This is a genomic window from Roseomonas gilardii subsp. gilardii, from assembly GCF_023078375.1.
In the GTDB taxonomy this organism is placed as follows: domain Bacteria; phylum Pseudomonadota; class Alphaproteobacteria; order Acetobacterales; family Acetobacteraceae; genus Roseomonas; species Roseomonas gilardii.
On record NZ_CP095555.1, the window covers coordinates 287,627 to 402,969 of the forward strand.

Genomic DNA, 115,343 nt, shown 5'->3' on the forward strand with positions numbered 1-115,343 from the left:
CAATCCGCCCGCATCCCGCAGCACCTGAACTCCATGAGCGCCGGACTGCTCACCGTGGTGCGTGACCACCTGCCTCTGGAGGAATGGGAGGAAGGCGATGTCGTCATCACCAACGATCCCTACTGCGGCGGCCAGCACATCCCAGACATCCTGGCCTTCCGGCCGGTCTTCGCGGAAGGGGCGCGCATCGCCATCGTCGGCACGCTCTGCCACCATCTCGACATGGGTGGCATGGCGGCCGGTTCCTATGCCGCCACGGCGACCGAGATCTTCCAGGAAGGCCTGCGCCTGCCACCCTTGAAGCTCTACCGCCGTGGCGCGCTGAATGGTGATCTGCTGGCGGTGATGCGGCAGAATGTGCGCCAGCCGGAGATCCTCTGGGGCGATCTGCAGGCGCAGATCGCGTCGCTCTCGGTGGGTGAGGGCAACCTTCGCAAGCTCGCCACGCGCTTCGGCGCGAAGGCGGTGGTAGTGGGCTGCGCACAGATCCTGGATGGTTCCGAGCGCGCCATGCGCGCGATGATCGGCCGCATCCCCGATGGCCATTACGAGTTCGAGGATTTCCTCGACGATGACGGCATCACCGACGCGCCGATCCGCATCCATGCCGCCATCACCGTGCGTGGAGAGGAGCTGACGGTCGATCTCTCCGGCTGCGGCCCGCAGGCGCTGGGTCCGGTGAACGCCACCCTGGCCTCGGCCAATTCCGCCGTCTCCTACGCCGTGATGGCGGTGGCCGATGCACCGATCCCGGCCAATGCGGGCTGCTACCGCCCCATCACCGTGATCGCACCGGAAGGCACGATCGTCAGCGCCCGTCACCCCGCACCGGTGGCGAACCGGATCGCGGCCACGCACCGGCTGGCCACCACCCTGCTCGGCGCGCTGCATCAGGCGGTGCCGGAGCGCGTGCCGGCCGCCTATTACGGCGTCAGCTATGTCTGCTCCTTCCAGACGGTGCAGGAGAGTGGCGAGCGCGGCGTGCTGGTGGAGATCGAGGTCGGTGGCAGCGGCGCGCATCCGGAGGGCGACGGGCTGAGCGCCTTCACCTTCGGCATGCACAACAACTCCAACATCCCGGCCGAGATGATCGAGAGCGAACTGCCGCTGACGATCATGCGCTACGGCCTGCTGCCCGGCTCCGGTGGGGCAGGGCGGTACCGCGGTGGTCTCGGGCTGGTGCGCGAATGGCGCATCGATGCGCGAGAGGCCGTCTTCACCGCCAATGCCGAGCGCTTCCGCTTCCGACCCTACGGGTTGGCCGGGGGTGAGCCGGGCAGCGCCGGGCGTCTCGTGCTGATGCGGGACGGTGAGGTGCGGAGCCTGGGCTCCAAGGTGAACAACCTCCGCCTGCGCCAGGGCGATGTGATCCGGCTGGAAACCTCGGGCGGCGGCGGCTTTGGCCCGCCGGAGAAGCGGGCGCCGGAAGCGCAGGAACGTGACCGCGTCCTGGGCTACGTTCCGGCCTGACGGCACCACACTGCCATCGCCCTCCCGACGGACAGGAACTTCTGCCGCGCCTGGCTTTCATCCAGTCCGGACGATCACGTGGCTGGGCGGAAGACGATACAGACCGGGCTGCCGGTGCGCGCGGCCAGTCCATCGGCGGTCAACTGGCCAGTGCGGGCATCGATGCGAAAGCGCTGAATGGTATCGTCGTCCTCGTTGGCGACGAACAGGAAGCGCCCGTCCGGGGAGAGCGTGAAGAAGCGCGGCGTCCGCCCGCCGGATGGTGCCCACTGCACCGGCGTCAGCCGCCCCGTGCCTTCGTCCACCGCGAAGGCGGCGATGGTATCGGAGCCCCGGTTGGAGGCGTAGACGAAGCGCCCATCGGCGGAAATGGCGATCTCGGCCGCGCGGCTGTTGCCGGTGAAGGTGTCGGGGAGGGAGGACACCACCTGGACAGGCTCAAGCGCCCCGGTCTCGCTGCTGTAGCGATAGGCCGTGACGGTGGAGTCCAGCTCGTTCACCACATAGGCGAAGCCCGCACGGGGATGCAGCACCACATGGCGCGGCCCGGATGTTTCGCGCGCCGGCACCGAGCCCTGTTCGCTGGCCACCAGCTTCCCGGCATCCGCATCCAGGCGGAAGGTGAAGACCCGGTCCAAACCCTTGTCGGGCACGAGAATGAATCGGCCCTGGCGGTCGAACTCCACCTGGTGCGGCTTGGCGAAGGGCTGCTCCACCCGGTGCGGGCCGATCTTGCCGGTCAGCGTGACGAGGTCCCGGACCGGGCCGATCGCCCCTTCCTCCGGATCGATCGGCAGCAGGGCCAGGGTGGAAGTGATGTGGTTGGCGATCACCAGGAAGCGGTTGGTGGGATCGACCGCGAGGTGGACGGGGTTCTTCCCCTCCGTGGACTGGCGGTTGATGAGGCTCAGCCGGCCATTCCCCGGGTCGATGCGGAAGGCGCTGACCTCCGTGCTGTCGCCATGCACGGTGTAGAGGAAGCGCCCTTGCCGGTCGAAGCAGAGGAAGGACGGGTTCAGCAGGTCACCGACAAGCTGCTCATGGGTCCAGGCACCGGTTTCCGCATCCACGCGGTAGAGGCTGATGCCATCGCCGCGCGCATTCCGCTCCCGCGTCGTGCGGCAGCCGACATAGGCGTGGAAACTCTTGCTGGTGCTGGGCATCGCGGAAATGTCCTTGCTGGAAGTGGGCGACGCGGCGTGGCCGGAGGCAGCCGCCACGGCGGAGGTGGCGAGGGCGGCCAGGATGGTGCGGCGAGGATGCGGGGTCATCATGCGATCCTCAACGATGCTGGCCAGCGGCCTGCAGGATGGGCGCGGCTTGCTCGCCCCGCTCCGGCCGCAGCCGCATGGCCATCATCATGGCGAAGGACACGAACAGCAGCGCTGCCAGGAAGTAGAGCCCGGCCAGCGCCGATCCGGTGCTGTCCTTCACCAGCCCGATGACATAGGGGCCGACGAAGCCGCCGAGATTGCCGATGCTGTTGATCACCGCAATGGAGATAGCCGCCGTGGAGCGCGTCAGGAAGAGGTTCGGCACCGCCCAGAAAGGCGACTTGAAGGCGTAGAGCCCCGTCATGGCCAGGGTGATCATCGCCATGGCCAGCGCCGCCTGCTGGAACACCGCGGCGGCCAGCAGGCAGGCCCCCGCCAGCAGCAGCGGCAGGGCCGAATGCAGCTTGCGTTCCGCGCGGCGGTCGGAGGATCGCGACCACAGCACCATGCCGATGGTGGCGACGGCATAGGGCAGCATGGCGACCAGCCCGACCTGCGTATTGGTCAGCGTGCCCGAGAAGCCCCTGATGATCTGCGGCATCCAGTAGCCCACGCCCAGGCTGCCGCACTGATAGACGAAGTAGATGGCGGCCAGCAGCAGGACCTTCGGGTTCCGCATGGCGTCCCAGACGCCCAGATGCTGCACGCCTTCGCGCCGGGCATTGTCCCGCGCCAGCTCGCCGGTCAGCCACGCCTTCTCCTGCTCATCCAGCCACCGCGCCTGCTCGGGCCGGTCGGTGAGGAACAGGAAGACCGCGATGCCGCCGAGGATGGCCGGCCCGCCTTCCAGAAGGATCATCCAGCGCCAGCCGGACAGTCCCAGGCCATGGACATTGTCCATGATCCAGGTGCTGAGCGGAGCCCCGACCAGATAGGAGACGGGAATGGCGGAGGTGAACCAGGCAACGGTGGTCGCGCGCTCCTTCGCCCGGAACCAGTAGGTCAGGTAGACGATGATGCCGGGAAAGAAGCCGGCCTCGGCAACGCCCAGCAGGAAACGCAGCACGTAGAGCTGCGTGGCGGTCTGCACAAAGGCGGTCAGGCAGGCGATGATGCCCCAGGTAACCAGGATGCGCGCGATCCAGATCCTGGCACCGAAGCGCGTCAGCATGGCGTTGCTGGGCACCTCGAACAGGAAATAGCCGATGAAGAAGATGCCCGAGGCAAACCCGAAGGCTTCGCTGGTCAGCGCCAGTTCCCGGTTCATCTCCAGCGCCGCGTAGCCGATATTGGCGCGATCCAGATAGGAGATGATGTAGAGCACGAAGCAGAAGGGAACGATGCGCCAGAAGACCTTGCGCGTCGTGCGGGTCTCGATGGCGGCCGGGGAGGGGGTTTTCATGGCGATGCTTCCGAATGAGCGTTGCATCAGTTCGCGGTGGTGCCGCGATCCTCGATGATCCGGGTGGATTCCGTGGTCCCGGCAGCCAGGCCGGCATCGGCGAGCACGGCGGCTGCCGCGCCAGCCGGAAGGTGGCATCGTCGCATCATGGTTCTTGTCCGTTCCCTGGATGGCCGGTCCGTGCCGGCGGTTGTTCAGGCGATGGCGGGATGTGCCTCGCGGCTGCGGGCCAGGGCCTGGCGCAGGATCAGCGGGATCATGCCGCCCGCCTGCACCAGCCGGACCTCGCGCGCCGTTTCCAGCAGGGCCGTGGCCGTCGTGGAGATCTCCTCGCCACCGGCACGTCGCAGCACCACCGGCACTGGCGCACGAGGCACGAGGGCGCCGGGGTTCCAGGCGATCTCGATGGTGTCGCCGGGTTGCAGGGCCAGTGCCTCCGGCTTCCAGCTTGCCGGCAGCGCCAGCGGCAGCACGCCCATGCCGACGAGGTTGGCGCGGTGGATGCGTTCGAAGCTGTTGGCCAGCACGGCGCGCGCGCCCAGCAACTGCGCCCCCTTGGCGGCCCAGTCACGGGAGGAGCCGGTGCCGTAGCGCTCGCCCGCCAGGATCACCACCGGCAACCCGGCCTCGGCATAGCGCATGGCGGCCTGCCAGGCCGGCAGCACCTCGCCCGTCGGCGCGAAGACCGTGAGCCCGGCTTTGTGGCCGGCGCCCAGGAAGTTGGTCACCGTCCTGTTGGTGAAGAGGCCCCGCAGCATGACCTCCCAATTGCCCCGGCGGGAGGCATAGACATTGAGGTCGCGCGGGTCCTCGCCGCGCTCGACCAGCCATCCGGCGGCGTCGCTGCGCATGGGAATGGCACCGGCCGGAGAGATGTGGTCGGTGGTGATGTCGTCGCCCAGGACCAGCAGCGGATGCGCCCGCATCCGGCCTGACTCCTGGACCTCCGGGCCAAAATTCACGAAGGGCGGCGGCCGGAGGTAGGTCGAGGCCGGGTTCCAGGGAAAGCGCGGCGTCGTCGGTGCCTGCAGTGCCGCCCAGACGGGGGAGCGGTCGGCCGCCTCTCCGGCGAGGGCGATATCGGTCGGGTCGGTCCCGGCGGCCACCCCCGCCTCGATCTCGGCCGAGCGTGGCCAGAGGTCGCTCAGATGCACCGGGCGCCCCCCCGCATCGGTGCCCAGAGGGTCCCGGGTGATGTCGAACCCGGCCCGGCCGGCGATGGCATAGGCCACCACCAGCGGCGGCGATGCCAGCAGGGCGGATTCGATCTGCGGATGCACGCGCCCCGGGAAATTGCGGTTGCCCGACAGCACGGCAACGGGCTTCAGCCCCCGTGTCTCGACGGCCTCCGCCACTGCCGGCAGCAGCGGCCCGGAATTGCCGATGCAGGTGGCACAGCCGTAGCCGGCGATGCCGAAGCCCATGGCCTCCAGGTCGCCCAGCAGCCCGGCCCTGCGCAGCCGCCGCTCGGCGGCCGGCGAACCGGGGGTGAGCGAGGTCTTGACCCAGCCGGGCACGCGCAGCCCCAGCGCCCGCGCCCGGCGCGCCACCAGCCCGGCCGCGACGAGCAGGCCGAAATCGGAGGTGTTGGTGCAGGAGGTGATGGCGGCGATCGCCACCGCATCGGCCGGCATGCCCGCCACGGGAGCGCCGTCCGGAGAGGTCCCGGCTTCGGTCAGCGCAGCCGCCACCCGGGACGGGTCCAGCCGGTCCTGCGGCCGGCGCGGCCCGGCGACCGAGGGGCGCAGTGCCGACAGGTCAAGGTCCAGCACATGGGTGTAGCGGGGCTCGTTCGCCGGGTCGTACCAGAGCCCCTGCGCCCTGGCATAAGCTTCCACCAGTTCGGCCTGGGCCGCGTCGCGGCCGGTCGAGCGCAGGTAGTCGAGCGTGTGCCCGTCGATCGGGAACATGCCCGTGGTGGCGCCGTATTCGGGGGCCATGTTCGACACCACGGCGCGCTGGCTGGCCGTGAGGGTTCCGATGCCCGGCCCGAAGAACTCCACGAACTCGCCGGCGACGCCCGCCTTGCGCAGAAGCTGCGTCACGGCCAGGGCAAGGTCGGTGGCGAAGCTGCCCTCGGGCAGCCTTCCGGTCAGGCGCACGCCGTACACCTCCGGCACCCGGAGCGAGACGGGCACGCCGAACATCACCCCTTCGGCCTCGATGCCGCCGACGCCCCAGCCCAGGACGCCAATGCCGTTGATCATCGGCGTGTGGCTGTCCGTGCCCACCAGCGTGTCCGGTACGGCCCAGAGCACGCCATCCCGCCGCTCGGTAGCCACCACCGTGGCCAGGCGCTCCAGGTTGATCGTGTGCATGATGCCGGTGCCGGGCGGGAACACGCGGAAGCCGCTGACGCTGGCGGCCGCCCATTTCATGAAGCGGTAGCGCTCGGCATTGCGGACCATCTCATTGGCCATGTTCACGCCCAGCGCGTCCGGGCGCGCGGAGACGTCCACCGGCAGGGAATGGTCCGTCGAGGTCGCGACCGGCACGGCGGGATTCAGCAGCGCCGGATCGCCCCCCGCTTCCGCCAGCGTGTCACGCATCGCGGCGATATCGACCAGGGCCGGGCCGCAGGTGGTGTCGTGCATCAGGATGCGGAGCGGCGCGAAGGGGATCTCGGCCTCGGACCGGCCGGTGGCGAGCCAGGCCAGCAGGGCGTGCCGGCCGGCCTCCCTGGTGTCCGGCTCGGGCTGGCGCAGCACGTTTTCCAGCAGGATGCGGTGGCACCAGGGGAGGCGCATGAGGACCTCCCGGCCGCCTGCCGCACCTGGCAGGTCGATGGCTCGGCGCTCGCCGAAGGAGCCCTGGAGCGTGAACCAGGAAGGGCGAATGGCGGTCGGCATCGGAAACGTTCCATGACCTCTTAGCGAGCGGAGGTCGTGTATCATATCAAAATATCAAACCGCAAGGGAATTTTGCATAATATACTCATATAGAACTGATTGCCCGCCCCGTTGCCTGCCCGTGGAACACCACCTGAGCCCGCCCGGAAACGGGAAGTGGGCCGTCAGGCGAGGCGGCCTGCCGTCCGAGAGATCGCCCGATGAAGACCATGCCGATTTTGTGCACTCCCCCCGCCTTCCCCCAGCGGCTGCTCCCCGGGAAGGATGGCTTTCGGACCATCATGGGTTGGTCCGGAGCCTGGGAGCAGGAGTGAGAAGATGGACATCACGCGCGCGGGGACGCAGCCTTCCGGCAAGGGGCCGGCCGATTGGTTCACCGGCACTGTCCGCATCGATCCGCTGTTCAGCCCGCCCGATCCGGCCCGGGTCGCCGGTGCCCTGGTGACCTTCGAACCGGGCGCCCGCACGGCGTGGCATACGCATCCGCTCGGCCAGACGCTGATCGTCACCGCGGGCTGCGGATGGGTGCAGCGCGAGGGCGGCCCGGTGGAGGAGATCCGACCCGGCGACGTGGTCTGGTTTCCGCCCGGCGAGAAGCACTGGCATGGCGCCACGGCGGCCACGGCCATGAGTCACATCGCCATTCAGGAAAAGCTCAACGGCTCCCCCGTGGACTGGCTGGAACAGGTGACCGACGAGCAATACCGCCGCTGAGGCTGACCACCGGGCGATCCGCCCGCCGCCGATCAGGGATGTGGCGGACGGAATCCGCGACCTCGCGCAGGGTGATGATGGTGCGGAAGGCTCTGACATTCGGGTCGTCGTGGAACACCTCGCGCGTGAAGCGCTCATAGGCTTCCATGCTGCCGACCCGCAGCAGCAGCACGAAGTCGGCTTCGCCCGTGACGTACCAGGCGCCCTGGACCTCGCTCCGGGTCCGCAGCTTCCGCTCGAAGGCATCCAGCTCCCTGGTCCCCTCCCGTTCCAGCGAAACCAGGACATGGATCGTCAGGGGCGTCCCGAGCACCGCAGGGTGGACCACGGAAACATCGGCGATGATGACCCCGGTCTTCCTCAGGTTCCGGAGGCGCCGCAGCACGGCGCTTTCGGAAAGGCCCACCTGCTCGGCCAGGATTCGGGCGGGGGTCTGGTTGTTCACCCGGAGCCGTTCCAGCAGGGCGCGATCGAACCGGTCCAGATCGGCGTTTTCCATCGGCAATGTCCGGCTATCGACGGATTCCGTCATAGGCCACCCTGATTTCGCCGCCAATCGTCACTCATGGGCGGATAGGCTGCCCCCATGGACACCCCTGCGGAAACCCGGCCCATGGCCGCCGATATCGCCACCGGACTGTGCCGCCTCTCGCCAGACTACGCGGCCACACCGCTGCTCGACCTGCCGCGCCTCGCGGCGCGCCTGGGGGTGAAACAGGTCCTGGCCAAGGATGAAGGGCGCCGGATGCTGGGCAGCTTCAAGTCGCTCGGAGGCACCTATGCCGGGCTCCGCGCGCTGGCGCGGGCTGCGGGGACGGAGGTTGCCGATCTGATCGCGTCCCGTCCGGCGGGGCAGCCCGCCCTGATCTGCGCGAGCGACGGCAACCATGGCCTGGCCGTCGCGGCGGCGGCGCGCTTCGCCGGCGCCCACGCCCGTGTGTATCTGCACGCCGGCGTCCCGCAGTCCCGCGCGCGCCGCATCGAAGCGCAGGGTGCCGATATCGTGTGGGTGGACGGCACTTACGATGACGCCGTGGATGCCGCGGCCCAGGCAGCGCGCTCCGGGGCAGGCATCCTGGTCGCGGACACGACCGACGATCCGGATGACCCCGTGGTGCGGGATGTGATGGCAGGCTACGGCGTCATGGCGGCCGAGATCCGTGAACAGGTCGAGGCGGCCGGTCACGAGCGGCCCACGCATCTCTTCGTGCAGGCCGGCGTGGGCGGTCTGGCGGCCGCCATGGCGGAAGGGCTGGGCGGCTGGATCGCCGCACCGGGCGCCATCATCGTGGTGGAGCCAGAGACGGCGCCCGCCGTGGCGGCGGCCCTCGCCGCCGGGCGCACCGTCCGCGTGGAGGGCGAGCTGGAGACCACTGCGGGGATGTTGTCCTGTGGCGAGGCCAGCGCCCCCGCTCTGAAGGTGCTGCGTCGCCACAAGGTTCGGGCGGTCACCGTGCCGGAAAGCACGCTGGATGAAGCGCCCGCCCTTCTTCAATCCTGCGGCGGCCCGCGCACGACACCATCCGGCGGCGCGGGCCTGGCGGGCGCCATGACGGCCAATGGCGGACCGATGGCATTGAGCGCCGATGCCCGCATCCTGATCCTGATCACCGAGGCGGAGGTCGAAGGCGTGGGCTGACCGCGCCGGGCCATTGCCTGTCATGAGCGCGCCGCTCGCGCAGGGCCGTAGCAAGCCGCCGATCGGCGCGGAGGAAAGGAACGGCGATGAGGGACGAGGCATTCTGGGCCGGGTTGCGCGAATGGCGCCGGGACTTCCACGCTCATCCGGAGTTCGGCTTCGAGGAGCACCGGACCAGCCGCCTGGTGGCGGAGCGGCTGCGCTCCTTTGGCTTCACCGAGGTTGCCGAAGGCGTCGGTGGCACCGGCGTGGTGGCGACGCTGACACGCGGCGGCGGCAACCGTTCCATCGCGCTGCGGGCCGATATGGACGCGCTCCGCATTCCGGAGCAGGGCAGCCGGCCCCACCGCTCGCGGGTGCCGGGTGTGATGCATGCCTGCGGGCATGACGGGCACACCACCATGCTGCTCGGCGCGGCAAGGGTCCTCGCCGCCGAGGGCGGCTTCGACGGCACCGTCCGCTTCATCTTCCAGCCCGCCGAGGAGTGGGGGAAAGGGGCGCTCGCCATGCTGGACGACGGCCTCGTGGAGCGCTTTCCGTTCGAGGAGATCTATGGCCTCCACAACATGCCGGGCCTGCCGGTGGGCGAATTCCGCACCCGGGCCGGGCCGGTCATGTCGGCCGAGGACAATTTCGAGATCGTCCTGCGTGGCCTGGGTGGCCACGCCTCACGGCCCCAGGGCGGGCGCGAGGTCCTGGTGGCTGCCTGCGCCCTGGTCATGAACCTCCAGACTATCGTCTCCCGCCGCGTGGCACCGACCGACACGGCCGTGGTCTCGGTCACCGAGTTGCTGACGGACGGCACCCGCAACGCCCTGCCCGGCAAGGCCCGCATCCTGGGCGATGCGAGGAGCTTCCGTCCAGAGGTCAGCGCCATGATCGAGACGGAGATGCGCCGCATTGCCGCCGGAACCGCCGCCGGCTACGACTTGGTCTGCGACGTGACCTATACGCGCGAGTTCGTGCCCACGATCAACGATCCCGCCGCCACGGCGGCCGCCCTGGCCGCGGCCCGGACGGTGCTCGGGGCCGGGAATGTCGGCGAGGCGGAGGAACCCCACACCGGTTCCGAGGACTTTGCCCGCCTCCTCCGGCACGCCCCGGGCTGCTTCGCCTTCATCGGCAATGGGGAAAGCTCGAAGCCTCTCCATAACCCCGAATTCGACTTCAACGACGACGCCCTGCCGCACGGCACGAACTTCTTCGTCCAGATCGTGCGGGACCGCCTGCCGCTCCGGGATTCCCAGTCATGACCGACCTCCGCATCGACGCCGAACGCCTGCTTGGGCACCTCCAGGCCCTGGGCGATCTCGGGAGGAGCACTGACGGGAAACGCACCCGCCTCGCCGCCTCGGATGCCGACCGGGCCGGGCGCGATGCCGTGACCCGGTGGATGCGTGAGGCGGGCCTGGAGGTCATGGTGGACCGTATCGGGAACCTGTTCGGCCTCTGGCAGGCCGGGGATGAGGGCGCGGCGCCGCTGATGCTGGGTTCTCATATCGATACGGTGATCGACGCCGGGATCTATGACGGCTGCTACGGTGTGCTGGCCGGGCTGGAGGTGGTCCGGACGCTCAGGGAGGCCGGCCTGTCGCCCCGGCGGCCCATCGCGGTCGCGGCCTTCACCAACGAGGAAGGCGTGCGATACGCGCCCGACATGATGGGCTCCCTGGTCTATGCGGGCGGCCTCGGTGTGGAGGAGGCCCTCGCCACCATCGGCACGGATGGCACGGTGCTGGGCGAGGAACTGGCCCGCATCGGCTATGCCGGACCGCAGGAGCCCGGCTTCCTTCGTCCCCACGCCTATCTGGAGCTCCATATCGAGCAGGGGCCCGTGCTGGAGCGTGAAGGCGTTCCGGTCGGCGCGGTCGAGAACCTGCAGGGCATTTCCTGGCAGCGGGTGGTGATCGAGGGGGAGGCCAACCATGCGGGCACCACGCCGATGTCCATGCGCCGTGACGCGGGCCAGGCGGCCGCCCGGGTCGTGACCTTCCTGCGGGACCGGGTGTCCCGCGCCAACGCGCCCACGGTCGCGACGGTGGGCTGCATGGCCTTCGAGCCGAACGCGATCAACGTCATCCCCTCCCGGGCCTCCTTCACCGTCGACCTGCGCGATCCGGACGAGGAGAGGCTGCTGGCGGAAGAGGAAGCCCTCGCAGGCTACCTGGATGAGCTGGCGCGGGCCGAGGGGGTCGGGATTTCCGTCGAGCGTCTGGCCCGCTTCGCGCCCGTCACCTTCGACCCTGCCATCGTGGCGGCCGTCGAGGAAGTGGCGGCCAGGCATGGGCTGCGCTCCCGGCGGATGACCTCGGGCGCCGGGCACGATGCGCAGATGATGGCCCGCATCTGCCCCGCCGCGATGATCTTCGTGCCCAGCGCCGGCGGCATCAGCCACAACCCGCGGGAGCACACCCCCGCAGACGACCTGATCGCCGGTGCGAACGTGCTGCTGGGGGTCGTCCGCAAGCTCTCGGGCATCGGGTGACAGGAACCTACTGGGACTTCACGATCCCTGTGAAGCCCGCGAATGCCAGGAGGCCCAGGCCGAAGCCCACGATCATCTGGACATACTCGAAGAGCTTCCCGACATAGCCGAGGCTGTAGCGTGTATCGGGCGACCAGTAGTTGCGCTGCCCCGCTTCCAGGCCCGGAATCAGCGCTTCCAGCGAGTACATCCATTTGTTGAATTTCGGGAAGGACGAGGCCTCGGGCTGTGCCAGGAAACAGTCCAGCTGGGATTGCCGCGGGGCGGCGAGACCGTCCCGCTCCTGACCCAGCGAAACCAGCGTCACCTGCCGCCCCACAGGCTCACCGCACAGTACCCATTCCGGCGAGCGCAGGAACACGGCGACATTGGGCCGCATCTCCCCTTCCATCTGGATCATGGCCAGCAATCCCGCCCCGGCCAGCCAGAACAGAAGCAGCCAGACGAAGGCCATCAGGGGTTGCAGCCCGTAGCCGACGGTGAACCAGAGAAGCGTGTCCATGATGGCCAGCCCGGCACGGGTCGAGGGCCACTTGGCACGGGCGCGGCGCGCGCGGCGTTGCAGGCGCTCCTTCTCGTACAGGACGGTGCGGGCTTCCTCCTTGTGGCCCATCTCGTTCAGCACGGCGCTGAGCTGCGCATAGGGCTGCGGCCAGAAATCCTCCCCCAGCGGGCGGGATTCTGGCGGGCCAGCCAGTCGAGCCGGCTTTGCGCATCCACCGGCCCGCCGATGAAACCGCCGTAAAGGAAACGGTTCATCAGCAGGTCGCCCGGCTTGGGCCAGCTCGCGGGCTCGTCCATGATCGTTCCGACCTGGGTGCCGTTCAGGCTGAGCGCGCCGCGCATCTGGGTTCCGTGCCGCAGGAACAGCGCCCCATCCACCACGGCCCGGTTCAGGGTGAAGGCAATCGCCTCGGGAGCCTCGAAGGTGCCGCCTTCGAGCTGGACATCTCCGGTGATCCGCGCCCCGATGAAGTTCGTTTCGCCCAGGATGCGGGCGGAGCGCAGGGCCACGTCGCCCCCGACCCGCGTGTTCTCGGCCGAAAGGGCTGTTTCGCCCACATGCTCGATCGTGGCCCCGGTCAGCGCCAGATCCCCGCCGAGCTGGGCCCCGGCGACCTTCACGCCGCCCCGGAATTGCGTGCCGCGCAGGGCCAGATCGCCCCGGGTGGTGACGAAAGCGCCATCGAAAGCCAGGCCGCCGGGCTGAGAGACGGTGGAACCATCCAGCGCGAACTCGCCACCCAGTTGCGCGCCCAGCATGTCGATCGCCCCGTCGATCCGGGTGGCGCGCAGATAGATGCCGCCACGGGCCACCAGCCCCCGTGCCTGAAGGCCGGGAAGGACGGAGCCATCGAGGACCAGGCTGTTGATGGTGGCCAGCCGCAGGATCAACGCGGATTCGAAACGGCAGTCGGCCAGGGCGAGGCTGGAAGCGATGCCGCAGCTCTCCAGATCAAGGGCCCCGGTGATCCAGGCGCCACGCAGCCTCAGACCCTTCTCGTGCAATGGCGGCATGCCGGGCGCCCTGAGCAGCAGCAGGCGCAGGAAGACGGCACGGATGGCCCTGGTGTCATCCCCGGCCATCGGACATCTGCCGTCCCCGCACTGGTGGTAATTGCCACTGCCGGTCTGCGAGAGGAAACGCTCCTCCGCCGGCTTCAGGCTACCGAGCTCGGCGGGGATCGTGGCCATCATCTTCCGTGGCTACCTCCTCTGCCGGCCGCGTCGGAAGGGGACCAGGGGGTAAGCCCCCCTGCTGCCCATGCCATACGCCGCCGTCCCGCCTTCCGGCGTTTCCAGTCCTGGGCCCCTCGGTGCCAGTTCGCGCCATGTGGATCAAGGAGGGATGCCGACCTCGAACCGCCGGGCCTAACCCCCGGACTCCGCCCGGTCGTCCCGGAGATGACGGTCGATCCGGATCTCCAGCTTCTTCATGCGGTGCCAGAAGCTGCGCTCGCTGATGCCCAGCCGCTCGGCCGCGCGTGCCTGCACGCCCCCCGATTGCCGCAGCGCCTCCAGCACCATCTCCCGCTCCAGCCGGAACAGCTCGGCATCGAGATCCCCTGGCAGCCGCGTGGCGGTGGCAGGCGGCACCCGGGCCTCGAAGAGATAGCGCGGCAGGTCCGGCAGATCGATGATCTCCCCGCGTGCCACGATCACCGCCCGCTCCACGCAGTTCTGCAGCTCCCGCACATTGCCGGGCCAGTCATAGCTTTCCATGGCTGCCAGCGCCGCCGGGCTGAAGCCGGCAATGCGCTTGCCCATCGAGGCGGCGTGCTGTTGCAGGAAACGCTGCGCGAGCAGCGGCACGTCGCCGGTCCTCTGGTTCAGGGGTGGCACATGGATGGGGAAGACATTCAGGCGGTAAAACAGGTCCTCGCGGAACTGGCCAGCTTCCACCGCGCGCCGCAGGTCCCGATGCGTTGCGGCGACGATGCGCACATCCACCTTGACCGTCCGCGCGCTGCCGACCGGTTCGAAGCACTGCTCCTGGATCGCGCGCAGCAGCTTCGCCTGGATGGCGAGCGGCATGTCGCCGATCTCGTCCAGGAACAGGGTGCCCTGATGCGCCATGGTGAAGCGGCCGTCGCGATTGGCGATGGCCCCGGTGAAGGCGCCTTTCACATGCCCGAACAACTCGCTTTCCAGCAGCGTCTCGGGGATCGCCGCACAGTTCACCGCGACGAAGCCGCGCTTGCGCCGGTCGCTGTTGTAGTGGACGGCGCGGGCGAAAAGCTCCTTGCCCGTGCCGCTCGGTCCCTGCAGCAGCACCGTGGCGCGGCTTCCGCAGACCTCGGCGATCTGTTGCAGCGCCTGCTGGAAGACCGGGCTGTGGCCGACCAGGTTGGAGAAGTCATAGCGCCCCTCCAGCTCCTGCCGCAGGCGCTGGTTCTCGCTCTCCACCTGCTGCACATGCAGGGCGCGCTGGATGGTGGTCACCACCTCGTCGAGGTCGAAGGGCTTGGCGACGTAGTCGAAGGCGCCTTCCTTCACCAGCTCCACCGCGTCGCGCACGCTGGCATAGGCCGTCATCACCACGACGGGCAGGAGGGGATGCTCGGTCCTCAGACGCCGCAGCAATTCCTGCCCGGAAAGCCCTGGCATCCGCAGATCCGTCAGCACGAGGTCCACGCGCTGCGTGGCCATATGCCCGATGGCCGCCTCGGCGGAGCAGACAAAGGCCGTCTCGAAGCCGCGCCCCTCCAGCCCGACGGCCAGCACCTCCGCGAGCCTCGCCTCGTCGTCAACGATCAGGATGGAGGAGGCCATCGCCCTTCTCCTCGGCGAAAGGGAAGTGGAAGACGAAGCGGGCCCCGCCCTCGATCCGGTTCCCGGCCTCGATGCGGCCGCCATGCCTTTCCACCACGGCACGCACCCGGGCCAGGCCCAGGCCGGTGCCATGCAGCTTGCTGGTCACGAAGGGGTCGAAGAGCCGCTCCATGATCCCCGGGGCGATGCCCTTGCCCGTATCCTCCACGCTGGCCAGCACGGCCGAGGCCTCCCGCGACACCCGGATGGTGATCTCCCCCCTTCCGGCATCGCCTCCATGGCATTGATCAGCACGTTCAGGAAAGCCTGATGCAGCAATTCGGCATCGCCGACGATCCGGACCGGGGCGGCGGGCTTCAGGGTCACGCAGGTGATGCCCCGGCGACTCAGCTCCGGCTCGGCGAAATCGGCCACCCCGGCGATCACGTCTTCCGCCAGGTCCAGCACCTGCAGGCGGAGGGCACGCGGGCGCGCATAGTCGATCAGGTCCTGCACGAGATGATCGATGCGCTTCACCTCATCCAGCACGAAATCCAGCAGCCGACCGGTCCCCGGCGAAAGCTCGTCGCGGCTCCTGATGACCTGGCTGGAGGTCTTGATGATGCCCAGGGGGTTGCGGATCTCGTGCGCGATGGTGGTGGCCGCCTCGCCGAGCGTGGCCAGCGTCTCCCGCCGCCGCATCTCCGCCTCCATGCTCCGCAACCGCTCCAGCTGTTCCGTCATGGCGTTGAAGCCTCCCGCCAGCTCCGCCAGCTCGCCGACCCCGCTTTCCCGGACCCTGGCCGCATAGTTGCCGCTCGCCACCTGCCGCAGCCCGGCGGTGAGGTCGCGGACCGGACGCGAGATGCGGGCGGACACGACGAGCCCCACCGCGAAGGAAAGCAGCCCGGCACAAAGCGACAGGGTGACGAAGAGCTGCAAGCTGCCCCAGATGCGACAGGACCGGCGTGTTGCTGACCAGGCGGGTGGCGATGATCCCCACCAGCGCCCCCTGGCGGTCGCGCAGCGCCGCGAAGCCGGTGGCCATGGCATCCTCCGGCAGGGCCAGGGCGGAAACGCTCTGCTCTCCGGCCCGCAGCCGGGCGAGGACCTGGGGCGGCACCGCGAAGCCGGGTTGGCCCTCGTGCTTCGAGAAGCTCAGCGCCGGGCTGCCCGTGGCGCCGAAATAGCTGACCTGCAGCGAGGAGATGGTCTGCGCGGCGGCGATCAGCCGGTCGTTCACCTTGTCTGCCACGAAGGCGATATAGGGCCGCCCCTGGAACAGCAGCCGGTGGGCGGCACCGAGCAGCAGCACGGGCGTGCCGCCGGCCATGGTCATGTAGAAGCCGGCCTCGTCCTGCCGGGGCAGCCAGCCGGCATCGCCGGACAGGCCCTGGCTCATCACCACATGGCCTTCCGGATCATAGAGGGCGACCAGGTCATAGCCGGTGGAGACCAGCAGATCGGCGGAGAAACTGGCCAGCATGCCTTCCAGCGTCGGCGCATGGGTCAGGCTGTTGGCGAAGATGGCGGTGGCCAGCCGCGCCTCCTCCTCCGCCTCCAGAAGCTGCCGCGCGATCAGCCGCGCGGCATCATTCAGCCAGCGCTCATGACTGCGCTCGAAGCGCGTGGAGATCATCTCCGCCGCGACATAGCTCGCCAGCAGCACGGGGATCACGCTGACCAGCATGAAGGCGAAGGTCAACTGCCAGCGCAGCCCGGCCTTCGGGAAAACCGCATCCCGGAACCGGTCCCATGGGCGCGGCCAGAAGCCAGCTCCTGGATTCCTCCTTTTCCAGGCAGACAGCATCACGCCCGCAGATCTCCGCACGGTCCCGGCATCATCCCCGGCCCGTGGAATACCGGCCGGGATCGCGCAGGTCGGGGTCCCAGCGATCGAAGGCCAGCCAGGGTGCGGCGAGACGCAGCCCTCGGTTCAGCACGGGATTGCGATGCCGGACGAAGATGGCGGAGGGCTCCAGACGGCTTCCGAAACGCAATTTGGAGGCATAGGCGGTCTGGCCGGATTGCAACAGGCGGCGCCCCGTTTCCAGGGCGAAGCGGACATTCTCCACCCAGCTCACGGCATAGAGATTGTGCTGCCGCGCCAGAGGGTAGGCCATGCCCAGGAACTTGTCGATGACGCGGCCGCGCTCCAGCAGCAGCAGGTTGAAGGCCGCCAGCTCCTGGCCCACCCAGTAGAGCACGAAACGCACCCGGCCGGGCAGGGCCTCGGCGATGGAGCGGAAATAGTCCCGCGGCAATTCCTCGAAGGGGCCGTAATGCACGCCGCTCTGCCGGCGGGTGGCTTCGTAGAGCCCCTCGATCGCCGCGGCACAGTCGCCCGGATGCTCCCTGTGCTCGATGCGCACCGCCCCGGCGCCGCGCAGCTTCCGCCGCAGGTCCTTGCGCGTTCCGGCGGACAGGGAAGCGAGATAGGCCTCCATCCCACCCGCTTCCAGATCCAGCACGGCGACCGGCAGGCTGGGGATGCGCTGGAAGCCTGCTGGCTCCAGCACCGGCGCGAGCCGTGCGGCATCGCGGCTGTCGAGGTCCTTGAAGGCGAGCAAGGAGGCTCGTGCCGCCCGCGCCTCCACCTCCAGCACCCCGAGCAGGGCCCGCAGCGCGGCGGCCTGCCGTTCCGCCGTCAGGCCGGGCCGCAGGGCGAGGTGGCAGCGCTCGGTGAAGGGGGAGCCGACCGCGAGCAGCCGCATCTCCGCCACCGGGCGAAGCAGCCGGGACAGGCCGCGCCCCAGCCGCCCGGACCCCTCCTGCAAAGGGGTGTCGAGGCGGTAGGACATGCGGAACAGCGGCACGGCCGCGACCAGCCCATGCCCATCCTGGACCGCCGCGGCGCCGGTTCGCAACTCCAGCATCGCCCCGGCCTCGCAGGCGGCATGATAGGCCCAGTCCTCGGCCTCGCCGGGCAGGCAGGCCTCCCAGGACTCACGCGGCAGGGCATGGATGCCGGGCAGGATTCCGGCCCGCAGCCCGGTGCCCGGCTCGCGGCCGCCGCCTTCCGGGCCGGGCGGCAGGCCTCCCTCAGACAGCATCGAGCAGCCCGGCCACGTCATTGTCGGCGGCCACCTCCGGCGCCACGGGAAGCGGGGCGGATTCCCGCTCCCCCATCTGCCGGACGAAATCGGCCACCCGCCGGTTCACGACCTGGCGCTGCCGGTCCACCGTGATGATGTGGTAGCTGTCCTCCAGCACCAGCGCCTCCACCCGGCCGCCGAGATGGCGCTGGAAGTGGAAGGCGTTGCGCAGGCTCGCCACATCGTCCTCGCGCGCATGGATCAGCAGCGTGTCCTGGCGGATATCGGGCAGGGTGCCGCGCATATCCGCGATCAGCCTCCACATTTCCCGGATCGCCAGGGCCGGCGTCGCCTCCAGCCCGGCATCGAGGTTGCCCGGCGTGCTCAGGGATTTCTGGACCCAGCGGCGGATGCGTGGGTCCTTGATGCCGAAGGGCTCCTGCTCCCGGAAGCGGTAGCGGCGGCCGAAGGGCAGATGCACCAGCCCCCGCAGCAGGAAGCTGTAGCGCGGGATCGCCCAGCCATCATAACGCAGGGTCGGGGCCAGCAGGACCAGCCCCTGGACGCGCTCCGGCTCCTCCCGTGCCAGCCGGGCCGCCAGCACGGCCCCCATGGACAGGCCGCCGACGATCACTGTGTCGCAATTCTCGCGCAGCCGGGCCAGCGCGGCCTCGGCGCTGTCATACCAGTCGCGCCAGCCGGTCGCGGCCAACTGCTCCTCGGTGCCGCAATGGCCCGCGAGCTGGCAGCAGAGCACATGAGCGCCGGTGCCGTAGAGGCTCCGGCCGAGATGCGCCATCTCGGCCGGGGTGCCGCCCAGCCCGTGGATCAGCAGCACGCCGGTCCTGGTCCGGCCCTGAAGGAAGCAACTGCGATCGACGATCATGCGGCGTGGTCTCGGGCGGCGGAATGCCGTTCGGAAGGGAAGGAAAAGGGAGGGGCCGTTCCGGGCAGGGCGCCGAAGGCCTCCAGGATGCGCCGGTTGCTGCGGTCGTTGACGGCGAGCGCGGCCTCCGAGGGTCTCGGCACGGCCGCGCGGTCCGTGGCGGAAAGCAGCCAGCGGAAGGGGTCGCGAAAGCGCGGCGGCGAATAATCGCCGCAGATATCGATCCCCAGGATGCCGCGCCGATGGCCAAGCCGCTCCACCGCCTGCAGGATCGCCGACAACGTCATGCCACCTTGCTCCCAGTTGCTCAGCGCCTCTCCAGGGCCGAGCACGTCCTTGTCCAGCGAGACCCAGAGAGGGCGGCCGGGCAGCCGTGCATCCAGCGCGTCCAGGAACCCCTCCCAGGAGGCATCGGCCAGGGAATCCCAGGCAATGCGGCCATGGCCGGCGCGGCAGCCCGGCGCCTCGAAAGGGCGGCCCCGGTAGCGGCTTTCCCGGCCGCGCCAGGCATGCACCTCCAGCCGCCCCTCACGCAAGGCGCGGAGATTGGCGCCCTTCCATTGCGGCCGGACCAGATCGTCTCCCGCAGGGCCGATGGTCACGACCCGTGCCACCTGCGGCAGTTCCAGCGCCCGGTTGACCCAGGCGCCGCAATTCACCGTGGCCGGGAAGCGCACCCAGTCCGGGTGGTTGTCGAAATGCAGCAGCGTCACCTCCTCCCGCAGCCGGGCGAGGAAGAGCGTGGCCAGATGGTGGAAGTCGCCGGAACCGTAGAAGGCAATGGTGCCGGGGACGTTCTCCGTCCCCGCCAATGCATGCAGCCTTTCCCGCAACCGGGCCAGCGGCGCGCGGGCGGCGACGATGCGCAGCCGGGGTGCCAGGTCGCGCGCCTCGATATGGATGGCACGCCCCTCCCGCAGCAACCCGGCCAGACAGGGCTGGCTCGTCAGGGCGGCGTCCAGATCCAGCACCAGGACGGGCGGGGGCGCCGTTCCGTCTCCCCTTCCAGGGCAGGCCCGGCCGGGCCGCATCGGCAGGGTGTCAGGCAAGGCTGCGTTCCCGCCAGCCCTGCGGCTGCTCCGGGGCATGGGGGCGGTGCGACCGGCCATCCAGCCAGGCGAGGAAGCGGGGAAGCAGCTCGGCGAAGTCGCGGAAGGGCTGGTGCGCGATGCCCTCGGCCTCGCAATGGGCGATCAGGCGGCTCTTGGCGAAGACAAACTCCGCCTCGCCCGCGGCACAGAAATCGGAGCGCCCGTCGCCGATCAGCAGCCCCGGCCGGACTGCCGGGGCGGTGAAGCGGGCACATTTGCAGTGACCGGACGCGGCCCGGCATTCCGCGCGGGCATGGGGAAAGCGCAGCACCCAGCGATCCGCCCCCGCCTGCTCCAGCCGGTTGGCCAGCACCGGCAGGTCGCCCAGCCCCGCCCGGCGCAGCACGCCGGACACCACATGGTCCAGCCCGTCGGACAGCACTGTCACCGGCAGGCCCCGCGCCCGGCAGAAGGCCACGAAGTCCGGCACGCCGGGATCGATCCGCAACGAGGCGATGAAGCCTTCCATCGCCTCCGGCGTCAGGCGCAGCAGCTCCACCTGCCGCCGCAGGCATTCGCGTGAGCCGATCGCGCCGCGCAGCCATTCGGCCTCGACATCCAGCCAAGCCGGTTCAGCGAAGCGTTCCAGCAGGAGATCGGTCGTATCCTGAAGGGAGATCGTGCCGTCGAAATCGATATGGACCTGGAACTCTGCGGACACCGTGCTGGCCTCATCAAGGGCGGATGTGATCGCCAGCGCAAGGCGCGTGCCACCGGGCCCGCGGCGGGTCAGGAGAGGGAAAAGCGGCCTCCCACCTGCGGAATCCAGGGGATGGGGAACCGGATCGCCCCGGCTGGAAGCTACAAATTTTGTAGCTTCCCCCGGAATGCCGGGGCCGACAGCCTCCGGATCTGGTGATCATCCGATCCGGGGCGGCACCCCCTTCATCGGCAAAAGCAAGCCTAATCAGTCCATTGCCCCCGCGTGGTCCGATTGCCTGTCGCTCACCCGCCCGGTTGGAACGGCGCCTGCAATGCCTCCCGCCACCGGCCTGCCGGTCCCGTGCCCCCCGGTGGCCCGGCGACCCCGGAGGCGCGGCAGATCGGTATTCGTCGAGACACGAGGCATCATGACCCTCCGCTACCAGAACCCGGAACGCAGCCGGACCAGCGCCACCCTGTTCGCCAAGGCCAGCGAAGTGATCCCCGGGGGCGTCAACAGCACCGCCCGCGCCACCTGGTCGGGCTGGGACCCCTATCCGCTCTTCATCTCGCACGGCACCGGCGCGCGCCTGACCGATGTCGATGGCAACGAGTATATCGACTACCTGCTCGGCCTCGGCCCGATGCTGCTCGGCCACCGGCCGCCGCGCGTGACCCAGGCGGTGGTGGACTGCATCCAGGAGCGTGGCACGGTCTTCGCCTTGCCCGCGGCGGAGGAGACCGACCTCGCCCGCAAGATCATCGCCGCCATCCCGAGCGTGGAGCAGGTCCGCCTCTGCAACACCGGGACCGAGGCGGTGCTCTACACCGTGCGCCTCGCCCGCGCCTTCACCGGCCGGCGCAAGGTGGTGCGCTTCGAGGGCATGTATCATGGCTTCTCCGACGGCGTTTACTGGAGCAAGCACCCGGATCTGGGCCGCGCCGGCCCCGACGCCGCGCCGCGCCCGGTGCCGCAGGGCCCCGGCATGCCGGCGGGCATCGACCAGTCCCTGATCATCCTCCCCTGGAACGACATCCGGGCGCTGCGGGAGGTGCTGGAGCGTGAGGGCGACGACATCGCCGCCGTGCTGACCGAGCCGGTGATGTGCAACACGGGCTGCATCCTGCCTGAGCCGGGCTATCTGGAGGCGATGCGCGACCTGACGCGCAAGCATGGCGTGCTGCTGATCTTCGACGAGGTCATCACCGGCTTCCGCATCGGCCTCGCCGGTGCCCAGGGGCATTATGGCATCACGCCGGACCTGTCGGTCTTCGCCAAGGGGCTCGGCGGCGGCTTCCCCGTGGCGGCCATGGGCGGGCGGCGCGACATCATGGCGCTGGTGGCCGAGGGGCGGGTCTCCATCGCCGGCACCTACAACGCCAATGCCATCGCCGTGGCGGCGGCGAATGCGGCGCTGGACGAGCTGGCCCAGCCCGGCATGTACGAGCGCCTCTACCGCGTCTCCGACCGGCTGCGGGAAGGGTTGCAGCGCCTCGTGCACGACCTGCGCGCCCCGGCCCATGTCGTCGGCCTCGGCCCGGTCTTCCAGCTCTGGTTCTCGCGCGAGCCTATCCGCAACTACCGCGACGCGGCCCGGCATGCCGACCACGGTGCCTTCCGCCACTGGTGGGAAGGGATGCTGGAGCGCGGCGTGCTGTTCCACCCTGGCGCCTACGAGAATCTCTTCGTCTCCTTCGCCCATACGGAGGAGGATGTGGACCGCACGCTGGAGGCCGCCGAGGCCACGCTGCGCGAGATGCTGGTGGCCTGAACAACGGCCTGGTTTCTGACGCCACGGGCGGCGGGGCGGCAGCGCCCCGCCGCCCGTGGCATGGCGCGGCACGTGGCCGGCACGGAGTTTCCCCATGTCCCCGGTGGTCCTCACCTTCTGGATGCTCAACATCCTGCTCGACACGGGCGGGCAGCTTGCCTTCAAGGCGGCCGCCCGCACCGGCGGCGAGGGCATGGCGCGCTGGCGGGCGATGGCGGCGCGGCCCTGGCTATGGCTCGGCCTCGGCTGCTACGTGGCCGAGTTCGTGGTCTGGCTCGCCTTCCTGTCCCTCGTGCCGCTCTCGGACGGCGTGCTGCTGGGTTCGGTGAACATCATCGCCATCATGATCGCCGGCCGTTTCCTGTTCGGTGAGGCACTGACCCGGCTGCGGGTGGCGGGCATCCTGCTCGTCGCCTTCGGGGTGGCCGTGGTGGGGATCGGCTGATGCGGCGTTTCTACCTGCTGGGCTTCCTGCTGCTGCTCTCCTTCGACGCCCTGGCGCAGATCAGCTTCAAGTACGCCGCCAACGGCGCGCTGCCGGTGACGGCCGACCTCGCCTGGCTGGGCCGGGTCCTGGCGCAGCCCTGGGTCTATGTCGCGCTGTGCGGCTATCTCGGCGCCTTCTTCACCTGGATGGCCCTGCTGCGGCACGCGCCGATCGGCCCCGCCTTCGCCGCCTCGCATCTGGAGGTGCTGCTGGTGATGGTGCTCGCCGTGCCGCTGTTCGGCGAGCACCTGGGCTGGGCGCAGCTCCTCGGCGGCGCGGCGATCCTGGCCGGGATCGTCTGCCTGGCCCTGAGCGAGACGGATGAGCCCGGGGCCGAAGCGCCGGCTGCCGCCACGCCTGTGCCGCAGCGGGGCGGGATACCGGCCGGGGCGCCGCTTCCCGGCACCTTGCCGGGATGACTCTCCCCACCCCCGGCTCCCCCGCTGGCGGGAACTGCCGCCGACCGCCGGCCTGCCGCTGCTCTGGCGCGACCTGCGCCCGGGCGGCGACGCGAAGGAGATGGAGGTGGCGCTGGCGGATTTCCTCGGCGTGGAGGAGACGCTGCTCACCTGCTCCGGCACGGCGGCGCTGATGGTGGCGTTGCGGACGCTGATGGCGCTCAGCCCGCGGCGGCGCGTGGTGGTGCCGGGCTTCACCTGCCCGCTGGTGGCCATCGCCATTCATGCGCTGGGGCTGGAGGTCTGCCCCTGCGACACGCTCCCCGGTACGGCGGAGCTGGACCCCGCCAGCCTGGCGCCGCTCTGCGACGGGAACCTGCTGGCGGTGCTGCCCACCCATCTCGCCGGCCGGGTGGCCGCTCTGGACGCGGTGCTGGCCCTGGCAGAGGGATGTGGCGCCTGGGTGATCGAGGATGCCGCTCAGGCGCTCGGGGCAAGGGCAGGGGGCCTGCCGGTCGGACTGAGGGGGCATATCGGCTTCTTCAGCCTGGCGGTCGGCAAGGGTCTGACGCTCTATGAGGGCGGCGTGCTGGTCAGCCGCGATCCGGCGCTGCGCCAGGGGCTGCGGGACAGCGCCACCGCCATGCTGCGCCCCGACCGGTGGATGGAGGCCCGGCGCGGCCTGGAACTGCTGGGCTACGGGCTGCTCTACCATCCGCTGGGCCTGACCATGGCCTATGGCCGGGGCCTGCGCCGCTCCCTGGGCGCCGGCGACATCGAGGCCGCGCTCGGCGACCGCTTTCCGACCGAGGTGCCGCTGCACCGTGTCGGCTCCTGGCGCCGGGCGGTGGGGCGCCGCGCCCTGGAACGGCTGCCGGCCTTCCTGGCGGCGACCCGGCGGCAAGGGCAGGACTTCGCCGCCCGGCTGGCCTCGTGCCCCGGCCTGCGGGTGCTGCGGGACCGCGCGGGGGAGCAGGGCACCTGGCCCGTCCTGGTGCTGGTGTTCGACCGTGCCCGGGATGCCGAGGCCGCGCTGGCCCGGCTCTGGCGGGAGGGGCTGGGGGTCAGCCGCCTCTTCGCGCGCGCCCTGCCGGACTACGCCTATCTCGGCGGCATCGTCCCGGACCGCCCCTGCCCGCAGGCGCGCGACTTCGCGGCGCGCAGCCTCAGCATCGGCAACAGCCTCTTCCTGCGCCCCGGCGAGCGGGAGCGGATTCTCTCCGTACTGGGCGAGGTGCTACGGGATGGCGCAGGCCATCCGTGACGGGGCCGCCGTTCAGCCGAGGAGCAACCAAGCCAGGCTGCCCAGCCCCGCGAGCAGGCAGTAGTAGGCGAAGGGATTCAAGGCCCAGGCTTCGTGCTCGCGGAAGTAGCGCATCAGGAAGGCGGTGCTGAGCCAGGCGGTCACGCCCGCGACGGCGGCGGCCAGGACCGAGAGGCCGAAGGTGCCGGGCGGGATGGCCGCATGCAGCAGCTTCGGCACCTCCAGCACGGTCGCGCCCAGGATGATCGGCGTGGCGATCAGGAAGCTGAACCGGGCGGCGCCCTCATGGGAGACGCCGCGCAGCAGGCCGCCGACGATGGTGGCGCCGCTGCGCGAGATGCCGGGGATCAGGGCCCCGCACTGCCACACCCCCACCACCAGGGCATCCACCGGCGTGAGCGAGGACATCGGCCGCGGCGCGGTGGCCCGCCCCCGCAGCCTTTCGCCGAACAGCAGCAGCAGCCCGTTGACGGCGAGGAAGGCAGCGGCGGCCACGGGGGAACCGAACAGGCCCCGCAGCCAGTGCTCCAGCGCGAAGCCGACGATCACGGCGGGAATGGTCGCGATGACGATGAGCAGGAGCAGGCGCCGGTTCTCCCGCACCTCGCCGGCCTGCCCCGCCCCCAGCACGCCCCGGAGAAGGGCCAGCCAGTCGCGCCAGAAGTAGAGCAGCAGCGCCAGTGCGGTGCCGACATGCAGCATGACCAGGAAGGGCAGGAACTCGGGCGCGCGCTGGTCCAGGTTCCAGTGCAGCAGGGCGGGGAGAAGGACGGCATGGCCGAGGCTGCTGACGGGAAAGAGCTCCGTCGCGCCTTGCAGGATCGCGATCAGGATGGCCTGGAGGGTTGTCAAGAAAAGCTGCTCCTGCTGTCCGCCATCGAGGTCCGCCGCTCATGGGGCTGGCCCGGATGCCGGTGTTGGTATGAAGCCGGAAGGGCAGGGCGCGGACGAAACCGGCGCCGGAGGGGTCGGATCGGCACGCCCGCGGGCGCCCCTATGCGCGCCGGCGCATGCGCCGCCGGAGCCACGGCCTGCCGGGGAGGCACGCCAGCGCTTCGGAACGGCGGGTGCCGCGCTTCAGTTCCGCGCTACGGCTGGCCTCCCGCGCCTGTGGCAGGGCGCGGCCATGGCGCCGGCATGGGAGGTGGAACGGGGCATCGTCAGCGCCTCTGCGGCCGGGAGGGGCTGCATCATGGGGGCGGCGACATTGCCACCCCTTCACGGGACGATGTGCTTTTCCCAATGAAGCCGGGGCCGGCAGCCCCATGCGACGCGGCCGATGGGGCGGGTTGAGGCCGGTATCCGGCCCAGGCCGTCCGGAATGCTGCCCCCATGCCTTGCCCCACAAGCCCATCCTGTGGCCATGTCCGGACAGGATACCTTCCTTTCCCGAACACGGATCGCAGCGAGCACCATGACCGGACCGAGACCCTTTCCCATGACCGCACCGGATGGCGCGGCCAGGTCGGACGGGGACATGGCGGCAGATCCCGCGGAAGGACCTGCCACGGAGGCGCCCATCCCTCCCGATATCGCCCCGGCCACTGCGCCGCGCGGCAGCGTTCCGGCCATCATGGCGCCGCAGGACAATGTGCTCGGCGGCATCCTCCTGATCCTTTCCGCGGTCACGCTCTTCTCCTGCTCCGATGCCGTCTCCAAGCTGCTGCGCGTCACCCTGCCGGCTGGCGAGATCGTCTGGATCCGCTATCTCGTCTTCGTGGTGATGACCCTCGCGCTGCTGGGGCGGAACCGCTTTCGCGGCCTGCACGCGCGGCGGCCCGGCCTGCAGTCGCTGCGCGGGCTCTGCATCCTCACCTCCTCCGTCCTCTTCGTGATCGGCCTCGGCTATCTCCCGCTCGCCGAGGCCACCGCCATCAACTACGTGGCGCCGACTTTCATCACCCTGCTGTCCATTCCCGTGCTGGGGGAGGTGGTCGGTCCGCGCCGCTGGATCGCACTGCTGGTGGGCTTCCTGGGCGTGCTGATCGTGGTGCAGCCCGGTGGCGGCACCTTCCAGTGGGCGGCCGTCCTGCCCCTGCTGACCGCCGCCGCCTGGGCGGGCGGGGTGGTGATCACCCGCCGCATCGGCGTGGCGGACCAACCCGCCACCACTATGTTCTGGACGGCCTGCACGGGCTTCGTGGCGCTGACCCTCTTCCTGCCCTTCGATTTCCGCATGCCGACGGGCTGGGAATTCGGCCTCGGCGTGCTGCATGGCGTGCTGGGCTCGGCGGGGCAGATGCTGGTGGTGCAGGCTTACCGCCAGGCGCCTGCCTCGGTGCTGGCGCCCTTCTCCTATGGCCAGATCGTCACCTCCGCCCTGGTCGGCTATGCCGTCTTCGCCGCCGTTCCGGGGCAGGCCATGCTCCTGGGGGCGGGCGTGATCATCGCCAGCGGCCTCTACACCGCGCACCGGGAAAGGCTGCGGGCACGGGAGCAGCGCGAAGCCGGCTGAGGAGCGGGGTTTGGCGGCGGAATGTCCGGGGCCAACCCGGAAACTCCCTATGGCGTTTGGCCAGGGCCCACCCGAGGACTCCGACCGCATGGCCGATGCCGCCCCCCCGCTCCCGCTGCAGCGGAACGACACGCCCCCCCGCATCCGCTACGGGCTGGACGGGCTGAACTTCTTCCTGGCGGATGTCCGGGACGGGCTGGGGCCCTATCTGGCGATCTACCTCCTCGCGGTCCGGGGGCCGGAGCATGGCTGGAACGAGGCCACCATCGGCCTCGTCATCACCATCGCGGGCATCGCCGGGCTGCTGGCCCAGACCCCGGCCGGGGCGCTGATCGACCGGAGCCGGCACAAGCGCGCCATCGTCATCATCGCGGCCCTGGCCGTGACGCTGAGCTGCCTGGCGCTGCCCTTCATCAGCGGCTTCTACGCCGTGGCCGTGACACAGTCCCTCGCCGGCATCGCGGGGGCGATCTTCCCGCCGGCCCTGGCGGCCATCACCCTGGGCGTCGTGGGGCCCAGGGCCTTCTCCCGCCGCATCGGCCGGAACGAGGCGTTCAACCATGCCGGCAACGCGGCCTCGGCGGCGCTGGCGGCGGTGAGCGCCGTGTTCTTCGGCCCGGTGGTGGTGTTCTGGATCATGGCCGCGCTGGCCGTGCTCAGCATCGGCGCCATGCTGACGATTCCCGCGCAGGCGATCGATAATGATCTGGCCCGCGGACTGGAACATGGAGGCGCCGCCGGCCGGCCCGATGGCGAGGAGCCGTCCGGCTGGCGCGTGCTGCTGGCATGCCGGCCGCTCCTCGTCTTCGCGGCGCTGATGGCCTGCTTCCATCTGGCGAATGCCGCCATGCTTCCCTCGGTCGGGCAGTTGCTGACCAGGGTGGTGGGGCAGGACTACGCCACCTCCCTGATCGCGGGCTGCATCGTGGCGGCGCAATGCGTGATGGTGCCGGTCGCCATGCTGGCGGGCGCGAAGGCGGATGCCTGGGGCCGCAAGCCCCTCTTCCTCGCCGCCTTCGGCGTGCTGGCCCTGCGCGGGCTGCTCTACACCGTCTCGGACAGCCCCTACTGGCTGCTGGGAGTACAGCTCCTGGACGGGGTCGGGGCGGGCATCTTCGGCGCCCTCTTTCCGGTGGTCGTGGCGGATCTGACGCGCGGCACCGGGCGCTTCAATGTCAGCCAGGGTGCCATCGCCACGGCCCAGGGCCTGGGGGCCGCGGCGAGTGCCAGCCTGGCCGGCGGCATCATCGTCGGCTTCGGCTACGCGGCCGCCTTTCTGTCCCTGGGTGCCATCGCGGCGGCCGGCTTCCTGGGCTACCTCTTCCTGATGCCGGAGACACGCGGGAGCGTGGCCCGCCATGACCCGGTGGAACCCGGGAATGGCCGGGGTGCCTCAGTGCCGGCGGAATAGGATAGGGCGGCAGATCCCGGGATGACGAACATGCTGGCCGCGCCGGCGGCAATCTGGCTGGTCGCGGGCCTGACGACGGCCGGCGTCATCTTCCGGCCCTTCCGCTGGCCGGAGGCGGTCTGGGCCGTCCTGGGGGCGGCACTCCTGGTCGGCCTGGGCCTCTTGCCATGGCGGGATGCCTGGGCCGGGGTCCGGCGCGGCACGGATGTCTATCTGTTCCTGGTCGGCATGATGCTGCTGGCCGAGGTCGGGCGGCGCGGCCGGCTCTTCGACTGGATGGCGGGCCTCGCGGTGCGGATGGCTGGTGGCTCCGCGCGGCGTCTCTTCGGGCTGGTCTATGCCGTCGGCGTGCTGGTCACGGTGTTCCTGAGCAACGACGCGACCGCCGTCGTGCTGACGCCCGCCGTCTATGCCGCGGCCCGCGTCGCGCGCGCCGATCCCATGCCCCATCTCTTCGCCTGCGCCTTTGTCGCCAATGCGGCGTCCTTCGTGCTGCCCATCTCCAACCCGGCGAACCTCGTGGTCTATGGCGCCGCGATGCCGCCCCTGCTGGAGTGGCTGCGCCTCTTCGCCTTGCCGTCCATCCTGTCCATCGCCGCCACCTTCCTGGTGCTGCGCCTGACCCAGCGTCACAGGCTGGCGGCGCCGATTGCCCATGAGGCGCCGGCCACTTCCCTGCCGCGCGAGGGGTCGTGGCGGGGACCGGCATCGCCGCGACGGTGGCCGTGATGCTGGCGGTCTCGGCGGGCGGGCACGATCTGGGGCTGCCGACCTTCCTGGCCGGGCTCGGCACGGCCCTGCTGGTGATGCTCGTGGCGCGCCAGCGGCCTGGTGCGATCCTGGCCGGCGTTTCCTGGAGCGTGCTGCCGCTGGTCGCTGGGCTTTTCGTCCTGGTCGCGGGGCTGGAAGCGGCGGGCACCGTTGGCGGGCTGGCACGCCAGTTCGGGCAGGCCGCCTCGATCCAGATGGAGGCATGGGGGGCCGGCATGGGCGTCGCCCTGCTGTCCAACCTCGTCAACAACCTGCCGATGGGCCTCTTGGCCGGCGCCGTGGTGCAGGCGGCCGGATCGCCGCCGGAGACGGTCGGGGCTGTCCTGATCGGCGTGGATCTGGGCCCTAACCTGTCGGTGACCGGCTCGCTCGCGACGCTTCTCTGGCTCGTCGCGATCCGCCGCGAAGGCCAGGATGTCAGCGCCTGGAGCTTCCTGAAGCTCGGCGCGCTGGTCATGCCGCCCGCGCTGCTGCTTTCCCTGGCGGCACTGATCCACCAGGGCTTCTAGGCTGCCGGAATCCAGCCCGGCATTCAGGGTCGCGCGCTGAGGCAGTCCCGGTGCGCCTGGGTGCCGGCGAAGAAGGCGTCGAACTGATCCTTCGCGGAGTAGCTCACCTCGGCCTGCCGGGCCTGCTCGGCGCAGTAAGCCGCCCTGTCATTCGGATTGACCGGCGTGCTCGCCGTGCGCAGGCCATCGGAACATCCTGCCAGCGAACACAGGATCAGCAGGTAGAGCCAGCGCATGAAATTCCCCGAGGAAGACGCGCGGGGATTACTGTCGGCTTTCAGGGCGATCCACAAGGTTTCCGCCGCGCGATCCCGCATGCGTCCTTGGCGGAACCGGTTACGGTCGGACACGGCATCACGAATTCGTGTCAACTTCGAAACAATATGTTCCGCAAATGAAGTTGCGGCATAAGGTCTGATTGTTCCGATTGGGCAATGTACAACCCCTGAGGACAGGGCGTCAGAGGGGCCGCTCATTGCGATTGTGACCGGGGGCACGGCGCTCCTGCGGGATCGGGGAGGAAACGTCACGGCTATGATGCTCCACGCCATTGCCGCCATCCTCTCCACCGCTCTCGCCCGGCACCTGCTCCTGTCCGTGGTACCGCTCCTCTACGCCGTCACGCTCGGCATGGCGGCCGATGGGCCGGTGATGCAACGTTCCGGACAGGATTCCAAACAAGGTCCCGGCTGCACCGGCATCGTGCGCGCCGACATCGTGGCGCTCGAACAATCCTATCTGCTGAACCGCTTCGGTGCCTTCGTCCCTGCGGGAATGCTCTTCGCCCTGCGCCACGACGTCGTCTCGCTCGATGCCTCGCCCGAACTCCGGCCTGGTCGGGTCCGCCTGCGGCCGGACAAGCGCCCTCGGCCCCTGGTGCTGCGCGTGAACGAGGGCGAGTGCCTCGAAGTCACCTTCCAGAATCTTCTGCGTCCCGATTGGCAGGAGGAGGGCGGCGTGCTGCCCGACCATGGCGGGAGCCTCCCCGGCCACACCGCGAGCCGTCCCGGTGAGCGGCCGCGCCAGGCGAGGGTGCGGCCGGGACCGGTCAGCCTCGACGCGCCACGCACGCGCGCGGCGTCCTTTCATGTCGCGGGACTGGAACTGGCGCCGATCACACCGCGCGATTGCCCTCGGGACGCAGCCTGCGGCGGTGACGGATCGAATGTCGGCATTCCGGGCAGCCAGGGCGTCGTGTTCAATCCCGCGACCTCCGCCGCGGTCAGGAGCGGCTTCGATCTCGGCTCGCTGGCGAAGCCCGGCCAGCGCGTGGTCACGCGCTGGCATGCGGAGCGGGAGGGCGCCTATTTCGCCTATTCCACGGCGGCGCCCGTTGGCGGAGAGGGCGATGGCGGGCAGATCGGCCTCGGCCTCTTCGCCTCGGTGAATGTCGAGCCGCGTGGCGCGCGCTGGTACCGCTCCCAGGTGACACATGAGGAACTCTGGGCCACGGCAAAATCCACCGCCGGCGAAGGTCACGGCTATCCCAGCATCGCCTATGAGGCCCCGCATCCAGACCCGAAGCGCATCATGCCAGATGGCAGCCGCGTCCCGCTGCTCAACATGCGCGACGCGCAGAACCGCATCACGCACAGCGACCTCAACGCCATCATCGTGACGCCGCCCGGCCCCACCCCCTGCCGGCACTACGCCAGCGACTGCGCCAGGCCCTTCCGCGAATTCACCGTCATCCTGCATGACGAGGTGCCGGCACGGCAGGCCTTCGACGTGCTGGAGAACGAGAACAACCCGCTCTCCAAGATCCGCGACGGCATGGGCATCAACTACGGCGCCTCAGGCATGGGATCGCTGGTGGCGGCGACGCCGGCGCAGATGAACCGGCCGCCGCTGCAGAACTGCCCCGAATGCCGCGCCGAGGAGTTCTTCCTCAGCTCCTGGGCATCCGGCGACCCGGCGCTGATCCTCGCCTATGACGGCGACACCCCGTCCGGTGTCCGCTGGCCCGACGATCCATCCAACGTGCACCACTCCTATCTCGGCGACGCGGTGCGGTTCCGCAACCTGCATGCGGGGCCGAAGGAGACGCATGTCTTCCACCTGCACGCCCATCAATGGGTGATGGATGCGACCGACCCGGATTCGAGCTATCTCGATTCCCAGACCATCTCGCCCGGCACCACCTTCAGCTACGGCATCGAGTTCGGCGGCACCGGCAACCGCAACTACACGCCGGGCGACAGCATCTTCCACTGCCACCTCTATCCGCATTTCGCGCAGGGCATGTGGGAACTCTGGCGTGTCCATGACACTTTCGAGGATGGCCTGCATGGCCGGAGCTGGTTCCGCCCGGATCAGCCCGCCGGCCCTGACAACGACCCGCGCTGGCGCAACCTTCCGGATGCGGAGATCGCCGCCGGCACCGCCGCGCCCGCGCTGGTGCCGGTCCCCGGCTCGGCGATGGCACCCCTGCCCACGGCCGAATTCCCCGGCTATCCGCACTACATCCCGGGACAGACCGGGCACCGCCCGCCACAGCCCGTGCTGGACATGGATGTGCGGGCCGATGCGGACTGGACGGACATGGCGTCCGAACCTCCTGGCGAAGCCGTCATCAATGGTGGCCTGCCCCGGCATGTCGTGCGCGCGGGCAGGCTGGACACCGCCATCGACAACCCGGGGGTGCTCGAAGCGGCACTTTCACGCGGTGGAGCAGCCGCGCAGGTGATCGCACAACGGGTCAGCCGGCAGGCCGATCCGCGCGATTTCGCCGCACTCGCCTATGAATGGGCGGAACTCGAAATCGCTCCGCTGCCGCACAGTGGCGTGGACAGCGAGAAACGCGCCATGACGTTTCACGAGGGAAAGCTCGGCACGCCCGGTCTCGTACCGGTGACGCAGCCGCAGGCACCGCATCCGGAATGGTGGCCGACGCCTGGCGCCTATCGCACCGTGCGAGCGCCCCTGGTGAGTGTGCAGAGCCCGCCCGCCCAGGGTCAGGACGCCCTGTTCTTCGTCAATGGCCTGCCACGCGCGCCCGGCGCGCCCTTCGCCAATCCCTGTCCGGCCGAGGCGCCGGAGCGTGACTACCGTGCCGCCTTCATCCAGACCGAGCTCGTCTACAACCGGCATGGCTGGTTCGATCCGCAGGGGCGGATCATCGTCCTGGAGGACGACATCCACCACATCATCGACCCGGCCACGCGCACGCGCCTGCCGGAGCCGCTCTTCTTCCGCGCCAATTCCGGCGAATGCATCGTCTTCCGCTCGACCAACCTGGTGCCGAGCCTGCTGAACGTCGATGATTTCCAGATCGCCACGCCGACCGACACGATCGGCCAGCATATCCACCTGGTGAAGTTCGACGTCACCTCCTCCGACGGTTCGGGCAATGGCTGGAACTACGAGGACGGCACCTTCTCGCCGGAGGAGGTGCGCGAGCGTGTTCTGCGCCACAACGAGTCTCCGGCCGGTCAGGCCCAGCCGCTGACCCTTCGCGAGCATCCGCTCTTCCTGCCGGGTGGCACGATCCACGAGGCGGCGCAGCGTGAGCCGGCACTCTACGCCTCCCTGCTCGAAAAGGGACAGTGCGCGGCCAGGGAACCCGGTGAATCGACCGGCGACTATCTGAAACGGCTGATGCTCCATCACCCGTTCTGCGGCGCGCAGCGGACGACGCAGCGCTGGTGGGCCGACCCGGTCCTGAGCCGCCGTCCCGACAGGCGCGACCGCGACAACACGCTGCGCACCGTCTTCACCCATGACCATTTCGGGCCCAGCTCGCATCAGCAGCACGGGCTCTACGCCGCTCTGGTCATCGAGCCGGCGAACTCGCTCTGGGTGCGCAGCGGCGAGGCTCCGCTCACCCGGCAGGAAGTGGCCGACCTCCGGGGCACCCAGCCGCTCGACCTCGCGGCGCAGCAGCAATGCCGCGACCGGGCCGAGGCGCTGGCGGCGGGCAATCCCGACCCCGTTTCCGACGACGCCACGCGCGTGCGCTGCAAGCTGTTCGGCGGCTCGGACCTCACCGCTCCCACCGCGGCGGCGATCCGGCGCGACGGCAGCCACCCGCTCTCGCCCATCGAACCGCGCATCCCGCTTCGCCTGCGTGCCGATGGCGGCCCCACGGGCACCATGGCCGATATCATCGCACCCCGCTGTGTGCGGGACGGCAATTCCATCAGCCAGGTGAACGCGGCGGGCGAGGATGTGTCGCTGCAGCCCGAATCCGGCCGCACGCCGCGCCCCGCCGGTCAGGCCGACGCCGCCTGCATCCCGGCCGACCAGAACCGGCGGGAATTCGCGCTCGCCATCGCCGATTTCGGCATCGCCTATACCGCCGCGCTGGAGCCGGTGAATCCCGAACCGCTGGGCGATGCCGGCTTCCGCGACAACACCGCCCTGCGCTTCGGCCGGCGCCACGTGGCGGCCACGCCGGCGCGTCCGCTCGCCATCTCCTCGGAAGACCCGGGGAGCCAGTACTTCAACTACCGCCACGAACCCGTGGCCCTCCGCATCAGCGAGGCAACGCCGGACCCGCGCCTCGGCGGCGTGAGCTACCGGCAATCCACCTTGCGCGCGGACCTGCAAAGTGCCTGCCTGCCAGGGCAGACGGATTGCCTCGGCGACATGGCCAATGCCTTCAGCAGCCGCGTCCATGCGGGGCGTGACGCGCTGCTCGCCACGACGGCGCAATCCGTCGAGGTGCATGGCGCGACGCGCGATCTCCTGCGCGGCACGCCCTATGAGGCGCAGCTCTCGCAGGTGGTGGCGGCGGTCGAACAATGGCGCCGCGATTTCAACTGCGCCCTCTATTCCCGGATGCTGATGCCGGCCACGGATGAGGGCGGCGCCTGCGACCCGCGCATCGAGCGGCGTGAGGCCTGGCGCCTCTTCGGCGATCCGGCCACCCCGATCTTCCGCGCCTTCGATGGGGAGCGGGCGCAGATCCGCCTGATCCAGGGCGCGCAGGAGGCCCAGCATGTCTTCACCATGAACGGCGTGCGCTGGCGGCGCATGACCGACGCGGCGGGCACCGGCTTCATCAACGCCCAGCCGATCGGCATCTCCGAGCATTTCGAGGCGGATATCGCCGTGCAGAATGTCGGAACCCCTTCGGTGGACCAGCTCTATTTCGGTTCCTCGGTGGATCAGGTCTGGGACGGTCTCTGGGGCATCATGCGGGTGACCAACCCGGAAAGGACCGCGGGCGCCGCCACGCTGCGCCTGCGCGGGGCCACGCAGCAGCAGGGTCTCGTGGCCGCCGTCGCGGATGAGGTCATCCGACCCGCTCTCCGCGCGGCGGGTGCGCAGACGCTGCCACCGACGATCCGCGCCCTGGCCGGCACACCGGAAGCCGCGCGCATCGCGGCGGCCACGACCCTGCCGGCGTCCCTGGGCCGGCCCGCTTCGCCGGATCGCAACGTGGCGCCCCTCGCTCTTCCGGCCCCACGGCTTGCCGACGATCGGGAGCGCGCCGTCTGCACGCCGGAGCCCGGGCAGCCCCTGGCCTATCGTGCCTTCGACGTCAGCGCCGTGCGGGTCTGCGACCTCCAGGGCGACTGCGACGCTCCGCAACGCAGCGGGATCGAGTACAGTCAGCGCTTCGGAATCCGCGACGACCGCGCCATCATCTATGTGCTGAATGAGGAGCGCCGCTGCGACGGCACGACCCCCGCGGCGGGCTGCGGGTCGAGCGCACCGCTCTCCAACGCCCAGGTGCTGGAACGCCTGCGGCGGGACTTCGCCCGCAAGGACCGCCAGATCGAGCCGCTGGTGATGCGCGCCCCGGCGGGCGCCTGCCTGGAAGTGACCCTGCGCAACCATCTGCCGGCGGTGATGGAGGATGGCGTTCCGCCCGGCGAGGACGGGCTCGCGCGGGAGGTGGAGGAGCGCCGCGCCTACCACAACTTCCTGCCGATGATCACCGACGGGTTCAACGTGAACCAGTTCCGCAGCTCGGCCTCGGTGGGCCTGTCCGCGCCACGCCTGTCGCAGAACATGATCGCGGCGGATGGCAGCAATGTCGGCTGGAACGGCCTCGCCGCCGACCGCCTGCGCGGGCTCGACGAGCGGGCCTGGGGCCAGGGCTCGCTGGTGCCGCCCTGTCATCCGCAGGATACGCGCTGCGGCACGGCGGAAATCTTCGGCGGCCTGCGGCGATTCTGGTGGAGCGCCACGGATTTCGCGCCGGGCAGCAACCTGCCCGCCGAATTCGGCGCCCTGCCGCTGCGCAGCCTGGCCGACCCGGTCAAGCATCCGATGCACGGGCTGGGCGGCGCGCTGGTGATCGGCCCCGAAGGTTCCGATGTCTGCACCGACAACCGCTTCGCGCGGCGCCGGCGCGACGGCAGCCTCGTGCCGGGTGGCGTCAGCGCCGAGATCTGCCAGCGCGGCGGCAGCCGCTATGTCGATCACGTGCTGATGGTGCAGGACGCGGTGAACGCGACGCGCGGCGGCATGCCGCTGCCCAACCTCTCGGGTGCCGAGGAACCCGATGACTACGGCCTCAAGGCGCTGAACTACCGCACCGAGCCGCTCTGGGCACGCAGCGTGAACGAGGTGAGTGTCGCCTTCGAGCAACGCCAGGAGGCGGACTACGCCGCCATCCTCAGCTCGCGCATGCTGACCGGTGGCCGCTGCGCCGCCGGCATGCCGCCCACGGCGTTCCGGCCCGGCCAGCCCTGCGACCCGGAGACGCCGATCCTGACGGCCCGGCCGGGCGAGCCCCTGCGGCTGCACATCGTCCATCCCGGCGGCCATACGCGGCAGCAGGGTTTCGCGGTCAGCGGCCATGGCTGGAGCCCCTTCCCCTGGGCCGCCTCGACGCGCGGCCCGCTGGCGCCGCCGGTCTTCAGGCCGGAGGAAGGCTATTACCGCCAGGGCGTCACCAACGGCTTCGGGCCGATGATGGGGGTGACCTACGGCCTCCAGGCGGGCGGCCGGTCGGGCATCGCCATGGACTACCTCATCCGCAGCCAGGCGAGCTTCCTGTTCGATGGCGGCCTATGGGGCCTGCTGCGCGTCACCCCGCCGCCCACACGCTCCGCGCCGAGCGGAAGGAAGTGAAGCCATGGCTGTCGCACCCATCGTCAGCGACGCGGACCTCGCCCATGGCTGGTGGCTGGACTGGGGGCAGGACCCGGCGGCCGGGCAGGGGCTGCCGGCGCGGAACTGCCCGGTCGGCGACGTGCTCGCCCTGCGCAGCATGCCGCTGCTGCCGGGCCAGCTTCCGGCCACGCTCGACTACCCGCTCCGGCAGACCACGGTGCGGGTGAGCGGGATGGGGGTGGAACTGCGCTTCTGCGGCCCCGGCCTCGATGTCTGCGTTCTGGAGAATGACGGCCTGCTGGTGGCGGCCTGCTCGCCCGGCCCGCCTTCTGCGAGCAGCGCTCCCATCCGGCTGCGCTTCTCGCAGCCGGTCCAGTCGCTGGGCTGCTTCGTTGCCGGCAGTTCATCCACGCAACCGGCGGGCACCCCCTACACCGCGCGGCTCTGGGTGCGCCAGAGCCGGAGCGGTTCCTTCGAAGCGGCCATTTCAGGAAATGGCGTCACGGGCGCGCGGGGCCGCTACCCGGCCGCCCGGACGGCACCCTTCCTCGGCGCCCGTGGCGACCGCGGCATCGTGGAGGCGCGCTTCGACATCGCGCCGGCCACACCTGGCGCGGTGGACCAGATCGCCCTCTGCTCGCTCCTGGCGCTGAGCTGAGGCGGGGATGCGCCGCTCCCTCATCCTCCTCGGCTGCATCGCCGCCATCGCCGCGCCGCGTGCGGAGGTTCCGCAGCCCCGCGCGGGGGAGGGGGCGCAGGACGGCCTGCGCGTCACCTGGCGCTACGAGGGCCGGGAGGAGCCGGGGATCGGCATGCTGGAGATCCGGGTCAGCGATGCCGCGACCGGCGCGCCGGTACGCTACGAGCGGGGCCGTCTCGTCGCCTGGCTGCAACGCCGCCGCGCCGCCCTGCCGGAGGCGGAGACCACCTGCGCGGACCGCGTGCGCCTGCTGGCGCGGCAGGGCATCGGCCAGCGCGCGGATATCGACCTCAACACCCACCGGATCGTCACCCTCAACACGGATGGGACGCTCGCCGTCGTCAATCCTTTCGTGCCGCTGAACAACGCCAAGCTGGAATCGATCGTCGAACTGGGGGGCACGCCACGGGCCTGGCTGCCCATCCCTGAACGGATGGAAGCCTGGGTGGTCCTGGCCGATCCGCACAGGCTGGTGAGGGTGGATCTCCAGTCGCGCCGCATCGGACGGAGCATCGCGCTGCCGGGCGAGGCCAGCGAGGCCGCGCTCGGCTGGGAAGCGGCGACCGGCCGGCTGTTCCTGGCCCTGGGGGGGCGTCAGGGGCTCGGCGTCGTCACGCCCGACCACCCCGAGGCGCCGCTCGCCCTGCTGCCCGGCGCCGCACCGGAATCCCTGCTCGTCGCCGATGGCCTGCCGGCCCCGGTGACCGGGCATGAGGGTGGGGACGTGGTGCTGCATGCCACCGGGGCCGAACGGCACTGGACCCTTCCCGGCGGCGGCAGGGTCGGCCTGCTGGCCCATAGCGCGCAGGCCGGGCGCATCATCGCCGCGACGGCGGATGGCCGCCTCGCCTGGATCGATCCGGGCAGTGCCGGCGCCGCTCCCGAGCGGGTGGTGGAGCTGGGCCATCCGGCCACGGCGCTCGCGCTGGCCGATGGCGGGCGGCGCGCTTTGGTGATGGGCGGCGGGCAGGCGAGCCTGCTCGACCTCGCCACCGCCCGGGTCGAGGCCAGGATGCAAACCCTCCCCCAGGCCCATGAACTGCTGCTGACCGACCGCTTCGCCTATGCGCTGAGCCTCCCCGAAGGGCGCGCCACGCTCTGGCCGCTCGGCGATCTGCGGCAGGGCCTGGTGCATCCCGTGGAGGTAACGCTGGGACGGGCGGGGGTGGCGCTTCCGCCAGGCGGCGCCGCGCATGCCGCCCCGCTGCCCAGCGGCACCGGCATCCTGGTCGCCTCGCCCGCGGATGGCATGGTCTATCAGTATGGCGAAGGCATGATGGCGCCGATCGGCAGCTATTCGAACTACCGCCGCGCCGCCTTCGGCCTGCATGTGCTGGACCTTTCGCCGCGAGAGGTGGCGGCGGGCCTCTACCGCAGCCCGGTGCGGCACCTGCGCGGCGGCCCGCATGAGCTGGTGCTGGCCGGCGCCTCCCCGCGCTTCGCGCTGTGCGGGCCGCTCGATCTGCCTGCCACCGCGGCATCTCCGGCCATGCCGGACACGGCGTTGCGCGTGGAACTGGTCACGCTGCGGCGGGAGGAAGCGTCGCCGGCCACGATCCGAATCCGCGTGGATGCTGTGCGCGAGGGCAGGGCGGAACCGCTCGACGGTATCGCCGATCTGGAACTGCTCCTGTTCGACCGCCACACGGCCTGGGAGGGGCGCGCCCCACTCCGCGCCGCGGGTGCTTCCGGCGAATATGCCGCGCGGATCGCCATCCCCGCCGGGGCCCGGGTGGAGGCCATGGTCGGCAGCGATTCCCGCAATCTCTCCTTCGCCGCGGGCCGCATCGGCGTCCTGCCCGGGGCTTCGCCATGACCCGCCGCGCCCTGCTTCTCGCCTCGTTGGCTATCTCTCTGGCCACCACGGCTCGCCGGGCCCATGCGGAGCGCATCGTTCTGCCCGGCGTGTCCCTGCTGGACCAGTCGGGCACGCCGCGCTCCCTCGCCGGGATCGCCCGGGGGCGCCCGGTGGTGCTGAGCTTCTTCTTCACCGGCTGCACCACGATCTGCCCGCCCCAGACCTCCGCGATGCAGGTCCTGCAGGAGGAGCTGCGGGGTACGGCCGGGGCGCGTCCCCTGCTGCTTTCCATCACCCTCGACCCGCTGGGCGACACGCCGGAGGCGATGCGCGCCTATGCGGGGCGCTTCGGCCTCCTGCTGGGCCCCGAGCATGACTGGTTCCTGCTCGGCGGCGACCCGCAGGCGCTGCAACGGGTCTGGACCTCGTTCGGCCAGCCCGGCGCGCGGCCGGAGGAGCATGCCGCGCAGATCTGGCTCGGGGCACCGGACGGCCGGACATGGCGGCGGGTCGGCGCGCTGACGCCGCCCGGGCAGGTGGCCTCCATGTTGCGGGAGATGGCGCCGTGACCCGGCGTATCCTGTGGGCGCTGCCCCTGCTGGCCGCCATGGCAGGCGTGGCGGCGGCGGAGCCGGGGCGCGCCCTGTTCCAGGGGCATCGTCCCTTCGCCGCCGGGCGCGAGGCGACCGCGAACCGGCTGCCGACGGATTTCGCCGCCTGCGCCGCCTGCCATGGCGCCGACGCCGCCGGGCGGCGGGAAGGCGGGATCGTGGCACCCCCTGTCACCTGGGCGGCGCTGGCCCGGCCGGCGGGCCTCGCCGCCGCCTATCCGGATGCGGATGCGGTGCGCGCGGCGATCCTTTCCGGCATCGGCCGGGACGGACGGGTGCTGGACCCCGCCATGCCGCGCTACCGGCTCGACGCGGCGGAAACGGAGGCCCTGCTCGCCTATCTGCGCGTCGTCGGCACGGCGGAGGACAGGCCGCCGGGCGTGACGGCCGGCCGGGTCCTGCTCGGCACCGTGCTCCCGCTCTCGGGCCGCGCCGCCGCGACCGCGCGGGCGGTGCTGGCGGGGCTGGAAGAGGGCCTCGCCGGGATGCGTGTGCATGGCCGCCGCCTGGAACTGCGGGTGGAGGACGGCGCGGCCGGAGGCACGGCCGAGGCGCTGCGGCGGTTGCTGGGGCAACCCGTCTTCATGCTGGTCGGCGGGCTGTGGCAGGAGGATGCCGGGGCCGAGGCGATCCTCGCCCAGGCACGCGTGGCACATATCGGCTCCCTGGTCGCGCGCGCCGGGAATGACCGGACCCGGAGCTGGACCGCCGACCTGCTGGCGCCCCGGGCCATGCAGCAGGCCATGCTGGCCGCGGCGCTGGCGTCCTGCCCGGCCGGGACGCGCCTGGGCCTGGCTGTTGCCCCGCCGGGGGCGGGACCCCAGCCGGTGGCCTGGCTGACCGATCCGGCGGCGCTGCCCGAGGCGCTGCGGCGCGCGGGAGGCGCCGGCTGTCTCGGCAGCGGCCTGGCCGGCGCGTCGCCGGCCGTGCGGGCCGCGCTTCCCTCCGGCTGGCGGTGGCAGGTGGTGCTGCCCTTTCCCGCCGCGCTGTTCGAGGAAGAGGATGGCATCGCACCCTGGCGCCGGCTCGGCCTCGTGGCGGCGCGGCTGGCGGTGGAGGTTCTGGCCCAGTCCGGCCATGCGCTGACCGAGCGCGCGCCCCTCGACGCACTCCCTGCATCCTTCGAGGCCCTGCCGGGCGCGCCGCTGCGCTACGGCCCCCGCCGCCGCCACGGCTGGGACCCGGAGCTGATCGAACTCGGCCCCGCCGCCCGGCCCGGTGCCGCAGGGGCGGGGCCAGATGCCACGCCGAAGCAGGGAGGTTGAGATGCGCGGCCTGACCGAGATGCGACCATGGCGCCGGGCGTGGCGCCATCTGCTGGGTATCGCCGTCCTGGGATGGGGCATGCTCCCGGGCGGCATGGCCGCGGCGCAGACGACGGGGTTCACGCTGATCGGGCATATCGAGCGCTTCTCGCTCGACGCGCCGCGCGACGCGCTCGCTTCCGCCAGCATGACGGTGCGCGGCATCACCGTCGTCCTGCCGCGCAACCTGCTGATCACCCTGCCGGGCCGCTACATGACGGCGCACGACCTGTTCCTCGGCCCACGCCTGGCGGGGTTGCAGAGCAGAGCGGACTCGCCCTGGAAGATCCCACGCCGCCGAAGGTGCCCTTCGAGGCGGAGATCATCGGCAATGTGACCGGCGGGCGCTATGTCGCCGGCGTGGTCCGCATCTCCCAGGGCGCCTTGCATGTCGGGGCGGGCTACATCCAGGCCATCGACCCCGTGACCGGCGAGATGCGCATCGGCGACCGCGGCGGGACGGCGGGCGCGCGGGTGCGGCTCAACGATCTGAAAGGCATCTTCGCGCCGGCCGACCCGGTGCTGGACCTGCGTTTCGCCATGGACCCCGAGAACGCCGCGGTGCATGCGAGCACCGGGTTCCCGGTCTGCGTGCAGGGGGCGGCCAATGCCCGGACCTGCAAGGCCGGCAACCGCCCGCCCGGAGACCCCACCCGCTTCATCTGCGGCAGCGAGCCGGCCTTCGGCATCGCGGCCCATTCGGCCTGCGATCCGAAGCTGCCGGTGCCGCTCCGCGAGGGCGATCACGTCACCTATGCGGGGATCCTCATGCCCCATCCGGCGGGCGGCTTCATGGTCGCGGCGCATGGGCTGAACGCGGAGCTCGGCATCTACACCTCGCCGCGCGCGGAGCCGGTCTATCTCTTCGTCGAGGAAGCCATCCAGGGTACCAAGGGCGAGCAGTTCCCCGGCATTCCGCAGGAGGAGACGACACGCTTCCGCCTCGTGGGCTTCACCACCGACCCGACCCGCAACGTGGAGGTCTGGCTGATCGACAGCGACCGCCACCGCAACCGGCCGCCGGGCCAGCCGCCCTTCCAGGGCCTGTCCATCAGCGGGCCGGGCGGGCTGCCCCCCTCGAACGGTCCGCAGCTCGGGCGCTTCCGCAACACCTGGCCGGCCAAGGACGATGCGCGCGCCGTGCGCCGTGACGTGCTGGTGCGGGTCGTCGACAGCGCGCGGGGGCCCTTGCCCGATACAGGGCTGACCTCTGGCACCTATGTCTCGCCCGTCAACGAGTACATCTATCCGGAGCCGACCAGCTTCGGCCTGCGTGGCTTCCCGGTGCCGGTGCCCTTCGAGAATTTCTGCTTCCTTTCGGCCGGCGGCGGGCGCTTCGCGCCGGTGGGCAGCCAGGAGCAGCCACTGGGCCGGCTGGCCCCCTTCCCGGAATCGGGGCATCCCCAATCGCAGCCCATCGGCAACGGGCCAAGGCGGGCCTGCGACGGGGAATAGGCGACACGAGGCCCTTCCGGCGGGCCGCTCGGGGCAGCGCGCACCGGCCCGGGGCGGTCACCGGCTTGGTCACCGTCCCGGGAGCAAGGGGCATGAGGATTACATTCCGGCCGGTCCGTTGTATACGCGGCTTCCATGCCTCCGCGTGCTGCCCCGACCGTCCCGTCCGCGCCCGGATTGCATCCCGCACCGGGGCGGGAATGGCAGCCTGGGCCGGTGCGGTTGACAGCGGCCGAACCATCCCCATCCATCGAGCAAGCCAGCCGCCCGGCGGACAGGGCTCCCTTGAAAGCCCGATCCCGTTGACCGAACAGAACGAGGGCCTGTCCTGGACCGAGGCCGAACGGCTCGCGGCCCTGGACCGTTACGCCATCCTCGACACGCCGCCGGAGCAGGATTTCGACGACCTCGCCCGCCTGACCGCCGACCTGCTCGAGGCGCCCATCGCCGCCGTGAACCTGATCGCGGAGAGCCGGCAGTGGTTCAAGGCCGAGGTCGGCCTGGGCGTGCGGGAGATGCCCCTCGACAACTCCATCTGCTCCCGGGCGATGCTCCGGCCCGGCGAGATGGTCATCCCGGACCTGCTGGAGGACCCCCGTTTCGCCTGCAACCCGCTGGTCACCTCGGGTCCGGGGCTGCGGTTCTACGCGGGCGAACTGCTGGAGACCCCGAACGGACTGCCCCTGGGCACGCTCTGCGTCCTCGACACGAAGCCCCGGCCGGAGGGCCTGACACCCCGCCAGCACTTCGCGCTGAAGACGCTGGCCCGCCAGGTCATGAGCCAGCTCAGCCTCCGCCTGAGCCTGGCGCAGCAGGCCCGGTCGGAGGCCCTCCGGCGGCAGGTTCTGGACAGTGCCACGGACCTGGCCATTATCAGCCTGGACCTGACAGGCCGGGTCACCGGCTGGAACACCGGGGCGGCGAACATCCTGGGCTGGACGGAGGCCGAGATGCTGGGCCGGCCCGCGGACCTGATCTTCCTGCCGGAGGACCAGGCGGCCGGCTTCCCGGGGGGCGAGATGGCCCGGGCGGCGCTGGACGGGCGGGCCGCCGACGATCGCTGGCACCGGCGCAGGGACGGCTCCCGCTTCTGGGCCTCCGGCGAGATGATGCCGCTCCGGGACGAGCGGGGCACCCATACCGGCTATCTCAAGCTGCTGCGGGACCGCACCGAGCAGCACCTCGCGGGCCAGGCACTGGAAGCGGTCAACGAGCGCTTCCGCCTGGCGCAGCGGGCGACCCGCGACGCGATCTGGGACTGGAGCTTCGACGACAACAAGGTTCTCTGGAACGAGGCGCTGGAGGATGCCTATGGCTGGACCCCCGCACAGGTGGAGCCGACCGGGGACTGGTGGATCGCCCAGATTCATCCCGGGGACCGTGCGCGGGTGGAGCGCGGCATCCACGCGGTGATCAACGGAACCAGCACGGGCTGGACAGAGGAATACCGTTTCCGCCGTGCCGACGGCAACTACGCGGATGTGCTGGACCGCAGCTACGTGATCCGCGACTCCCGAGGGCGCCCGATCCGCATGATCGGGGCCATGCTCGACCAGAGCGAGCGCCGGCGGGCCGATGCCACCCTGCGCGACCAGGCGAACCGGTTGCGGCTGGCGACGACGGGGGCCGGGATCGGCATCTTCGACTACTGGGTGCAGACGGGTGAACTGAGCTGGGACGACCGCTGCCGCGCGCTGTTCGGCCTGTCAGCCGGAGCGCCCGTGAGCTACGAGGGCACCTTCCTGGCGGGACTGCATCCGGAGGACAGGGCGCGGGCGGACAGGGCGGTGCGACAATCCACGGACCCGGCCGGGTCGGGCCACTTCGTTGCCGAGTACCGCACCATCGGGCTGGAGGATGGAATCGAGCGCTGGGTCTCGGCACAGGGCGAGACGCATTTCGAGGATGGACAGCCGGTGCGGCTGATCGGCACCGTGCTCGACATCACGGACCGCAAAAGGGTCGAGGAGGCCCTGCGCGAGAGCGAGGCGGTGGCGCGGCAGAACATCCAGCGCGTCCAGCTCGCCCTCGCGGCCGGGGCCATCGTGGGAACCTGGTTCTGGGACCTTCCGACCGACCGCTTCACGGTGGACGAGGCGTTCGCCCGCAGCTTCGGCCTCGATCCCGCACTCGGGCGCGTCGGCCTCAGCCTGGAGCAGGTGGTCGCGACCGTTCATCCCGACGACAAGGCAGGTCTCATCGCCGCCATCAACGAGGTCATCGCCCGCGGCGGCGCCTATGCCCACCAGTACCGGGTGCGGCGCACCGACGGAAAATACTACTGGATCGAGGCGAATGGCCGTGTCGATCTCGCGCCCGATGGGACACCGCTGAGCTTTCCCGGCGTGCTGATCGATGTGGAGGAGCGGCGCGCCGTGGAGGCGGAGCGCGATCGCGCCACCGCCGAGCTCCGCGCCCTGACCGAGACACTGGAGCAGCGCATCGCCGAGCGCACGGCCGACCTGCTGCTCGCCGAGGAACAGCTGCGCCAGAGCCAGAAGATGGAAGCCGTCGGCCAGCTCACCGGCGGCATCGCGCACGACTTCAACAACCTGCTCACCGGCATCATAGGCGCCCTGGAACTCCTCGGCGCCCGCATTGCTCAGGGGCGGTACAAGGATGTCGAACGCTATGTCGTCGCCGCCCAGGGGGCGGCCAAGCGTGCCGCCGCCCTGACCCACCGGCTCCTGGCCTTCTCGCGGCGCCAGACCCTCGACCCCAAGCCAACGGATGCGAACCGCCTGGTGGCGGGGATGGAGGAGCTGGTCCGCCGCACCGTCGGGCCCTCCGTCGATCTGGAGGTGGTCGGGGCGGGCGGGCTGTGGCCGACGCTGGTCGATCCCAACCAGCTGGAGAACGCGCTGCTGAACCTGTGCATCAATGCGCGGGATGCGATGCCCCATGGAGGCCGCCTGACCATCGAGACGGCCAATCGCTGGTTCGACGAGCGCGCCGCCCGCGAACGCGACATCGCGCCCGGGCAGTACATCTCGCTCTGCGTCTCCGACACGGGCATGGGCATGTCGCCCGACATCATCGCCAAGGCCTTCGACCCGTTCTTCACCACCAAGCCCCTGGGCCAGGGCACGGGCCTGGGCCTGTCAATGATCTACGGCTTCGCGCGGCAATCGGGCGGGCAGACGCGCATCTACTCGGAGGTCGGGCAGGGAACGATGGTGTGCCTGTACCTGCCGCGCCATCTGGGCGAGGCCGAACTGGCCGAGGCGGTGCCCGAACTGGCCGAGGCGCCCCGGGCGGAGCTGGGCGAGACGGTCCTGGTGGTGGACGACGATCCCACCGTGCGGATGCTGGTGATGGAGGTGCTGGAGGAGCAGGGCTATGCCGCCATCGAGGCCGGAGACGGCGCCTCGGGCCTCAGGGTGCTGCAATCCGATGCCCGCATCGATCTGCTGGTGACCGATGTCGGGCTGCCCGGCGGCATGAACGGGCGGCAGATGGCGGACGCGGCCCGGGTCGGACGGCCGGATCTGAAGGTGCAGTTCATCACCGGCTATGCCGAGAACGCCGTGGTGGGGGACGGGCACCTGGAGCCGGGCATGCATGTCATGACCAAGCCCTTCGCCATGGAGGCCCTGGCCACCCGTATCCGGGACCTGATCACGGCGGCATAGGTCCCCCTGCCGCCCCCCCCCCGGGGACCGGTGCCGTCCGCGCCCGGCCTTCCCAGGGGCCATGCCGCATGCCCCCTGGGAAGGCCCCCGAGGCGCCGGGCGGGGCTTGAGGGGGGCGCCGCATCGCGTTACGCTCCCCGCCGTCGTCATTCCAGCATGTTCCTGGTATCGCGGCCGGGCCCGCTCCGCCGGAGCCGAGGGCCGAAGCAGCCGGGTGCGGCGCCTGTCCGGTTCGAACGATCCAGCGAAGGGCTGATCATGAACTACGTTCCCAAGACCAACGACATTGCCGGGCTGATCGAGGCCGACCGCGCGCATGTCTGGCATCACCTCTCCCAGCACAAGGCCTATGAGACCGTCGATCCGCAGTTGATGGTCGAGGGCCGCGGCATGCGCGTGTGGGATGCTAAGGGGAAGGAATACCTGGACGCCACATCCGGCGGGGTCTGGACGGTCAATGTCGGCTATGGCCGTGAATCCATCGCCGATGTGGTGCGCGAACAGCTCGTGAAGTTGAACTACTTCGCCGGCGCCAAGGGCAGCGCGCCGGGCGCGGCCTTCGCGAAGCGGCTGATCGAGAAGATGCCGGGCCTGAGCCGCGTCTACTACTCGAACTCCGGTTCCGAGGCGAACGAGAAGGTCTTCAAGATGGTGCGGCAGATCGCCGCGCGCCATCACGGCGGTCGCAAGTGGAAGATCCTCTACCGCGAGCGCGACTACCACGGCACCACCTTCGGCGCCCTGGCCGCCTGCGGCCAGCCGCAGCGCAATGCCGATTACGGCCCCTTCCCGGAAGGCTTCGCGGAGGTGCCGCACTGCCTGGAATACCGCAGCCAGTACCCGGATGCCGAGGATTACGGCATCGCCGCCGCCAATGCGATCGAGGAGGTGATCCTGCGCGAAGGCCCGGACACGGTCGGCGCCATCTGCCTGGAGCCCATCACCGCCGGCGGCGGCGTCATCACCCCGCCGCAGAGCTACTGGCCGCGCGTGCAGGAGATCTGCCGGAAGTACGACATCCTCCTGCATATCGACGAGGTGGTCTGCGGCCTCGGCCGGACGGGAACCTGGTTCGGCTATCAGCAGTATGGCGTGCAGCCGGATTTCGTGACCATGGCGAAGGGCCTCGCCTCCGGCTATGCGGCGATTTCCTGCACGGTGACGACCGAGGCGGTCTTCAACCTCTTCAAGGACAATGCCGCGGACCCGATGAGCTATTTCCGCGACATCTCCACCTTCGGCGGCTGTCTGGCCGGCCCGGCGGCGGCGCTGGAGAACATGCGGATCATCGAGGATGAGGGCCTGCTGGAGAACACCACCAGGATGGGCCTGCGCCTGCGCGACAACCTGCTGGCCCTGATGGAACGCCATGCGGTGATCGGCGACGTGCGCGGCTGCGGCCTGTTCTACGGCGCGGAGCTGGTCGCGGACCGCGGGACCAGGGAGCCGCTGGCCGAGGCGAAGGTCCAGGCCGTGGTGGCGAAGTGCATGGAGGCCGGCGTCATCATCGGCGCCACCAACCGCTCTCTGCCCGGGCTGAACAACACCCTGACCCTCAGCCCCGCCCTGATCGCGACGGAGAAGGACATCGACCGCATCACCGACGCGATCGACCAGGCGCTGACGGCCGTGACCGCCTAGCGCCCGATCCGGGAATCCGCCGCCACGGCCGCGGATTCCCCGAAGCGGCGGGCCGCCGGTGCCCGTTCCTCATCGATGCTCCGCCTTCCGGAGAAGGCGCCGGGCCCCGGGGCACTGGCGAAACCGGCTACTGACAACAGGGAAAGGGGATGGAAACCATGGTCGGGATCAGCGGGCGGAGCTCCGGCGCTCCGGCGGCGGGGGGCCGCATCGGCGTGGTCGGCAGCAACATGGTCGATCTCGTGACCTATATCGACCGCATGCCCGAAGCTGGCGAGACCCTCGCGGCACCCTCCTTCTCCATGGGCCATGGCGGCAAGGGCGCCAACCAGGCCGTGGCCGCCGCCCGGCTGGGGGGCGATGTGATGCTGGTCAGCCGCGTCGGTGACGATCTTTTCGGCGAGGGCACGATCCGCAATTTCCAGGATATCGGGATCGACGCGCGCCATGTCCGCGCCGTGCCGGGCACGCAGAGCGGCGTGGCGCCGATCTTCGTCGACCCCTCGGGCGAGAACCGCATCCTGATCGTCAAGGGCGCCAACGAGCACCTCCTGCCCGCTGATGTCGAGGCGGCGGAGGAGGATCTGCGGCGATGCAGCCTGATCCTGCTGCAACTCGAAGTCCCGCTGGAGACGGTCTATCACACCATCGACTGGGCAGCGCGGGAAGGGATCGAGGTCCTGCTGAACCCGGCGCCGGCGACACCGGAACTGGATGTCGGGCGTATCCTCGCCGCCACCTTCCTCGTGCCGAACCAGACGGAACTGGCCATCATGACCGGCCTGCCCACCGGGACGCGCGGGGAAGCGGAGCGGGCGGCGCGGGTGCTGGTGGAAAAGGGCATCCGCACGGTGATCGTCACACTGGGGGCCGAGGGGGCGCTGCTGGTGACGGCGGAAATGGTGCGCCACGTGCCGCCCGTGCCGGTGCGGCCGCGTGACACGAGCGGCGCCGGGGATGCCTTCATCGGCGCCTTCGCCCAGCACTATGTCGGGTCGCGTGATATCGAGGCCGCCATGGCCTGGGCCGCCGCCTATGCGGCGGATTCCATCACGCGGCCCGGCACGCAGAAGGCTTTCGCGGACGCCAAGGGGTTCGAGGCCTTCCGGGCCAGCCTGCCGCGACCATAGGGCGGGTTGTCCCCGCGCTTCAGCCGTTCTCTCGCCCCGTTCCGGGGATCAGGGCGAGGCGCATCTCGCCGATGAAGCGCCGGCCCATCTGGGACAGCGGCTTGCGGTTCGACCAGAAGGCCCAGGCGGTGGACGGGATGGCGGGCTCGAAGGGCCGGATCTCCAGTGCTCCGGCCGGCAGATGCGCGGCGGAGAAGGGATCGACCACGGAGACCCCCGTACCGGTCTCGACCAGGGCGCAGGCCGTGCTGCAGGTGCGGACCTCCGCCCGGAACAGGAAGGGCTGGCGCACCGACTGGAAGGCATGGCGCACCGCGGCGCCCATGCGCGTATCGGCATCCAGCGCGACCAGGCTATGCGCGCCCAGATCCACGGGTGTCACGACGGAAAGCCTGGCGATCGGGTGGCCGGGCGGGCAGATGGCGACCATCCGCGCCTCGGCCAGAGCCTCCACCTCCAGCATCGCCTGAGGCCCCAGGCCGAGCCCGATGCCGAGATCGGCGGTCCCGCTTTCCACCGCCCGGACGACGTCGTTCAGGTCGCGGATGTCGAAATGGATCTTCAGCCGGGGATGCCGGCGGGCGAAGCCGCCGAGCACCCGCGGCACCACGCCCTGCCCCAGCGGCGGTGTCGAGAGGATGCGCAACCGGCTGGTCTTGGCCTCGCGCAGGTCCTGCAGGCGCTCCGTCAGCGCCGCGTGCAGGGCCAGCAGAGGCTCCGCCTCCTCCTGCAGGATGCTCGCCGCCTCCAGCGGATGGAGCCGGTTGTTGACACGCTCGAAGAGCGGAAAGCCGAGCTGCGCCTCGATCTGACGGATGGCGGTGCTGACCGCCGGCTGCGAAAGGTTCAGGTGCCGGGCCGTGGCCATGGTGGTCTGGAAGCGGACCATGGCGCGGAGGATTTCGAGCTGCCGCAGCGTAAGCATGCGGCACTGTATAAATAGAACGTATAAATCAGGCAATTATTCCATAGAATCAGATCTTGCGATGCCCCGTATCGCTCCGCATGATCCGGCCGCTTCCGGTCAGAAGGGTTTCCGCCATGTCCCGCATCCTCCGCCTCGCCGCTGCCCAGATGGGCCCCACCCAGCGCGCGGACAGCCGGGAGGCGGTGCTGGCCCGCATGATCGCGCTGCTGGAACAGGCGGCCGGGCAGGGGGCGCAACTCGTGGTCTTCCCGGAACTGGCCTTCACCACCTTCTTCCCCCGCTGGCTGCTGGAGGGCGCGGAACTCGACCAGTACTACGAGAGCGCCATGCCCAACCCGCAGGTGCAGCCGCTCTTCGACCGCGCGAAGGCGTTGGGGGTAGGCTTCTATGCCGGCTATGCCGAGCGCACGCCGGAGGGGCAGCGCTTCAACAGCGCCATCACCACCGCGCCGGACGGCAGCATCCTTGCCAGGTACCGCAAGGTGCATCTCCCCGGCTCGGTCGAGCCGCGCCCGGGCGACCGCTTCCAGCAACTGGAGAAGCGCTACTTCGAATATGGCGACCAGGGCTTCGAGGCCTTCCGCGGGCCGGGGGCATGGGGCCGGCCGGTGATGGGCATGCTGATCTGCAACGACCGCCGCTGGCCGGAAGCCTGGCGCGCCTATGGGCTGCAGGGCGTGGAGCTGATGCTGATCGGCTACAACTCCGCCGCCTATGACCCCAATGGCGGCAGCACGGAGAACGAGGAGATCCGGACCTTCCACTCCAACCTCGCGGCGCAGGCGAATGCCTACATGAACGCGACCTGGGCGGTGAGCGTGGCCAAGGCCGGCAACGAGGACGGGTCGGGGTTGATCGGCAGCTCCGTGATCGTCGATCCGAACGGGGTGATCGTGGCGCAGGCGAAGACCCTGGGTGACGAGGTGATCGTCGCCGATTGCGACCTCGACGCCTGCCGCCAGGGCAAGGAGAAGATGTTCAACTTCGCCGCCCATCGCCAGCCGCAGCACTACCGCCGCATCACCGGGCAGGTCGGCGCCATCATCCCCGACTGATCCGCGATGGCCGATGGGCGGCCCGTTCCGCAGGAAGGAGCTCCCGCATGTCCCGTATCCTGGTGATCAATCCGAACCGCTCGGCGAGCTGCACCGGAACGATCCGGGATTCGGTGCAACCCCTGGTGCTGGCGCATGGACCGCGGCTGGAGGTGGTCGGCCTGCCGGAAGGGCCGCCCGCCATCGCGACCTGGCGCGACTGGCATGCGGTGGCCGAACCGCTCTGCCGTCTCGTGGAGGCGGAGCCGGCGGCGGCCTATGTCATCGCCTGTGTCTCCGATCCGGCCATCGACCTGCTCCGCAGCGTGACCCCGCGCCCGGTGCTCGGAGCGCTGCGTTCCGGCATCGCCGCCGCGGTGGCGCGGGGCGAACGCTTCGGGATCGTTGCCTTCGTCGAGGCCAGCGTGCAGCGCCAGCGGCGGGTGCTGCAGACCCTGGGGCTGGAGGCGCGCTGCGTCGCCAGCCTGCCGCTGGACCTGCCCATGGAAGTCCTGACGAGCGCGGAGGGTCCCCGGCCGCGCCTGCTCGAACTCGGCCAGGCACTGAAGGAGCGAGGGGCGGACAGTGTGATCCTCGGCTGCGCCGGCATGGCCGGGCACCGGCGCTTCCTGGAGGAAAAGCTCGGCCTGCCGGTGATCGAACCCTGTCAGGCGGCCGTGGCCCAGGCCCTGCTCGCCACCCTGTCATAGCCTGGAACGCGATCCGGCCGGTGTTTGATCCCAGGTTCTGATGGTGCAGACTTTTCATGGGAGTGGAAGGAAGCGCTATCGGCCAGGTTCACCACGGGTGCGCCACGGCGACAGCGGCAGTCCGTCGAGCGATACAGCATAGTCAAGAGAGCCTGAGGGTCCTGGCCAAGCGCGACGGCATCAATCCGAAGACGGTCGCCAAGTGGAAGAAGCGAAGCTCGACGAACGATCGCAGGACCAGTCCAGCGGAGCCACGCTCCACGGTTTTTTCCGTCGAAGACGAGGCGGTCGTCGTTGCCTTTCGGCGACACACGCTGCTACCGCCCGACGACTGCCTCTACGCCCTGCAGCCGTCGATCCCGCATCTGACGCGCTCGTCACTGCATCGTTGCCTGCAGCGCCATGGCATCCAGTTCACCAACCGCGCCTGCGGGGTCTACGCCTTCCACCACGGCGATCACTCCCAGTTGCGGCGCCACCTCGCCGACTTCCTTGATGCCCACAACCTCGGCCATCGTTTGAAGACCCTGAAGGGCCCGACGCCCCACGCGTTCATCTGCAAGCAGTGGGCAGCCGAGCCAGAGCGGTTCAGGCTCAATCCGCTCCGTCAGATGCCGGGGCTGAACAGCCGATGATGATCCTCTGCATTCGTTCCTCGTCGGTTATGGGGGCGCAATGAGAGGCGCCCCACATTCCCTGACGCGCCGGATTTTTGCGCTCGCGGAGTAGGAACTTTCATGCAAAAGTGAATATGCCTTAGGCTGCCCAGGTGAGCATGGCCATTAATCCATTCGACGATCAACCCTCCAACGTCATGGCAAAGGCCGGGTTCACCTTCGCGCTGTTGATCGCAGCCAATCTCGCAGCCTGGCTGTGGGCCTGGACAGCGTTCTCCGACCGACCAGCGCTCATGGGCACGGCGCTGCTCGCCTACATGTTCGGATTACGCCACGCTTTTGACGCCGACCATATCGCTGCCATCGACAATGTCGTCCGCAAGCTGATGCAGGAAGGCAAAAAGCCGTTCTCCGTAGGCTTCTTTTTCTCACTTGGTCACTCGACTATCGTAATCATCGCCTCGATCCTGATCGCGGCGACCGCAGCCGCTTTGCAAAGCAGGCTCGAGGACTTTCATACGATCGGCGGCGTGATCGGCACGTCGGTGTCCGCCGTCTTTCTACTGACGATCGGCCTCGCCAATCTCTTCATCCTCGGCCGCATCTGGTCTGCGTTCAAACGCGCGCGCGCCGGCGAGCCGATCGTGGACGAAGATCTCGATGCGCTGCTTGCGGGGCGCGGATTGATCGCAAGAATTTTCCGGCCTCTGTTCCGGGCGGTCTCGCACTCCTGGCACATGTATCCGATTGGGTTCCTGTTCGGTCTCGGCTTCGACACGGCGACCGAGATCGGGCTTCTCGGCATATCCGCGGCGCAAGCGGCGCAAGGCATGTCGTTCTGGACGATCATGGTCTTCCCGGCCCTTTTTACGGCCGGGATGTCCCTGATGGACACGTCCGACAGCGTGCTGATGACGGGTGCCTATGGCTGGGCCTTCGTCAACCCGATCCGCAAGCTCTGGTACAATCTGACGATCACCGCCGCTTCCGTCGTGGTCGCGATCTTCATCGGCGGCGTCGAGGCGCTCGGCCTGATCGGCGAGAAGCTTGGTCTCGAAGGTGGGTTCTGGGATTTCATTAGCGGCCTCAACGACAACCTGACGAACTTCGGCTACGCTGTTGTGGGAATTTTTCTCCTGAGCTGGATCGTCTCGACAGTCATCTACCGCGCCAAGCGCTACGACCGATTGCAGCCGGCAAAACCCCAGAACATGGATTTGGTATAAAAGCCCCTAGCCCGTGCCACTCCCCTTCCGGAAAGGCCGCTTGCGATCGCCCTGGAGCGTGCAGGCGGCATGGACCAGCGCGAGGTGGCTCAGCCCCTGCGGCGTATTGCCGAGATGGTCGCCGGTCCGGGGGTCCACCATCTCGCTCATGATGCCGACCCCTGGCGCGATGGCGCCGAGCGTGCCGGCGAAGACCGCCTCGGCCTCCGCGTTACGGTCCAGCATGGCCAGAGCCTCGACCATCCAGAAGGAGCAGGCCAGGAAGGTCCCCTCCTCCTGTTCGGCGCCGGAATAGCGGTAGAGCAGCGCACCCCGGCCCAGTTCCGCGCGGATCGCGTCCAGCGTGGAGGACAGGCGTTCCCGCCCATCGAAGCCGAAGCGCACGGCCAGGGCCAGCGAGGCATCCAGCCTCTCGGTGCCCGGGAAGAAGGTATAGGCGCGGCGCGCCTCGGACCAGCAATGCCTGTCGATCCAGGCCGCGATCCGGTCCCGCTCGCGCTGCCAGCGCGGCACGCAGGTGGAGGGCAGGTGACCGGCCTCCGCCAGTTCCACCGCGCGGGCGAGCGCCTGCCAGGCGCTGATCTTGGACATGGTGTAGTGCTGGGGCTCCTCCAGCTCCCAGATGCCGGAATCCTTCTGCCGCCAGCGATCGGCGCATTCATCCGCCAGGCCGGAGAGCACGCGGGCGCTCCGCTGGTCGAGGATATGGCCACCGCCGACGAACAGGGCCGCCGTCTCGAAGATGTCGCCATAGATGCCGTGCTGGTGCTGATGCGCGGCGGCATTGCCGACCACCACGGGGCGGGAGCCGCGATAGCCCGGCAGCGCCTCGATCACCCTCGCCTCCGGCACCGTGTCGCCGCAGAGCGTATAGAGCACCCGGGGACCGTGCTCGCCCAGCCGCCGCATCAGCCAGGTGAAGGCGGCCTTGCTTTCCGCCATGACGCCGATGCGGAGAAAGGCATTCACCGTATAGGCGGCGTCGCGGATCCAGGCATAGCGGTAGTCGTAGTTCTTGTTGCCGCCGATCCGTTCCGGCAGCGCCGCCGTGGCCGCCGCGGCGATGGCGCCGGAGGGCGAGTAGAGCAGCAGCTTCAGGGCCAGGGCGCTGCGCCGGACTTCCTCGCGATGCGGCCCGTCATAGCGCAGGTCCCCCGCCCAGCTTCGCCAGGCCTCGTCGCTGGTGTCGATCCGCGCATCGATCTCCTCGATCGGCAGCACGCCCAGCGGCTCGTCCTCGGCGGCCAGCAGGGCGACGGTCGCACGCTCGCCCTCGGACAGCGTCACCGTGGCGGTGATGCTGCGGTCCTCCTCCTCCAGGATGCGGATGTTCGGCGTGCAGCGCATCATGCCGAGCACGGGGCCGACATGGAAGACGCAGCCATTCGGATTGGGCTGGAGCCAGGGCGAGGCCGTATCGCCGCGCGTGCCGAAGACCGCCTTGATATGGAAGCGCACCGTTCCGGCGAGGCCCTCGATGCGCCGGGCGAGTTCGCTCCAGGGCAGGCGCCCGGCCAGGCTGCTGTTCAGGGATTCCGTCACCCGGGCGCGCCCGTCCGGCGTGACGATCAGGGTCTCCAGGATATTGCTGTCGTGGCGGTAGTGCCGCTCGACCTCGAAGGCCCCCTCGGGGCGGATCTGGAAATAGCCGCCCTGTCCGGCATCGAGCAGCCGGTCGAAGAGGGGCGGGGAGTCCATCTCCGGCACGCACCACCAGCCCACTGCCCCATCCGGCGTGATCAGCGCCACGGAACGCCCATCGCCCAGCGCGGCATAGTCCTGGATGGGAAAGCTGGCACCCTCGGGCGGGCTTTCCGCCAGGGCTGGAATGGAGGTCCGGTGTATCGCGCGTCGCATCACCTGTCTGTGGGGTGTAAAGCAGAAAGCGCAACTGCCGCGCCGCCGCGTCAGCCGGCCGCGTCCGTCCTGCCTCCCTCGAGAGCCGGTGCCTCCACAGGAAGAGGATAGCGTTCCTGAAGCGCCTGGAAGGAGATCAGCTCCCCCGCGATGGCGCTGGCGGCCACGGTCGGCGGGCTGGCGAGCCAGACCTGGCCGGGGCCGGAACGGCCCGGGAAATTACGGTTGATGGCGCTGACCGTCACCTGGGAGGACGAGACCGAGACACCGGGGCCGCAATTGGCACAGGCGCCGCAGGCCGGTTGCAGGATCTCCGCGCCGACACGCGCGAAGGTGTCGAGATAGCCGCGCGCGACGCAATAATCCCGCACCGCCGCCGTGCCGAACTGCAACAGCAGCCGGACATGCGGGGGCGTCCTCAGGCCGCGTGCCGCGGCCCAGGCCAGCACCTCGTGATAATGGTCGAAATCCTCCCGCTTCCCGGCGGTGCAGGAACCGCCATAGGCGATGTCGATCCGCACCGGCCCTTCCAGCGCGGCGACGGGCACGCCCCGGCCGGGATCGCCCGGCGCGGCGAGCATGGGCGAGAGCCGCGACAGGTCCACGGCGATCACCTCGGCATAGGGCGCTCCGGGATCGCTGCACATCCAGGCTTCCGGCGCGACGTCGACGCCGCGCCGCTCGCGCAGGAAGCGCCGGGTCTCGGCATCGGGGGCGACGATCCCGGCGAAGCCGCCCAGCTCGGCGGTCATGTTGGTCAGCGTGGCCCGCTCGTCGATGCCCAGGCTGGCGATGCCCGGCCCCGCGAACTCGAAGACCTTTCCGACGCCCGTGCCGGCCTTCAGCCCGGGCAAGGCGAGGAGATGCAGCACGATGTCCTTCGCGGTCACGCCGGGCGGCGGGCGGCCCTGCAACTCGATGCGCAGCACCTCCGGCACGGTCAGCCGCACCATGCCGGTCACCATGGCATTCGCCATGTCCGTGGTGCCGACACCGAAGGCCAGGCAGCCCAGCGCCCCGCTATGCGGTGTATGGGAGTCGGTGCCGACGATGAGCTGCCCCGGCAGGGCGTAGCGTTCCGCCACCAGCGCATGGGAGATGCCCTCGGAGCCTTCTCCGCCCGGAAGGTAACCGTGATCCGTCAGCCCATGCTCGGCGACGAAGGCGCGGTGTGCGTCCGACAGCGCCCGGACCTGCGGCAGCAGCCCGCCTTCCACATGCGCCGGGCTCCGGTGGGCATAGGAATAGTGGTCCTCGAAGGTCAGGATGGAGCCCGGGTCCTCCAGCACCGGCGTTTCGCCGAAGGCGCCCCGCAGCATGAAGCGGCACATCGCCGTGTAGATGTCGTGGATGAAGCGCCGGTCGGCGCGCACGAAGATCCCCGAGCCCGGTTCGAGCCGTCCTTCAGTGCCCGGAACCGCCACGGCATGGCGGGCCAGGATCTTGGCGGCCAGGGTCTGCGGCCCCTGTGGCAGTGGCGGTGCACCGCCCGTGGCATGCCGCAGCACGGTCCGCCCATAGGCCAGCAGCCCGCCGGCCCGCAGCACGGCGGCGGTGATCGCGTCCCGGTCCGCGACCAGCTCCTCCACCCCGATCGCCTCGCCGCGCCGGATGCGCTCGATCAGCCCGAAATCCGTCGAGGTGAAGAGCCCGAGATTGTCGGCATTCTGGCGGTAGATGCGCTCGAAGCTTTCCGCGATCACCAGCCGGATGCCGGCCATCGTCTCGGCCAGCGGGCTGTGCTCGCGGGAGGAGCCCTTGCCGTAGCGCGCCCCGGCGACGGTGACCGAGAAGCCGCCCGCCCGCGCCATCCCCGGACGGAACGGCAGGACGGCGCCGCATTTGACGCCGGTATAGGCATGATCGGCCAGCCGCTCGTCGAAATGGACGAGCGAGGGCAGGGGGGTGATCTCGTCGGTGGAGACGTCGTCGCGCAGCCGTCCCGCCTCCACCCGGCTCAGGTCGCGGCCCAGGAGCTGCGCCGTGACCAGATCCGGATCGCCGGACAGGAAGAGGACGCGGCCCGGCAGATCCAGACGGGCGCTCATTCCGCCGCCATCGGCAGGCCGGGCGCCCAGAGCATGCCCGCCGCCACCATGCGCTCGATCTCCGCCTCGGTCAGCCGGGCCTCCCGCGCGATCTCCAGGCTGTGCTCGCCGTTGCGCGGCGGCTGGCGCCGCATGCCCAGGCGGGCGCCGTCCACGGCCACGGGCAGGGCCGGCAGCCCGGCCAGCGGGCGCGCGGCAACGCCTCCAGGCGCGACGCGGGCGGCCCCTTCGGCACTCGCCATCTCCGTTTCCAGCAGGCCGCCCGAATTCACCAGATGCGGGTCGTCGAAGAGGTCGCCCGGCCGGGCGATCGGCGCGAAGCTCAGCCCCAGCGCCTCGCAGCGCGCCATCAGCTCGGATTTGGGCAGCTTGCGGAAAACCTCCGCGACACGGGGCAGATAGCGGGAGCGGTCGAGCACGCGCTGCGCCTGACTGGCCAGCGCCGGGTCGCGCAGCAGGTCCGACAGGCCGAAGGCCTCGCAGAAGCCGCGCCACTGGGTCTCCGTCACGACGCCGACGAAGACCTGCTCGCCGGGATCGGCCGTGTCGAAGACGTCATAGACCGACCAGGGCTTCACCATGGCCGGATCGCCGAAGGAAGGCGGGTTCTGCCCGGTGATGGCGGTGGCGGCCATGTGCTGCGCCATCAGCACCATGTTGGTCTCGAAGAGCCCCGACTGCACATGCGCGCCGCGCCCGGTGGCCTCGCGCTCACGCAGCGCGCCCAGGATGCCGATCACGCCGAACAGCCCGCCCATGATGTCATTGACCGAGGAACCCGCGCGCATCGGCTTGCCGGGCAGCCCGGTCATGTAGGCGAGGCCGCCCATCATCTGCACGACCTCGTCCAGCGCCGCGCGGTGCTCATAGGGGCCGGGCAGGAAGCCCTTGCAGGAGCAGTAGATCAGCCGGGGATTGAGCGCGGAGAGATCGGCATAGCCGAGTCCGAGCTTGTCCATCGCGCCGGGGCGGAAATTCTCCAGCACCACATCGGCCCCGGTGGCGAGGCGGCGCACCAGCTCCAGGCTCTCGGGGCGCTTCAGGTCGAGGCACAGGCTGCGCTTGTTGCGGTTGAAGCTGGGGAAGAAGCCGATCGCCGCCCCCATCAGCCGCCGCGTGTTGTCGCCTTCCGGGCCGGGCTCGATCTTGATCACGTCGGCGCCGAGATCGCCCAGCACCATGCCGCAGCTCGGCCCCATGATCATATGGGTGAATTCCAGCACGCGGATGCCATGCAGCGGGCCGGCCGTGCCGCGCGGCGCGGCCGGGACAGCCCCGGGCGGTGCCTCCGGTGCTGCGGTCTCCGGCGGGGCGGCTACTTCCCGCGCCGGATGGAAGGTGCGCGGAATGCCAGCCCTGGCGACGTGGCCATGCAGCGTCTCGCCGGGCAGGCCCTCCTGCAACAGGGCACGTGCCTCGATCAGCGCGGCAAGGTCGATGCCGGTGTCGAAACCCTCGGATTCCAGGAGGTAGACCAGATCCTCCGTGCCGATATTGCCCACCGAGCCGGGCGCGAAGGGACAGCCGCCGAGCCCGCCCAGGGCGGCATCGAAGCCGCGCACGCCTTCCTCCAGCCCTGCCAGCACATTGGCCAGGCCGGTGCCCATGGTGTCGTGCAGATGCAGGTTGCCGAGGCGCACGGGGCCGAGTTCCAGGCGCACGGCGCGCACCAGCCGGCGGACCTGCCGAGGGCTGGCATAGCCCAGCGTGTCGGCCAGGGCGACGCCATCGGCGCCGGCCCCGGCCAGTTCGGCGGCCAGGGCGATCACGTCGCGCTCCGGCACCTCGCCCTGGAGGGAACAGCCGAAGGCGGTGGAGATCCCGGCCTCGATGGAGGGCCGCGCCGCGCCGAGCGTGCGGGCCCATTCCACCACCCGGCGGAACTCCGCCACCTGCTCCGCCCGGCTGCGGCGGACATTGGAGCGGCTATGCGCCTCGCTGGCGGAAACGGGCAGGATGATCGCCCGCGCCCCGGCCGCGGCGGCGTTCTGCGCGCCGCGCAGATTGGGCGCCAGGGCCATCACATGCAGGCCCGGATGCGAGGCGCGCAGGCTGCCGACGACCTCGGCGGCATCAGCCATCTGCGGCATGGTGGCGGGCGGCACGAAGCTCGCCACCTCCATCTCCGGGATTCCGGCCTCGGCCATGGCGGCGATCCAGCGCAGCTTCACCCCGGTCGGCATCGGCGACCGGATCATCTGCAGGCCGTCGCGCGGCCCGACCTCCCGCACCGTGACGGCGGGCTTCCTGATGGCGTTCCTCATCCGCCCATGATGCCCCCGCGAGGCACGGCGGTGAAGCCTCGGTTGACGGGATCAGCGTCCGCCATTGACTGAAGCTGGCGGGGCCAGATGGTCCCGCAGAAGCCGCGCCGCGGGGGGAAGCATCGCCACCGGCCGTGTCACCAGCCGCAACCGCCGCCGCGCCCAGTCCTCGTCCAGCGGCACGGCACGGAGGGCGGGGGTCCCGGTCCCCGCACCGGACAGGCCTTCGGGAACCACGGCGAGGCCCAGCCCCGCCGCGACCAGGCTGCGGGCCGCCTCCGTCGCCCCGACCTGGAAGCGGAATTCCAGCCGGTGGCCGAGCCTGCGCGCCGCATCGCGCAGGATCAGCGACAAGGCGCCGCCCTCCTGCACGCCGATGAGCGGATGTTCCAGCAGCGCGCCGAAGCGCAGGGACCTGGCCACCGCGAGGGGATGGTCCGGAGGGCACAGCACGACCAGCCGGTCGCGCCGCCAGGGGCGGACCTCCAGAGTGGGCGGGATCTCGCTGGCGCTGGTGATCAGCCCCAGATCCCCGCGTCCCTCGATGAGGTCGTGGAGAATGGCGGAACTCGTTTCCTCCTTCAGCTCGACGCGGATGGCGGGATGCCGCGCGGCGAAACCGGCCAGCGTCGCCCCCAGCTCATGGCCCGCGATCACCGAGGCCGAGGCGCCCAGCCGCACGCTGCCCTGCCCGCCACGGGCGAAGGCGCGGAAATCCTCGGCGAAGCGGGCTGAGAGGTCGAAGAGGGCGCGCGCATGCTGCGCCATCGCCTCCCCCGCCGCGGTCGGGCGCACCCCGCGCGCACCCCGTTCCAGGAGAGGCAGCCCGCAATCCCGTTCCAGCAGTTGCAGCCGCTTCGCCGCCGCCGAGGTGGCGATGCCGCAGCGCTGCGCCGCCTGGGTGATGCTGCCGAGTTCCACCGTCGACAGCAGGATGCGCAGGGTCGTCCAATCGGCCTGGAAAGGGTTCACGGCGCATCTCCATCCTGGGGCCGGGGTCGGTGCGGCGCGATCATGGCCGCTGCCGGAGGGTGCCGAAAGACCGGCTTGGCTTGCGGGGAGGGGAGGGTTAGACCTGGGCTCAGACATCATCCGACCGGGGCAAACCCGGCGGCAGGGAGGAGACCAAGGCATGAGGCGGCGCAGCTTCCTCGCGGCGGGCGTGGCCTCGCTCGCGGCTCCGCGGCTGGCTGGCGCCCAGACGGGGGGCGCCCATCCTCCGTGCTGCGCGTCATCCCGCAGGCGGATCTGGCGGTGCTGGACCCCGGCATCACCACGGCCACGGTGACGCGCAACCACGGCTTCATGATCTTCGACACGCTCTACGGCCTGAACGCCGCCGGCGAACCGGTGCCGGAGATGGTGGAAGGCCACGAGGTCGCGGATGATGGCCGCAGCTGGATGCTGCGGCTCCGGCCGGGGCTCCGCTTCCATGACGGCGAACCGGTGCGGGCCCCGGATGCCGTGGCCAGCCTACGCCGCTGGGCGCGCCGCGATCCCTTCGGCAAGACGCTGATGGCCGTGACCGACGAGCTGTCCGCGCCCGATGACAGGACCATCCTGTTCCGCCTCAAGCGTCCCTTTCCGCTGCTGCCGCTCGCCCTGGCGAAGACGACGCCCTACACGCCCTTCATCGTGCCGGCGCGGCTGATCCCCTCCGATCCCAGCACGCCGATGGCGGAGATGATCGGCAGCGGCCCCTTCCGCTTCCTGCCCGCCGAGCGGCTGCCGGGCGCGCGCGTCGCCTATGCGCGCTTCGATGGCTACGTGCCGCGCCAAGGAGGAATGGCTTCCGGCGGCGAACCCGGCCTGTCCGGCGGCCCGAAGCAGGTGCATTTCGAGCGCGTGGAATGGCAGGTGATCCCGGATGCCTCCACCGCCCTGGCGGCGATCCAGAATGGCGAGGTGGACTGGCGGGAGCGCCCGATCCCCGACCTGCTGCCGCTGGTCCGGCGCGACAGATCCCTCCGCGCGGAAATCACGAACCGCGCCGGCACGATCGCCTTCGTCCAGTTCAACCACCTGCATCCGCCCTTCGACAACGCCGCCATCCGCCGGCTGGTCCTGTCCGTGGTGGACCAGGACGAGTTCGAGCAGATGATCAGCGGCACCGACCCCGGCCTGCGCGGCGGCAAGGTCGGCATCTTCCTGCCGGGCGGGCCGATGGCCACCGAGGCGGGGCTGGAGGAGATGCGCGGCCGGCGCGACTTCGACGCCCTGAAGCGCGAGCTGGCCGCGGCCGGCTACAAGGGCGAGCGCGTGGTGATGCTGGTGGGCACCGACAGCCCGGTGAACAACGCCGTCAGCGAGGTGCTGGGCGACCTGCTGCGCAAGATGGGCTTCAACCTCGACTACCAGGCGATGGACTGGGGCAGCGTGGTGCAGCGGCGGGTGAGCCAGCAGCCGCCGGACAAGGGCGGCTGGAACATCTTCGCGGTCAGCGCGGATGGCGACTACTTCACCGATCCGACCGTGGTGCCGGCGATCCGGGCCAACGGCAAGGATGCCTGGATCGGCTGGCCGAGCAGCGAGCGGGTGGAGGAGCTCTACCGCGACTGGTTCCTGGCCTCGGACCAGGCGGACCGCCAGCGCATCGCGCGCGAGTTGCAGGTGCAGACCCTGCAGGAGGCCAACTGGATCCCCGTGGCGCAGGTCTTCCTGCCGACGGTGCTGCGTGCCGATGTGACGGGCGTGCTGCCCGGCTTCGCGAAGTTCTGGAACGTGCGGCGCGCGTAGCCGTTTCCAGCCAGGATGTCCAACCAGGACGGGCAGCGGGAAAAGGGGGAAGGCGTGACAGGCATCGATCTTCAGGCGCTGGCCGAGCTGGAGCGCAAGGTCCTCTGGCTGGCGACCTGGACCATCCACCACGCCAACCATCTCCGCCCGAACACGGATGGGCTGAAGGTCGGCGGCCACCAGGCCTCCTCCGCCTCCATGGCGACGATCCTGACGGCGCTCTACCTGGCGGTCCTCCGGCCGGAGGACAGGGTCGCGGTGAAGCCGCACGCCTCCCCGGTCTTCCACGCGATCCAGTACCTGCTGGGCCGGCAGACGCGCGCGAAGCTGGAGGATTTCCGCGGCTTCGGCGGGGCGCAGTCCTATCCCTCGCGCACCAAGGACACGGATGACGTGGATTTCTCCACCGGCTCCGTCGGGCTGGGCGTGGCGCAGACGCTCTTCTCCGCACTGGTGCAGGACTACGTGCGCGCCAAGGGCCTGGGGGAGGGACACCCCGAGGGGCGTATGGTGGCGCTGATCGGCGATGCCGAGATGGACGAGGGCAATATCTTCGAGGCGCTGCTGGAGGGCTGGAAGCACGGGCTGCGCAACACCTGGTGGGTGGTGGACTACAACCGGCAGAGCCTGGACGCCGTGGTGCGGGAAGGGCTCTGGTCGCGGCTGGAGGCGACCTTCCGGAATTTCGGCTGGGATGTCGTAGTGCTGCGGCATGGGCTGCTGCAGCAGGCTGCCTTCGCCGAGCCGGGCGGGGAGCGGCTGCGGGCCTGGATCGAGAACTGCCCCAACCAGCTCTATTCCGCGCTGACCTTCCAGGGCGGGGCGGCCTGGCGGCGGCGGCTGATGGACGATCTCGGTGACCAGGGGGAGGTGTCCGCCCTGATCGCCCGGCGCAGCGACGAGGAACTGGCGCGGCTGATGGGCAATCTCGGCGGGCATGACCTGCCGACGCTGCTCCGGGCCTTCGAGGCGGCGCGTGCGCATGACCGGCCGGTCTGCTTCATCGCCTATACGATCAAGGGTTCCGGCCTGCCGCTGGCGGGGCACAAGGACAACCATGCCGGGCTGATGACCCCGGCGCAGTTCGAGACCCTGCGCGCCGCCATGCGTGTGCGGGAGGGGCATGAGTGGGACCGTTTCGAGGGGCTGGACCTGCCGGAGGAACGGCTCGCGGCCTTCCTCGACACGGTGCCCTTCAACCACGGCCCGCCCCGGCGCCTCACGGCGGAGCCCGTTCCGGTGCCGGCGGCGCTGCCCGTGCCGATGCAGCCCCAGATGTCCACGCAGCAGGGCTTCGGCCTGCTGATGCACGAGATCGCGAAGAGCGACACGCCGCTGTCCCGGCGCATCGTCACCACCTCGCCGGATGTCACCGTTTCCACCAACCTGGGCGCCTGGGTGAACCGGCGTGGCCTCTTCGCCCGGGAGGAGATGGCCGATACCTTCCGCAAGGAGCGCATCCCCTCGACCTTCAACTGGCGCTTCTCGCCGGAGGGACAGCACCTGGAGCTGGGCATCGCGGAGATGAACCTGTTCCTGATGCTCTCCGCCCTCGGCCTGTCGCACGCGATCCATGGCGAGCGCCTGCTGCCGGTCGGTACGCTCTACGACCCCTTCATCGAGCGTGGCCTCGATGCGCTGAACTATGCCTGCTACCAGGATGCGCGCTTCGTCGTGGTGGCGACGCCCTCGGGACTGACGCTGGCTCCGGAGGGCGGCGCGCACCAGTCCATCAAGACGCCGCTGATCGGCCTGTCGCAGGACGGGCTGGCGAGTTTCGAGCCGGCCTTCGTGGACGAGCTGGCGGTGGCCCTGCGCTTCGCCTTCGCGCATCTGCAACGGCACGATGCGCCGCCGCCCGGCAGCCTGCTGCGCGACGAGGCCGGTGGGGCGGCCTATCTGCGCCTCTCCACCCGTCCGCTGGAACAGCCGCGCCGGCAGATGACGGCGGAGCTGGAGAGGGACATCCTCCAGGGCGCCTATTGGATGCGGCCGCCCGGGCCGAACCCGGAAGTGGTGGTGGCCTATGCGGGGGCGGTCGCGCCGGAGGCGATCCAGGCGGTGGGCCTGCTGGCCGAGGACCGCCGCGATATCGGGCTCCTCGCCATCACCTCGGCCGACCGGCTGCATGCCGGCTGGACGGCGGCGCAGCGCCTGCGCGAGTCAGGCCAGCCCGAGGCCCGCAGCCATGTGGAGGCCTTGCTCGCCCGGCTGCCCGCGCATTGTGGCCTGGTCACGGTGCTGGACGGGCATCCCGCCACGCTGGCCTGGCTGGGGGCCGTCCAGGGGCACCGCACGCGGGCGCTGGGCGTGGAACGCTTCGGACAGACCGGCACAATCGGCGACCTCTACCGCCACCACGGGCTGGACGCGGAAAGCATCGCGGCCTCGGCGCAGGCGCTGACCCGGGGAAGGCCGGTCCGCCACCTGCGCCGGGTCTCCTGAGCCGGGTCTCCTGAGCCGGGGCGGCCAGGGCTCCGTCACTGGCCAGCCGGCGGCCGTCCGGGCATCATGGGGGCGCCCGGTCCCCGGACCGGGATGACGGACCGGGATGAGGACCAGGGGAAAGGCCGGGCATGCGTTACGACGTGATCGTGGTGGGGATCGGTGGCATGGGCAGCGCCGCCGCCTGGCAGCTTGCCCGGCGCGGCCAGCGCGTGCTGGGGCTGGAGCGCTATGACATCCCCCATGCCATGGGCTCCTCCCATGGCGTCAGCCGCATCATCCGCCTGCCCTATTACGAGGACCCGGCCTATGTGCCGCTGCTGCGCCGGGCCTATGAACTGTGGCGGGAGATCGAGGCCGCCACTGGCGAGGAGCTCCTGGTCACCACCGGCTCGGTCGATGCGGGGCCGGAGGGTGGTGCCCTGTTCCAGGGTGCGCTGGCCTCGGCCCTGCAGCACGACCTGCCGCATGAGGTGCTCACCGCGGCACAGGTCGGAGAGCGCTTCCCCGCCTACCACCTGCCGCAGGACACGCGGGCGGTGTTCCAGCCCCGGGGCGGGCTGATCGCCAGCGAGCGGGCCATCGTCGCGCATGTGCGGGCGGCCCAGGCCCTGGGGGCCGAGATCCATGCGCGGGAGCCGGTGCGCGAATGGCGGCTGGCGCCTTCGGGCGGCGTGGTGGTGGAGACGGAACGCGGGCGCTACGAAGCGGACCGGCTGATCCTGGCCGCCGGCCCCTGGATGGGGCAACTGGTGCCGGAACTGTCGCGGCTGGCCGTGCCGGAGCGCCAGGTGCTGGCCTGGCTGCAGCCTCGGCGGCCGGAGCTCTTCGACCGCTCCTGCTTCCCCGTCTTCAACCTCGATGTCCCGGAGGGCCGCTTCTATGGCTTTCCCATCTACGAGGTGCCGGGCTTCAAGTTCGGGCGCTACCACCACCTGGAGGAACAGGGGGCACCCGAGGCGCTGCGGCGCGAGCCCGATGCGCGGGACGAGACGCTGCTGCGCGACTTCGCCGGGCGCTATTTCCCCGAAGGCAACGGCCCGACCATGGCCCTGCGCTCCTGCCTCTTCACCAACACGCCGGACGAACACTTCATCCTCGACCACCTGCCCGGTCGGGAGCAGGTGGTCCTGGCCTCCCCCTGTTCCGGCCACGGGTACAAGTTCTGCTCCGTGGTGGGCGAGATCCTGGCCGACCTCGCCACCGGCGACGGCCGGACCCGCCATGCCATCGATTTCCTGCGCCTGGACCGCAAGTCCCTGGCGGCGTGACCGTCCCGCCCCACCTGCCTGAATCCGGAAAAGGCCGCGCTCCCATGCAGCCAACCACGCCTCTCGCGCGATAGCCCCCACAGAATGTTCCGCCGGGGCCGGGAAGCACCGCCGGAACGCAGGCAGAATATCCAGGGCGGTGCGGGGTCGGCCTCGCCACCGGGAAGGAGGCAGGCGGCATGGGCTCGGCGACCCCCTATTGCGGCAGCGCGCCGTTGCCGGACGAGATCTGGGGCCGCTGGAACCTCGATCCGGTCCTGCTCTCGGCTCTGGCGGTGGCGGCCCTGGCCCATGGCTGGTGGCTGGCGCGGGAAGGGCGGGGGCGGCAGGCGCGTTTCGCCCTCGCCGGCTGGCTGACCCTGCTGGCCGCCTTCGTCTCCCCCCTCTGCGCGTTGAGCTCGGCGCTCTTCTCGGCCCGGGTCGCGCATCACATGCTGCTCGTCGCGGTGGCAGCGCCCTTGCTGGCCGCGAGCCTGCCTGCGGATCGGGGCGGCGGCGGCCGCGCCCTCCTGCCAGCCCTGGCGGGGGCACAGGCCGTGCTGCTCTGGTTCTGGCATGCCCCGCCCCCCTATGCGGCGGCCCTCGGCAGCGACGTGCTGTACTGGCTCATGGAGCTTTCGCTGCTGCTCCCCGCCCTGCTGCTCTGGCGCGCGGTGCTCTCGCCGGAACGCCCGGCGGGGCCGGTCCTGGCGGCCCTGCTCTTCACCACCATGCAGATGGGGCTGCTCGGGGCTCTGCTGACCTTCGCCGGACAGCCGCTCTACGCGCCGCATCTGGCGACCACCGCCCCCTACGGCCTTTCGCCGCTGGAGGACCAGCAGCTCGCCGGGCTGATCATGTGGGTGCCCGCCAGCCTGCCCTATCTCGCGGCGGCGCTTCTGCGCCTGGCCGGCCTGCTCGGCCCGGAAGGCCGCCGCGCAGCATGATCCTCTGGCTGAAGATCCTGCACATCGCCACGCTCAGCATCTGGTGTGCCGGCCTGCTGGGGCTGCCGCTGCTCTATGCCCGCCGCCCCCTGGTGGCGGAGGGGAGGCCGCTCTTCGAATTGCAGGCCTTCACCCGCTACCTCTTCGTCACGCTGGTCTCGCCCGCGGCCTTCCTGGCCATCGGCTCCGGCACGGCGCTGATCTTCCTGCGGGACACCTTCACCCTCTGGTTCGCCGCCAAGCTGCTGGCGGTGGGTGTGCTGGCCCTGCTGCATCTGCTGAACGGCTACGTGGTGCTGCATCTCTTCGATCACCCGCGCCTGCTGTGGCGCGGCGCGAATGCCGGGCTCGGCGGGCTGACCCTGCTGACGGTCCTGGCCATCCTCTGGCTGGTGCTGGACAAGCCGGTGCTCGGTCTCGACGCCCTGCCGGAGGTGCTGCGGCGCCCGGGTGGGCTGCGGGACCTCCTGGGCGGGCTGCCGCTGCCCGTTCAGCCGCGCGGCGAGACCATGAGGGCGATCCCGTGATCCAGGATCAGCTTGCCGCCATGATAGCCCGCGACGCCGGTGAAGCCGGCGCTGAGCAGCGACATCAGCAGGCCGAGCGGCAGCACCGCCGCCATGTCCACCAGGCGCAGCCCCCAGTTCATGCCGATCATGGCGATCAGCGCCATGGCGACGATCGCATGCATCCAGCTCGCGGCGCGGCCCCGGATACCGGGCACCAGCAGCAGCTCCGCCGTGCCGATCGCCGCCGCCAGCACGCCGCTGACGAAGGCAACGCCACAGGCCCAGAGGCCGGCGCGCAGCCAGAAGGGATCGGCCGACCACCAGTAGAACAGGTCGCAGCCCAGCGTGCCGAAGACCAGGGCGATGGGGAAATGCACCGCCATGGCATGCAGTGGATGGCCGGCCACCGCCACGGCGGAGGACACGTCCTCCTCCGACAGGTTCTCGATGACCGGATTGGTCTCGGTTCCCTCGGCCATGCCGCCGCTCCTTCTGCCCGACGGCAGAAGTCCGCCGGGGCGGGGGGTTGCACCGCGCCCGTGCCCTGCCGCCGCTGCTTGCCCTCGCCCTTCCCCTGGGCGGCTGTGGCGGGCCCTTCTCCACCCTGGACCCGGCCGGGCCCGTGGCGGCCTCGGTGGCGCGCCTCTGGTGGGTGATGCTGGGCGGCTCGGCACTCCTCTTCCTGCTGGTGATGGCGCTGCTGCTGCTGGCTTTCCTGCGGCCCGGCATCGCCTCGGGCACCGGCGAGCGGCTCTGGCTGTTCTGGGGCGGGCTCGTGATGCCCGGCCTCGTGCTGGCGGCGCTGATGGTCTTCGCCCTGGCGAACGGGGAAAGGCTGCTGGCGCATCCAGGCACGCCCGGTGTCCTGCGGGTGGAGGCGCGGCCGCAGCAATGGATCTGGCGCTTCACCTATCCCGGGGCCGGAGGGCCGGAGGGGGAATGGAAACCGCCGGCCTGCTGCATATCCCCGCCGGGCGGCCGGTGGATGTCCATGTGATCGGGGGGGACGTGATCCACAGCTTCTGGGTGCCGCGGCTGGGTGGCAAGATGGATGCCATTCCAGGCCATACCAACATCCTGCGCCTCCAGGCCACGGAGCCGGGCCTTTATGACGGCCTCTGCGCCGAGTTCTGCGGCACCTTCCATGCGGAGATGCGCTTCGCGGTGCAGGCGCATCCGGCGGAGGAATACGAGGCGGCCCTGGCACGCCTCGCCAGCCGCCTGCCGCTTCCCGCCCCATCGTCCGGGGTGCCGGGGGCGGAGGAACGCGGGGCCCTGGGCTCCGTGCCGGTCGGCCGCTCGCCGGAAGGGCAGAGGCTGGACGGGCAGACCCAGGGAGGGCGCGCGCCATGACCGACGGGAACGATCCGCCGGGGCGCGACCACCCGTCACCCATCCGCCTGCACAAGGAACTGGAGCGCATCTGGGCCACGCCGAAGGGCTGGGGCGCGCTTTCGGCGGTGAACCACACGGTGATCGGCAAGCGCTTCATCGTCACCGCCTTCGTCTTCTTCGCGATCGGCGGGCTGCTGTCGATGCTGATCCGCGCGCAACTCGCCACGCCGCGCTCGGCCTTCCTGGGGCCGGAGGTGTACAACCAGGTCTTCACCATGCACGGCACGGTGATGATGTTCCTCTTCGCCATCCCGATGTTCGAGGGGCTGGCGATCTACCTCCTGCCCAAGATCCTCGGCGCGCGCGACATGGCCTTCCCGCGCCTCGGCGCCTATGGCTACTGGTGCTATCTCTTCGGCGGCTCGATCCTGATCGTGGCACTGCTCGCCGGCGTGGCGCCGGACAGCGGCTGGTTCCTCTACACGCCGCTCTCCTCGAAGCCCTATACGCCCGGCATCAACGCGGATGTCTGGCTGCTCGGCATCACCTTCGTCGAGATCTCGGCCGTCTCAGCCGCGGTGGAGATCACCGTCACCATCCTGAAGCTGCGCGCGCCCGGCATGTCGCTCGACCGGATGCCGATCTATGCCTGGTACCTGCTGGTAACGGCGGGGATGATGCTGGTGGGCTTCCCGCCTTTGATCCTGGGGTCGCTGCTGCTGGAGGCCGAGCGCGCCTTCGGCCTGCCCTTCTTCGATCCCACGCGCGGCGGCGACCCGCTGCTGTGGCAACACCTCTTCTGGCTCTTCGGCCATCCGGAAGTCTACATCATCTTCCTGCCCGCCGCGGGCGCCATCTCCACCATGCTGCCGGTCTTCGCCCGGCGCGAGTTGCTGGGCTATACCTGGATCGTGGTGGCCGTGGTGGCGGTGGGCTTCCTCTCCTTCGGCCTCTGGGTGCACCACATGTTCACCGTGGGCATCCCGCATCTGGCCCAGGCCTTCTTCTCCGCCGCCAGCACGCTGGTCGCGGTGCCGACGGCGGTGCAGATCTTCGCCTGGACCGGCACACTGGCGAGCGGCCGCCCGCGCCTGACCCTGCCGATGCTCTACATCCTCGGCTTCTTCTTCGTATTCACCTGCGGCGGCCTGACCGGCGTGATGCTCGCCGTCGTGCCCTTCGACTGGCAGGTGCACGACACGCAGTTCGTCGTGGCGCACCTGCACTACGTGCTGGTGGGCGGCTTCATCTTTCCCATGCTGGGCGCCGCCTATTACTGGCTGCCGCATGTCACAGGGCGCATGCCGGTGCAGCGCCTGGGCGTCGCGGCGTTCTGGCTGATCTTCCTCGGCTTCAACATCACCTTCTTCCTGATGCACCTGACAGGGCTGCGCGGCATGCCCCGGCGCATCCACAGCTACGAGGCCGGGATCGGCTGGGAGGGGCTGAACCTCCTCTCCTCCGTGGGGGGCTTCATCCTCACCATGGGCTTCGCCCTGTTCCTGCTGGACATGGTGCTGCAGTTCCGCTTCGGCCGGCGGTTCCGCCGCAATCCCTGGGGGGCGGAAACGCTGGAATGGGCCATGCCGCTTCCCGCCACGAGCTACGCCTTCGCCTCCCTGCCGGAGGTCACGGGCCGCGCGCCCATGCACGACGATCCGGATCTGGGCCGCAGGCTGGCGGCGGGGGAGGGCTACCTGCCCTTCGCCCGCCATGGGCACCAGGAAACCCTGGCGGTCGAGATCGCCACCGGAGAGCCCGAGCAGATCGTGGTTCTGCCACAGCGCAGCTTCCTGCCGCTCTGGTCCGCGCTGGCCACGGGCACGGTCTTCGTGGCGCTGCTGTTGGGCCATTACTGGATCGCGCCGCTGGGGCTCCTGGCGACCGTGATCCTGCTGCTGTGCTGGACGCCGGACCCGGCGCGGCGGCGGGATTGCGGCCCCATCCCCGCCGGGCGCGGGCTGATGCTGCCCTCGCATGGGGAAAGCGCCTCGGCGCCCTCCCTCTGGGCGATGCGCTTCACCCTGGTGGCGGATGCGACGCTTTTCGCCTCACTGCTCTTCGGCGCCGCCTTTCTCTACGTGGTTGCCCCGAACTGGCCGCCTCCGGCCATGCTGTCTGCTGGCGGGCCGCCGGAAGGGTGGCCGTCGCCCAGTCTGGTTCTGACGGGCCTGGTTCCGACGGGCCTGGCTCTCGCCGGCCTGGCCCTGGCGGCCATGGGCGGGCGGTGGGCTGTCGCGGCGAATGCACGCGACCGGATCGCCGGGCGCCGGGCCGGTCTGTGGCTGGCCCTGTCCGGCCACGGGGCGGCGCTGGCCGCGCTGGCGCGGCTGCTCCGTCATGTGCCGGAACCGACAGCCCATGCCGTGGGGGCGCTGGGCGTCGCCCTGCTGGCCTATGCGGCACTGCACGCGGCACTGGGCCTGCTCTTCGCCGGCTTCGGCCTGTATCGCGGCCATGCGGGCTATCTGTCACCGCGGCGCAGCCTGGACCTGCGGATCGGGCGCCTCTGGCATGACTACACCGCCATCACGGGCGCGGTCGCCCTGCTGGCGGCCATGGCCCTGTGCTGGAGCATGGGCGGGAGCAGCCTGCCGGAGACCGGAGGCGGCGCATGAACGCGGCCGGGCGCCCTTCCGGCCTGCTCCTTCTGGCCGGCTTCGCGGTCTGGGGTTCCGCCTTCGTCGCGCTCTACGGTGGCGTGTCCCTGGGTTGCGCCTGGGGCTGGGACGCGAGGCCGCTCGGCCCCGTCAGCCTGCTGCGGGGCCTGCTGCTGCTGATCCTCGCGGCGCATCTGCTGGTGCTCACGCTGCTGCTGCGGTGGTGCTGGCGGCCCCTTCGCTCCGCCCCCGGCCACTCCCTGGGGCATTTCCTGGGCCTGGCTTCCCTGGCGGCCACGGCTGCCGCCCTGCTGGCCACGCTCTGGACCGGCCTGCCCGTGCTGGGGCTCTCGGCCTGCACCTGAGCGGCCCGTCGCCGGTCTCAGCTCATGGAGGTGTTGCGCCTGATGAAATCGGCCTTCGCCGCCGTGTAGGAGGCGCGGTCCCCCGGATAGAGGCTCGCCAGCGCCATCTTCTCCGCCTCATACGACCTTGCGAGGCCGGGAGCGTTGCGGAGGCGGTCGCGGAAGGCGAGGTTCTGCCGCCATTTCCAGCCGTTCCATTCCACGACATGGAGATGATGCGTGCGCGGCACCCCCTTGGCGAAGAACACCCCGCCCGGGACCTGCCGGCCGTCCACGTAGCCGTAGCCGATGCCATCAAGCAGGGGGCGGCAGCGGTCGGCGGCGGAAAGGCAGCGCACCCCGACCATCAGATCCAGGATCGGCTTCGCGCGGATGCCCGGGATCGAGGTGCTTCCGAAGTGCTGGATGTCCACCAGCAGTCCCTGCAGCGCGGTGCGGATGAGCCGCTCCTCGCTGTCATAGAGCGAAGCCCATGCGGGATCGTGTCCCACCAGGAAAACGCGGCCATCGTCCAAACCCAGCAAGCAGCTTCGTCCCTTGTTCCCGGTCCACGGCACCGATGAAGCGCCGGGCCTCGCCAGTCCCGGCAATGCGATGCGGAAGCTGGCATGGCCGATGGCGGCCCGCTGTGACCTGGCGCACATCCGGGAGGCGGCCACGGGGCCTCGCCAACCGGAGATTCCGGCCTATCCTGTGGCCAAAAGGGAAGGAGGAGGCTCGCCATGCCGCATCACGACCATGCCGTCACCGTCACGCGGGAGGACGGGATCGCGCTGATCCGCATCGACCATCCGCCGGTCAACGCGCTGTCGCAGCCGGTGCGGGAGGGGCTGCTGCGGGCGCTGCGGAGCCTGGCCGCGGAGCCCTCCCCCGGGCCGTGGTGATCCATGGCGGCCCCGGCCGCTTCATCGCCGGCGCTGACATCAAGGAGATGGACCAGCCGCCGGGCGAGCCGCTGCTGCCCGATCTCGTCGCCGCCATCGAGGCCATGCCGCAGCCGGTGGTGGCGGCCATGGAGGGTGTGGCGCTGGGCGGGGGGCTGGAGATCGCGCTGGCCTGCGACCTGCGCCTGGCCGGTCCCGGCCTGCGCCTCGGGCTGGTGGAAACGCGGCTGGGCCTCATCCCGGGCGCGGGCGGCACGCAGCGCCTGCCACGGCTGACCGGGGTGGCGAAGGCCATCGAACTGATCGGAGAGGCCAAGGTGCTGGGGGCCCGGGACGCGGCGGCGGCCGGCCTCGTGGATGCCGTCGTGGAGGGCGAGTTGCTGCCGGAGGCCATCCACCGTGCCCGGTCCGCCGTGAAGCGCCGCCTTTCCGGCCTGCCCGTGCCGCCGCGCGAGCCGGAGGCCGAGGAACGGGCCAGCCAGGCGGCGCTGCGCAAGGGCAAGGGCTCGCAGGCCGTTGCCGCCGCCGTCGCGCTGCTGCGCGACACGGCCTCGCTCGATTTCGCCGCCGGATCGCGACGCGAAAGGGCGCTGTTCCTGGAATTGCGCGGCAGCGAGGAGGCCGCCGCCCTGCGCCATCTCTTCCTGGCGGAGCGGGAGGCCGCGCGGGTCCCGGGGCTGGAGGGCGTGGCGCCGCGCCCGCTGGAACGGGCCGTGGTGATCGGCGGCGGCACCATGGGAAGCGGCATCGCCATGGCCCTGGCCGATGCCGGACTGCCGGTGGCGATCGTCGAGCGCGATGCCGCCGCGGCGGAGCAATGCGCCGCCCGGCTGCGGGACGCCTATGCGGGGCAGGTGGCATCCGGCCGCCTCGATCCCGCCACGGCGGAGGAACGCCTGGGCCGTGTCACGGCGACGGCGGACTGGGGCGTGCTGCGGGAGGCGGATCTGGCGATCGAGGCCGCCTTCGAGGAGATGGAGGTCAAGGCGGACATCTTCCGCCGCCTGGATGCCATGGCGAAGCCGGGTGCGGTGCTGGCGAGCAACACCTCCTATCTCGACCTCGATGCCATCGCCCGCTTCACCGCACGCCCGCGCGACGTGCTGGGGCTGCATTTCTTCGCCCCGGCCCAGGTCATGAAGCTGCTGGAGGTGGTGCGCGGGGCGGAAACGGCGCCGGAGGTGCTGGCGAGCGGGATCGCCCTGGGACGGAAGCTCGGGAAGGTGGCCGTCGTGTCCGGCGTCTGCGAGGGCTTCATCGGCAACCGCATCTATGCCGCCTATCGCCGCCATGCCGAATATCTGGTGATGGATGGCGCGACGCCCTGGGAGGTGGACGCGGCGCTGGAGCGGTACGGCTTCGCCATGGGCCTCTTCGCGGTCGGCGACATGTCCGGGCTGGACATCGCCTGGGCCATGCGCAAGCGGCGCGCGGCGACCCGCGATCCGCGCGAGCGCTACGTCGCCATCGCCGACCGGCTCTGCGAGGCCGGGCGCCTGGGCCGCAAGACCGGCGCGGGCTGGTACAATCATGCGGGCGGCAAGGCGGAGCCCGATCCGGCGGTGGAGGAGATCATCCGGGCCGAGCGCGCCGCCGCCGGCATCACCCCCCGCCGCTTCACGGCGGAGGAGATCCAGGACCGCCTGCTGGCCGTCATGGTGAACGAGGCGGCGAAGATCCTGCAGGACGGCATCGCCCTGCGACCCGGGGATATCGATCTGGTGCTGGTGAACGGCTACGGCTTCCCGCGCCGGAAGGGCGGCCCGCTCCACGCCGCCGACCGCCGGGGCCTCGACGCCATGCTGGCGGAGGTGGAGGCCATGGCCGGCGACGACCCGGCCTCCCAGCCGGCCCCGCTGCTGCGCGAACTGGTCCAGGCGGGTGCCACCTTCCGGGCCTGGTCATCGCGGCCGGGGCGATAGGGCACCCCGCCATCGCGCCCCGCTGCTCAGCCGGGCGCGGCGGCCTGTGGCATCGGATGGGTGTTCGCCGCCCGCCACTGGCGCTGGACCTCCGCATCCACCTCGTCGGCTTTCTGCCCGGGGCGGACGGTGACCTCCGCGCCATGCAGCGCGAAACGGACCGGCCTGCCGAGCTTCCCGGCCTTCTCGACACAGCGCGTGATGACATGCGGCAGATAGTCGGTCGGCTGGGTGGGATATTCGACGACATCCGGAACGGCGGTCATGCGGGCGTTTCCTGATCGTTGACGCGGAAAGCCTGGACGAGCGGCGGCGACCGCGTCAAGGCACCGCCGCCGTGTCACGGTGCCCTCCCTGGCTTGACCCTGCGGCGGATTGGTCAACAAGCTGAGATTGGCCATGGTCCAGGGAGGCTCACGGTTGCGACCACGTGGCGGGAAGGGCGGCGCCTCCCATATCGGCCTGCCGCCGGCGCTGCTCCGCGCGGCCCCGCTGTCGCGGAGCGCCTTCGGAGGCATGCTCCGGCATCCGACGCGGGTGATCCCGCTCGCCTTCCTGGTGGTGATCCTGCTGGGCACCGGGCTGCTGATGCTGCCCCCGGCGCGGATGGACGGGCAGGGAGCCCCGTTCCTCACCGCCCTCTTCACCGCGACCTCGGCCACCAGCCTGTCCGGCCTCTCGGTCGTGGACATGGCGACCTACTGGGCTTTCCCGGGGCAGGTGGTGATCCTGCTGCTGATGCAGGCCGGCGGGCTGGGCATCCTCACCGGCGCGACCCTGCTCGGCCTGCTGGTCCGGCGGCGCATCCGGCTGTCCTCGCGGCTCATGACGCAGGCGGAGACGCAGGTGATCGCGCCCGGGGACGTCGCCGCGATCCTGCGGCTGGTGCTGGCGATGACGCTGGGGACCGAGCTGCTGGTGGCGTCGGCGCTGTGCCTGCGTCTCCGCCTCGCCTATGGCATGGGGTGGGGCGAGGCAGGCTGGACCGGCCTCTTCCACGCGGTCTCCGCCTATACCAATGCGGGCCTGTCCACCTATGGCGACAGCCTGGTGCGCTTCGGCGCGGATCTCGCGGTGACGGGCCCGGTGATGGTGGCGGTGCTGGTGGGCGGGATCGGGGTGCCGGTGGTCCATGACCTGCGCCGCGCGCCGCTGGAGCCGAAGCACTGGAGCCTGCACACGCGGCTTACCCTGATCGGCAGCGCCGTGCTGCTGCTGCTCGGCTGGGCCGGGGTGCTGGCCTATGAATGGGGCAATCCGGCCACGCTGGCGGGGCTGCCCGTGCAGCAACGTGTGCACGGCGCCCTGTTCCATGCGGTCATGACACGCTCGGGCGGGTTCAACACGGTGGATGTCGCGGCGATGCGGCCGGAGACACTGATTCTCAGCAGCGCGCTGATGCTGATCGGCGGCGGCAGCGCCAGCACGGCGGGCGGCATCCGGGTGACAACCTTCGTGCTGCTGGGCCTGGCCGTCTGGGCGGAGGTCCGGGGATCGCCCGATGTCAACGCCTTCGGCCGCCGGCTGCCGGAATCCCTGTTGCGGCAGGCGCTGACCATCGCCCTGCTGGCGATCGCCGTGGCCGGCGCCGGCGCCCTGCTGCTGCTGTCGCTGACGGACCTGCCGACGGAGAAGGTGCTGTTCGAGGTGGTCTCCGCCCTGGCGACGGTGGGGTTGTCCGCGGGCGTTTCCGCCGATCTGCCCATGCCCGGGCTTGTGGTCGTGGTGGGGCTGATGTTCCTGGGCCGGGTGGGCACGGTGACCATCGCCACGGCCCTGGCGCTGCGGGGCGCCCGGGCCACCTACCGCTATCCGGAGGAGCGCACCATCGTTGGCTAGGAATTCCGTGAAGGCCGATGCGGGCGTCGTGGTGATTGGGCTCGGCCGCTTCGGCGGGGCCGTGGCGCGATCCCTGGTCCGCACGGGGCATGAGGTGCTGGGGATCGACGAGGACCCCGCGCTGGTGCAGCGTTGGGCGGACGACCTGACGCATGTGGTGCAGGCGGACACGACCGATGCCGACACGCTGCGCAGCCTGGGGGTGGCGGAGTTCCAGCATGTCGTGGTGGGCATCGGCACCAATCTGGAGGCCAGCGTGCTCACGGTGCTGGCGCTGAGCGAGATGGCCATCCCGCAGATCTGGGCCAAGGCGCTGACGGTCAACCATGGGCGCATCCTGGAACGCACGGGCGCGCACCACGTCGTCTATCCCGAAATGGCGATGGGCGAGCGCGTGGCGCATCTGGTGACGGGCAAGATGATCGACTTCATCGAGTTCGACGACGGCTTCGCCATCGTGAAGACCCGCGCGCCGGCCGAGGCGGTGGGCCGGACCCTGGAGGAATCCGCCCTCCGCTCGCGCTACGGCATCACCATCGTGGGCGTGAAGCGGAGGGGGCCGACTTCACCTATGCCCGGCCGGACACCCGGGTGGAGGCCGGGGACCTGCTGATCGTCTCCGGCCCGACCGGGCTGGTGGAGGCTTTCGCCGCGCGGACCTGATGGCGCAGTGGCCCCCGTGCCGATGCCGGTCAGGGCGCCACCGGCAGTTCGATCACCGCATCGGCCTGGTCGAAGTCGCTGAGCAGGATCTCGGCCCGCAGGGTCCAGCGCCCGGGCAGCGCCAGTTCCGGCCCCTCCAGCACGAAGTGCCCCGGCGCCGCCTCCCGCAGCGGGCGGCGGATGCCGGCGACGCCTGCCCCGGGCTGCGACATCTCCAGCCAGACCTCCTTTGCCGTGAAGGCGCTGCCATCCGGGCGGGCCAGCCACAGATCGATGCGGTTCTGTCCGGCCCGGGCCGGGCGCGCCTGAAGGGTGACGGAAAGCCCCGCCACCTCGGTCGCGATGGTGGTGCCATCCCTTTCCGCGGCGCCCGCCATGGCATGGTGATGGCCATGCGCCTCCGGCTGATGCGGGGAGGTCATGCTCAGCACGGCGGTCGCGGCCAGAACCAGCACCCCCATCCCGGCCTCGGCCACGATGCTCCGGCGCAGGGCCAGGGGGGCGGAGGAGCCCCCCAGCGCCAGGGCCGGCGTAAGGCGCCGGTGGTTCAGGCCGGCCAGGGCCAGCAGCAGGGCCGCGCCGCCGGCCTTCGCCAGCAGCAGCCTGCCATAGACCGTCTCCAGGAGGGCGGAAGGGCTGGGCAGGTGCAGCGCGGCCTGCGCCACGCCGCTCAGCAGGAGCAGCGCGACGGCCGGGACGGCGATGCCGGCAAAGCGACGCACGGCGGGCAAGGCGGCCGCCCCGTCCCGGCGCAGCAGCGCCCAGAGCGGCAGGAAAGCCCCCAGCCAGAAGGCGGCGGTGAGCGCGTGGAGGGTGAGCAGGAGGCGGGCCGGGACGCCGCCCGTGGCGGCATGGCCGGACAGGCTCAGCCCGGCCGCCGCCAGGACGGCGCCCGCCACGCCGAGGGCGCGGGCCGGGCGCCCACCCTGTCCGCCGAGGGCGATCCCCGCCAGGACGAGGCCGGAGGCCACGACGACATCGCGCGCGAAGACCGTGGAGGCGCCGGCGGCGATCCAGGTCTGGCTTTGCAGGAGCGCGCCGAGGCCGGGCGCCGCCTGCATGCCGCCGCCCTGGACCCCGATGCCGAGGATCGCCGCCAGGACGCCGGCACAGGCACCCACCCGCATCCAGCGCAGCGCAGCCGGGGGCGGCGGCGCGACGAGAGCGCGGAACAGGGCGCCTCCCGCGCCGAGCGCGAAGCCCAGATACAGGACGAAGCGCAGGACCTCCGCCGCCTCCGTCCAGATCGCCGCCACAACCGGGGCCTCGCCAACCCTCTCCGGCGCCATGCCGATGCCGAAGGCGATGGCGCCGCTGACCGGATGCCCGTCGGCGGAGATGATCCGGAAGCTGGCGAGATAGGTGCCCGGCGGCAGTTGCGGCGGCAGCGCCGCCCCGATGGAGGCACTCTCCCCGCCTGCCCCATGGGACAGGACCACCACGCCCGCCGGCCCCGCCAGGCGGAGATCGAGCGGCGTCACCGCCTCGTCGAAGCGCAGCACCAGCCGGTCCGGCGGCTGCGCGAGGCTGGCGCCGTCCGCGGGTTCGCTGCCCAGCAGCGCGGCATGGCCCCAGGCGCCGGAAAGCGGCGCCAGCCACAGGCCGCAGAGCAGGAGCAGCGAAAGCAGGCGGCGCATGGACCCCGCCTCAGCCCTTGGGCGTGATGCGGACGGCGAAGGCCGGGGCGCGCAGCGTCCCGCCGGATGCGGAGGGCCGCTCGATCCAGCGGGTCACCTTGCCGCCCTCGCAGTCCTGCACGACGGGGAAGTAGACGGTCTGGCCCGCCTCCTTCGGCGTCTGCACCCGCAGGATGAACTCCTGGTAGAAGGCGTCCGGCAGATTGCCGCCCTGCCAGGCGACCTCCTTCACCGGGGCGCTCTCGCCGTGGCCGCTGGTGGCGGTGCCCTCGGTGACCAGGCTCAGGGTCCAGCCGGCCACGGGCATCGGCTTCACGTTGCGGAATCCCTCTGGGATCTGCACGCGGATGCCGGTGGTGGCCGCGCCGTCGCAACCATGCGGCACGCGGATGGCCACGCGGAGGTAGCTGTCCGCCGGCATGGTGGACTGGTCCAGCGTCACATGCGCGGCGGCCGGGAGGGCGAGGAGGCTGGCGCCGAAGGCGATGGCGAGGCGGTTGAGCATGGTTGGTCTCCGTGGTTTCGGGCGTGGAAGGGGGTCAGGAATGGCCATGCGGGCCGGTGGCGCCCGCCGCCTGCACCGGCACCTGCACGGTGATGGCGCCGGCATGTTCGAAGGTCAGGGTGACGGGGACGGCCTCGCCCACCCGCAACGGGGCCGAGAGGCCCACCAGCATGAGGTGCAGGCCGCCGGGGCGCAGGGTCACGCTGCCGCCCGCCGGGATCTCGATGGCCTGAACCGGCTGCATGCGCATGACATCGCCGTCGCGCACCGTGGTGTGCAGTTCCGCCGAGTGGGGCAGGGGACTGCTGGCGGACAGCAGGCGGTCCGGCGCGGCGCCGGTGTTCCGGATGGTCAGGAACACGCCACCCGTGCCTCCCTGCACGGCCGCCCGGGCCCAGGGCTGCTCGATGCTGATGGAGCCCGGCTGCTGCGCCCGGGCGGGAAGGGCGGGCAGGAGAGGCGACAGGAACAGGGCCGGCAGCAGCCGGCGGCGGAGCAGTGTCATGACGGGGTTTCCTTAGCGCTGGACGGGACTCTGGTCCCGGCATGCGGCCGCGGATGCGCGGCGGGTGGCGATCAGGCGGGCTGGGAGGGGAAGGGCCGCATGCGGGCCGGGAAGAAGCCCAGCCGCGCGGCCCGCATGGCGAATGGCCGCGCGGGCAGGAAGCCCGGGCGGTGGCCATGGTCAGGGATCAGGCGATGGGAGGGGCGCGGGGCTGTTGCGGCGGGCCGCGCGGCGGGATCGGCGGCAGGCCGGGCAGGGCGATGTCATGCGCGACCGCCACGAAGACCGTGGGCGGCGCCATCGCGCAGGGCGGCGCCGAAGGAAGTGCGATCCCCGCATGCTGGCACATCGGGCAGCCCGGATGAACCGTGGTCTTCGGAACCTCCTTGCCGTCCCGGTCCACCAGGATGGTGCGGTGGAAACCGGAGGGGCTGCACAACTCCACGAGCTGCGCGGCGGCGGTGCCCGTGTAGGGGCGAAGACAGGAGGGCAGCGCCGCCGACCAATGCAGGCAAAGCAGTACGGCCACAAGGCTCAGGAGAAGGCGGCGAACCTGGCGCATGGGTGGCCGCATACGTATCAGCCGCGGCGGGCCTTGTCACGACCGGACACCTCGCCGGGGCCTTGTTCGGACGTCAGCACCCCGACCGCCCTTCCGGGCCGCTTCCCCACTCCTTGCGTCGCGCTGTCCAGCCAGCTCACCTGGCTGCCATGGGCATGCGCCGTGGCGAGGCGGCGCTCCTCGCCGCCCGGCCAGAGGGTCAGGCGCAGTTCCGGCCGGGCCTCGGGCGTGGAGGGCTCGAAGCGGAGCCAGGCGAGCGGCGCCTGCGGCGTGGCGCGCGCGCCGGCGTCCCGGAGGGCTCCGGCGATGTCCTCGCGCGTCCCCCCGGGCATGTATTGCCACATGATGGAATGGTACAGGACGGTGGTGCAGCCATCCGCCGGCTCGGCCAGCCCTGCCCGGACCCAGGGGGCCGCGTCGGCCTGCTCCACGCGCTGCCCGCAGGCCCGCGCCACGGCGATGGCGCCCTCCAGCCGGGCGAGGCGTTCGCGCTGATCCGCCCAGACATAGGCGCGCAGGCGGAGGCGCTGGACAGGGTCCTCCAGGTCGATCGGCGAGAGGTCGCAGGCCCGGCGCGAGGCCACGCGCAGCGGCGCATCCAGCGGCGGCAGCCCGCCCTCCCAGGCGGGAGCCAGTTGCACCGGACTGGCGGGATCGCCCCATGACGCCTCGCCCAGCCGGTAGTGGAAGCGGTCCCAGACCGTGTTGAGGCCCGCGCTGGCGCCGATCTCCAGCAGCCGCAGCGGCAGGCCGGTGTCCCGCGCGATCCGCAGGAAGCCGCCCAGCAGCACGCCCGAACGCCCGACCTCGTTGGTTTGCGGCGGGGAGGCCAGGAAGCCCTCGATGAAGGCGCGATGTGCCGCGAGGACTCCGGGCAGCAACGGGGCGAGCCGTTCCGGACCCGCCTCCGCATGGGGCGGATAAGCGGCAGCGAGTTCCGGCGCCGCGCCGCTCAGCACCAGCGCATGCAGCGCGCCCGCCAGCCGCAGCGGCAGCGCATCGGCCACCGGGTCGCCAGGCCATCCCCCCACCAGTGCCGCGACGGGGCCACCAGCCGTGAGATCCGCGGCGAGCAGGCGCAGCAGTCCGGCCGTGAAGGGCGAACCGAGGCTGTCGCACCAGCCGATCTGCTTGGCGAAGCTGGCGAGAAGCTTTTCCTGTTGCGCCGGCTGCCCGGACATCCACGCCTCCTGTGCTTGACGGGGCAAGGAGGATCGCGGCAGGGATTGTCGTCAATCTTGATCGAGATGATCAACATCGCCGCGCCCGCCCCTCCCCATCTGACCGCCCAGGACGCCACGGCACGCCTCGGCGTCTCGCGGCAGACCCTCTACAGCTATGTGAGCCGTGGCCTGGTGCGTGCCGTCGCGGCGCCCGGCGACCCCCGCCGCAGCCTCTACGACGCCCAGGACGTGGCCCTGCTGCTGGAACGCCGTGGGCGCGGCCGCGCGCGGCGGGACATCGCCGCTTCCACGACCGATTGGGGGGAGCCGGTGCTGCGCTCCTCGCTCACGCTGATCGATGGCGGCGGCTTCCGCTATCGTGGCCGGGATGCGGTCGCCCTGTCGCGGCGGGCCCCGCTGGAGGAGGCGGCCTCCCTGCTCTGGGATTTCCCGGTCGCTCCCTTCGCCCCGCCGGAGGAACCTCCCCCGGCAGGGGAACGGCCGCTCGAACGCGCCCTGCGCGCGGTGGCGGCCGAGGCGGCCCGCAGTGACTGGGCGCTGTACCCACCCCGGATCGCGGCGGGCGCGGCCCGGCTGCTGGGCCTCGTGGCGCAGGCCGTGGCCGGGGGCGGGAGGGTGGGGACGGCATGGCCGCGCATGAGCGGCTGGCCACCGCCTGGGGTCTCGACAGCCGGGGAAGCGACCTGCTGCGCCGCGCCCTGGTGCTCTGCGCCGACCACGAGCTGAACGCCTCCGCCTATGCCGCGCGCGTCGTCGCCTCCACCGGCGCCTCCCTGGCCGCCTGCGTGCTGGCCGGTCTCGCCGCCCTGTCCGGCCCCCGGCATGGCGGCATGACAGACCGCGTCCGCGCCCTGGCGGCGGACCCGGAGGTGCTGCGCGACCCGGTCAGGGCCCTCGGTGCCCGGCTCGCACGGGGAGGAGATCCCGGGCTTCGGCCACCGCCTCTATCCGCAGGGGGATCCACGGGCCGGGGCGCTGCTGGACGGTTTCCCGGTCCCGGACACATGGCGGGAGATGATCCGGGCCGCCGAGAGTCTGACCGGCCTCCGCCCGACCGTCGATGTCGCCCTCGCGCTGATGGAGGAATGCCTGCCGCTGCCGCCGGGGGGCGGGCTGGGCATCTTCGCCGCCGGCCGGACCGTCGGCTGGATCGCCCATGCCCTGGAACAGCGGGCCGATGGCCGGCTGATCCGGCCACGCGCCCTCTATGCCGGGCCGGAGGCCGCCGGCGGACGTTGAGGGGCGCCGCGATCGAAAACGAATGCCCACGACCGAAAACGAATAACCGGCCTCTTCTCCCGTACACCAAAATGATCCGGCCGTGAGAAACCAAAGGGAGGGGCCGATGGCATCGCCATCATTCACCAGGGAAAGAACCCCGTCGGTTCGCAACATGCACGGGCTCTCTCCCGCCGCCCGCTGGCTGGTGCTGCTGCTGCTCGCGCTTGGCGTGCTCATCGCTTTCGTCGACCGGACCAGCATCTCCTCCGCCCTGGCCGACCAGCCCTTCATCCGGCATTTCGGCCTGTCCAGCGTCGATCGCGGCTGGCTGAACTCCGCTTTCTTCTGGTCCTATGGCCTCGTCCAGATCCCGATGGGCTGGGTCGTGGACCGCTATGGCGTGAAGTGGCCCTATACCGTCTGCTTCGCGATCTGGTGCGTCGCGACGGCCGCGATCGGCCTGACCGACGCCTTCGCCAGCCTGCTGCTGCTGCGTCTCGTGATCGGCGCAGCGGAAGCCATCGTGGTGCCCGCCAGCTATCGCTGGATCCGGGACAATTTCAGCGAGAAGCGGAGCGGCACGGCGGTCGGCATCTTCTCCATGGGCAACAAGCTCGGCCCCGCCATCGGCGCCCCCGCCGCGGCCTGGCTGATCGTCAACTATGACTGGCGGACCATGTTCGTCCTGACGGGCATCGCCGGCTTCGTATGGCTGATCCCCTGGATTCTGGTGGTCCGCAACGACTGGCCGAGCGCCGGGAAGCGCGCCAGCACACAGAACCGGGGCGCCACCGTGCCCTTCGCCAACATCATCCGGAGCCCGGTCGTCTGGGGCGCGATGATCAACAACTTCTGCTACGGCTATTTCACCTTCTACTGCATGAGCTGGATGCCCGCCTATCTGGTGGAACAGCGCGGCCTGTCGCTGGAGCAGTCGGGGCTCTACACCTTCTTCAGCTTCGCCGGCATCGCCATCGTGGCCGTCGCCGCCGGCTGGGCCGCCGACAAGCTGATCGAGCGCGGCGGCGATCCGGTCTTCGTGCGCAAGGCCTTCGTCACCGCGGGCTTCGTCGGCGCCTCGACCGTGCTGCTCGGCGCCTGGGCGGAAACGCTGGAGATGGCGCTGTTCTGGAACGTGTTCTCGCTGTCCTTCCTGGGGCTGAACACCGCGAACAACCTCGCCCTGTGCCGCCTGACCCTGATCCCCAAGCCGGCTGTCGGCCTTGTCACGGGCGTGCAGCAGGTCGCGACCAGCCTGGCTGGCGGCGTGGCGGCCAGCCTGTCCGGCTGGCTGCTGCATATCAGCGGCAGCTACGACCTCCCGATGATGGTGATCTTCGTCTTCCTGCTCATCGGCGCGGCGACGACCTGGATTCTGCTGCGGCCGGAATGGGCGCCGAAGGTGTCGGAGGACGTGGCCGTCCCCGGCGCTGCAAAGCCGGCCCCGGCCGGCGGCTGACGCCATCCCGGAAAACGCCCGGCACCGCAGGCCGCGGCGCCGGGCGCTTCGCCTCCGGGCTCCGGCGCTAACCGGGCGGGCGGCACTCGAAGCTGCCGATGTCCTGCGGGTCGCCCTGGCCCTTGTAATGCGCTTCCAGGGGATAGGCGCAGAGCGGGCGGCTGCGCCCCGGAAAGGCACGGCCCCTGGCCGGCAGGGCCTCCGGCGCCTGTCCCGCCTCGACCCAGGCCTCGATCGCGGCGAGCGGGTCGAAGTCGTCCAGGGCCGGGCCGCCGCCGCAGTGGTTCATCCCCGGCACCACGAACAGGCGCGCCCAGCGCGCCAGGGCCGCATCGCCGCCACTGTCCTGCCCCAGGGTGTGCCAATAGGCGCGCAGGTCGTCCGCCGAAAAGACCGGATCGCTGTTGCCGTGGAAGACCAGCAGCTTGCCGCCCCGTGCGACGAAGCTCGACAGCAACGTGGCGGTGGCGTCGTTGATCGCCGCCGTCTGCGCCGTCTGTGCCGCGATGCGGTCGAAGTCCACCTCCTCCAGCCGCAGGCCTGGCTTCGGCGGAGTCATGAAGTAGAGGCCCAGCGATGCGGCGGCCAGGGTGGCGTTGCGGGCGTTCGGGGTGCCCGTCGGAGAGGTGCCGAGCTTCCAGGCGCGCCAGCCCGGCGCGGAGATCCCGGCATCCCAGGGCCAGGTGCTGTAGAGCGGCTGGCCCTGGCCATCCCGGGCACCGCCGAAGACGCTCCGCAGGGCCTCCAGCTTCGCCGGGGCGAGGCAGGACTGGGTCTGCCCCGCGCCGCAGGCCAGGGTGGCGGGATCGAAGCGGCAGGCGGACATCGCATCGATGCTGCCATCCGCCAGTCCGTCCAGGGCGTCGCACTGCTTCAGCACCCCCTGGGAGACGAGCTGCAGGTCCTCGGGCGTCAGCGCCGATGCGAGGATCGGCCGGCCCTGCTCGTCGCGCGGCGCGGCGCGGTTCAGGGCCTGCACGTCCCAGGCCTGGGCGATGGCGGCACGGCTCAGCCGGAAGCCCGGATTGCCCGCGACCACCCCGTCGAAGAGGGTGGGAAAGCGCTGCGCCGCCATCAGCGCGGTCCGCCCGCCATTCGAGCAGCCCATGTAGTAGCGGTGCTCGGGCGGCCGCCCCTCATAGGCGCCGATCAGGCTGAGCGCCGTCTCCGTCACGCGGCCGATCGCGGCATAGGCGTGGTCGATCCGCGCCTGCTGATCGACGCCGAAGGAGGCATCGCTGCTGTCCGCGCCCTGGTGGCCGGAATCCGTCGAAACGACGGCATAGCCCCGGTTCAGCGCCGGTGCCGCCGTCGCGCCCGCGACCGGAATGGCCCCGACGGCATCGCTGACCACCCCATCCATGCCGCCGCCGCCCTGGAAGAGGAAGCGGCCGTTCCAGTCCTCCGGCATGCGGAGCTGGAAGCCGATGCCGAAACTCCGCTGATCCACTCCTTGGCCCACCCCTTGGCGCGGCGCGATCATCCCTTCCACGAGGCAATGCGCCGGCATGGCCGCCTGGGCGCGCGCCGCCCCGGTGAGGGCGGCCCGGCCCGGGTTCTCGGCGGGAAGCTGCCCGGCCGGCACGGCCTCCGCGCGGGTGATCCGCAGATCGGGGCCGGCAAGGGCCGTCAGGCTGGCGCAGTCCCGCGCCCCGGCGGCCCGGGCCGCCGGGGCGGACAGCAGGGCGAGGCCCAGGCCGGAGATCCCGAGACCCAGTATCGCGAGGCCCGGGGCGAACATGCCCCGCCCGATCAGGGCCCGGCCGCGTGTCGTGTCGCTCCGCATGGCGTCAGACCAACCTGAAGACGCGGATCAGCACGGCGGCGCGGGCTGGCCGCAGGCTGTCCAGCGTGCCGACATAGACCCCCTTGTTCAGCCAGCCATGGGGGCCTTCCGGCGCGGTGATGTCCAGCACGGAGAAGGCATAGCGCGGCCCGCCCGGCGGATCGTCCACCGTGACGTGGTTGTTCACGGTGATGACGGCGCCGTCCTCCGTCTGCAACTCGTAGAGGGCGTTGAGCTGGCGCACCCCGTCGCGCCGCACGAGCTGCCGGTCCGCCCCACCGGGCAGGACCTTGCCACGCAGCCGGGGGCCCCGGAACTCGCCCCCCGTGATCGGGACCATCCGCCGCTCGCCCAGCGGCCCGTTGCCGAGCGCCATGGTGGGTGAGAGGTCGCAGATCGCCTCATAGACGAATTCCGTCCGGGGCGCCGCCATGGGGATCTGCGGCGCCAGGGAAACATACTCCTCCGCCCTGGCTTCGGCGCCGGGCAGTGCGGCGGCCAGGCCGCCCCCTGCGAGGGCGGCAAGCAGCATGCCCCGGCGCCCCGGCGGAACGCGCCCCGCCTCGTGGCCAGCGGGATGCCCGTGAGTGGAAGCCGGATCGTGCATGTCGCGCTCCATGACTCAGGCCGCCCGGACCGGTTGCAGCGGCGGCACCGAAGGGCGGCGCGTCACCAGGACATAGGCGGACAGGCCGCCCAGAATGGCGATCGGCACGATGCCCATGAGCACCTCGCCCGGGGAACGGCCGGAGGCCACGAGGCCGCCCGCGAGCAGCGGCCCCGCGACCGAGCCCAGCCGCCCGGCGGCCACGGCCAGCCCGACGCCCGTGCCCCGCACCGCCGCCGGATAGCATTGCGGCGCCAGGCCATAGAGGATCGCCTGGACCGCGATCACCGCCGCCCCGGTGAAGGCGCCGGCCAGCACCGTCAACGGCAGGTTCGCCGGCAGCACCGCCAGCAGCGCCAGGGCGAGGACCAGCGCGCCGAAGGCCGCGACAACGGTGCTGCGGCGGCGCGTGCTGTCCAGCGCGCGGCCCGTCAGCAGGCTGCCGGCGGAACCGGCGACATTGAAGGCGATCTGCACGATCCCGGCCTGCGCCGGGCTGAAGCCGCGCGAGACCAGCAGCGCCGGCAGCCAGTTCAGCAGCAAATAGAGCACCAGCAGGGAGAAGAAAAAGCCGATCCACAGCGACAGCGTGGAGACCAGCATGCCGGGGCCGACGATCTCCCGCATCGCGCCGGTGGTACGTGCCGTATCGGCGGCAGTGACCGCCGGAACGCGCAGGTCGGGCAGCAGGGCGAGCAGAGCCGGGATGATGGCGAGCGGCAGGATGCCACCGATCAGGAAGACCTCCTGCCAGCCGCCATGCAGGCCGAACAGCGGGACCAGGCTGGCGACGGCGCCGCCCAGCGGGATGCCCGCATACATCACGGCCACGGCGGAGCCGCGCCGCTCCGGCGGGGCGGCCTCGGCGGCGATGGCGACGAGGTTGGGCAGGGCGCCGCCGAGGCCCACGCCGGTCAGGAAGCGCAGCACCGCCAGTTCCGTGAAGCCGCTCACGAAGGCCGTGGCGATGGAGAAAACACCGAAGGCGAGCAGCGCGAGCACCAGGCCCATGCGGCGCCCGAAGCGGTCGGCGATGCGGCCGCCGGCGATGGCGCCGAAGATCAGCCCGAAGGTGGCCGCCGAGAAGAACATGCCCATCTGGGCCGGCGTCAGCCCCAGGGCCGGTGCCAGCTTCGGCGCCGCCACGCCAGCGGCCTGGATGTCGAAGCCCTCGATCATCGCGGCGAGAAAGCACAGCCAGAGGGCCCGTCGGTCCGGGGCCCCGGAGAGTGTCTTGTCCATGTTTCCTTCCCTTATCCGGGCCGGCCGGTGCGCGGCTGCCCGTCCCCTGCGGTCCCGCCTCGGAACCGCCTAGTCTTCCTCGTCCTTCCAGATGCGCTGCAGCAGGCCGAGCAATGTGGCCTGCTCCGCTTCCGTCAGGCGATGCAGAAAACGATCCTCATGCCGCCTGATCCGGGCGCGGATCCGGGGCATGGCGGATTTCGCCGCCGCGGTCAGGAAGAGGAGCTGGATGCGCCGGTCCTCCTCATGCGCCACGCGCTCGATCAGCCCCTGCTCCTCCATCTCGTTGATCAGCGGCACCATGTTGGCGCGCTTCATGCCGAGGCGGCGGCAGAGCTCCGTCGCGGTGATGCCCGGCCGCTCCGCGATGGTGGACAGCATGCCATAGGTCACCGGGCGCAGGCCGATATCCGCGAATTCCACCACGAAGTCGTTGAGTGCGAAGGCCGATGCGCGGCGCAGGTTATAACCGATCAGCTCCCCGAGCCTCTCGCCATCCCGCCCGGCCTGTGCCGCGGGTTTGCCGCGCTTGCGATCCGTGATTCCGACCATGGCCCATGAGGCGATCCGCAATCGGTGCTTGTCAAGGCGAAAATGTTATGAGACATAACTATTGGGCCTGGTGGCTACGGGGAGGTTCTGATGCAGCGCAATGACGCCGTGTTCCTGCGGATCGCGGGCGAGAAGAAGCAGGCCGCCGACGGACGGTGGTTCGAGAGGCGCAACCCGGTGACGGGTGAGGTCGCGACGCGCGCCGTGGCCGCGAACGCGGCGGAAGCCAGGGCCGCCGCCGAGGCCGCCGCGAAGGCGCTGCCGGACTGGGCCGGGACGGGGCCGAATGCCCGCCGCCTCTTGTTGCTGAAATCCGCCGATGCCGTGGCCGCGAAGGCCGGGGACTTCGTCGCGGCGATGATGGAGGAGACCGGCGCGACGGAAAGCTGGGCGCGCTTCAACGTCATGCTCGCCGCCGGGATGCTGCGTGAGGCGGCGGCCCTGACGACGCAGGTCGCGGGCGAGGTGATCCCGTCTGACAAGCCCGGCTGCCTCTCCATGGCCATCCGCGAGCCAGCGGGCGTGGTGCTGGGCATCGCGCCCTGGAACGCGCCGGTGATCCTGGCCACGCGCGCCATCGCCACGCCGCTGGCCTGCGGCAACACCGTGGTGCTGAAGGCTTCCGAGACCTGTCCGCGCACCCATGCGCTGATCGTCGAGGCGCTGGAGGAGGCGGGGATGCCCGCCGGCACCGTCAACCTCGTCACCAATGCGCCGGAGGATGCCGGGGAGGTGGTCGGCGCGCTGATCGACCATCCCGCGGTGCGGCGCATCAACTTCACCGGCTCCACCAAGGTCGGCCGCATCATCGCGGAGCGCGCGGCACGCAACCTGAAGCCCGTCCTGCTCGAACTGGGCGGCAAGGCGCCGCTGCTGGTACTGGAGGATGCCGATCTGGACGAGGCGGTGAAGGCCGCGGCCTTCGGCGCCTTCTTCAACCAGGGCCAGATCTGCATGTCCACCGAGCGGATCATCGTCGTGGAATCCGTGGCCGGGGCCTTCCTGGAGAAGTTCCGCGCCAAGGCCGCGACGCTGGTGGCCGGCGACCCGCGCGAAGGCCGGGCGCCGCTGGGCGCGGTGGTGGACCGGCGGACGGTCGAGCATGTGCAGGGGCTGGTGCGGGACGCGGTCGCGCAGGGCGCGCGCTGCCTCACCGGTGGCGAGGCCGAGGGCGTGCTGATGCCGGCCACCGTGGTGGATGGCGTCACCAGCGGCATGAAGCTCTATGCCGAGGAAAGCTTCGGCCCGGTCGTCGCCATCCTGCGCGCGAAGGATGAGGAGGACGCCATCCGCCTCGCCAATGACAGCGAATACGGCCTCTCCGCGGCGGTCTTCACGCGGGACACGGCGCGTGGCCTGCGCGTCGCGCGCCGCATCCGCAGCGGCATCTGCCATGTCAACGGCGCCACGGTGCATGACGAGGCGCAGATGCCCTTCGGCGGCACGGGGGCCTCGGGCTATGGCCGCTTCGGCGGCAAGGCCGGCATCGCCGAATTCACGGAGCTGCGCTGGATCACCGTCGAGACCCAGCCCGGCCATTTCCCGATCTGACACCTACAACACGGAGGAAGACTGCCATGGAACAGCAACAGGACAGCACGGTGGCCTTCGATGTCGAGGACGGCATCGCCTGGGTGCGCTTCAACCGCCCGGAGAAGCGCAACTGCATGAGCCCGGCGCTGAACCGCCGGATGATGGAGGTTCTCGACGAGCTGGAGTTCCGCGACGATGTCGGCGTCCTGGTCCTGACGGGCGAGGGCACGGCCTGGTCGGCGGGCATGGACCTGAAGGAGTATTTCCGCGAGACCGAGGCCCAGGGGCTCGGCGCCGTGCGGCGCTCGCAGCGTGAGTCCTATGGCTGGTGGCGCCGCCTGCGCTGGTACCAGAAGCCGACCATCGCCATGGTCAATGGCTGGTGCTTCGGCGGCGGCTACGGCCCGCTCTTCGCCTGCGACCTCGCCTTCGCCGCCGACGAGGCGCAGTTCGCCCTGTCGGAGATCAACTGGGGCATCCTGCCGGGCGGCGGCGCCACCAAGGTCGTGGTGGATCTGCTGTCCTTCCGCGATGCCATGTACCATGCCCTGACCGGGGAGCTGATCGACGGGCGCAAGGCCGCCGAATGGAAGCTCGTGAACGAGAGCGTGCCGCTGGCGCAACTGCGCGAGCGCGTCACGGAGGTGGCGCGGACCCTGCTGAAGAAGAACCCCGTCGCGCTGAAGGCGACCAAGGACGCCATCCGCCGCGTCTCCGAGATGACCTACGAGAATGCGGAGGACTATCTCGTCCGCGCCCAGGAAGCGGCCAACTTCCACGACAACACCGGCCGCAAGGAAGGCATCCGGCAGTTCATCGACGAGAAGAGCTACAAGCCCGGCCTCGGCGCCTATGACAAGAACCGCGGCGAAGCCTGAGCAACGGGCCGTCCAGGACATCGAGGGAGACCGATCCATGCCTCTCCGGGCCTCACCGGATCCGGTGGCGCTGCATGCGCGCCTGCAGCCGGACCGTCCCGCCTGCACCGACCTCGCCACCGGCCGGAGCTGGACCTATGCGGCGCTGCACGAGGCGATCCGGCGCATGGCCACCGTGCTGGCCACGCAGCTCGGCCTCGCGGCCGGGCAGCGCGTGGCCGTGCTGGCCCGCAACAGCGCCGACCTGGTGATCCTGCAACAGGCCTGCATGCGGAACGGGCTGGTCTTCGTGCCGCTGAACTGGCGCCTGTCGCGGGCGGAGCTGGAGGTGATCCTCGCCGACTGCCAGCCCTCCCTGCTGGTGCATGACAGCGAGGAAGGCGCCATCCCCCTGCCGGATGGCCGCCTCCTTCCCCTGGCGGAGCTGGTGGCAAGGGCGGAAGACAGCCCGCCGACGCCACCGGCCCCTCTCCCGGATGCCGGGGCACCGTCGATCATCCTCTACACCTCCGGCACCTCGGGCCGTCCGAAGGGCGTCATCATCACCGAAGCCAATGCCATGGCCACGGCGGTGAATTTCGGGGTGCTGGGGCGCGTCAGCCATCGCAGCGTCTTCCTCTGCGACTCCCCGATGTTCCACGTCATCGGCCTGATCACCAGCCTCCGCGCCCCGATGCTGGCGGGCGGGGCGATGCTGGTCTCGCCCGGCTTCGATCCCGTCGCCACCAATGACCGGCTGGGGGACCCGGCCCTGGGGGCCACGCACTACTTCTGTGTCCCGCAGATGGCGAAGCGCCTGCGCGAGCAGGCGAATTTCGACCCCACCCGCTGGCGCTCGCTCACCGCGCTCTTCACCGGCGGCGCGCCGAACCCCGCTGCGGATGTCCGCTGGTGGCTCGACCAGGGTGTGCCCATGGTCGATGGCTTCGGCATGACCGAGGCCGGCACGGTGCTGGGCATGCCCATCGAGCCCGGGCTGATCGCCGCGAAGGCCGGTGCGGCCGGGCTGCCTGCCCCCATGATCCAGCTCCGCCTGGTGGACGAGGCCGGGCGGGACGTGGCGGATGGAGAGGCTGGCGAACTGCTGCTGGCCGGTCCGAGCATCACGCCCGGCTACTGGAACAGGCCGGAGGAGACGCGGCGCGCCTTCACACAGGATGGATGGTTCCGCACGGGCGATATCGGCCGCCGTGACGCGGACGGCTACGTCACCCTGGTGGACCGCCGCAAGGACATGTTCATCTCGGGCGGCGAGAACGTCTATCCGGCCGAGGTGGAGATCGTGCTCGGCGAGCATCCGGACGTGCAGGATGTCGCGGTGCTCGGCGTGGCGGATGCCACCTGGGGGGAGGTGGGGCGCGCCTTCATCGTGCCCAGGACGGGACGGGGCGACATTCCCTCGCGGAGCCTGATCGCCCACTGCGAGGCCCGGATCGCCCGCTACAAGATCCCCAAGGAGTTCATCATCGTGGAGAGCCTGCCGCGCACGGCCTCGGGGAAGCTGCAGAAGCACGTGCTGCGCCGGGAGGACGGCTGATGGGAAGGCTGCCGTGACCGATCCCGCCGCCACCCTGGCGCTCCTGCTGGATCAGGTCATCGACGGCGCCACCGCGCGCCCCGATGCGGAGACCACGGCCGCGATCCTGGAGGAAGCCCGGAGCTTCGCCGAGGCGCGGCTGGCACCACTGGCCTCCGTGGCCGACCGGGAGGGTTGCCGCCTGGAGGATGGGCGGGTCCGCACCGCGCCGGGCCATGCGGCAGCCTGGGCGGAATTCGCCGGGGCGGGCTGGGCCGGGCTGACCGCCGCCGAGGATGCGGGCGGGCAGGGGCTCCCCCTGGCCCTGGCAACGGCGGTGCAGGAGGTCTTCGACGCCGCGAACCCGGGTTTCGGCATGCTGGCCCTCAACGCCCGCTGCGCGATCCGCCTGCTGGAGCGGCATGGCGACCCGGGGATGCGGGAGACCTGGCTGCCGGCGCTCGCCGCCGGTCGCTGGGGCGCGACGATCTGCATCTCGGAAGCCCAGGCGGGCTCCGATGTCGGGCGCATCCGCACGCGGGCGGTGGATCAGGGCGACGGCACCTGGCGCCTGAGCGGGGAGAAATGCTGGATCTCCTATGGCCACCACGATCTGGTGGAGCGGATCGGGCATTTCGTGCTGGCCCGCATGCCAGGGGCGCCGGCCGGCACGCGGGGCCTCTCGCTCTTCCTCGTTCCCGACCGGCTGGAAGGCGGCGGGCGCAACGGCGTGGAGGTCCTGCGGATCGAGGAGAAGCTCGGCCTGCACGGCTCGCCCACCTGTTCCCTGGCCTTCGAGGAGGCACGGGCCTGGCCGGTCGGCCCGGCGGGGCGCGGGCTGCCCACGCTCTTCGCGATGATCCAGGCGATGCGCCTGGGCGTGGCGGCCCAGGGCGCGGCGGTGGCACAGGCGGCCGCGGCCCTGGCCGAAACCTATGCGCGCGAGCGTTTCCAGGGTGGTGACCCCGCCCTGCCGCCGGTGCCGATCACGCGCCACGCGGAAACGCGCCGGCTGCTGCTGGACATGCGGGTGCGGGCGGAAGGCGCGAGGCTTCTCGCCCTCCAGGCCGCTTCCTGGCTGGACGCGGGCGATGCCGGGGATGCGGAGGCGGCCGCCCGGGCCGCCATGCTCCTGCCGCTGGCGAAGAGCCTGGGGGCCGAGGCGGGCTTCGCCAATGCCGATGCCGCGATCCAGGTGCTGGGCGGCGCCGGCTATGTGCGGGAATGGCCGGCGGAGCGCCTGTTGCGGGACAGCCGGGTCTTCTCGATCTACGAGGGGACGACCGCCATCCAGGCACAGGACCTGCTGCACCGGCGGGTCCTGGCGGAAGGGGGCCTGTTCGTGCTGCGCGATCTGCTGGCACGGCTGGAACCTTCGGCCACGCTCTCCTCGCCTGTCCTGGAGATGGCGGCGGCGCTGGCGGAAGCGCCGGCCAGGCGGCGCGAGGCCGCGGCCCTGCCCTTCCTGCGCCTGCTGGGCCTGGCCTGCCTGGATGGACTGCTCCACCGCGCCGGCCGGCGGGCCGCTCCGCTGGCCGGTCGCTATCAGGCCCTCGCCGGGTTCCATGCCGCCATGGCACCGGAACAGGCCACCCTGCTGGCCGCCCAGTGCCGGCGGGACGACCTCGATGCCGCCTTCGATCTCGCCTTCCCGGAGGCGGAGCTTCCGCCATGACGCGAAAGACACCCGTCCGGCTCTCCATCCCTTAGGCTTGGCAGCGAAATGAGCGGGGGATATGGTCGGCTTCATTGAGGGCAGCGTATAGGGCGCAACCATTGCGGGATCTTTCATCTGCGCGTGCCAGTTGCGCCTAGGAGGGAGCGGGATCCGTCCAGGCTCCTGACAGCCTGTGGCATCGCGCTCGCCGTCCTGCTGGTCGTTGCCACCCTCGTCCTGACAAAGGACCTGCGGACCCGTGCCATCAAGGCCGGCACGGAGGAACTGGCACGGACGGCCCTGATGCTGGCCGACCAGTCGGAACGGATCTTCCAGTCCCTGGATCTGGTGGAGATCGGGCTGATCGAGCAGATCCGTGCCCGCCCCGGCACCGCGACGCCCGAGGGGATGGCGCGGCTGAGGGATTCCGTGGAACTGCATAAGGCATTGCGCGAACAGGCTGGCCGCCTGCCACAAGTCGAGACGATCGCCCTGTTCGATCATAAGGCGCGGCCGCTGAACTCCTCGCGGCTCTTTCCGGTTCCCGATGTCAGCTTCGCCGACCGCCACTATTTCCAGGAACTGTTGCGGCCGGACGGGCCGGACAGCCTGATCAGCGATCCGGTGCTGAGCCGGAGCACCGGGAACTGGACCATCTACGAGGCCCGGCGCCTGAAAGGCCCGGAAGGGCAGTTCCTGGGCTTCATCATGGGCGCCATCCGCCTGAGTTCCTTCGAGGCCTTCTACCGCAATGTCACGAGCCATGCGGACGAGGCGATCACGCTGATCCGCCGCGACGGCATGCTGCTGGCGCGCCACCCTCTCGTCGCCGAACCGCATCCGAGGGATTTCGGGAGCGCCCTGGCAGGGCTGATCCTGCCGGCCCCGGGGCAGGCGGCCGTGTTCCGGCTGAGGAGCGCGCTGGACGGCCGTGACCGCGTCTTCGCGGCGCGCGTCCTGGAGCATTTTCCGATCATCCTCGCGGCGAGCACCACCGAGACAGCGATGCTGGAGGGCTGGCGGCGTCAGGCGGCCGCCCTGGGAGTCGGCGCGCTGCTGCTGGAGCTGGGCATGGCCGGGCTCGTCCTCCTGGGGCGCCGCCAGATGCGGGCGCATGTCCTGCTCGCCAGGGCGGAGGCCGCGGAGGCGAAAGCCGCCCACGAGGCGGTGGAGGCGCAACTGGCCCTGGCGCGGGAGCGGGAAGCGGCCGAACGCGCCCTGCGGCTACAGGATCTGCGCTTCCGCACCGCCCTGGAGAACATGGTCCAGGGTCTCTGCATGGTGGACGATGCCTGGACGGTACAGGTGATGAATCCCCGTCTCCTCGCCATGCTGCGCCTGCCGCCGGACGAGCCCGTGCTGGGCCAGCCGCTGCGGTGGATCGCGCGCCGCAGCCTCCTGCGGGGTGGGCTCCGCGGCCGGGACATCGGATCGCTGGCGTCCTGGCTGCGGGCGAGGCGCCGCGGCGGCCTGCCGCCGGAGGAGCAGTCCTCCTTCACCTGGGTGCTCGCCGATGGCCGTGCCCTGTCCGTCCTTCTCCGCAGCATGGCCGATGGCGGCTGGATGGCCAGCCTGGAGGATGTGACGGAGCGCCGGCAGACGGAGGCCCGCATCATTCACATGGCGCGCCACGATCCACTGACCGGACTGCCCAACCGCGCGCTGTTCGGCGAAAGGCTGCGGGAGGCGGTGGCGGCGGGGCGGGGATGCACCCTGTTCTGCCTCGACCTGGACGGCTTCAAGGAGGTCAACGACACGCTGGGCCATCCGGCCGGTGACGCGCTGCTCCGGATCGTCGCGGAACGGCTGCGGCACCTGTTGCGCGATACCGATACCGTGGCCCGTCTCGGAGGGGACGAGTTCGCCGTGCTGCTGACCGATGCGCGGCATGGCGAGGCAGCCATCCCGCTCGCGGAGACGATCATCGCGGCGCTCGGCCATCCCTACGACATCGGCGGCCGGCAGGCGACGATCGGTGCCAGCCTGGGCATCGCCACGCTCGTACCGGGGGATACCGGCGATGAGGACATGCTACTGCGCCGCGCGGACCTTGCCCTTTACCATGCCAAGGGTGCTGGCCGGCGCTGCCACCGCCTCTTCGTTCCAGCGATGGAGACAGCGATCCAGCTTCGCCGGCAACTGGAGGCCGATCTTCGGCACGCTCTGCGCGGCGGAGAATTTTTGCTTTACTATCAACCTGTTTTCAGAATTCATTCAGGCGAGTTGACAGGTTTCGAAGCACTTTTGCGCTGGCACCATCCGATCCGTGGCTTGGTCATGCCGGGGGATTTCATCCCCTTCGCGGAGGAGAGTGGCCTGATCGTCCCTATCGGCGCCTGGGCCTTGCGGGAGGCATGCCGGGAAGCGGCGGGGTGGCCGGGCGGGCTCAAGGTGGCGGTTAACCTGTCGGCCGCGCAATTCGGCCAGGGGCGGGACCTCGTGACGCAGGTCCGGGCCGCCCTGGCCCAGTCCGGATTGCCTTCCACCCGGTTGGAACTGGAAGTGACCGAGAGCGCGCTGCTCGCCGATACGGCGGAGACGCTCGCGATCCTGCAGGAGTTGCGCGCCCTGGGGATCGGTATCGCCCTGGATGATTTCGGCACGGGCTATTCCTCTCTCAGCTACTTACGGAACTTTCCTTTCACCAAGGTTAAGATCGACCAATCCTTCGTGCGGGACATGGGGCAGCACCCGGACAGCGCCGCCATCGTCCATGCCGTGGTCGGACTGGGCAGGAGCCTGGGGATGCTGACCCAGGCCGAAGGCATCGAGACGGAGGAGCAGCGCCGGCTGCTGCTGTCCGAAGCCTGCGACGAGGGGCAGGGCTATCTCTTCAGTCCCCCCGCCCGGCCGCGGAGATCCTCGGCATGCTGGATGGCCTGGCCCGGAAGCAGGGCAGCGAGGAGGCGGCGTGACTGGCCCGCGACCAGTTCCGGGGGGCGTCGCAACGCACCGGAACGGCCCAGGGAGCCTGGAGCCAGGACGATGATTCCAACGAGTCCGGCCCCGCCGCGGTATTAGCATCATCATGACATGTCAGATGGCTGCCGTCTGGCCTCACGGAAGGGCAGCCACCTTTCCGCCCGCCGGCAGCAAAGGGATGGGCTGCGCGGAATCGATCACGACCATCGCCCGTCCAGCCAGTGGAGAAGGGCTGCGATCGGGCAGGAGCAACGCCCGGAAGCGGATATCCTCCACCGCTGCCCGCTCGTAGTCGCGGTCGATCACGCCATGCCGGTCGAAGAAGCGGTTCAGCACCGCAGGAATGCGCACGCAGCCCTGGCTGGCGGGCCGTCCCAGCCGTTGCTCCAGGCGGTCCGGATCGGTGGCATGCATCTCCAGCCGGATGTCGCCCCGCTCGCGATCGGCACGCCAGCCCTTCTCGGCCGATTGCCAGCCGAAATCCCAGACCCGCATCCCCTTCACGCCATAGCCGCGGATATGGTTCTCGTTGAAAGTGCCCTGTGCGCGAAAGCCCAGGATCGCATCCGTGTTGAGGAACACCCCGACCGGCGTGATGTAGTGGTCGAAACGCTCGGTCTCCCCGGTGGAAACGCGGGCACGGCCGATCACGGCCCAGGGCGCGTCGGGCCGGGCCGCCACCAGCCACAGGACCTGCACGCGGGGGTTCCGGTCCACGACCACGACCAGTTGCGGCCGGTCGATGACGAGCTTGCCGCTGGCGGCCACCACGGCGGCAGCGCGTTGCGGCATCAGCGCCTCGCCCGGTGCCGCGGTGGTCAGCCGTGACGGCACCTCGCGGGCGAAATCCGCCCTGAGCCGCGCGATCTCGGCCTCGGTGGCCGCAGCGGACAGGGGCGGGTCCTCCGGCGGGACGGCAGGGGCCGGCATCTCCGGCAGCGGCACGGGAAAGGTGGCCGGGCCGGTTCCGTGCGGCATCTGGAGGGAAGAGTCCGGAGGGGCCAATCCCGGCAAGGCCGGCGGCGTGGCCGCGACGAGGGCTCCCGACGGCTGCGCCACGGATGGTGTGCAGCCCGCCAGGGCGATCGCCAGCGCCCATCCGAGCCTGGGGAAGCCTGAGGAGCCGAAGCGGGGTTTGGGGGCGGGGAAGTGACGCGACGAAATGGCCATCGACACTCGCTTGGCCGCCCGTGTCGCGGGCTGGCTTGTTGGAATGGGTTTCACCCTAACATCGGAACTCCGGATTCCAGGGCCGCGTCACATGGAAGTTGAACACGCTGTGATCCGGCGGCCACAACACGGCGCGAGGTCCTGGCCGGACAGGGGTCAGCCCGGCCGGCCCCCGCGCAGGACGAGCATGGTGGCGCCCACCACCATGGCGGAACCCAGGAGCACGTCCGCGGTGGGCGCATCTCCAAAGCAGAGCCAGCCAATGGCGATCGACCAGAGCAGGCCGGTGTACTGCACCGGTGCCAGGGCGGCTGCGCCGGCATAGGCGAGGGGGCGCATGATGAGATACTGGCACAGGCCGGAAGCCAGACCCATGCCGATCAGCCCCGTGAGGTCGGCATCCGACGGACTCTCCCAGGAGAAGAACAGCGTCGGCAGCAGCATCAGCGAGGAAAGGGCCAGGAACCAGACCGCGACCCCGGCCGTGTGATCCGTCATCGACAGGGCACGAAGCTGGAGCATGTTGATGCCGCCGATGAAGGCGGCGGCCAGCGAGAAGAGGGCGCCGCCCTGCGCCAGGCCGCCTCCGCCCGGCTGCACCACCACCAGGACCCCGGCGAAGCCTGCCAGGACCGTGAGCCAGGACAGGAGCGAGACCTTCTCGCCCAGCAGCGGCGCCGCGAGCAGGATGACGACCAGCGGCCGCACGAAGGAGATCACGGTGGCCTCGGCCAGCGGGATCAGCCGGAAGCCGGTGAAGGACAGCATCAGCATCGCGGTCATGGTCAGCGCGTGCGCCAGATGCCGGGGCATCTTCCGTGTCCGCAGCCGGTGCAGGCTGCCGGTCATCACCAGCACCAGGATCAACGGGGGCAGGGCGAAGGCATTCCGGAAGAAGACGATCTGGTTCACCGGAAAGCGCGCTGCCTGATCCTTCACCACGCCGTTGAGGACAGAGAAGAGCGCGATGCCCAGCAGCATGATCAGCACCGCCTTGCGCAGGTTCCGCTGGTCAGGGTCCGGGACGACGCCCGTGCCGATGGCGCCCTGGCCACACGATCCTGGCGCAACATCGCCTGCGGTGCCGGATGCCTTCATGTGTCCGATCCCCCAGACGTGGCGCAGACCTTCATGCCCGGTGCGACTATAGGCCCGAAGCACGGGAGGGACAGGCATCAGGAATGGCCTGAAACGTCTTCCCATCCAGAGCAATGCCCAGATGCCGTGCGGAGTATGCGTTGCTGCCCGCGTCGCATGCAGCAGTACGGGGGGCGGGACGGGGGGCCATCATGCCTTCGCGATCGCGAAAGTTCGATAATATTTGTTATGTAAAATTTTTATGTTTCCTGCGGCATGGATCTGCCGGTGTCTGCCATCGCGCCACATCATGTTAGGCATGGCAGCATGCAGAAAGCACCCTTCGCCTCAACCCTGTCGGTGATCGTCGCGCTGCTCGCGGGCTTCGGCCTGCTGCAGATGGGCAACACGCTGCAAGGCACGCTCCTGGCCGTGCGTGGCGGCATGGAAGGTTTCTCGCCCACGGCGATCGGCCTGATCGGCGGCGCCTTCTCCGCCGGCCTCATGATCGGCTCGCTCGCCGCCAGCCGGCTGATCCTGCGGGTCGGCAAGACCCGCAGCTTCGCCGCGCTGGCCTCGACAGCATCGATGGTGCCGCTGATCCATCTGCTCTGGGTCGATCCCGCGGCCTGGGTCATCGCGCGCATGCTGACCGGCTTCTGCTTCGCCGGCCTGTTCATGGTGGTGGAAAGCTGGCTGAACGGCGCCGCCGCCAACGAGGTCCGTGGCCAGATCCTCTCCATCTACGGCATGACCGGGCTGGTCGCGGGCGTGGTCGGCCAGCTCCTGCTGCCGGCCGCCGATCCCGACGGCTTCGCGCTCTTCGCCCTGGTGTCGATCATCCTGACCACCGCGGTGCTGCCGGTCACGCTCTCCCAGGCCCAGGCACCGCCGCTGCCGGCCCAGCCGGTGCGGATCAACCTCTTCCGGCTCCATGCCCAGTCGCCCTTCGGGCTGGTCGCGGCCTTCCTCTGCGGCATCAGCGCGGGCTCCTTCTTCGCGCTCGGCCCCCTGCTGGCGCAGTCCATCGGGCTGCCGCAACAGGGCATCGCGATCTTCATGGCCGCCGGCGCGCTGGGTGCCGCGGCGATGACCTGGCCGCTCGGCCTGCTGTCGGACCGGATCGACCGCAGGCTCCTGGTGGTGATCATCGCGTTCATCGCCGTGGGCGTGCTGGGCGCCATGGCCTTGTTCACCCCCTCCGGCGCCTCGGCCTGGGTGTATTTCGGGCTGGTCTTCGTCTTCGGCGGGCTGGTGGTGCCGACCTACAGCGTGGTCCTGGCCCATGTGAACGATTCCGTTCCGCCCGAGGAATTCGTGGCGGCCTCGGGCGGGATGCTGCTCGTCCAGGGGGCCGGTGCGGCGATCGGCCCCCTGGCGATCGGGGCCGCGATGTCCGCCTTCGGGCCGCGCAGCCTGCCCTGGATGACGGTGCTGGCACAGTTGCTGATCGCCTTCTACGGCATCTGGCGGATGACGCGCGATGCCGCTCCGGCGCGGAAGGAAGAGTTCCACGTGCAGTCGCCGACGCCGGTGGGGACGGAGCTCATCCGCGTGTCGCAGGAAGCGGCGCGCTGAGCCGGTGGCCCCGGCGCCCGCTTTGGCGGATAACGCGCCGCCACAATGGGGGAGTCACGGCATGGTCCCGGATCGGAAGGATGCGGAGGGGAAATCCCCCTGGGCGGAAGCCCGGGCGACACTTCCCGGGTCCTGGCGGGATGCCATCGGCGCCGAGTTCGACACCCCCTATATGCGGGCGCTCGCAGCCTTCCTCCAGGCCGAGGCAGCCGCGGGCAAGACCATCTTCCCGCAGCCCGGGCGGATCTTCGCCGCCCTGAGACGGACCCCTCTGGACGCGGTGAAGGCCGTCATCCTCGGCCAGGACCCGTATCACCGGCCCGGACAGGCCATGGGCCTCTCCTTCTCCGTGCCGCCGGGGGTGCGGGTGCCCCCTTCCCTGCGGAACATCCACAAGGAGCTGGAAAGCGACCTCGGCATCCGCCCCCCGCCGCATGGCTGCCTGACCGCCTGGGCGGATGCCGGCGTCCTCCTGCTCAATACCGCCTTGACCGTGGAGGAAGGACGCCCCGGCAGCCATGCCCGGTCCGGCTGGCACCGTTTCACCGACCACGTCCTGGCCGCCGTGAACGCGCGACCCGTTCCCACGGCCTTCATCCTCTGGGGCAATGATGCGCGGCGCCGGGCGCCGCTGCTGGATGGCGACCGGCACCTGCTCCACCAGTCGGAGCATCCCTCGCCGCTGTCCGCCTATCGCGGCTTCTTCGGCTCCCGCCCCTTCTCCCGGGTCAACGGCTTCCTGGCCTCGAAAGGGCTGGAACCCGTGGACTGGCGCCTGGAGCATCCGGACCGGGACGTGGCCTGACGCCGGTCCCGGCCCCCGCGCCGTCAGGCGGCCAGCAGGTCCGCCAGGGTCAGCGCCACCACCTCGGTCGCCTTGCGCAGGTCGCTGAGCGGCAGCCGCTCATCCGCGCGGTGCGCATTGGCATCCTCGATGGTCCGGGGCCCGGCGCCGTAGAGCGCGGCGGGGATGCCATGGGCCGCATAGAGGCGCGCATCGGTGTAGAGCGGGACGCCCTTGGCGGTGATCGGCTCGCCCATGACCTGGCTGGCATGGCGGCACAGAGCCTCGACCAGCCGGTCGCCGCCCGGCAGCGGCTTCAGCGGCTCGGCCAGCAGGATGCGGCGCACCTCGGCCCGGGCCTTCGGGAAGGCCGCGGCGGCATCGGCGATGACCCGGCGCAGCTCCGCCTCCGCCTCCGCCGGATTCTCCTCGGGGATCATGCGGCGGTCGAGCCGGAGCGTGACGCGGTCGGGCACGACATTGGTGTTGATGCCGCCCTTGATCAGCCCGACCGTGAGCTGCGGCGAGCCGATGCCCGCGATGGCGGAGGTCTTCGCCGCCAGCCCCTTCCGCCACTCGTACAGGGCCGAGAGGATCGCCGTGGCGGCCTCCAGCGCATCCACGCCGGTGAAGGGCATGGCCGCATGGGCGGAACGGCCGTTCACCTCCACCTCCAGATGCAGGCAGCCATTATGGGCGGTGACCACATTGTAGGAGAAGCCGGCGCTCAGCACGAGATCAGGCTTGGTGATGCCCTCGCTCAGCAGGAAGCCCGGCCCGACCTCGCCGCCCGCCTCCTCGTCATAGGTCAGGTGCAGCTCCACCGTGCCCGACAGCGGCGCGCCGGATGCCTCCAGCGCCCGGAGCGCCCAGGCATAGGTGGCGAAGTCGGATTTCGACACGGCGACGCCGCGGCCATACATCCAGCCATCCACCACCTCGGCGCCATAGGGATCGCGGGTCCAGCCCTCGCCCGGCGGCACGACGTCGCCATGGGCGTTGAGGGCGATCACCGGCCCCTCCCCCGAACCGAAGCGGCGGCGCACCACGAGGTTGGTGACGCTGATCATGCCATGCGCCCGCACCAGCGCCTCCGGCACGGCATGAAGCTCCACCTCATGGCCGAGGGCACGCAGCAGCCCGGCGGTGCGCTCGGCATGCGGGCGGCAGTCGCCGGGCGGGTTGTCGGAGGGCATCCTGACCAGCTCGGCGAGGAACTCCGCCTGGGCGCCCTGTTCCCGGTCGAGGAAGGCGCGGATCGATTCCTGGTGGGACATCATGCTCTCTGGAAAATCCGGGGTTGAAGGTTCTGCAGGGTCTCGAGGAGCAGGCGCAGCGCGGCCAGGGCGTCGGCCTCCGTGATCGCCTCTCCCGGATGATGGCTGATGCCGCCCTCGCAGCGGACGAAGATCATGCCGATGGGGCACAGCCGGGCCATGGCCAGCCCGTCATGCCCGGCACCGCTCGGCAGGCGGAACGGGCGGAGGCCGCACCGGCCGCTGGCGCGTTCCAGCGCCTCGATCAGGCCAGGGTCGCAAGGGGCCGCCGCCTCGTCATAGGTCGGCCGCAGTGACAGGGTCACGCCCCGGCGCGCCGCGATCGCGGCCAGATCCCGCCGCAGGCGTTCCGTCGCCGCGGCCCGCTGGGCGTCGCGGGGGCTGCGGAGGTCGATCGTGAAGCGGGCGCCGCCGGCGATGACATTCACGGCCCCTGGGATCGCCGTGACCTGCCCGACCGTCGCGACGAGATCCGGCTCCTCCAGCGCCAGGCGCTCCACCGCCAGGACCATCTCCGCCATGGCCGCCACGGAGTCACGGCGCAGATGCATCGGCACGGTGCCGGCATGGCCGGCGGTGCCGCCGACCTCGGCCACGAAGCGCGTGGCGCCGCTGATCGCGGTGACGATGCCGGTGGGCAGGCCCTCGGCCTCCAGCACCGGCCCCTGCTCGATATGGACCTCCAGATAGGCCAGGACCTGCTCCGGCCTGCGGGCCAGGGCCGGGATGGCCGTGGGGTCGGCGCCGAAGCGGTGGAGCGCCTCGCGCAGGCTCACCCCCTCGGCATCGCGGCTCTCCAGCGCAGCGGGGTCGAAGCCGCCGGCGATGGCGCGCGAGCCGGTCAGGGTCACGGGAAAGCGCACGCCCTCCTCGTCGCCGAAGGCCAGGACTTCCACGGCATAGGGCAGACGCCGGCCCGCCGCATGCAGGGCCGCCACCGCCTCGATGGCCACCAGCACGCCCAGCATGCCGTCATAGCGCCCGGCATGGCGCACCGTGTCGATATGCGAGCCCAGCAACAGCGCGGGCAGGCCGGGTTCCCGGCCCTCATAGCGGCCGACCACGGTGGCGGCCGCATCGAGCGAGACCGCCATCCCGGCCTCCCGCATCCATTCGGCCACCCGATCCGCCGCCGCGCGATGCTCCGGCGTGAGATAGAGGCGGGTGAGGCCATCCTCCTGGGCCGTGAAGCGGGCCAGCTCGTCCAGCCGGCGCATGAGCCTGGAACCCGGAACGGCCGTCACCTCACGCGCGATGTCCTGACTCATGCCGGTCCTGGCCCCCATGATCGGCTGTTCCCTCGCGGCGCGGCAGGTTGGGCGAAACGAGGCCATAGGGCCAATATATTATTGGACTTGATGCATTCGCCGTATCTATCAATGAAACGGGCATGGAACTGCGACACCTGCGCTACTTCGTGGCCGTGGCCGAGGCGTTGAGCTTCACCGCCGCGGCAGCCCGGCTGGGCCTGTCGCAACCCCCTCTCAGCCAGCAGATCCAGGACCTGGAGCACGAGTTGCAGACCCGGCTGCTGCGCCGGAGCAGCCGCAAGGTCGAGCTGACCGAGGCGGGGGAAGCCTTCCTGATCCAGGCCCGCGCCATTCTCGCCCAGGCCGAGGAAGCGGCCGGACAGGCCCGCGCCATCGGCCAGGGGCGGCGGGGCCGGCTCGATATCGCGTTGACGGGTTCGGTGCTGCTGGGGCCCCTGGCCTCCCTGGTGGCGGGGTTCGAGGCACGCTTCCCCGAGGTCGAGGTGCGCCTGCACGAGATGCCACCGCAGGAGCAGCAGGAGGCGCTGCATGCCCGCCGCGTCGATCTCAGCTTCCAGCGCTGGCCCCCGGAGGATGACGGGCTGGTGGCGGAGCGCGCCTGGGCGGAGGGGGTCTGCGTGGCGCTGCGGGACGACCATCCGCTGGCCATGCGCGACGGCCTGCGCCTTGTGGATCTGCGGGAGGAAAGGCTGGTCTTCCTGCGCCTGCGGGATCTGCGCTTCGCCTGCTACCTGCGGGATGCCTGCATCACGGCGGGTTTCGCGCCCCGGATCTCGCAGCAGGTCGTGGAGGCGCATTCCCTGCCCAGCCTCGTCGCGGCGGGCTTCGGCGTGGCGCTGGTGCCGGAAAGCCAGACCCTGCTGTCGCGCCAGGGCGTCCTCTATCGGCGGCTCATCGCCCCTTCACTGGTGGCCGACGTCCAGATGATCCGCCGGCCCGACCACAGCGCCGTGGCCGCCCGCTTCCTGGGCTTCGCCCGGGAGTTTCTCGGCCGGCAGGACCATGCCTGGGGCTGGTAGCCGCGCCGGGGGAGGACGCGCCTCCCCCGCCACAGGATCAGGCGGCGGTCAGTCCCGAACCGAGGAAGCCGCCATCCACCGCGAGGACATGCCCCGTGATGTAGCTGGCATCCTCCGAGCACAGGAAGGCCGCGGCCCCCGCCATCTCCTCCGGCAGCGCGTAGCGGCCCAGCGGCGTGCGCTGTGCCCAGCCGGCCCGGCTTTCCGGGGAATGCATCCGGCGCACCAGCGGCGTGTCCACCGGGCCGGGGGCCAGCACATTGACGCGGATACCACTGGCGGCAAGATCGACCGCCATCACCTTGCTCAGCGTGACCACGCCGCCCTTGGAGGCACCGTAGGCGGAGCGATGGAAGTTGCCGGTCATGCCCGAGACGCTGGCGATGTTCACGATGGAGCCGCCGCCGCCCTCCCGCATCGCGCGGGCGCAGGCCTGCCCGACCACGAAGGTGCCGCGCAGGTTGACGGCAATGATGCGGTCGAAAAGCTCGACCGGCGTGTCGAGAAAGTCCCGCTCCGTCCCCGTTCCGGCCGAGTTGACCAGGCAGTCCAGCCGCCCATGGCGGTCGAGGACCTGCGCCACCAGCTCCCGCACCTGCTCCGGATCGGACACATCCGTCCGGATCGGGTCGATCTCCTGGCCGGAAAGCCGCTCCGTGTTCGCCGACAGGTCCGCGGCGACGACCCTGGCGCCTTCCTCCAGGAGGCGGCGGGCAATGGCATCGCCGATGCCGGAAAGCCCGCCGGTGACGATGGCGACCTTGCCTTCAAGACGGTTCCGCATGCTCATTTTCCTCCCAGGAAGCCGATCGAGATCCAGGGCACGGCGGCGACGAGGATCGTGCCCAGCAGCAGCGCGCCCATGTAGGGCCAGATCTTCCGCATGCCCGCATCCGGGCTGATCTTGCCGATGGCGCAGGCGGCGTAGTAGCCGACGCCGAAAGGCGGCGCGAAAAGGCCGAGGCCCATCGCCAGGATCACCACCATCGCATAGTGCACCTCGTGGATGCCCATGCTCCGCGCGATGGGGAACAGCAGCGGCCCGAACAGCACGATGGCGGGAATGCCCTCCAGCACGCTGCCCAGGATCATGAAGGCCAGGATCGACACCGCCATGAAGCCGATGGCACCCCCCGGCAGCGATCCCATGAGCTGCGCCAGATCGCGCGAGAAGCCGGACTGGGTCAGCGCCCAGGCCATGCAGCTCGCCGCGCCGATGATCAGCAGGATCGAGCCCGACAGCGCCGCCGTGTCCACCAGCATCGGATAAAGGCGCCGCCAGTCGAAGCGGCGATAGAGCAGCAGCCCGGCCAGCACGCCATAGGCGATGCCGATGGTGGAAACCTCGGTCGCCGTAGCGACGCCCTCCACCACCGCAGCGCGGATCAGGAAGGGCAGCGCCAGCGCCGGCAGCGCCACCAGCAACGCGCGGCCGACCACGCGCGCGCCGGCCTTGCGCACGCCGCTCATATCCTCGTGGCGCGCCCGCTTCCAGGCGATCAGGCCCAGGGCCAACGCCAGGACGAAGGCCGGCAGGAGCCCACCGGTGAAAAGGGCCGCGATGGAGATGCCGGTCACGGAGCCGATGGTGATCAGCACGATCGAGGGCGGGATGGTCTCGCTCATCGCCCCGGAGGCCGCGAGCAGGGAGATCATCTCCCCCTCGTCGCAGCCGCGCCGCTTCATCTCGGGGAACAGCACGGGCGCCACCGCCGCCATGTCCGCCGCCTTGGCGCCGGAGATGCCGGAAACGAGGTACATGGCGGCGAGCAGCACATAGTTCAGCCCGCCCCGGACATGGCCGAGCAGCGAGGCGAGGAAGTTCACCATGGCCGCCGCCATGCCCGTCATCTCGATCAGCGCACCGAGGAAGACGAAGAGCGGCACGGCGAGCAGGATCAGCGTGCTCATCCCCTCATCCATCCGGCCCACCAGGACCAGCAGCGGCACGCTGGTGGTGGTGGCGAGATAGGCCAGCGTCGCCAGCCCGAAGGAGAAGGCGATCGGCACGCCCGACAGCACGCCGGCCATCAGCAGCACGACGAAGAACACCACGAGATTGCCGTGCCCCATGGCCTTCAGGGCGGGCGCGGTGAGCCACAGCGCCGCCGCCAGCACGGCCAGGACGGCGCAGACCAGCAGCAGGTCCCGCAGCCGGTGCTGCGCCAGGCGCAGCAGCGAGGTCGCCAGCATCAGCGCCACGCCCACCGGCAGGGCGGCGGCGCGCACCATGTTCGACCACCCCAGGGCCGGGGTCTCGATGAACCACTCCTCCTCCGCATACTCCATGGCATGCGGCAGGAGCAGCAGCAGGAAAAGCGCGCCGGCGCCGACCGCCAGGGCCTGCATCGCCGCCTGGGTGGAAGGCGAGCGCTTCGAGATCAGCGCGGTCAGCCGCATGTGCTGGCCGCGTTGCAGGGCGATCACCGCCCCCAGCATGGCCAGCCAGAGGAAGAGGATGGAAGCCAGCTCATCCGACCAGATGATGGGCTGGTGGAAGACGAAGCGGGCCACCACCCCGGCGAGCAGGATGCAGATCTCCGCCAGCACGATCAGCGCGGCGGGCACGGCCACCAGATGGCACAGCAGACGATCCGCCCGCCGCAGCAACCCGCCCACCGCCCCCGCCAGGGCAGGGGCGCCGGGATGGGCCAGGGGCGACTCCGCGATGGAACTCATGCCAGCCCCCCGACCGCATCCTCCAGGGTCTTCCAGGCGGCGTCGCCGAACTTGCCCTTCCACTCGGCATAGAAGCCGGCCTTGCGCAGGGTGTCGCGGAAGGCCGCGGGATCGGTGTCGTTGAACTGCAGCCCGGCGGTGGAAAGCTTCTCGCGCAGCTCGGCGTTCAGCTTCGCCACATCCTCGCGCTGCTCCTTCGCCGCCCGCGCGAATTCACGCGAGGCCACGTCCTGCACATCCTTCGGCAGCCGCGAGAAGGCGCGCTGGTTGGCCAGCAGCCAGAACCCGTCCCACATATGGTTGGTGACGGAGCAGTATTTCTGCACCTCGTAGAGCTTGGCGGCCTCCACGATCGCGAGCGGGTTCTCCTGCCCATCCACGATCCTCGTCTGCAACGCCGAATAGACCTCGTTGAAGTTGATCGAGGCCGGCGCGGAATCGAAGGCCCGGAACATCGAGGTCCAGAGCGGGCTGACCGGCACGCGGATCTTCATGCCGCGCAGGTCGCCGGGATCGCGGACCGGCTTGGTGCTGGTGGTGATCTGCCGGTAGCCGTTGTCGAAGATGTGCTCGAAGGCCATGATGTTGCGCTTCGCGATCTCGGCCCGGATGAGCTTGCCCAGATCGCCATCCATGGCGGCGAAGACCTGCTGGCTGTCCTTGAAGGCGAAGCCGACGCCGTTGATGGCGGCGACCGGCACCAGCGTGGACAGGATCAGCCCGGACAGCGTGAAGAATTCCAGCGCGCCGGAGCGCACCTGGCTCAGCATGTCGGTGTCGTTGCCGAGCTGGCTGTTGGGAAAGAGCTGGATCTCCAGCCGCCCCCCGGTCGCGGCCTTGATCCGCTCCGCGGCCTCGGCGTTGCGGGTGTTCAGCGGATGCGTCGCCGGAAGGTTCGTCGCCAGCTTGTAGCTGAACTCCGCCGCATGGGAGGGGCGTGTCCGCAGGGCCACGAGCGGGAGGGCCGTGGCGCCGACGAGCAGGGAGCGGCGTGGGATGAATGTCATTGGAACGGTTTCCCCATAACAACGTGGTCACGACGGGGTCTTTCTGCCCCATGGTCCAGCAACTTCGTGTCCGTGCCTCGCGAGGTCCGGGAAGAAAGTTGCTCCGGTTCCGGAATATGGACCTCGAAAAGAGCGCCATGATTTTGCTTTGACGGACTTGTCTATAAGACATAGTTTTTCAGACGGGAAGCAGCGAATTTCCAAGAGAAGTCAAGGTCCACATGTTGGAATATTTTGCGTTGCACCATGTCTGAGCGTGCTCAACTGTCCGGCACGCAGAGCCTGGAACGGGCCATCGGGCTGCTGCGCCTCGTGGCCGGGCATGGCGGCCGGGGCGCGCGGCTGATCGACCTCACCCAGCATTCCCGCCTCAGCAAGCCCACGGTGCACCGCCTGCTGCGCGGCCTGGAGCGGCAGGGGCTGGTGGAACAGGACCGCCTCAGCGAACGCTACCATCTCGGGCCGGAGGCCTTCGTCATCGGCTCCCTGGCGGCGGACCGCTATGGCGTCCACCGTGCCGCCCTGCCCTCCCTCGTCCGCCTGGCGCAGGCGAGCGAGGACACCGCCTTCCTGTCCGTGCGGCGCGGCTGGCACGTGGTCTGCCTGCACCGGGAGGAAGGCCCCTTCCCCATCCGCTCCCATGTGCTGCAGGCGGGCGACCGGCATCCGCTGGGCGTCGGCGCCGGCAGCCTGGCGATCCTCGCCACCCTGCCCGATGACGAGGTCGAGGAGATGATCGCCGCCTGCGCCGCGGAGTTCGCCGAGGAGCGCTACCGCAGCTTCACGCCGGACATCCTGCGCGCCTCCGTGGCCCGCACCCGCGCCGAGGGCTTCGCCTTCAACCCGGGCCATCTCACCGCCGGAAGCTGGGGCGTCGGCGTGGCGATCCTGGACCGGCAGGGACGCTGCGAAGGAGCCCTGTCCATTGCCGCGATCGACAGCCGCCTGGGCGATGCCCGGCGCCCGCAGATCGCGGCCCTTCTCGCCGCCGAGGCCAGACGGGTCAGCGACCTGCTCGCCCGCCCCAGCGGCGCCACGAACATCTCCGCCGCGCTGCGCCGCCCGGCGGCCCAAACCATGAGGAAACCGAACCATGACTGAAGCCTGCATCGTCGGCTGGGCGCATTCCCCCTTCGGCAAGCTGGAGGACCCGGATGCCGAAAGCCTGATCGCGCGCGTGGCGGGCGCGGCCATCGCCGACGCCGGCATCGCACCGGGCGAGGTGGACGCGGTCTTCGTCGGGCAGTTCAACAACGGCTTCAGCCGGCAGGACTTCCCGGCTTCGCTGCCGATGCAGAGTGTGCCGGAGCTCCGCTTCAAGCCGGCGACGCGCTGCGAGAACGCCTGCGCCTCCGGCTCCGCGGCGATCTACGCGGCGCGCGACTTCATCGCCGCCGGCCGCGGCCGCCTGGCACTGGTGATCGGGGTGGAGAAGATGACCGCCACACCGGGACCGCAGGTGGGCGACAACCTGCTCGGCGCCTCCTACCGGCGGGAGGAAGGCGACATCCCCGGCGGCTTCGCCGGCGTCTTCGGCCGCATCGCCGAGAACTACTTCCAGCGCTTCGGCGACCAGACGGACGCCCTGGCCGCGATCGCCGCCAAGAACCACCGCAACGGCGTGGACAATCCCTATGCGCAGATGCGGCGCGACCTGGGCTTCGAGTTCTGCCGCACGGCCTCGGAGAAGAACCCCTATGTCGCCGGGCCGCTGAAGCGCACGGACTGCTCCCTGGTCAGCGACGGCGCGGCGGCGCTGATCCTGGCCGATGAGGAAACCGCCTGCGCCATGGAGCACGCCGTGCGCTTCCGCGCGGCGGTGCAGGTGAACGACTACCTGCCGCTGTCGCGCCGCGATCCGACACGCTTCGAGGCCGGCGCCCAGGCCTGGCAACGCGCCTTCGCCGATGCGGGGATCGGCTTGAACGACCTCTCCTTCGTCGAGACGCATGACTGCTTCACCATCGCGGAGCTGATCGAATACGAGGCCATGGGGCTGGCGCCGCATGGCCAGGGCGCCCGCGTGGCGCTGGATGGCATCACCGCCCCGGATGGGCGGCTGCCGGTGAACCGTTCCGGCGGGCTGAAATCGAAAGGCCATCCGGTGGGCGCCACCGGCGTCTCGATGCATGTGATGGCGGCGATGCAACTCACGGGACGGGCGGGCGACATGCAGCTTCCCCGTGCCGACCGGGGCGCCGTCTTCAACATGGGCGGCGCGGCCGTTGCCAATTACGTCTCCATCCTGGAGCGCCTGTCGTGAGCGGCCTCGCCCCCCTCGGCGGCGTCGTGCCGGCCACGAAGCGCGTGATGAACCTGTCGCACTTCCTGCGGCAGGCCGCCCGGCGCCACGCGGACGAAACGGGCTTCGTCTGGGGCACGCGGCAATGGAGCTGGGCGGAGATGGACCGGCGCGTGGACGCCATGGCCCATGCCCTGGCGGCGCGCGGAATCCGCAAGGGCGACCGCGTGCTGGTGCAGTCCCGCAACTGCAACCAGCTCTTCGAGAGCATGTTCGCCTGCTTCCGGCTCGGCGCCGTCTGGGTGCCGACCAACTTCCGCCAGACGCCCGCCGAGGTCGCCTATCTGGCGGAATCCAGCGGCGCCTCGGCCATGCTCTGCGGCGCGGAGTTCCCGGACCATGCCGCCGCGGTGCGCGGGGCGGCGCCGGATCTCCGCCTGACCGTCTCCATCGGCGGAAACGGGGTGGGCGAGGATTACGACGCCCTGGTGGAGCAGCATCTCGGCACCCCCTTCCCGCCCGCCGATGTCGAGCATGACGATCCCTGCTGGTTCTTCTACACCTCCGGCACCACGGGACGGCCCAAGGCCGCCGTGCTCACCCATGGCCAGATGGGTTTCGTCGCCACGAACCACCTCTGCGACCTGATGCCGGGAATGAGTCCGGCGGATGCCTCCCTGGTGGTCGCGCCCCTGTCGCATGGCGCGGGCATCCACCAGCTCGCCCAGGTCGCCAGGGCGGTGAAGACCATCCTGCCGGCGGGCGACCGCCTCGACCCGGACGAGGTCTGGGGATTGGTGGAGCGCTGGCATGTCAGCAACATGTTCACGGTGCCGACCATCGTGAAACTGCTGACGGAGCATCCGGCCGTGGATGCCCACGATCATTCCTCGTTGCGCTACGTCATCTATGCGGGCGCGCCCATGTACCGCGAGGACCAGAAGCACGCCCTGCGCAAGCTCGGCAAGGTCCTGGTCCAGTATTTCGGGCTGGGCGAGGTCACGGGCAACATCACCGTCCTGCCGCCTGCTCTGCATGAGGCGGAAGATGGCCCCGGAGTCCGCATCGGCACCTGCGGCTACGAGCGCACCGCCATGCAGGTCTCCATCCAGGACGAGTCCGGCCGCGAACTGCCGCCCGGCGAGACGGGCGAGGTCTGCGTCTGTGGCCTGGCGGTCTTCGCGGGCTACTACAACAACCCGGAGGCCAATGCGAAAGCCTTCCGCAATGGCTGGTTCCGCACCGGCGACCTCGGCCATCAGGACAGCGAGGGCTTCCTCTACATCACCGGCCGTGCCTCGGACATGTACATCTCCGGTGGTTCCAACGTCTATCCGCGGGAGGTGGAGGAGAAGCTCCTGACTCACCCCGCCCTGGCGGAGGTCGCGGTGCTGGGCATGCCGGACCGTGTCTGGGGCGAGGTCGGCATCGCCGTGGCCGTGCCCCATCCGGGCATGTCGCTGAACGAGGCGGAACTGCTCGCCTGGATGGAAGGGAGGATCGCCCGGTACAAGCTGCCGAAGCGGGTCTTCTTCTGGGAGGAACTGCCGAAATCCGCCTATGGCAAGATCACCAAGAAACTCGTGCGGGAGGAATTGCAGGCCCGCGGCTGCCTGGCGCAACCCGAACAGCCGGTCTCGGCCTGATGCCGCGCCTCGTCCTCAGGCAAGACTGACTCCGGGAAGGAAACCGATCATGGGATATTCCGTCACGGCGCATGTCCCCAGGCCCAGGCTGCTGCATCACCGGGGCATCTTCAACCCGGTGCGCATCCAGAGCCTGCACGGCCATGCCGCGCGCCATATCCGGCTCGCGCTGCAAGCCGGGGCTGAGCCTCTTCGATGCGCTGGTCCGCCCGCTGGCGGAGGCCGGCATCACCAGCGCCTCCACCACCATCCTGGGGGGCTATTTCGAGAGCCTGCAATATTGCGTGGCCCCGCCCGATCCGTCCGGGCAGGCGCTGATCGCCTACAGCGCGCCCATCGATGCGGGGGCGGCCTATATGGTCTTCGGCAATGCCACGCTGGGCCGGAGCCTTCAGGACAGGCCGCTCGTGCATTGCCATGCGACGATCCGCACCGCCTCGGGCGCGGTCAAGGGCGGGCATGTGGTCACGGAAGCCTGCATCGTCGGCCCTGTCCCGATCCCGGTCCTGGTGACCTCCCTCGACGAGTTCGAGCTGCGGCAGGCCCATGATCCGGAAACCAACATCCCGCTTCTGCAACCGCACAGGATTCCCCGGAATGTCTGATGCCATCACTGTCGAGAACGGCCAGATGGGGCGCGTCGCCTATGCGCGGATCGCGCCGAACGAGGATCTGGTCCTCGGTGTCGAGAAGCTGTGCCTGGCGGAAGGCTTCCGCAATGCCTTCGTGCGCGGGGCGCTGGGCAGCCTCAACGATGCCTGCCTGGGCACGCTCGACGGGCGCTACATCCATGTCCAGGGGCCGGCCGTGGAGGTCGTGAGCATCGCGGGCGAGGTCCGCTCCGGCCAGGACGGCGCCACGCGCGCCGCCCTGACCGGGGTGGTGGCGGACACGGAAGGGAACGTCTTCGGCGGCCCCTTCGTGCCCGGATCGAATCCCGTCTGCATGACCTTCGAGGTCACGCTGGAGGAATGGCTGCCCGCGCCGTGACCGTCACTCCGCCGGGCGCGTCGTGCTTTCCCAATAGGGCGGGCTGGAGGCGACGAGGGCCTTGAGATCCGCCGGGGCCTTCGCGCCCTGGACGGCGGGCCGCCCCAGCACGGCCGCCGTCGCGAAGGCGACCATGCGTTCGCCGGCCAGCCGCATGTTCTCCGGCGCCTGGGTGTTCAGCGGATGCGGGCCGCGGAAGACGAAAATCTCCTTCGGCTCCCGCGCGCGCCGATAGGCATCGAGCGAACCCTCCAGCCCCTCCACATAATCCCAGATGCCCTTCGCGATCAGCAGGCCGGGCCATTGGGCGATGCCGGCGAAGACCTCCGAGTCCGGGTAGTAGGTGGTGTTGCGCTCGATCCGCAGGGCGGCCTCGACCATGTCATGCCCCGCCATGCGATAGCCGAGGCCGCCCGAATTGGGGCCGTAGAGGATGGCGCCACGGATATTGCTCCAGCCCAGCGGCGGCTTGCAGGGCTGGTCGGGCTGGTCGCGGTCGCAGTCGGCCACGAAGTTGCGGTGCATGGCCCAGGCCGTGGCATAGGAGCCGCGCGAATAGCCACCCAGCACCACCGGGATCTCCCGCGCCTTCATCCCGGCCATGAGCCTGCCGCCGGCGGCGGGGCCGGACAGGATCTCGCCCTGTGGCGTCAGGATGCGCAGGCCCTTGCCGCTTTCCATCTGCTCCAGCTCGCGTACCATGTCGCGGCCCTGCTCGGCGGTGTTGAAGCCGTTGACGCCGCCCGAGATGCCGTTGCCGCGCCGGTCCGTGATCAGGACATCGAATCCCGCCTCGTTCAGCGCCCAGACAAAGCCACGCCAGTGCCGCATGCCCGGCTGCTCGCCCTCCCCCTCGCCGAGGCATCGACGACATAGCGGCCCTCCGCATCCCGGGCCACGCCGGTCGCCCGGGGGTCGTCGGTGGCGGTCAGTTCGCTGCCACCGCCATTGTTCATGATGACCAGAGCCCGGCGCCGCGCGCCCGCCCCATCCTCGATCCCTTGCCCCTCCAGATACCAGCCGCGCAGCCGGATGGGGTCCCGCAGCCCGAGATGCAGGCGCTCGTAGCTGTCGCGCGGCACCGTGAACTCGACCGTGTGGGTGCGCGCCTCGGCGCCGGCGATCGGCTCGGCGAAAGGCTCCCGCGCGAAGAAGACCGGGCGGCGGATGGCGCGCAGGTCCACCTCGCCATCCTGGTCGATGCGGCCCACGGGATCGACGCTGCCGGTGCGGCGCGGTTCGAAACTGGTGAAGCCCTCGGCAGCCTTGCGCGCCGGCCCGGCGCAGGCGGGATTCTCGCGGCACTGCGCCCAGCGCTGCCGGATGCGCGCATCGGTGAATTCCCGTGCGTAGAAATCGTTCGGGCCATACCCCGGCGGCACGAGCTGGTTCGTGGGCATGAAGGGCAGGCACTGCTCGCGCCCCCCAGCGGCGATCCGGTAGCCGGGCAGGTCGGCATTGCGGTCGAAATTCACATGCGTGCTGCAATCGGACGGCACCGTGCCCTGGTTCACCGGCAATGGGTTGGCCGGCGGCGGATTCGCCGGCTGCGCCACCTGCGCCAAGCCGGGCTGCACAATGCCCAGTGCCAGCGCGAGGCCAGCCATGCCGAGGGTCGGTCGCACCACATCCT

General features: G+C 70.6%; 91 protein-coding genes and 5 pseudogenes (1 of these 96 cut by a window edge). 54 read left to right on the plus strand and 42 right to left on the minus strand.

All coding sequences use genetic code 11. The features are described 5' to 3' along the window. Window positions 1-1,470: the 3' portion of a hydantoinase B/oxoprolinase family protein gene (locus MVG78_RS20870; protein WP_247560693.1), read on the plus strand. It extends 174 nt beyond the left edge of the window; 1,470 of the gene's 1,644 nt are visible here — the last part of the coding sequence; the start codon falls outside the window, past its left edge; its stop codon occupies window positions 1,468-1,470. A gap of 74 nt (window positions 1,471-1,544) precedes the next feature. On the opposite strand, the gene MVG78_RS20875 is transcribed toward MVG78_RS20870, so the two are convergent. The 4 genes from MVG78_RS20875 to acnA form a co-directional block, all read right to left on the minus strand. Further along, window positions 1,545-2,633, minus strand: a complete 1,089-nt coding sequence (locus MVG78_RS20875; protein ID WP_247561154.1) for a lactonase family protein — start codon at window positions 2,631-2,633, stop codon at window positions 1,545-1,547. Window positions 2,634-2,751: 118 nt separating this feature from the next. After that, window positions 2,752-4,086 carry an MFS transporter gene (locus tag MVG78_RS20880; protein ID WP_247560694.1) on the minus strand — a complete coding sequence of 445 codons (1,335 nt, stop codon included), beginning with the start codon at window positions 4,084-4,086 and terminating at the stop codon, window positions 2,752-2,754. Window positions 4,087-4,112: 26 nt separating this feature from the next. Then, the gene (locus MVG78_RS21660; RefSeq protein ID WP_282615078.1) at window positions 4,113-4,235 is read right to left on the minus strand and encodes a hypothetical protein; all 123 of its coding nucleotides are present in this window, start codon (window positions 4,233-4,235) and stop codon (window positions 4,113-4,115) included. Window positions 4,236-4,280: 45 nt separating this feature from the next. Next, a complete protein-coding gene (gene acnA / locus MVG78_RS20885; protein ID WP_247560695.1) occupies window positions 4,281-6,935 on the minus strand; it encodes an aconitate hydratase AcnA in 2,655 nt (884 codons plus the stop codon). A gap of 318 nt (window positions 6,936-7,253) precedes the next feature. Here acnA and MVG78_RS20890 point away from each other — a divergent pair, with 318 nt between their 5' ends. Next, window positions 7,254-7,649 (plus strand): (R)-mandelonitrile lyase, encoded by a 396-nt coding sequence (locus tag MVG78_RS20890; RefSeq protein ID WP_247560696.1) that lies wholly within the window; start codon window positions 7,254-7,256, stop codon window positions 7,647-7,649. Here the strand turns inward: MVG78_RS20890 and MVG78_RS20895 are convergent. Next, window positions 7,591-8,148: an Lrp/AsnC family transcriptional regulator gene (locus tag MVG78_RS20895; RefSeq protein WP_247560697.1), complete on the minus strand. Its 558-nt coding sequence runs from the start codon at window positions 8,146-8,148 to the stop codon at window positions 7,591-7,593. The two genes, MVG78_RS20890 and MVG78_RS20895, sit on opposite strands and share 59 nt — an antisense overlap. A gap of 114 nt (window positions 8,149-8,262) precedes the next feature. On the opposite strand from MVG78_RS20895, the gene MVG78_RS20900 reads away from it, so the two are divergent. The 3 genes from MVG78_RS20900 (at window position 8,263) to MVG78_RS20910 (ending at window position 11,773) form a co-directional block, all read left to right on the plus strand. Next, complete coding sequence (locus MVG78_RS20900) at window positions 8,263-9,288, plus strand: pyridoxal-phosphate dependent enzyme (RefSeq protein WP_247560698.1); 1,026 nt, start codon at window positions 8,263-8,265, stop codon at window positions 9,286-9,288. 86 nt (window positions 9,289-9,374) lie between these two features. Beyond that, complete coding sequence (locus tag MVG78_RS20905) at window positions 9,375-10,541, plus strand: M20 aminoacylase family protein (RefSeq protein ID WP_247560699.1); 1,167 nt, start codon at window positions 9,375-9,377, stop codon at window positions 10,539-10,541. Then, window positions 10,538-11,773, plus strand: coding sequence for a Zn-dependent hydrolase (locus MVG78_RS20910; RefSeq protein ID WP_247560700.1), 1,236 nt, complete (start codon window positions 10,538-10,540; stop codon window positions 11,771-11,773). The genes MVG78_RS20905 and MVG78_RS20910 overlap by 4 nt, the downstream gene beginning before the upstream one ends. Before the next feature lie 7 nt (window positions 11,774-11,780). Here MVG78_RS20910 and MVG78_RS20915 read toward each other — a convergent pair whose 3' ends face one another. From MVG78_RS20915 to MVG78_RS20955, 9 genes are all read right to left on the minus strand, one after another. Further along, window positions 11,781-12,398: a hypothetical protein gene (locus tag MVG78_RS20915; RefSeq protein WP_247560701.1), complete on the minus strand. Its 618-nt coding sequence runs from the start codon at window positions 12,396-12,398 to the stop codon at window positions 11,781-11,783. Then, window positions 12,392-13,471 (minus strand): hypothetical protein, encoded by a 1,080-nt coding sequence (locus MVG78_RS20920; protein WP_247560702.1) that lies wholly within the window; start codon window positions 13,469-13,471, stop codon window positions 12,392-12,394. The genes MVG78_RS20915 and MVG78_RS20920 overlap by 7 nt, the downstream gene beginning before the upstream one ends. A gap of 174 nt (window positions 13,472-13,645) precedes the next feature. Continuing rightward, a complete protein-coding gene (locus tag MVG78_RS20925) occupies window positions 13,646-15,046 on the minus strand; it encodes a sigma-54-dependent transcriptional regulator (RefSeq protein ID WP_247560704.1) in 1,401 nt (466 codons plus the stop codon). Beyond that, entirely contained in the window at window positions 15,021-15,287 is a 267-nt protein-coding gene (locus tag MVG78_RS20930; protein WP_247560706.1) for an ATP-binding protein, read from the minus strand. The genes MVG78_RS20925 and MVG78_RS20930 overlap by 26 nt, the downstream gene beginning before the upstream one ends. Continuing rightward, complete coding sequence (locus tag MVG78_RS22155) at window positions 15,191-16,078, minus strand: sensor histidine kinase (RefSeq protein WP_428480840.1); 888 nt, start codon at window positions 16,076-16,078, stop codon at window positions 15,191-15,193. The genes MVG78_RS20930 and MVG78_RS22155 overlap by 97 nt, the downstream gene beginning before the upstream one ends. A gap of 788 nt (window positions 16,079-16,866) precedes the next feature. Next, window positions 16,867-18,078 carry a GNAT family N-acetyltransferase gene (locus tag MVG78_RS20940; protein WP_247560709.1) on the minus strand — a complete coding sequence of 404 codons (1,212 nt, stop codon included), beginning with the start codon at window positions 18,076-18,078 and terminating at the stop codon, window positions 16,867-16,869. Beyond that, window positions 18,068-18,946: an alpha/beta hydrolase gene (locus MVG78_RS20945; protein ID WP_247560711.1), complete on the minus strand. Its 879-nt coding sequence runs from the start codon at window positions 18,944-18,946 to the stop codon at window positions 18,068-18,070. Before MVG78_RS20945 ends, MVG78_RS20940 begins: the two co-directional genes overlap by 11 nt. Then, window positions 18,943-19,995, minus strand: a complete 1,053-nt coding sequence (locus MVG78_RS20950) for an arginase family protein (protein ID WP_247560713.1) — start codon at window positions 19,993-19,995, stop codon at window positions 18,943-18,945. Before MVG78_RS20950 ends, MVG78_RS20945 begins: the two co-directional genes overlap by 4 nt. Continuing rightward, complete coding sequence (locus tag MVG78_RS20955; RefSeq protein WP_247560714.1) at window positions 19,988-20,698, minus strand: MtnX-like HAD-IB family phosphatase; 711 nt, start codon at window positions 20,696-20,698, stop codon at window positions 19,988-19,990. Before MVG78_RS20955 ends, MVG78_RS20950 begins: the two co-directional genes overlap by 8 nt. A 409-nt stretch (window positions 20,699-21,107) precedes the next feature. Here MVG78_RS20955 and MVG78_RS20960 point away from each other — a divergent pair, with 409 nt between their 5' ends. The 4 genes from MVG78_RS20960 to MVG78_RS20975 all read left to right on the plus strand — a co-directional run bounded on the left by MVG78_RS20960 (window position 21,108) and on the right by MVG78_RS20975 (window position 24,600). Continuing rightward, window positions 21,108-22,451: an aspartate aminotransferase family protein gene (locus tag MVG78_RS20960; RefSeq protein ID WP_247560716.1), complete on the plus strand. Its 1,344-nt coding sequence runs from the start codon at window positions 21,108-21,110 to the stop codon at window positions 22,449-22,451. A 94-nt stretch (window positions 22,452-22,545) separates the two neighbouring features. Next, window positions 22,546-22,896 (plus strand): hypothetical protein, encoded by a 351-nt coding sequence (locus MVG78_RS20965; RefSeq protein ID WP_247560718.1) that lies wholly within the window; start codon window positions 22,546-22,548, stop codon window positions 22,894-22,896. Then, window positions 22,896-23,357 carry a DMT family transporter gene (locus MVG78_RS20970; protein WP_247560720.1) on the plus strand — a complete coding sequence of 154 codons (462 nt, stop codon included), beginning with the start codon at window positions 22,896-22,898 and terminating at the stop codon, window positions 23,355-23,357. The genes MVG78_RS20965 and MVG78_RS20970 overlap by 1 nt, the downstream gene beginning before the upstream one ends. Further along, a complete protein-coding gene (locus MVG78_RS20975; RefSeq protein ID WP_247560722.1) occupies window positions 23,260-24,600 on the plus strand; it encodes an aminotransferase class I/II-fold pyridoxal phosphate-dependent enzyme in 1,341 nt (446 codons plus the stop codon). The genes MVG78_RS20970 and MVG78_RS20975 overlap by 98 nt, the downstream gene beginning before the upstream one ends. A gap of 12 nt (window positions 24,601-24,612) precedes the next feature. Here MVG78_RS20975 and MVG78_RS20980 read toward each other — a convergent pair whose 3' ends face one another. Continuing rightward, window positions 24,613-25,452 (minus strand): undecaprenyl-diphosphate phosphatase, encoded by an 840-nt coding sequence (locus MVG78_RS20980; protein WP_247560724.1) that lies wholly within the window; start codon window positions 25,450-25,452, stop codon window positions 24,613-24,615. 625 nt (window positions 25,453-26,077) lie between these two features. Here MVG78_RS20980 and MVG78_RS20985 point away from each other — a divergent pair. The 3 genes and pseudogenes from MVG78_RS20985 to MVG78_RS20995 all read left to right on the plus strand — a co-directional run bounded on the left by MVG78_RS20985 (window position 26,078) and on the right by MVG78_RS20995 (window position 29,746). Beyond that, complete coding sequence (locus MVG78_RS20985; protein ID WP_247560726.1) at window positions 26,078-27,055, plus strand: DMT family transporter; 978 nt, start codon at window positions 26,078-26,080, stop codon at window positions 27,053-27,055. Between the two features lie 88 nt (window positions 27,056-27,143). After that, complete coding sequence (locus MVG78_RS20990) at window positions 27,144-28,466, plus strand: MFS transporter (RefSeq protein ID WP_247560728.1); 1,323 nt, start codon at window positions 27,144-27,146, stop codon at window positions 28,464-28,466. A 30-nt stretch (window positions 28,467-28,496) separates the two neighbouring features. Then, window positions 28,497-29,746: pseudogene (locus tag MVG78_RS20995) on the plus strand (arsenic transporter). 23 nt (window positions 29,747-29,769) lie between these two features. Here MVG78_RS20995 and MVG78_RS21000 read toward each other — a convergent pair. Further along, window positions 29,770-30,096, minus strand: coding sequence for a hypothetical protein (locus tag MVG78_RS21000; protein WP_247560730.1), 327 nt, complete (start codon window positions 30,094-30,096; stop codon window positions 29,770-29,772). 184 nt (window positions 30,097-30,280) lie between these two features. Between MVG78_RS21000 and MVG78_RS21005 the strand changes: the two genes are divergently transcribed. From MVG78_RS21005 to rbsK, 10 genes are all read left to right on the plus strand, one after another. Then, entirely contained in the window at window positions 30,281-36,772 is a 6,492-nt protein-coding gene (locus tag MVG78_RS21005) for a cupredoxin domain-containing protein (RefSeq protein WP_247560732.1), read from the plus strand. A 4-nt stretch (window positions 36,773-36,776) separates the two neighbouring features. Then, the gene (locus MVG78_RS21010; RefSeq protein WP_247560734.1) at window positions 36,777-37,412 is read left to right on the plus strand and encodes a hypothetical protein; all 636 of its coding nucleotides are present in this window, start codon (window positions 36,777-36,779) and stop codon (window positions 37,410-37,412) included. Window positions 37,413-37,419: 7 nt separating this feature from the next. Further along, window positions 37,420-39,270 (plus strand): YncE family protein, encoded by a 1,851-nt coding sequence (locus MVG78_RS21015; protein ID WP_247560735.1) that lies wholly within the window; start codon window positions 37,420-37,422, stop codon window positions 39,268-39,270. After that, entirely contained in the window at window positions 39,267-39,821 is a 555-nt protein-coding gene (locus MVG78_RS21020) for an SCO family protein (RefSeq protein ID WP_247560736.1), read from the plus strand. Before MVG78_RS21015 ends, MVG78_RS21020 begins: the two co-directional genes overlap by 4 nt. After that, window positions 39,818-41,128: a c-type cytochrome gene (locus MVG78_RS21025; RefSeq protein WP_247560737.1), complete on the plus strand. Its 1,311-nt coding sequence runs from the start codon at window positions 39,818-39,820 to the stop codon at window positions 41,126-41,128. Before MVG78_RS21020 ends, MVG78_RS21025 begins: the two co-directional genes overlap by 4 nt. Window position 41,129: 1 nt before the next feature. Beyond that, entirely contained in the window at window positions 41,130-41,504 is a 375-nt protein-coding gene (locus tag MVG78_RS21030) for a hypothetical protein (protein ID WP_247560738.1), read from the plus strand. Continuing rightward, complete coding sequence (locus MVG78_RS21035) at window positions 41,471-42,622, plus strand: hypothetical protein (protein ID WP_247560739.1); 1,152 nt, start codon at window positions 41,471-41,473, stop codon at window positions 42,620-42,622. Before MVG78_RS21030 ends, MVG78_RS21035 begins: the two co-directional genes overlap by 34 nt. 776 nt (window positions 42,623-43,398) lie before the next feature. Continuing rightward, window positions 43,399-46,254, plus strand: coding sequence for a PAS domain-containing protein (locus tag MVG78_RS21040; RefSeq protein WP_247561156.1), 2,856 nt, complete (start codon window positions 43,399-43,401; stop codon window positions 46,252-46,254). Window positions 46,255-46,512: 258 nt separating this feature from the next. Next, window positions 46,513-47,895 (plus strand): aminotransferase family protein, encoded by a 1,383-nt coding sequence (locus tag MVG78_RS21045; protein WP_247560740.1) that lies wholly within the window; start codon window positions 46,513-46,515, stop codon window positions 47,893-47,895. Window positions 47,896-48,053: 158 nt separating this feature from the next. Next, window positions 48,054-49,025 carry a ribokinase gene (rbsK, locus tag MVG78_RS21050; RefSeq protein WP_247560741.1) on the plus strand — a complete coding sequence of 324 codons (972 nt, stop codon included), beginning with the start codon at window positions 48,054-48,056 and terminating at the stop codon, window positions 49,023-49,025. A gap of 19 nt (window positions 49,026-49,044) precedes the next feature. Here rbsK and MVG78_RS21055 read toward each other — a convergent pair whose 3' ends face one another. Further along, on the minus strand, window positions 49,045-49,950 hold the full coding sequence (locus MVG78_RS21055) for a LysR family transcriptional regulator (RefSeq protein ID WP_247560742.1): 906 nt from the start codon (window positions 49,948-49,950) through the stop codon (window positions 49,045-49,047). Between the two features lie 116 nt (window positions 49,951-50,066). On the opposite strand from MVG78_RS21055, the gene MVG78_RS21060 reads away from it, so the two are divergent. The 4 genes from MVG78_RS21060 to MVG78_RS21075 all read left to right on the plus strand — a co-directional run bounded on the left by MVG78_RS21060 (window position 50,067) and on the right by MVG78_RS21075 (window position 53,540). After that, entirely contained in the window at window positions 50,067-51,008 is a 942-nt protein-coding gene (locus MVG78_RS21060) for an N-carbamoyl-D-amino-acid hydrolase (RefSeq protein WP_247560744.1), read from the plus strand. A gap of 47 nt (window positions 51,009-51,055) precedes the next feature. Next, entirely contained in the window at window positions 51,056-51,697 is a 642-nt protein-coding gene (locus MVG78_RS21065) for an aspartate/glutamate racemase family protein (RefSeq protein WP_247560746.1), read from the plus strand. A gap of 77 nt (window positions 51,698-51,774) precedes the next feature. Then, window positions 51,775-52,332, plus strand: coding sequence for a hypothetical protein (locus MVG78_RS21070; RefSeq protein WP_247561158.1), 558 nt, complete (start codon window positions 51,775-51,777; stop codon window positions 52,330-52,332). 140 nt (window positions 52,333-52,472) lie between these two features. Further along, window positions 52,473-53,540 (plus strand): HoxN/HupN/NixA family nickel/cobalt transporter, encoded by a 1,068-nt coding sequence (locus MVG78_RS21075; RefSeq protein ID WP_247561160.1) that lies wholly within the window; start codon window positions 52,473-52,475, stop codon window positions 53,538-53,540. Window positions 53,541-53,546: 6 nt separating this feature from the next. On the opposite strand, the gene MVG78_RS21080 is transcribed toward MVG78_RS21075, so the two are convergent. The 4 genes from MVG78_RS21080 to MVG78_RS21095 are packed head-to-tail and all read right to left on the minus strand — an operon-like array spanning window position 53,547 to window position 60,681. Next, window positions 53,547-55,397, minus strand: coding sequence for a glycoside hydrolase family 15 protein (locus tag MVG78_RS21080; protein WP_247560748.1), 1,851 nt, complete (start codon window positions 55,395-55,397; stop codon window positions 53,547-53,549). Window positions 55,398-55,447: 50 nt separating this feature from the next. Next, window positions 55,448-57,445, minus strand: a complete 1,998-nt coding sequence (locus MVG78_RS21085) for an aconitase family protein (protein ID WP_247560750.1) — start codon at window positions 57,443-57,445, stop codon at window positions 55,448-55,450. Then, complete coding sequence (locus tag MVG78_RS21090) at window positions 57,442-59,709, minus strand: hydroxymethylglutaryl-CoA lyase (protein WP_247560751.1); 2,268 nt, start codon at window positions 59,707-59,709, stop codon at window positions 57,442-57,444. The genes MVG78_RS21085 and MVG78_RS21090 overlap by 4 nt, the downstream gene beginning before the upstream one ends. A gap of 51 nt (window positions 59,710-59,760) precedes the next feature. Further along, complete coding sequence (locus MVG78_RS21095; protein ID WP_247560753.1) at window positions 59,761-60,681, minus strand: LysR family transcriptional regulator; 921 nt, start codon at window positions 60,679-60,681, stop codon at window positions 59,761-59,763. 160 nt (window positions 60,682-60,841) lie between these two features. Between MVG78_RS21095 and MVG78_RS21100 the strand changes: the two are divergent. The 5 genes and pseudogenes from MVG78_RS21100 (at window position 60,842) to MVG78_RS21120 (ending at window position 67,614) form a co-directional block, all read left to right on the plus strand. Continuing rightward, window positions 60,842-62,445: pseudogene (locus MVG78_RS21100) on the plus strand (ABC transporter substrate-binding protein). Between the two features lie 15 nt (window positions 62,446-62,460). Continuing rightward, entirely contained in the window at window positions 62,461-64,890 is a 2,430-nt protein-coding gene (locus MVG78_RS21105) for a thiamine pyrophosphate-binding protein (protein ID WP_428480841.1), read from the plus strand. A gap of 131 nt (window positions 64,891-65,021) precedes the next feature. Further along, complete coding sequence (solA, locus tag MVG78_RS21110) at window positions 65,022-66,161, plus strand: N-methyl-L-tryptophan oxidase (protein ID WP_247560758.1); 1,140 nt, start codon at window positions 65,022-65,024, stop codon at window positions 66,159-66,161. A 179-nt stretch (window positions 66,162-66,340) separates the two neighbouring features. Then, the gene (locus MVG78_RS21115) at window positions 66,341-67,087 is read left to right on the plus strand and encodes a cytochrome c oxidase assembly protein (RefSeq protein ID WP_247560759.1); all 747 of its coding nucleotides are present in this window, start codon (window positions 66,341-66,343) and stop codon (window positions 67,085-67,087) included. Further along, window positions 67,084-67,614, plus strand: coding sequence for a CopD family protein (locus MVG78_RS21120; RefSeq protein WP_247560761.1), 531 nt, complete (start codon window positions 67,084-67,086; stop codon window positions 67,612-67,614). Before MVG78_RS21115 ends, MVG78_RS21120 begins: the two co-directional genes overlap by 4 nt. Here the strand turns inward: MVG78_RS21120 and MVG78_RS21125 are convergent. Continuing rightward, on the minus strand, window positions 67,578-68,075 hold the full coding sequence (locus MVG78_RS21125) for a DUF2231 domain-containing protein (protein ID WP_247560762.1): 498 nt from the start codon (window positions 68,073-68,075) through the stop codon (window positions 67,578-67,580). The two genes, MVG78_RS21120 and MVG78_RS21125, sit on opposite strands and share 37 nt — an antisense overlap. A 47-nt stretch (window positions 68,076-68,122) precedes the next feature. On the opposite strand from MVG78_RS21125, the gene MVG78_RS21130 reads away from it, so the two are divergent. Genes MVG78_RS21130 through MVG78_RS21140 form a run of 4 tightly spaced genes read left to right on the plus strand, consistent with a single transcriptional unit; the run spans window position 68,123 to window position 71,896 of the window. Beyond that, window positions 68,123-68,593: a cytochrome c oxidase subunit II gene (locus MVG78_RS21130; RefSeq protein WP_345892896.1), complete on the plus strand. Its 471-nt coding sequence runs from the start codon at window positions 68,123-68,125 to the stop codon at window positions 68,591-68,593. After that, a complete protein-coding gene (locus tag MVG78_RS21870; protein WP_345892897.1) occupies window positions 68,536-68,949 on the plus strand; it encodes a cytochrome c oxidase subunit II in 414 nt (137 codons plus the stop codon). Before MVG78_RS21130 ends, MVG78_RS21870 begins: the two co-directional genes overlap by 58 nt. Next, entirely contained in the window at window positions 68,946-71,549 is a 2,604-nt protein-coding gene (gene ctaD / locus MVG78_RS21135; protein WP_247560763.1) for a cytochrome c oxidase subunit I, read from the plus strand. Before MVG78_RS21870 ends, ctaD begins: the two co-directional genes overlap by 4 nt. Then, complete coding sequence (locus MVG78_RS21140) at window positions 71,546-71,896, plus strand: hypothetical protein (protein ID WP_247560764.1); 351 nt, start codon at window positions 71,546-71,548, stop codon at window positions 71,894-71,896. The genes ctaD and MVG78_RS21140 overlap by 4 nt, the downstream gene beginning before the upstream one ends. Window positions 71,897-71,913: 17 nt before the next feature. Here the strand turns inward: MVG78_RS21140 and MVG78_RS21145 are convergent, their stop codons facing one another. Next, window positions 71,914-72,420, minus strand: a complete 507-nt coding sequence (locus MVG78_RS21145) for a GrpB family protein (protein WP_247560765.1) — start codon at window positions 72,418-72,420, stop codon at window positions 71,914-71,916. Between the two features lie 198 nt (window positions 72,421-72,618). Between MVG78_RS21145 and MVG78_RS21875 the strand changes: the two genes are divergently transcribed. Both MVG78_RS21875 and MVG78_RS21150 read left to right on the plus strand, forming a co-directional pair. After that, window positions 72,619-72,780: a hypothetical protein gene (locus tag MVG78_RS21875; protein WP_345892898.1), complete on the plus strand. Its 162-nt coding sequence runs from the start codon at window positions 72,619-72,621 to the stop codon at window positions 72,778-72,780. Then, window positions 72,774-74,702 carry an FAD-dependent oxidoreductase gene (locus MVG78_RS21150; RefSeq protein WP_345892899.1) on the plus strand — a complete coding sequence of 643 codons (1,929 nt, stop codon included), beginning with the start codon at window positions 72,774-72,776 and terminating at the stop codon, window positions 74,700-74,702. The genes MVG78_RS21875 and MVG78_RS21150 overlap by 7 nt, the downstream gene beginning before the upstream one ends. 26 nt (window positions 74,703-74,728) lie before the next feature. Here MVG78_RS21150 and MVG78_RS21155 read toward each other — a convergent pair whose 3' ends face one another. Next, window positions 74,729-74,968 carry a hypothetical protein gene (locus MVG78_RS21155; protein WP_247560766.1) on the minus strand — a complete coding sequence of 80 codons (240 nt, stop codon included), beginning with the start codon at window positions 74,966-74,968 and terminating at the stop codon, window positions 74,729-74,731. Window positions 74,969-75,122: 154 nt separating this feature from the next. Between MVG78_RS21155 and MVG78_RS21160 the strand changes: the two genes are divergently transcribed. Continuing rightward, window positions 75,123-76,541, plus strand: a complete 1,419-nt coding sequence (locus MVG78_RS21160; protein ID WP_247560767.1) for a TrkH family potassium uptake protein — start codon at window positions 75,123-75,125, stop codon at window positions 76,539-76,541. Window positions 76,542-76,548: 7 nt separating this feature from the next. Beyond that, window positions 76,549-77,204 (plus strand): annotated as a pseudogene (locus MVG78_RS21165) (potassium channel family protein). Window positions 77,205-77,233: 29 nt separating this feature from the next. Here MVG78_RS21165 and MVG78_RS21170 read toward each other — a convergent pair. The 5 genes from MVG78_RS21170 to MVG78_RS21190 form a co-directional block, all read right to left on the minus strand. After that, a complete protein-coding gene (locus tag MVG78_RS21170) occupies window positions 77,234-78,841 on the minus strand; it encodes a copper resistance CopC/CopD family protein (protein ID WP_247560768.1) in 1,608 nt (535 codons plus the stop codon). A gap of 10 nt (window positions 78,842-78,851) precedes the next feature. Next, window positions 78,852-79,346 (minus strand): YcnI family copper-binding membrane protein, encoded by a 495-nt coding sequence (locus tag MVG78_RS21175; protein WP_247560769.1) that lies wholly within the window; start codon window positions 79,344-79,346, stop codon window positions 78,852-78,854. A gap of 34 nt (window positions 79,347-79,380) precedes the next feature. Next, complete coding sequence (locus MVG78_RS21180) at window positions 79,381-79,851, minus strand: copper chaperone PCu(A)C (RefSeq protein WP_247560770.1); 471 nt, start codon at window positions 79,849-79,851, stop codon at window positions 79,381-79,383. A gap of 187 nt (window positions 79,852-80,038) precedes the next feature. Beyond that, window positions 80,039-80,413 (minus strand): hypothetical protein, encoded by a 375-nt coding sequence (locus MVG78_RS21185; RefSeq protein WP_247560771.1) that lies wholly within the window; start codon window positions 80,411-80,413, stop codon window positions 80,039-80,041. 17 nt (window positions 80,414-80,430) lie between these two features. Beyond that, complete coding sequence (locus MVG78_RS21190; protein WP_247560772.1) at window positions 80,431-81,594, minus strand: DUF2332 domain-containing protein; 1,164 nt, start codon at window positions 81,592-81,594, stop codon at window positions 80,431-80,433. A 66-nt stretch (window positions 81,595-81,660) separates the two neighbouring features. Between MVG78_RS21190 and MVG78_RS21195 the strand changes: the two are divergent. Together MVG78_RS21195 and MVG78_RS21200 are read left to right on the plus strand one after the other, a co-directional pair. Continuing rightward, window positions 81,661-82,836: pseudogene (locus tag MVG78_RS21195) on the plus strand (citrate synthase). Window positions 82,837-82,990: 154 nt separating this feature from the next. Beyond that, entirely contained in the window at window positions 82,991-84,277 is a 1,287-nt protein-coding gene (locus MVG78_RS21200; RefSeq protein ID WP_247560773.1) for an MFS transporter, read from the plus strand. A 67-nt stretch (window positions 84,278-84,344) separates the two neighbouring features. Here MVG78_RS21200 and MVG78_RS21205 read toward each other — a convergent pair whose 3' ends face one another. The 4 genes from MVG78_RS21205 to MVG78_RS21220 form a co-directional block, all read right to left on the minus strand. Continuing rightward, window positions 84,345-86,063 (minus strand): tannase/feruloyl esterase family alpha/beta hydrolase, encoded by a 1,719-nt coding sequence (locus tag MVG78_RS21205; RefSeq protein ID WP_247560774.1) that lies wholly within the window; start codon window positions 86,061-86,063, stop codon window positions 84,345-84,347. A 4-nt stretch (window positions 86,064-86,067) separates the two neighbouring features. Further along, the gene (locus tag MVG78_RS21210) at window positions 86,068-86,595 is read right to left on the minus strand and encodes a DUF3237 domain-containing protein (RefSeq protein ID WP_247560776.1); all 528 of its coding nucleotides are present in this window, start codon (window positions 86,593-86,595) and stop codon (window positions 86,068-86,070) included. A 90-nt stretch (window positions 86,596-86,685) separates the two neighbouring features. Then, the gene (mhpT, locus tag MVG78_RS21215; protein ID WP_247560778.1) at window positions 86,686-87,912 is read right to left on the minus strand and encodes a 3-(3-hydroxy-phenyl)propionate transporter MhpT; all 1,227 of its coding nucleotides are present in this window, start codon (window positions 87,910-87,912) and stop codon (window positions 86,686-86,688) included. A gap of 69 nt (window positions 87,913-87,981) precedes the next feature. Then, complete coding sequence (locus MVG78_RS21220; protein ID WP_247560780.1) at window positions 87,982-88,464, minus strand: MarR family winged helix-turn-helix transcriptional regulator; 483 nt, start codon at window positions 88,462-88,464, stop codon at window positions 87,982-87,984. Window positions 88,465-88,554: 90 nt separating this feature from the next. Between MVG78_RS21220 and MVG78_RS21225 the strand changes: the two genes are divergently transcribed. The 5 genes from MVG78_RS21225 to MVG78_RS21255 all read left to right on the plus strand — a co-directional run bounded on the left by MVG78_RS21225 (window position 88,555) and on the right by MVG78_RS21255 (window position 97,069). Then, window positions 88,555-90,015: an aldehyde dehydrogenase gene (locus MVG78_RS21225; protein ID WP_247560781.1), complete on the plus strand. Its 1,461-nt coding sequence runs from the start codon at window positions 88,555-88,557 to the stop codon at window positions 90,013-90,015. Between the two features lie 26 nt (window positions 90,016-90,041). Next, window positions 90,042-90,875 (plus strand): p-hydroxycinnamoyl CoA hydratase/lyase, encoded by an 834-nt coding sequence (locus tag MVG78_RS21230; RefSeq protein ID WP_247560783.1) that lies wholly within the window; start codon window positions 90,042-90,044, stop codon window positions 90,873-90,875. Between the two features lie 37 nt (window positions 90,876-90,912). After that, entirely contained in the window at window positions 90,913-92,412 is a 1,500-nt protein-coding gene (locus tag MVG78_RS21235; protein ID WP_247560785.1) for an AMP-binding protein, read from the plus strand. A 13-nt stretch (window positions 92,413-92,425) separates the two neighbouring features. Further along, on the plus strand, window positions 92,426-94,066 hold the full coding sequence (locus MVG78_RS21665) for an acyl-CoA dehydrogenase family protein (RefSeq protein WP_282615079.1): 1,641 nt from the start codon (window positions 92,426-92,428) through the stop codon (window positions 94,064-94,066). A gap of 123 nt (window positions 94,067-94,189) precedes the next feature. Then, window positions 94,190-97,069 (plus strand): bifunctional diguanylate cyclase/phosphodiesterase, encoded by a 2,880-nt coding sequence (locus tag MVG78_RS21255; protein WP_247560787.1) that lies wholly within the window; start codon window positions 94,190-94,192, stop codon window positions 97,067-97,069. Window positions 97,070-97,105: 36 nt separating this feature from the next. Here the strand turns inward: MVG78_RS21255 and MVG78_RS21260 are convergent, their stop codons facing one another. Together MVG78_RS21260 and MVG78_RS21265 are read right to left on the minus strand one after the other, a co-directional pair. Continuing rightward, the gene (locus MVG78_RS21260) at window positions 97,106-97,948 is read right to left on the minus strand and encodes a hypothetical protein (protein WP_247560788.1); all 843 of its coding nucleotides are present in this window, start codon (window positions 97,946-97,948) and stop codon (window positions 97,106-97,108) included. Window positions 97,949-98,296: 348 nt separating this feature from the next. Beyond that, window positions 98,297-99,238: a DMT family transporter gene (locus MVG78_RS21265; protein WP_247560789.1), complete on the minus strand. Its 942-nt coding sequence runs from the start codon at window positions 99,236-99,238 to the stop codon at window positions 98,297-98,299. A gap of 306 nt (window positions 99,239-99,544) precedes the next feature. Between MVG78_RS21265 and MVG78_RS21270 the strand changes: the two genes are divergently transcribed. After that, complete coding sequence (locus MVG78_RS21270) at window positions 99,545-100,795, plus strand: MFS transporter (protein ID WP_247560790.1); 1,251 nt, start codon at window positions 99,545-99,547, stop codon at window positions 100,793-100,795. 61 nt (window positions 100,796-100,856) lie between these two features. Beyond that, window positions 100,857-101,600 carry a uracil-DNA glycosylase gene (gene ung / locus MVG78_RS21275; protein ID WP_247560791.1) on the plus strand — a complete coding sequence of 248 codons (744 nt, stop codon included), beginning with the start codon at window positions 100,857-100,859 and terminating at the stop codon, window positions 101,598-101,600. 23 nt (window positions 101,601-101,623) lie between these two features. On the opposite strand, the gene MVG78_RS21280 is transcribed toward ung, so the two are convergent. After that, the gene (locus MVG78_RS21280; protein ID WP_247560792.1) at window positions 101,624-102,859 is read right to left on the minus strand and encodes an ArgE/DapE family deacylase; all 1,236 of its coding nucleotides are present in this window, start codon (window positions 102,857-102,859) and stop codon (window positions 101,624-101,626) included. Beyond that, a complete protein-coding gene (locus tag MVG78_RS21285) occupies window positions 102,856-104,124 on the minus strand; it encodes an allantoate amidohydrolase (RefSeq protein ID WP_247560793.1) in 1,269 nt (422 codons plus the stop codon). Before MVG78_RS21285 ends, MVG78_RS21280 begins: the two co-directional genes overlap by 4 nt. Before the next feature lie 122 nt (window positions 104,125-104,246). On the opposite strand from MVG78_RS21285, the gene MVG78_RS21290 reads away from it, so the two are divergent. Beyond that, window positions 104,247-105,146 (plus strand): LysR family transcriptional regulator, encoded by a 900-nt coding sequence (locus MVG78_RS21290; protein WP_247560794.1) that lies wholly within the window; start codon window positions 104,247-104,249, stop codon window positions 105,144-105,146. A gap of 37 nt (window positions 105,147-105,183) precedes the next feature. On the opposite strand, the gene MVG78_RS21295 is transcribed toward MVG78_RS21290, so the two are convergent. From MVG78_RS21295 to MVG78_RS21305, 3 genes are read right to left on the minus strand one after another with little or no spacing between them, the layout of a single operon-like run. After that, the gene (locus MVG78_RS21295) at window positions 105,184-105,936 is read right to left on the minus strand and encodes an SDR family NAD(P)-dependent oxidoreductase (RefSeq protein ID WP_247560795.1); all 753 of its coding nucleotides are present in this window, start codon (window positions 105,934-105,936) and stop codon (window positions 105,184-105,186) included. Next, on the minus strand, window positions 105,933-107,825 hold the full coding sequence (locus tag MVG78_RS21300) for a TRAP transporter large permease (protein WP_247560796.1): 1,893 nt from the start codon (window positions 107,823-107,825) through the stop codon (window positions 105,933-105,935). The genes MVG78_RS21295 and MVG78_RS21300 overlap by 4 nt, the downstream gene beginning before the upstream one ends. After that, complete coding sequence (locus MVG78_RS21305; protein WP_247560797.1) at window positions 107,822-108,832, minus strand: TRAP transporter substrate-binding protein; 1,011 nt, start codon at window positions 108,830-108,832, stop codon at window positions 107,822-107,824. The genes MVG78_RS21300 and MVG78_RS21305 overlap by 4 nt, the downstream gene beginning before the upstream one ends. A gap of 246 nt (window positions 108,833-109,078) precedes the next feature. Here MVG78_RS21305 and MVG78_RS21310 point away from each other — a divergent pair, with 246 nt between their 5' ends. The 5 genes and pseudogenes from MVG78_RS21310 to MVG78_RS21330 all read left to right on the plus strand — a co-directional run bounded on the left by MVG78_RS21310 (window position 109,079) and on the right by MVG78_RS21330 (window position 113,710). Continuing rightward, the gene (locus MVG78_RS21310) at window positions 109,079-109,933 is read left to right on the plus strand and encodes an IclR family transcriptional regulator (protein WP_247560799.1); all 855 of its coding nucleotides are present in this window, start codon (window positions 109,079-109,081) and stop codon (window positions 109,931-109,933) included. Continuing rightward, on the plus strand, window positions 109,926-111,095 hold the full coding sequence (locus MVG78_RS21315; protein ID WP_247560800.1) for an acetyl-CoA acetyltransferase: 1,170 nt from the start codon (window positions 109,926-109,928) through the stop codon (window positions 111,093-111,095). Before MVG78_RS21310 ends, MVG78_RS21315 begins: the two co-directional genes overlap by 8 nt. Window positions 111,096-111,142: 47 nt before the next feature. Beyond that, a complete protein-coding gene (locus tag MVG78_RS21320) occupies window positions 111,143-112,720 on the plus strand; it encodes an acyl-CoA synthetase (RefSeq protein ID WP_247561164.1) in 1,578 nt (525 codons plus the stop codon). Window positions 112,721-112,769: 49 nt separating this feature from the next. Continuing rightward, window positions 112,770-113,325 (plus strand): annotated as a pseudogene (locus MVG78_RS21325) (PPC domain-containing DNA-binding protein). After that, complete coding sequence (locus tag MVG78_RS21330; protein ID WP_247560802.1) at window positions 113,318-113,710, plus strand: PPC domain-containing DNA-binding protein; 393 nt, start codon at window positions 113,318-113,320, stop codon at window positions 113,708-113,710. The pseudogene MVG78_RS21325 and the gene MVG78_RS21330 overlap by 8 nt, the downstream one beginning before the upstream one ends. A 3-nt stretch (window positions 113,711-113,713) precedes the next feature. Here the strand turns inward: MVG78_RS21330 and MVG78_RS21335 are convergent, their stop codons facing one another. Both MVG78_RS21335 and MVG78_RS21340 read right to left on the minus strand, forming a co-directional pair. Continuing rightward, entirely contained in the window at window positions 113,714-114,541 is an 828-nt protein-coding gene (locus MVG78_RS21335; protein ID WP_247560804.1) for an alpha/beta fold hydrolase, read from the minus strand. Further along, complete coding sequence (locus MVG78_RS21340; protein WP_247560806.1) at window positions 114,508-115,335, minus strand: hypothetical protein; 828 nt, start codon at window positions 115,333-115,335, stop codon at window positions 114,508-114,510. Before MVG78_RS21340 ends, MVG78_RS21335 begins: the two co-directional genes overlap by 34 nt. Window positions 115,336-115,343: the final 8 nt, after the last annotated feature.

Bases quoted from the DNA above. Each gene is read 5' to 3' on its own strand.
- MVG78_RS20875 (WP_247561154.1), bottom strand. From the start codon at position 2,633: ATGCCCAGCACCAGCAAGAGTTTCCACGCCTATGTCGGCTGCCGCACG.
- MVG78_RS20880 (WP_247560694.1), bottom strand. From the start codon at position 4,086: ATGAAAACCCCCTCCCCGGCCGCCATCGAGACCCGCACGACGCGCAAG.
- MVG78_RS21660 (WP_282615078.1), bottom strand. From the start codon at position 4,235: ATGATGCGACGATGCCACCTTCCGGCTGGCGCGGCAGCCGCCGTGCTC.
- acnA (WP_247560695.1), bottom strand. From the start codon at position 6,935: ATGCCGACCGCCATTCGCCCTTCCTGGTTCACGCTCCAGGGCTCCTTC.
- MVG78_RS20890 (WP_247560696.1), top strand. From the start codon at position 7,254: ATGGACATCACGCGCGCGGGGACGCAGCCTTCCGGCAAGGGGCCGGCC.
- MVG78_RS20895 (WP_247560697.1), bottom strand. From the start codon at position 8,148: ATGGAAAACGCCGATCTGGACCGGTTCGATCGCGCCCTGCTGGAACGG.
- MVG78_RS20900 (WP_247560698.1), top strand. From the start codon at position 8,263: ATGGCCGCCGATATCGCCACCGGACTGTGCCGCCTCTCGCCAGACTAC.
- MVG78_RS20905 (WP_247560699.1), top strand. From the start codon at position 9,375: ATGAGGGACGAGGCATTCTGGGCCGGGTTGCGCGAATGGCGCCGGGAC.
- MVG78_RS20910 (WP_247560700.1), top strand. From the start codon at position 10,538: ATGACCGACCTCCGCATCGACGCCGAACGCCTGCTTGGGCACCTCCAG.
- MVG78_RS20920 (WP_247560702.1), bottom strand. From the start codon at position 13,471: ATGATGGCCACGATCCCCGCCGAGCTCGGTAGCCTGAAGCCGGCGGAG.
- MVG78_RS20925 (WP_247560704.1), bottom strand. From the start codon at position 15,046: ATGGCCTCCTCCATCCTGATCGTTGACGACGAGGCGAGGCTCGCGGAG.
- MVG78_RS22155 (WP_428480840.1), bottom strand. From the start codon at position 16,078: ATGCCATGGCCACCGGCTTCGCGGCGCTGCGCGACCGCCAGGGGGCGC.
- MVG78_RS20940 (WP_247560709.1), bottom strand. From the start codon at position 18,078: ATGCTGTCTGAGGGAGGCCTGCCGCCCGGCCCGGAAGGCGGCGGCCGC.
- MVG78_RS20945 (WP_247560711.1), bottom strand. From the start codon at position 18,946: ATGATCGTCGATCGCAGTTGCTTCCTTCAGGGCCGGACCAGGACCGGC.
- MVG78_RS20960 (WP_247560716.1), top strand. From the start codon at position 21,108: ATGACCCTCCGCTACCAGAACCCGGAACGCAGCCGGACCAGCGCCACC.
- MVG78_RS20965 (WP_247560718.1), top strand. From the start codon at position 22,546: ATGTCCCCGGTGGTCCTCACCTTCTGGATGCTCAACATCCTGCTCGAC.
- MVG78_RS20970 (WP_247560720.1), top strand. From the start codon at position 22,896: ATGCGGCGTTTCTACCTGCTGGGCTTCCTGCTGCTGCTCTCCTTCGAC.
- MVG78_RS20975 (WP_247560722.1), top strand. From the start codon at position 23,260: ATGAGCCCGGGGCCGAAGCGCCGGCTGCCGCCACGCCTGTGCCGCAGC.
- MVG78_RS20985 (WP_247560726.1), top strand. From the start codon at position 26,078: ATGGCGGCAGATCCCGCGGAAGGACCTGCCACGGAGGCGCCCATCCCT.
- MVG78_RS20990 (WP_247560728.1), top strand. From the start codon at position 27,144: ATGGCCGATGCCGCCCCCCCGCTCCCGCTGCAGCGGAACGACACGCCC.
- MVG78_RS21005 (WP_247560732.1), top strand. From the start codon at position 30,281: ATGATGCTCCACGCCATTGCCGCCATCCTCTCCACCGCTCTCGCCCGG.
- MVG78_RS21010 (WP_247560734.1), top strand. From the start codon at position 36,777: ATGGCTGTCGCACCCATCGTCAGCGACGCGGACCTCGCCCATGGCTGG.
- MVG78_RS21015 (WP_247560735.1), top strand. From the start codon at position 37,420: ATGCGCCGCTCCCTCATCCTCCTCGGCTGCATCGCCGCCATCGCCGCG.
- MVG78_RS21020 (WP_247560736.1), top strand. From the start codon at position 39,267: ATGACCCGCCGCGCCCTGCTTCTCGCCTCGTTGGCTATCTCTCTGGCC.
- MVG78_RS21030 (WP_247560738.1), top strand. From the start codon at position 41,130: ATGCGCGGCCTGACCGAGATGCGACCATGGCGCCGGGCGTGGCGCCAT.
- MVG78_RS21040 (WP_247561156.1), top strand. From the start codon at position 43,399: ATGAGCCAGCTCAGCCTCCGCCTGAGCCTGGCGCAGCAGGCCCGGTCG.
- MVG78_RS21045 (WP_247560740.1), top strand. From the start codon at position 46,513: ATGAACTACGTTCCCAAGACCAACGACATTGCCGGGCTGATCGAGGCC.
- rbsK (WP_247560741.1), top strand. From the start codon at position 48,054: ATGGTCGGGATCAGCGGGCGGAGCTCCGGCGCTCCGGCGGCGGGGGGC.
- MVG78_RS21055 (WP_247560742.1), bottom strand. From the start codon at position 49,950: ATGCTTACGCTGCGGCAGCTCGAAATCCTCCGCGCCATGGTCCGCTTC.
- MVG78_RS21060 (WP_247560744.1), top strand. From the start codon at position 50,067: ATGTCCCGCATCCTCCGCCTCGCCGCTGCCCAGATGGGCCCCACCCAG.
- MVG78_RS21065 (WP_247560746.1), top strand. From the start codon at position 51,056: ATGTCCCGTATCCTGGTGATCAATCCGAACCGCTCGGCGAGCTGCACC.
- MVG78_RS21075 (WP_247561160.1), top strand. From the start codon at position 52,473: ATGGCCATTAATCCATTCGACGATCAACCCTCCAACGTCATGGCAAAG.
- MVG78_RS21080 (WP_247560748.1), bottom strand. From the start codon at position 55,397: ATGCGACGCGCGATACACCGGACCTCCATTCCAGCCCTGGCGGAAAGC.
- MVG78_RS21085 (WP_247560750.1), bottom strand. From the start codon at position 57,445: ATGAGCGCCCGTCTGGATCTGCCGGGCCGCGTCCTCTTCCTGTCCGGC.
- MVG78_RS21090 (WP_247560751.1), bottom strand. From the start codon at position 59,709: ATGAGGAACGCCATCAGGAAGCCCGCCGTCACGGTGCGGGAGGTCGGG.
- MVG78_RS21105 (WP_428480841.1), top strand. From the start codon at position 62,461: ATGTCCAACCAGGACGGGCAGCGGGAAAAGGGGGAAGGCGTGACAGGC.
- solA (WP_247560758.1), top strand. From the start codon at position 65,022: ATGCGTTACGACGTGATCGTGGTGGGGATCGGTGGCATGGGCAGCGCC.
- MVG78_RS21115 (WP_247560759.1), top strand. From the start codon at position 66,341: ATGGGCTCGGCGACCCCCTATTGCGGCAGCGCGCCGTTGCCGGACGAG.
- MVG78_RS21120 (WP_247560761.1), top strand. From the start codon at position 67,084: ATGATCCTCTGGCTGAAGATCCTGCACATCGCCACGCTCAGCATCTGG.
- MVG78_RS21125 (WP_247560762.1), bottom strand. From the start codon at position 68,075: ATGGCCGAGGGAACCGAGACCAATCCGGTCATCGAGAACCTGTCGGAG.
- MVG78_RS21870 (WP_345892897.1), top strand. From the start codon at position 68,536: ATGGAAACCGCCGGCCTGCTGCATATCCCCGCCGGGCGGCCGGTGGAT.
- ctaD (WP_247560763.1), top strand. From the start codon at position 68,946: ATGACCGACGGGAACGATCCGCCGGGGCGCGACCACCCGTCACCCATC.
- MVG78_RS21140 (WP_247560764.1), top strand. From the start codon at position 71,546: ATGAACGCGGCCGGGCGCCCTTCCGGCCTGCTCCTTCTGGCCGGCTTC.
- MVG78_RS21875 (WP_345892898.1), top strand. From the start codon at position 72,619: ATGCCGCATCACGACCATGCCGTCACCGTCACGCGGGAGGACGGGATC.
- MVG78_RS21155 (WP_247560766.1), bottom strand. From the start codon at position 74,968: ATGACCGCCGTTCCGGATGTCGTCGAATATCCCACCCAGCCGACCGAC.
- MVG78_RS21170 (WP_247560768.1), bottom strand. From the start codon at position 78,841: ATGCGCCGCCTGCTTTCGCTGCTCCTGCTCTGCGGCCTGTGGCTGGCG.
- MVG78_RS21175 (WP_247560769.1), bottom strand. From the start codon at position 79,346: ATGCTCAACCGCCTCGCCATCGCCTTCGGCGCCAGCCTCCTCGCCCTC.
- MVG78_RS21180 (WP_247560770.1), bottom strand. From the start codon at position 79,851: ATGACACTGCTCCGCCGCCGGCTGCTGCCGGCCCTGTTCCTGTCGCCT.
- MVG78_RS21185 (WP_247560771.1), bottom strand. From the start codon at position 80,413: ATGCGCCAGGTTCGCCGCCTTCTCCTGAGCCTTGTGGCCGTACTGCTT.
- MVG78_RS21190 (WP_247560772.1), bottom strand. From the start codon at position 81,594: ATGTCCGGGCAGCCGGCGCAACAGGAAAAGCTTCTCGCCAGCTTCGCC.
- MVG78_RS21200 (WP_247560773.1), top strand. From the start codon at position 82,991: ATGCACGGGCTCTCTCCCGCCGCCCGCTGGCTGGTGCTGCTGCTGCTC.
- MVG78_RS21205 (WP_247560774.1), bottom strand. From the start codon at position 86,063: ATGCGGAGCGACACGACACGCGGCCGGGCCCTGATCGGGCGGGGCATG.
- MVG78_RS21210 (WP_247560776.1), bottom strand. From the start codon at position 86,595: ATGCTGCTTGCCGCCCTCGCAGGGGGCGGCCTGGCCGCCGCACTGCCC.
- mhpT (WP_247560778.1), bottom strand. From the start codon at position 87,912: ATGGACAAGACACTCTCCGGGGCCCCGGACCGACGGGCCCTCTGGCTG.
- MVG78_RS21220 (WP_247560780.1), bottom strand. From the start codon at position 88,464: ATGGTCGGAATCACGGATCGCAAGCGCGGCAAACCCGCGGCACAGGCC.
- MVG78_RS21225 (WP_247560781.1), top strand. From the start codon at position 88,555: ATGCAGCGCAATGACGCCGTGTTCCTGCGGATCGCGGGCGAGAAGAAG.
- MVG78_RS21230 (WP_247560783.1), top strand. From the start codon at position 90,042: ATGGAACAGCAACAGGACAGCACGGTGGCCTTCGATGTCGAGGACGGC.
- MVG78_RS21235 (WP_247560785.1), top strand. From the start codon at position 90,913: ATGCCTCTCCGGGCCTCACCGGATCCGGTGGCGCTGCATGCGCGCCTG.
- MVG78_RS21260 (WP_247560788.1), bottom strand. From the start codon at position 97,948: ATGCCGCACGGAACCGGCCCGGCCACCTTTCCCGTGCCGCTGCCGGAG.
- MVG78_RS21265 (WP_247560789.1), bottom strand. From the start codon at position 99,238: ATGAAGGCATCCGGCACCGCAGGCGATGTTGCGCCAGGATCGTGTGGC.
- MVG78_RS21270 (WP_247560790.1), top strand. From the start codon at position 99,545: ATGCAGAAAGCACCCTTCGCCTCAACCCTGTCGGTGATCGTCGCGCTG.
- ung (WP_247560791.1), top strand. From the start codon at position 100,857: ATGGTCCCGGATCGGAAGGATGCGGAGGGGAAATCCCCCTGGGCGGAA.
- MVG78_RS21280 (WP_247560792.1), bottom strand. From the start codon at position 102,859: ATGATGTCCCACCAGGAATCGATCCGCGCCTTCCTCGACCGGGAACAG.
- MVG78_RS21285 (WP_247560793.1), bottom strand. From the start codon at position 104,124: ATGAGTCAGGACATCGCGCGTGAGGTGACGGCCGTTCCGGGTTCCAGG.
- MVG78_RS21290 (WP_247560794.1), top strand. From the start codon at position 104,247: ATGGAACTGCGACACCTGCGCTACTTCGTGGCCGTGGCCGAGGCGTTG.
- MVG78_RS21295 (WP_247560795.1), bottom strand. From the start codon at position 105,936: ATGAGCATGCGGAACCGTCTTGAAGGCAAGGTCGCCATCGTCACCGGC.
- MVG78_RS21300 (WP_247560796.1), bottom strand. From the start codon at position 107,825: ATGAGTTCCATCGCGGAGTCGCCCCTGGCCCATCCCGGCGCCCCTGCC.
- MVG78_RS21305 (WP_247560797.1), bottom strand. From the start codon at position 108,832: ATGACATTCATCCCACGCCGCTCCCTGCTCGTCGGCGCCACGGCCCTC.
- MVG78_RS21310 (WP_247560799.1), top strand. From the start codon at position 109,079: ATGTCTGAGCGTGCTCAACTGTCCGGCACGCAGAGCCTGGAACGGGCC.
- MVG78_RS21315 (WP_247560800.1), top strand. From the start codon at position 109,926: ATGACTGAAGCCTGCATCGTCGGCTGGGCGCATTCCCCCTTCGGCAAG.
- MVG78_RS21320 (WP_247561164.1), top strand. From the start codon at position 111,143: ATGAACCTGTCGCACTTCCTGCGGCAGGCCGCCCGGCGCCACGCGGAC.
- MVG78_RS21330 (WP_247560802.1), top strand. From the start codon at position 113,318: ATGTCTGATGCCATCACTGTCGAGAACGGCCAGATGGGGCGCGTCGCC.
- MVG78_RS21335 (WP_247560804.1), bottom strand. From the start codon at position 114,541: ATGCGGCACTGGCGTGGCTTTGTCTGGGCGCTGAACGAGGCGGGATTC.